General features: G+C 63.2%; 86 protein-coding genes and 1 riboswitch. Of the genes, 39 read left to right on the forward strand and 47 right to left on the reverse strand.

The window, feature by feature from the left end:
- Positions 1-169: 169 nt before the first annotated feature.
- From F753_RS40770 to rloA2, 3 genes are all read right to left on the reverse strand, one after another.
- A complete protein-coding gene (locus tag F753_RS40770) occupies positions 170-1,939 on the reverse strand; it encodes a sodium:solute symporter family protein (protein ID WP_023446028.1) in 1,770 nt (589 codons plus the stop codon).
- 5 nt (positions 1,940-1,944) lie between these two features.
- Positions 1,945-2,208 (reverse strand): DUF4212 domain-containing protein, encoded by a 264-nt coding sequence (locus F753_RS40775; RefSeq protein WP_003301490.1) that lies wholly within the window; start codon positions 2,206-2,208, stop codon positions 1,945-1,947.
- Positions 2,209-2,944: 736 nt separating this feature from the next.
- A complete protein-coding gene (gene rloA2, locus F753_RS40780; RefSeq protein WP_023446029.1) occupies positions 2,945-3,454 on the reverse strand; it encodes a retropepsin-like aspartic peptidase RloA2 in 510 nt (169 codons plus the stop codon).
- A gap of 182 nt (positions 3,455-3,636) precedes the next feature.
- Here rloA2 and dbpA point away from each other — a divergent pair, with 182 nt between their 5' ends.
- The gene (dbpA, locus tag F753_RS40785; RefSeq protein WP_031298033.1) at positions 3,637-5,016 is read left to right on the forward strand and encodes an ATP-dependent RNA helicase DbpA; all 1,380 of its coding nucleotides are present in this window, start codon (positions 3,637-3,639) and stop codon (positions 5,014-5,016) included.
- Between the two features lie 132 nt (positions 5,017-5,148).
- Positions 5,149-7,347 (forward strand): YccS family putative transporter, encoded by a 2,199-nt coding sequence (gene yccS, locus F753_RS40790; RefSeq protein WP_023446031.1) that lies wholly within the window; start codon positions 5,149-5,151, stop codon positions 7,345-7,347.
- 157 nt (positions 7,348-7,504) lie between these two features.
- On the opposite strand, the gene F753_RS40795 is transcribed toward yccS, so the two are convergent.
- Positions 7,505-8,257 (reverse strand): substrate-binding periplasmic protein, encoded by a 753-nt coding sequence (locus F753_RS40795; protein WP_031298034.1) that lies wholly within the window; start codon positions 8,255-8,257, stop codon positions 7,505-7,507.
- A 142-nt stretch (positions 8,258-8,399) separates the two neighbouring features.
- On the opposite strand from F753_RS40795, the gene F753_RS40800 reads away from it, so the two are divergent.
- On the forward strand, positions 8,400-9,584 hold the full coding sequence (locus tag F753_RS40800; protein ID WP_031298035.1) for a BaiN/RdsA family NAD(P)/FAD-dependent oxidoreductase: 1,185 nt from the start codon (positions 8,400-8,402) through the stop codon (positions 9,582-9,584).
- A gap of 24 nt (positions 9,585-9,608) precedes the next feature.
- Here F753_RS40800 and F753_RS40805 read toward each other — a convergent pair whose 3' ends face one another.
- The 6 genes from F753_RS40805 to F753_RS40830 all read right to left on the reverse strand — a co-directional run bounded on the left by F753_RS40805 (position 9,609) and on the right by F753_RS40830 (position 14,407).
- On the reverse strand, positions 9,609-9,791 hold the full coding sequence (locus F753_RS40805; RefSeq protein ID WP_023446034.1) for a hypothetical protein: 183 nt from the start codon (positions 9,789-9,791) through the stop codon (positions 9,609-9,611).
- 64 nt (positions 9,792-9,855) lie between these two features.
- Positions 9,856-10,173: a hypothetical protein gene (locus tag F753_RS40810; RefSeq protein ID WP_023446035.1), complete on the reverse strand. Its 318-nt coding sequence runs from the start codon at positions 10,171-10,173 to the stop codon at positions 9,856-9,858.
- Between the two features lie 152 nt (positions 10,174-10,325).
- Positions 10,326-12,548, reverse strand: a complete 2,223-nt coding sequence (locus tag F753_RS40815) for a putative bifunctional diguanylate cyclase/phosphodiesterase (protein ID WP_023446036.1) — start codon at positions 12,546-12,548, stop codon at positions 10,326-10,328.
- Positions 12,549-12,770: 222 nt separating this feature from the next.
- A complete protein-coding gene (locus F753_RS40820) occupies positions 12,771-13,244 on the reverse strand; it encodes a PA2171 family ribosome-binding persister protein (RefSeq protein ID WP_023446037.1) in 474 nt (157 codons plus the stop codon).
- 92 nt (positions 13,245-13,336) lie between these two features.
- Positions 13,337-13,615: a DUF3509 domain-containing protein gene (locus tag F753_RS40825; RefSeq protein ID WP_003301474.1), complete on the reverse strand. Its 279-nt coding sequence runs from the start codon at positions 13,613-13,615 to the stop codon at positions 13,337-13,339.
- A gap of 177 nt (positions 13,616-13,792) precedes the next feature.
- Positions 13,793-14,407, reverse strand: a complete 615-nt coding sequence (locus F753_RS40830; protein ID WP_023446038.1) for a class I SAM-dependent methyltransferase — start codon at positions 14,405-14,407, stop codon at positions 13,793-13,795.
- A 310-nt stretch (positions 14,408-14,717) separates the two neighbouring features.
- On the opposite strand from F753_RS40830, the gene F753_RS40835 reads away from it, so the two are divergent.
- Positions 14,718-15,098: a response regulator gene (locus tag F753_RS40835; protein WP_014818786.1), complete on the forward strand. Its 381-nt coding sequence runs from the start codon at positions 14,718-14,720 to the stop codon at positions 15,096-15,098.
- Positions 15,099-15,158: 60 nt separating this feature from the next.
- On the opposite strand, the gene fba is transcribed toward F753_RS40835, so the two are convergent.
- The 7 genes from fba to F753_RS40865 all read right to left on the reverse strand — a co-directional run bounded on the left by fba (position 15,159) and on the right by F753_RS40865 (position 22,479).
- On the reverse strand, positions 15,159-16,223 hold the full coding sequence (gene fba / locus F753_RS40840) for a class II fructose-bisphosphate aldolase (RefSeq protein WP_014818785.1): 1,065 nt from the start codon (positions 16,221-16,223) through the stop codon (positions 15,159-15,161).
- Between the two features lie 179 nt (positions 16,224-16,402).
- Entirely contained in the window at positions 16,403-16,738 is a 336-nt protein-coding gene (locus tag F753_RS40845) for an MliC family protein (protein ID WP_023446039.1), read from the reverse strand.
- Positions 16,739-16,761: 23 nt separating this feature from the next.
- Entirely contained in the window at positions 16,762-16,956 is a 195-nt protein-coding gene (locus F753_RS50065; protein ID WP_014818783.1) for a hypothetical protein, read from the reverse strand.
- Positions 16,957-17,090: 134 nt separating this feature from the next.
- Positions 17,091-18,251, reverse strand: coding sequence for a phosphoglycerate kinase (locus F753_RS40850; RefSeq protein ID WP_023446040.1), 1,161 nt, complete (start codon positions 18,249-18,251; stop codon positions 17,091-17,093).
- A 48-nt stretch (positions 18,252-18,299) separates the two neighbouring features.
- Positions 18,300-19,346 (reverse strand): erythrose-4-phosphate dehydrogenase, encoded by a 1,047-nt coding sequence (gene epd, locus F753_RS40855; protein ID WP_023446041.1) that lies wholly within the window; start codon positions 19,344-19,346, stop codon positions 18,300-18,302.
- Between the two features lie 102 nt (positions 19,347-19,448).
- On the reverse strand, positions 19,449-21,446 hold the full coding sequence (gene tkt, locus F753_RS40860; protein ID WP_023446042.1) for a transketolase: 1,998 nt from the start codon (positions 21,444-21,446) through the stop codon (positions 19,449-19,451).
- 94 nt (positions 21,447-21,540) lie between these two features.
- On the reverse strand, positions 21,541-22,479 hold the full coding sequence (locus F753_RS40865) for a LysR substrate-binding domain-containing protein (protein ID WP_023446043.1): 939 nt from the start codon (positions 22,477-22,479) through the stop codon (positions 21,541-21,543).
- A 144-nt stretch (positions 22,480-22,623) separates the two neighbouring features.
- Here F753_RS40865 and F753_RS40870 point away from each other — a divergent pair, with 144 nt between their 5' ends.
- The 5 genes from F753_RS40870 (at position 22,624) to F753_RS40890 (ending at position 26,964) form a co-directional block, all read left to right on the forward strand.
- Complete coding sequence (locus F753_RS40870; protein WP_023446044.1) at positions 22,624-23,520, forward strand: TauD/TfdA family dioxygenase; 897 nt, start codon at positions 22,624-22,626, stop codon at positions 23,518-23,520.
- Entirely contained in the window at positions 23,517-24,119 is a 603-nt protein-coding gene (locus tag F753_RS40875) for a LysE family translocator (protein ID WP_023446045.1), read from the forward strand. The genes F753_RS40870 and F753_RS40875 overlap by 4 nt, the downstream gene beginning before the upstream one ends.
- A gap of 82 nt (positions 24,120-24,201) precedes the next feature.
- Positions 24,202-25,203: an ArsR/SmtB family transcription factor gene (locus tag F753_RS40880; protein WP_023446046.1), complete on the forward strand. Its 1,002-nt coding sequence runs from the start codon at positions 24,202-24,204 to the stop codon at positions 25,201-25,203.
- Positions 25,204-25,217: 14 nt separating this feature from the next.
- The gene (gene metK, locus F753_RS40885) at positions 25,218-26,408 is read left to right on the forward strand and encodes a methionine adenosyltransferase (protein WP_023446047.1); all 1,191 of its coding nucleotides are present in this window, start codon (positions 25,218-25,220) and stop codon (positions 26,406-26,408) included.
- Between the two features lie 223 nt (positions 26,409-26,631).
- Complete coding sequence (locus tag F753_RS40890; protein ID WP_023446048.1) at positions 26,632-26,964, forward strand: hypothetical protein; 333 nt, start codon at positions 26,632-26,634, stop codon at positions 26,962-26,964.
- Between the two features lie 55 nt (positions 26,965-27,019).
- Here the strand turns inward: F753_RS40890 and F753_RS40895 are convergent, their stop codons facing one another.
- Together F753_RS40895 and F753_RS40900 are read right to left on the reverse strand one after the other, a co-directional pair.
- Positions 27,020-27,781, reverse strand: coding sequence for an ABC transporter permease (locus F753_RS40895; protein WP_023446049.1), 762 nt, complete (start codon positions 27,779-27,781; stop codon positions 27,020-27,022).
- 12 nt (positions 27,782-27,793) lie between these two features.
- Positions 27,794-28,717: an ABC transporter ATP-binding protein gene (locus tag F753_RS40900; RefSeq protein ID WP_031298037.1), complete on the reverse strand. Its 924-nt coding sequence runs from the start codon at positions 28,715-28,717 to the stop codon at positions 27,794-27,796.
- Positions 28,718-28,890: 173 nt separating this feature from the next.
- Here F753_RS40900 and F753_RS40905 point away from each other — a divergent pair, with 173 nt between their 5' ends.
- The 3 genes from F753_RS40905 (at position 28,891) to F753_RS40915 (ending at position 32,417) form a co-directional block, all read left to right on the forward strand.
- Entirely contained in the window at positions 28,891-30,222 is a 1,332-nt protein-coding gene (locus F753_RS40905) for a ferredoxin reductase family protein (RefSeq protein ID WP_023446051.1), read from the forward strand.
- Positions 30,223-30,311: 89 nt separating this feature from the next.
- Positions 30,312-31,976: an NAD-dependent DNA ligase LigB gene (ligB, locus tag F753_RS40910; protein ID WP_023446052.1), complete on the forward strand. Its 1,665-nt coding sequence runs from the start codon at positions 30,312-30,314 to the stop codon at positions 31,974-31,976.
- Between the two features lie 60 nt (positions 31,977-32,036).
- The gene (locus tag F753_RS40915) at positions 32,037-32,417 is read left to right on the forward strand and encodes a DUF1090 domain-containing protein (RefSeq protein WP_023446053.1); all 381 of its coding nucleotides are present in this window, start codon (positions 32,037-32,039) and stop codon (positions 32,415-32,417) included.
- On the opposite strand, the gene F753_RS40920 is transcribed toward F753_RS40915, so the two are convergent.
- Positions 32,414-32,860 (reverse strand): c-type cytochrome, encoded by a 447-nt coding sequence (locus F753_RS40920; protein WP_023446054.1) that lies wholly within the window; start codon positions 32,858-32,860, stop codon positions 32,414-32,416. The two genes, F753_RS40915 and F753_RS40920, sit on opposite strands and share 4 nt — an antisense overlap.
- 103 nt (positions 32,861-32,963) lie before the next feature.
- The gene (locus F753_RS40925; RefSeq protein ID WP_023446055.1) at positions 32,964-33,401 is read right to left on the reverse strand and encodes a hypothetical protein; all 438 of its coding nucleotides are present in this window, start codon (positions 33,399-33,401) and stop codon (positions 32,964-32,966) included.
- A gap of 167 nt (positions 33,402-33,568) precedes the next feature.
- Positions 33,569-33,652: riboswitch (S-adenosyl-L-homocysteine riboswitch) on the forward strand.
- 24 nt (positions 33,653-33,676) lie between these two features.
- Here F753_RS40925 and ahcY point away from each other — a divergent pair.
- The 3 genes from ahcY to rhlE2 all read left to right on the forward strand — a co-directional run bounded on the left by ahcY (position 33,677) and on the right by rhlE2 (position 38,065).
- Positions 33,677-35,083, forward strand: coding sequence for an adenosylhomocysteinase (gene ahcY, locus F753_RS40930; protein ID WP_014818766.1), 1,407 nt, complete (start codon positions 33,677-33,679; stop codon positions 35,081-35,083).
- Between the two features lie 73 nt (positions 35,084-35,156).
- A complete protein-coding gene (gene metF, locus F753_RS40935) occupies positions 35,157-36,008 on the forward strand; it encodes a methylenetetrahydrofolate reductase [NAD(P)H] (protein WP_023446056.1) in 852 nt (283 codons plus the stop codon).
- Between the two features lie 233 nt (positions 36,009-36,241).
- Positions 36,242-38,065: an RNA helicase RhlE2 gene (gene rhlE2 / locus F753_RS40940; RefSeq protein WP_023446057.1), complete on the forward strand. Its 1,824-nt coding sequence runs from the start codon at positions 36,242-36,244 to the stop codon at positions 38,063-38,065.
- Between the two features lie 90 nt (positions 38,066-38,155).
- Here rhlE2 and adeC read toward each other — a convergent pair whose 3' ends face one another.
- From adeC to F753_RS40965, 5 genes are all read right to left on the reverse strand, one after another.
- Positions 38,156-39,580, reverse strand: coding sequence for an AdeC/AdeK/OprM family multidrug efflux complex outer membrane factor (gene adeC, locus F753_RS40945; protein WP_023446058.1), 1,425 nt, complete (start codon positions 39,578-39,580; stop codon positions 38,156-38,158).
- Positions 39,580-42,717, reverse strand: coding sequence for an efflux RND transporter permease subunit (locus F753_RS40950; RefSeq protein ID WP_023446059.1), 3,138 nt, complete (start codon positions 42,715-42,717; stop codon positions 39,580-39,582). Before F753_RS40950 ends, adeC begins: the two co-directional genes overlap by 1 nt.
- A gap of 14 nt (positions 42,718-42,731) precedes the next feature.
- Complete coding sequence (locus F753_RS40955; protein ID WP_023446060.1) at positions 42,732-43,874, reverse strand: efflux RND transporter periplasmic adaptor subunit; 1,143 nt, start codon at positions 43,872-43,874, stop codon at positions 42,732-42,734.
- Between the two features lie 263 nt (positions 43,875-44,137).
- Positions 44,138-44,713, reverse strand: a complete 576-nt coding sequence (locus tag F753_RS40960; RefSeq protein ID WP_023446061.1) for a YceI family protein — start codon at positions 44,711-44,713, stop codon at positions 44,138-44,140.
- 25 nt (positions 44,714-44,738) lie between these two features.
- Positions 44,739-45,293: a cytochrome b gene (locus F753_RS40965; protein WP_023446062.1), complete on the reverse strand. Its 555-nt coding sequence runs from the start codon at positions 45,291-45,293 to the stop codon at positions 44,739-44,741.
- Positions 45,294-45,454: 161 nt separating this feature from the next.
- On the opposite strand from F753_RS40965, the gene F753_RS40970 reads away from it, so the two are divergent.
- Together F753_RS40970 and F753_RS40975 are read left to right on the forward strand one after the other, a co-directional pair.
- Positions 45,455-46,861 (forward strand): adenosylmethionine--8-amino-7-oxononanoate transaminase, encoded by a 1,407-nt coding sequence (locus F753_RS40970; protein WP_023446063.1) that lies wholly within the window; start codon positions 45,455-45,457, stop codon positions 46,859-46,861.
- A gap of 81 nt (positions 46,862-46,942) precedes the next feature.
- The gene (locus F753_RS40975; RefSeq protein WP_023446064.1) at positions 46,943-47,659 is read left to right on the forward strand and encodes a 16S rRNA (uracil(1498)-N(3))-methyltransferase; all 717 of its coding nucleotides are present in this window, start codon (positions 46,943-46,945) and stop codon (positions 47,657-47,659) included.
- Between the two features lie 24 nt (positions 47,660-47,683).
- Here F753_RS40975 and F753_RS40980 read toward each other — a convergent pair whose 3' ends face one another.
- The 8 genes from F753_RS40980 to pilG all read right to left on the reverse strand — a co-directional run bounded on the left by F753_RS40980 (position 47,684) and on the right by pilG (position 60,808).
- Positions 47,684-48,154 carry a chemotaxis protein CheW gene (locus tag F753_RS40980; protein WP_031298038.1) on the reverse strand — a complete coding sequence of 157 codons (471 nt, stop codon included), beginning with the start codon at positions 48,152-48,154 and terminating at the stop codon, positions 47,684-47,686.
- Entirely contained in the window at positions 48,151-49,203 is a 1,053-nt protein-coding gene (locus F753_RS40985) for a chemotaxis protein CheB (protein ID WP_023446065.1), read from the reverse strand. The genes F753_RS40980 and F753_RS40985 overlap by 4 nt, the downstream gene beginning before the upstream one ends.
- A complete protein-coding gene (locus tag F753_RS40990; RefSeq protein ID WP_023446066.1) occupies positions 49,196-56,350 on the reverse strand; it encodes an Hpt domain-containing protein in 7,155 nt (2,384 codons plus the stop codon). Before F753_RS40990 ends, F753_RS40985 begins: the two co-directional genes overlap by 8 nt.
- Positions 56,351-56,361: 11 nt before the next feature.
- Positions 56,362-57,228, reverse strand: coding sequence for a CheR family methyltransferase (locus tag F753_RS40995; RefSeq protein WP_031298039.1), 867 nt, complete (start codon positions 57,226-57,228; stop codon positions 56,362-56,364).
- A 61-nt stretch (positions 57,229-57,289) separates the two neighbouring features.
- Positions 57,290-59,338, reverse strand: a complete 2,049-nt coding sequence (locus tag F753_RS41000; protein WP_014818753.1) for a methyl-accepting chemotaxis protein — start codon at positions 59,336-59,338, stop codon at positions 57,290-57,292.
- 75 nt (positions 59,339-59,413) lie between these two features.
- On the reverse strand, positions 59,414-59,950 hold the full coding sequence (locus tag F753_RS41005; protein WP_023446068.1) for a chemotaxis protein CheW: 537 nt from the start codon (positions 59,948-59,950) through the stop codon (positions 59,414-59,416).
- A 41-nt stretch (positions 59,951-59,991) separates the two neighbouring features.
- Entirely contained in the window at positions 59,992-60,357 is a 366-nt protein-coding gene (gene pilH / locus F753_RS41010) for a twitching motility response regulator PilH (protein WP_003303135.1), read from the reverse strand.
- 43 nt (positions 60,358-60,400) lie between these two features.
- Entirely contained in the window at positions 60,401-60,808 is a 408-nt protein-coding gene (pilG, locus tag F753_RS41015) for a twitching motility response regulator PilG (protein ID WP_003282729.1), read from the reverse strand.
- A gap of 236 nt (positions 60,809-61,044) precedes the next feature.
- On the opposite strand from pilG, the gene gshB reads away from it, so the two are divergent.
- The 7 genes from gshB (at position 61,045) to F753_RS41050 (ending at position 66,910) form a co-directional block, all read left to right on the forward strand.
- On the forward strand, positions 61,045-61,995 hold the full coding sequence (gene gshB, locus F753_RS41020) for a glutathione synthase (protein ID WP_023446069.1): 951 nt from the start codon (positions 61,045-61,047) through the stop codon (positions 61,993-61,995).
- A gap of 87 nt (positions 61,996-62,082) precedes the next feature.
- Positions 62,083-62,976 (forward strand): energy transducer TonB, encoded by an 894-nt coding sequence (locus F753_RS41025; protein ID WP_031298040.1) that lies wholly within the window; start codon positions 62,083-62,085, stop codon positions 62,974-62,976.
- Positions 62,977-63,042: 66 nt separating this feature from the next.
- Positions 63,043-63,612, forward strand: a complete 570-nt coding sequence (locus tag F753_RS41030) for a YqgE/AlgH family protein (RefSeq protein WP_023446071.1) — start codon at positions 63,043-63,045, stop codon at positions 63,610-63,612.
- On the forward strand, positions 63,609-64,037 hold the full coding sequence (ruvX, locus tag F753_RS41035) for a Holliday junction resolvase RuvX (protein ID WP_003297208.1): 429 nt from the start codon (positions 63,609-63,611) through the stop codon (positions 64,035-64,037). Before F753_RS41030 ends, ruvX begins: the two co-directional genes overlap by 4 nt.
- 22 nt (positions 64,038-64,059) lie before the next feature.
- Positions 64,060-64,572, forward strand: coding sequence for a bifunctional pyr operon transcriptional regulator/uracil phosphoribosyltransferase PyrR (gene pyrR / locus F753_RS41040; protein WP_023446072.1), 513 nt, complete (start codon positions 64,060-64,062; stop codon positions 64,570-64,572).
- A gap of 47 nt (positions 64,573-64,619) precedes the next feature.
- Complete coding sequence (locus F753_RS41045) at positions 64,620-65,636, forward strand: aspartate carbamoyltransferase catalytic subunit (protein WP_023446073.1); 1,017 nt, start codon at positions 64,620-64,622, stop codon at positions 65,634-65,636.
- Positions 65,636-66,910, forward strand: a complete 1,275-nt coding sequence (locus tag F753_RS41050; RefSeq protein ID WP_023446074.1) for a dihydroorotase — start codon at positions 65,636-65,638, stop codon at positions 66,908-66,910. The genes F753_RS41045 and F753_RS41050 overlap by 1 nt, the downstream gene beginning before the upstream one ends.
- Before the next feature lie 77 nt (positions 66,911-66,987).
- Here the strand turns inward: F753_RS41050 and F753_RS41055 are convergent, their stop codons facing one another.
- Positions 66,988-67,383, reverse strand: a complete 396-nt coding sequence (locus tag F753_RS41055) for an NINE protein (protein ID WP_023446075.1) — start codon at positions 67,381-67,383, stop codon at positions 66,988-66,990.
- 133 nt (positions 67,384-67,516) lie between these two features.
- On the opposite strand from F753_RS41055, the gene F753_RS41060 reads away from it, so the two are divergent.
- Together F753_RS41060 and F753_RS41065 are read left to right on the forward strand one after the other, a co-directional pair.
- A complete protein-coding gene (locus F753_RS41060) occupies positions 67,517-68,728 on the forward strand; it encodes a putative DNA modification/repair radical SAM protein (RefSeq protein WP_031298042.1) in 1,212 nt (403 codons plus the stop codon).
- On the forward strand, positions 68,728-69,564 hold the full coding sequence (locus F753_RS41065; protein WP_023446077.1) for a TIGR03915 family putative DNA repair protein: 837 nt from the start codon (positions 68,728-68,730) through the stop codon (positions 69,562-69,564). Before F753_RS41060 ends, F753_RS41065 begins: the two co-directional genes overlap by 1 nt.
- On the opposite strand, the gene F753_RS41070 is transcribed toward F753_RS41065, so the two are convergent.
- A complete protein-coding gene (locus tag F753_RS41070) occupies positions 69,561-70,706 on the reverse strand; it encodes a PilT/PilU family type 4a pilus ATPase (RefSeq protein WP_014818747.1) in 1,146 nt (381 codons plus the stop codon). The two genes, F753_RS41065 and F753_RS41070, sit on opposite strands and share 4 nt — an antisense overlap.
- 60 nt (positions 70,707-70,766) lie before the next feature.
- Positions 70,767-71,801 (reverse strand): type IV pilus twitching motility protein PilT, encoded by a 1,035-nt coding sequence (gene pilT, locus F753_RS41075; protein WP_003303153.1) that lies wholly within the window; start codon positions 71,799-71,801, stop codon positions 70,767-70,769.
- Positions 71,802-71,865: 64 nt separating this feature from the next.
- Between pilT and F753_RS41080 the strand changes: the two genes are divergently transcribed.
- From F753_RS41080 to F753_RS41125, 10 genes are all read left to right on the forward strand, one after another.
- Complete coding sequence (locus tag F753_RS41080) at positions 71,866-72,555, forward strand: YggS family pyridoxal phosphate-dependent enzyme (RefSeq protein WP_023446078.1); 690 nt, start codon at positions 71,866-71,868, stop codon at positions 72,553-72,555.
- A gap of 10 nt (positions 72,556-72,565) precedes the next feature.
- A complete protein-coding gene (gene proC / locus F753_RS41085) occupies positions 72,566-73,390 on the forward strand; it encodes a pyrroline-5-carboxylate reductase (RefSeq protein WP_023446079.1) in 825 nt (274 codons plus the stop codon).
- 50 nt (positions 73,391-73,440) lie between these two features.
- Positions 73,441-74,031 (forward strand): YggT family protein, encoded by a 591-nt coding sequence (locus tag F753_RS41090; RefSeq protein ID WP_014818744.1) that lies wholly within the window; start codon positions 73,441-73,443, stop codon positions 74,029-74,031.
- Between the two features lie 276 nt (positions 74,032-74,307).
- Positions 74,308-76,275 carry a dynamin-like GTPase family protein gene (locus tag F753_RS41095; RefSeq protein WP_023446080.1) on the forward strand — a complete coding sequence of 656 codons (1,968 nt, stop codon included), beginning with the start codon at positions 74,308-74,310 and terminating at the stop codon, positions 76,273-76,275.
- A 128-nt stretch (positions 76,276-76,403) separates the two neighbouring features.
- The gene (metX, locus tag F753_RS41100) at positions 76,404-77,543 is read left to right on the forward strand and encodes a homoserine O-succinyltransferase MetX (protein WP_014818742.1); all 1,140 of its coding nucleotides are present in this window, start codon (positions 76,404-76,406) and stop codon (positions 77,541-77,543) included.
- Positions 77,544-77,552: 9 nt separating this feature from the next.
- Positions 77,553-78,152, forward strand: a complete 600-nt coding sequence (metW, locus tag F753_RS41105) for a methionine biosynthesis protein MetW (RefSeq protein WP_023446081.1) — start codon at positions 77,553-77,555, stop codon at positions 78,150-78,152.
- A gap of 26 nt (positions 78,153-78,178) precedes the next feature.
- Positions 78,179-78,601, forward strand: coding sequence for a DUF4426 domain-containing protein (locus F753_RS41110; protein WP_023446082.1), 423 nt, complete (start codon positions 78,179-78,181; stop codon positions 78,599-78,601).
- Positions 78,598-79,191: an RdgB/HAM1 family non-canonical purine NTP pyrophosphatase gene (gene rdgB, locus F753_RS41115; RefSeq protein WP_023446083.1), complete on the forward strand. Its 594-nt coding sequence runs from the start codon at positions 78,598-78,600 to the stop codon at positions 79,189-79,191. The genes F753_RS41110 and rdgB overlap by 4 nt, the downstream gene beginning before the upstream one ends.
- Positions 79,188-80,393: a radical SAM family heme chaperone HemW gene (hemW, locus tag F753_RS41120; protein ID WP_023446084.1), complete on the forward strand. Its 1,206-nt coding sequence runs from the start codon at positions 79,188-79,190 to the stop codon at positions 80,391-80,393. Before rdgB ends, hemW begins: the two co-directional genes overlap by 4 nt.
- Before the next feature lie 9 nt (positions 80,394-80,402).
- A complete protein-coding gene (locus tag F753_RS41125; RefSeq protein WP_003303164.1) occupies positions 80,403-80,726 on the forward strand; it encodes a DUF3392 domain-containing protein in 324 nt (107 codons plus the stop codon).
- A 165-nt stretch (positions 80,727-80,891) separates the two neighbouring features.
- Here the strand turns inward: F753_RS41125 and F753_RS41130 are convergent, their stop codons facing one another.
- The 6 genes from F753_RS41130 to F753_RS41155 form a co-directional block, all read right to left on the reverse strand.
- Entirely contained in the window at positions 80,892-81,254 is a 363-nt protein-coding gene (locus tag F753_RS41130) for a DUF5064 family protein (RefSeq protein ID WP_023446085.1), read from the reverse strand.
- Between the two features lie 239 nt (positions 81,255-81,493).
- A complete protein-coding gene (locus F753_RS41135) occupies positions 81,494-82,831 on the reverse strand; it encodes a DUF1329 domain-containing protein (protein WP_023446086.1) in 1,338 nt (445 codons plus the stop codon).
- A gap of 223 nt (positions 82,832-83,054) precedes the next feature.
- Positions 83,055-83,771 (reverse strand): tRNA (guanosine(46)-N7)-methyltransferase TrmB, encoded by a 717-nt coding sequence (trmB, locus tag F753_RS41140; protein WP_023446087.1) that lies wholly within the window; start codon positions 83,769-83,771, stop codon positions 83,055-83,057.
- 65 nt (positions 83,772-83,836) lie between these two features.
- On the reverse strand, positions 83,837-84,631 hold the full coding sequence (locus F753_RS41145) for a thiazole synthase (RefSeq protein ID WP_014818734.1): 795 nt from the start codon (positions 84,629-84,631) through the stop codon (positions 83,837-83,839).
- Between the two features lie 74 nt (positions 84,632-84,705).
- On the reverse strand, positions 84,706-84,921 hold the full coding sequence (gene thiS, locus F753_RS41150) for a sulfur carrier protein ThiS (protein WP_023446088.1): 216 nt from the start codon (positions 84,919-84,921) through the stop codon (positions 84,706-84,708).
- A gap of 73 nt (positions 84,922-84,994) precedes the next feature.
- Positions 84,995-85,369 (reverse strand): DUF423 domain-containing protein, encoded by a 375-nt coding sequence (locus tag F753_RS41155; RefSeq protein WP_014818732.1) that lies wholly within the window; start codon positions 85,367-85,369, stop codon positions 84,995-84,997.
- Positions 85,370-85,437: 68 nt separating this feature from the next.
- On the opposite strand from F753_RS41155, the gene mtgA reads away from it, so the two are divergent.
- From mtgA to F753_RS41170, 3 genes are all read left to right on the forward strand, one after another.
- A complete protein-coding gene (gene mtgA, locus F753_RS41160) occupies positions 85,438-86,166 on the forward strand; it encodes a monofunctional biosynthetic peptidoglycan transglycosylase (protein WP_023446089.1) in 729 nt (242 codons plus the stop codon).
- Positions 86,167-86,290: 124 nt separating this feature from the next.
- The gene (dibA, locus tag F753_RS41165) at positions 86,291-88,219 is read left to right on the forward strand and encodes a phosphodiesterase DibA (protein WP_023446090.1); all 1,929 of its coding nucleotides are present in this window, start codon (positions 86,291-86,293) and stop codon (positions 88,217-88,219) included.
- Positions 88,220-88,397: 178 nt separating this feature from the next.
- Positions 88,398-90,968, forward strand: a complete 2,571-nt coding sequence (locus F753_RS41170) for a hybrid sensor histidine kinase/response regulator (RefSeq protein WP_023446091.1) — start codon at positions 88,398-88,400, stop codon at positions 90,966-90,968.
- A gap of 88 nt (positions 90,969-91,056) precedes the next feature.
- Here the strand turns inward: F753_RS41170 and rpoH are convergent, their stop codons facing one another.
- The 4 genes from rpoH to ftsY form a co-directional block, all read right to left on the reverse strand.
- Positions 91,057-91,911 (reverse strand): RNA polymerase sigma factor RpoH, encoded by an 855-nt coding sequence (gene rpoH, locus F753_RS41175; RefSeq protein ID WP_031298050.1) that lies wholly within the window; start codon positions 91,909-91,911, stop codon positions 91,057-91,059.
- A gap of 111 nt (positions 91,912-92,022) precedes the next feature.
- Complete coding sequence (ftsX, locus tag F753_RS41180) at positions 92,023-93,042, reverse strand: permease-like cell division protein FtsX (protein WP_023446093.1); 1,020 nt, start codon at positions 93,040-93,042, stop codon at positions 92,023-92,025.
- Complete coding sequence (ftsE, locus tag F753_RS41185; protein ID WP_003297174.1) at positions 93,039-93,710, reverse strand: cell division ATP-binding protein FtsE; 672 nt, start codon at positions 93,708-93,710, stop codon at positions 93,039-93,041. Before ftsE ends, ftsX begins: the two co-directional genes overlap by 4 nt.
- Positions 93,707-94,634 (reverse strand): signal recognition particle-docking protein FtsY (gene ftsY, locus F753_RS41190; RefSeq protein WP_023446094.1); only part of this gene is annotated, 928 nt, incomplete at its 5' end. The genes ftsE and ftsY, both read right to left, overlap by 4 nt.

The raw sequence follows: 94,634 nt of genomic DNA on the forward strand, positions 1-94,634 counted from the left end.
GAGCCCAACAGCGGGCCGATCCCGCCCCCCGCCACACCTGCGACGATTGCCGCGATTAAATGCCAGAACATATACAACTCCCCCTAAAAAAATCGGGCTTCCATATGGAAGCCCGACTTCTACCTCAACCTTGTGTCAGAGCAGGTCTGACGTCCGGCTGCATTATCAGTTAGTGATCAAGTGCAACGCCAGCACCCTTCGGGGTACGAACGCTCTCGACCAGATCCTGAATCTCCTGCGGCGGAGCCTCGGTAGCCATCGAAACGGCGTAGGCAACAGCGAAGTTCAGAATCGCACCCACGGCACCGAAGGCCTGCGGGGAGATGCCCATCCACCACTGATCAGGCGTGTTCGGGATGCTTGCGGTGCCCGGGATGAAGAACCAGCCCAGGTACAGGAAGATGTACACCGCGGTGGAGATCACACCAACCAGCATACCGGCGACAGCACCCTTGCTGTTCACGCGCTTGGAGAAGATACCCATCATCAGTGCCGGGAACAGGCTCGCTGCCGCCAGACCGAACGCCAGAGCCACCACCTGCGCGGCGAAGCCAGGTGGGTTCAGACCCAGCCAGGTTGCCAGCAGAATCGCCGCCGTCATGGACAGACGAGCGGCCAGCATTTCGTTCTTCTCGCTGATCTTCGGATTGATGAGTGTCTTGATCAGGTCATGACTGATGGCAGACGAAATCGCCAGCAGCAGACCCGCAGCAGTCGAGAGCGCAGCAGCGATAGCACCCGCAGCGATCAGACCGATGACCCAGCCCGGCAGGTTGGCGATCTCCGGGTTGGCCAGAACGATGATGTCATTGTTCACGGTCAGCTCGTTGCCGTTCCAGCCACGCTCTGTAGCGGTCGGAGTGAAGGCGGCGTTAGCGTCGTTGTACATCTGCACACGACCGTCGGCGTTCTTGTCTTCCCACTTGATCAGACCGGTACGTTCCCAGGTCTGCACCCACTCCGGACGATCTTCATAGCGAATCGCGTCGGCAGTCGGGCCTTCCGGATAGATGGTGTCTACCAGGTTCAGGCGCGCCATCGAGCCAACGGCCGGGGCGGTGAGGTACAGCAGGGCGATGAAGATCAGCGTCCAGCCAGCGGACCAGCGGGCGTCGGCCACCTTCGGTACGGTGAAGAAGCGAATGATTACGTGCGGCAGACCAGCAGTACCGATCATCAGCGACAGGGTGAACAGGAACATGTTCAGCTTGTTGTCGACGTCAGCGGTATAGGCAGCGAAGCCCAGGTCCTGAACGACGGCGTCCAGTTTTTCCAGCAGCGGCAGACCGGATTCGGTATGGGTGCTGAACATGCCGAACATCGGGATCGGGTTGCCAGTCAGCTGCATGGCGATGAACACGGCCGGAATGGTGTAGGCGATGATCAGAACCACGTACTGCGCCACCTGGGTGTAGGTGATGCCCTTCATGCCGCCGAATACCGCGTAGGCGAACACGATGGCAGCAGCAATCCAGATACCAGCGGAGTTGCTCACTTCCAGGAAGCGGGAGAACGCCACGCCAGCACCAGCCATCTGACCGATTACGTAGGTAACGGAGATGAGGATGAGGCAGACGACAGCTACCAGGCGAGCGCCACGGCTGTAGAAACGGTCACCGATGAAGTCCGGCACGGTGAACTTGCCGAACTTGCGCAGGTAGGGCGCCAGCAGCATCGCCAGCAGCACATAGCCACCAGTCCAGCCCATCAGGTAGACCGAAGTGGCGTAACCGCCAGAGGCGATCAGACCGGCCATGGAAATGAAGGAGGCTGCAGACATCCAGTCTGCCGCCGTTGCCATGCCGTTGGTTACAGGGTGAACGCCCCCACCAGCGACATAGAACTCTTTAGTTGACCCGGCGCGAGCCCAGACCGCGATCCCGATATAAAGCAGGAACGAGGCGCCCACGAACAGCATGTTGATCCAATATTGGCTCATTGTGGTTACTCCTCAACCCCGAATTCCTTGTCCAGTTTGTTCAGCCGCCACGCGTAGTGGAAGATGATCAAAATGAACGTGATGATGGAACCCTGTTGAGCGAACCAGAAGCCTAGATCCGTACCCCCGACTGGGATTCCGGAGAGCAGAGGACGCAAGAGGATTGCAAAACCATAAGAGACCAGAGCCCAAACCACCAAGCTCCATGTAATGAGGCGAACATTCGCCTTCCAGTACGCAGCAGCATTTTCTTTATCGTTGTCGGCCATTGACGTTCTCCGCCTTATTTTTATTGCGTGTGAAGGGAACCCACATCCTGAATTTAACAGGGGTGGGTTAATGAATGAAAGCCCCGACTTTAGTCTGACGAACAACAAGAGTAGACCAATTCAGCTGCTGGAAGCCCCCTGGAGAGAGGGTCTCGGGTGGCCAAGAGCCATCGTGCAGACCGCTCGCCGTAACCTTCGCGGCAGACGGTTTTGACGCCGACCGGTGCGGCGGGGTGACGCGGAGACTCGCACCGAGGTCGAACGACTCGCTGGCGCACTTGCGAGACCGGTCGGTCACGTGACTCATATGCACCAGATGACCAAATAACAACCGAATAAAAAAAACCGGATTTAAATAAAGAAAGATGCAGCCTTATATATCGGCAACTCAACTTCTTAATTATCGTTAATCCCCAAAACGCAAATATCAGCAATCAAACTACCGCTTATATATTTCCTGCGGATTGCAAGCGCTATTTTGCGAACCCATTCTGTGGGGCAGGATTTCGATCAGCCGGGCACGTTCCAGACGGTCAGCGTTCGGGCAAAAGCCGAAGCGAATCGCGCCGCCTGGGTGACTGCCAGTATCAAGCAGGGACTCGTCAGCCCAGAAGCGGGAGGAAGATGGCGCATGGTGGCTCATGCCGCAGTGAGGAGGTGCGATCGCAGGAATATCCAGGACCGAGCCGGAGGCGATGCCGTCCGGCCCGGATGGTCGCTGGCTGGCGATGCCGCGCTAGCAGGCCGGGCGACCCGCCGTGTACTTCTCGGTTGGATAGATCGCGGCGTTGAGATCACGAATCGTCTCGGCGCCGATCAACAACGGATAACTGAAGTGCCTGCGGTCGGTGAGGTTGACCTCGACCTCACGCTGGCGATCGCCAATGCACAGCTGCATGCCGATCACCGGTCGCTCAGCCCGGGGCGGCTCGCTGTCGGGATCGACATTGCCGGCCTCTTCCGCGCGCGTCTTGATCCGACTGATGCCGAGCAGGCGCTGCTCATAAAGGGTGTCATCCGCGCCATCGACGGCCAGGCGGAAACGCACCCAGTCCTCGCCATCTCGCTTGAACTGCTCGATATCGCGCGCTGACAGGGATGCGGTCATGGCACCGGTATCCATCTTGGCGGGAAGGGTCTTGCCGATCTCCGCGACCTTGATGTGTTCATAACGTCCATAAAGGGTGGGCTCGTCGGCGAACGCGGGTAGCGCCAACAGCCCGGCGAGGAAAAGAACACGAGACAAAACAACCTCCTGGGAGCGAGTAATGGACAAATTTCGATCAGGTCGATGCCTTGGGGTTCCGTCTGGCGGTCTTGCAAAACGTTTCCCCGTGCAAGCCTATAGCCACTACAGCGCCCACCAACCGGCGCGTGCAGCGTCGGCCTGATAGACTGCAGGCCGTTCCCCGTCCGAAGATCCTTCCCGTGCCCAGTACCGCCTTTTCTTCCCTGCCCCTTTCTGCCGCCATGCTGGCGAACCTCGAAGCCCTCGGCTACGCGGCGATGACGCCGATCCAGTCGCAGAGTCTGCCGGTCATGCTCAAGGGCCACGACCTGATCGCTCAGGCCAAGACCGGCAGTGGAAAGACCGCCGCATTCGGCATCGCCCTGCTCGACCCGCTCAATCCGCGTTATTTCGGTTGCCAGGCGCTGGTGCTGTGCCCGACACGCGAGCTGGCCGACCAGGTGGCCAAGGAACTGCGGCGGCTGGCACGGGCGGCGGACAACATCAAGATCCTCACGCTGTGCGGCGGCATCTCCATCGGACCGCAGATCGCTTCGCTGGAGCATGGCGCGCACGTCATCGTCGGCACGCCGGGCCGGGTCCAGGAACATCTGAGGAAAGGCACGCTGAAACTCGACGGGCTGAACACCCTGGTGCTCGATGAAGCCGATCGCATGCTGGACATGGGCTTCTACGACGCCATCGCCGACATCATCGGCCAGACACCGGCCAAGCGGCAGACCCTGCTGTTCTCAGCCACCTCCCCCGCCGGCATCAAGCAGCTGTCCGCGAGCTTCATGCGCGACCCGCAGCAAGTGCGTGCCGAAGCCCTGCATGACGATGCACAGATCGAACAGCGCTTCTACGAAATCGACCCCGAGCAGCGCATGGACGCGGTCCTGCGCCTGCTCGCCAGCTTCCGACCAGAAAGCTGCGTGGCGTTCTGCTTCACCAAGCAGCAGTGCCAGGAGCTGGTCGATCACCTGATTGCCAACGGCATCTCGGCCATGGCGCTCAATGGCGATCTGGAGCAGCGTGACCGCGACCAGGTGCTGGCGATGTTCGCCAACCGCAGCCTCTCGGTGCTGGTGGCGACCGATGTCGCCGCGCGCGGCCTGGATATCGATGCGCTGGACATGGTGATCAACGTCGAGCTGGCCCGCGACCCGGAGATACATGTACACCGGGTCGGTCGGACCGGCCGCGCCGGCAATCAGGGCTTGGCCATGAGCCTGGTCGCCCCGGCCGAAGCCCATCGCGCGCAAGCCATCGAAAAGCTGCAGCAGGCACCGCTCAACTGGCAGCCACTGGACGGGCTCAAGGCCAAGAGCGGCGCGCCATTGCAACCACCGATGGCGACTCTGTGCATTGGAGCGGGCCGCAAGGACAAGCTGCGCCCGGGCGACATCCTCGGTGCACTGACGGGTGATGCCGGCATCCCCGGGACCCAGGTCGGCAAGATCGCCATCTTCGACTTCCAGGCGTTCGTCGCTGTCGAGCGCGGCGTCGCCAAGCAGGCACTCAAACGCCTGAACGAAGGTAAGATCAAGGGCCGCTCGCTAAAGGTCCGCGTCCTCTGAGAAGGTTCGCCTGCTGCTGAACGCGCGTATCCGGGCCGACCTTCTGCGGCCCGGATGATTGAACGCACGAGCCGGCCGTGACAGTGTTCGTGGCAGCTTCGTCCAATCTGGCCTCCCCCAACGGAACGCTCCATGCCGCAACCCTCGCTCAGCCAGTTCTTACGTCGCCTGTGGGCGCTGGAGAAGTTCGGCTACAGCCTGCGCGTACTGATCGCCATGGCCGGCAGCATGGGTCTGAGCTGGTATCTCGGGCAGCCGACACTGATCATTCCACTGTTCCTCGGCATCATCGCCAGCGCGCTGGCGGAAACCGACGACAGCTGGCTCGGACGTCTCAACGCGCTGCTGGTAACGTTGCTGTGCTTCAGCATTGCCGCCGTCGCGGTGGAGCTGCTGTTCCCATACCCCTGGCTGTTCGTCGCCGGTCTGGCGCTTTCCACCTTTGCGCTGGTCATGCTCGGCGCGCTCGGCGAGCGCTACGGGGCCATTGCCCAGGCCACCCTGATTCTCGCGATCTACAGCATGATCGCGGCCGATCAGCGCGATGGCGCACTGCAGCATCTGTGGCGCGACCCCATGCTGCTGGTGGCGGGTGCGGCCTGGTACGGCCTGCTGTCGGTGGGCTGGAACGCGCTGTTCGCCCATCAGCCGGTGCAGCAGAGTCTGGCGCGGCTGTACCGCGAGCTGGGCCTGTATTTTCGCTACAAGGCCGCGTTGTTCGAGCCGGTGCGTCAGCTGGAGGTGGAACAGCGCCGCCTGGAACTTGCGCAGCAGAACGGCCGGGTCGTCAGCGCGCTCAACGCAGCCAAGGAAACGCTGCTGAATCGCCTGGGCAACGGCCGCGGCGGCGGCAAGATCAATCACTACCTCAAGCTGTATTTCCTCGCCCAGGATCTGCACGAGCGGGTCAGCTCGTCGCATTATCCCTACCAGGCGCTGGCCGAGGCCTTCTTCCACAGCGATGTGCTGTTTCGCTGCCAGCGCCTGTTGCGGCTGCAGGCCAGCGCCTGCGCCGACCTCGGCGAGGCCATCCAGATGCGCCAGGTGTTTCGCTACAGCGAGGCCAACGGGCAGGCGCTGGAAGACCTGCAGGCCTCGCTGGAGCACCTGCGTGAGCAGAACAAGCCGGCCTGGCGCGGCCTGCTGCGCTCATTGCGTGCGCTGTCAGGCAACCTTTCCACGCTGCAGCGCCAGCTCGCCAGCGCCAGCGACCCCGGCACCCTGGAGGGCGAGCAGGACAGCAGCCTGCTGGACCGCCAGCCGCAGTCCCTGCGCGAGGCATTCAATCGCATTCGCCTGCAGCTGACGCCGACTTCGCTGCTGTTCCGCCACGCCCTGCGCATGACCATCGCCCTGGTCTGCGGCTACGCGGTGCTGCATGCCATCCATCCGGAACAGGGTTACTGGGTGCTGCTGACCACGGTCTTCGTCTGCCAACCGAACTACGGCGCCACGCGAATCAAGCTGGTGCAACGCATCAGCGGCACCTTGCTCGGCCTCATCGCCGGCTGGGCACTGTTCGATCTGTTCCCCAGCCAGCCGATCCAGGCCTTGTTCGCGGTGGTCGCCGGCGTGGTGTTCTTCGCCACCCGCAGCACGCGCTACACCCTGGCCACGGCGGCGATCACGCTGATGGTGCTTTTCTGCTTCAACCAGGTCGGCGATGGCTACGGGCTGATCTGGCCGCGGCTGTTCGATACCCTGCTCGGCAGCCTGATCGCCGCTGCCGCGGTGTTCCTCATCCTGCCGGACTGGCAGGGTCGGCGCCTCAATCAGGTGGTCGCCAACACCCTAAGCTGCAACAGCGACTACCTGCGCCAGATCATGCGTCAGTACGACAGTGGCAAGCGCGACGACCTCGCCTATCGCCTGGCCCGGCGCAACGCGCACAACGCCGACGCAGCGCTGTCCACCACGCTGTCGAACATGCTGCTGGAGCCCGGGCACTTCCGCAAGGATGCCGAAACCGGCTTCCGCTTCCTGATCCTCTCGCACACCTTGCTCAATTACCTCTCCGGCCTTGGCGCCCATCGCGAGAGCCTGCCGGACGACGCCAGCGATGCCCTGCTGGAGCGCGCCGCGCAGCAACTGGCGACCAGCCTCGACGACCTGGCCAGCGCGCTGGCGCAGAACAAGCCTGTCGCCATCTACAGCGAAGATGAAGAGGCGCTGGCGCAGCAGCTGGAGCAGACCCCGGATGAAATGGACGATGCCCACCGTCTGGTGCAGACCCAGCTGGGGCTCATCTGCCGGCAGCTGGCACCGCTGCGCAGCATGGCCTCCCACCTGATCAAGCAACAACCGGCAGGCCAGGGACAGGATTCGCGCTAGTGGCCTGTGCGGTGAGTTGGTTGAGGCACGTTCGGATGAACATGGCTCCGAGACAAGGCGCTGCGACGAGTCATAGCGGGCTATTGGCGAGGAGCAGCAACGCAGTATCGGGACCATGGGCGCCGAAATTGACCAACTGAACTTACCAAAAAGGCCACTAAGGCAACGCCGTGGGGACCGGCATTCCGTGGCGCGCGAAGATCACCGCGTAACTGCCATCCTCGACCATCGCAGCGATCTCCCGGTTGAAGGTGGCGATGATATCGCTCAGCCGAGGATGATCGCTGCGCACCACCAGCGACAGCTCCACCCGACGGAACTCGCCCGGCACGAAGCGGAGCGCATCCTGCTCATGCCCCAGCTCGCGCTCGAGATGGAACAGCGCAGTACGCTCGTCCTCCAGCGTCAGGTCGACCCGCCCGGCAAGCACCATCTTTGCTGCCTGGACGAAGTTGGCGGCATAGCCCTTCTGCAGCCGCGTGTCCTCGTTCAGCTCGTCGCTGTACATGTAGCCCCGGCTCAGCGCGATGGGATGGTCGATCAGGCTGTCGAGCCCGTCATAGCGGATGTCGCTCTCGCGGCGCTGGACCCAGCGCATCCGGTTGCTCAGAAACGGGCGTGAGCTGAGCGTGTAGTCGACGCGCTTGACCGTCGGCCAGCCGTTGATCATGTCGTAGCTGCCGTTGCGCAGACCCAGCAAAGCGCGCTCCCAGGGCACTTCGATGTATTCCACCTGATAACCCCCACGCCCGAGCGCGGTGCGGATGAGCTCGACCGACAACCCTTCACCGGGCAGGCTGCGATCGGTGTAAGGCGGCCAGACGTTGCCGGCCAGACGAAGCACTTCGGCCGGCAACGATGCGCTTGCCAGCAGCAATATCAACCCGATGACCCGCCGTGTGCCCGTCAAATTCTCTCGCTCTTCTGGCGAAACGCTATCAGCTTCAATCAAAGCACAAAGCGCGCCAGTTGACGCCAGCGTCTCGTCGGATGTCGGGCTGCATCGGAAGCGCTGCAGGAGTACCATCGCGCGTTTTCCGACGAGGTAAGCGCTGGTGCAGACTGACGTGGTGGTAATCGGTGCCGGTGCGGCCGGTCTAATGTGCGCCTTCACCGCCGCTGCACGGGGCCGCCAGGTCCTGTTGCTGGACCACGCCAACAAGGCCGGCAAGAAGATCCTCATGTCCGGCGGTGGCCGCTGCAACTTCACCAATCTGTACACCGAACCGTCGAACTTCCTCTCCAGTAACTCGCACTTCTGCAAGTCGGCGCTGGCGCGTTACACCCAGTGGGACTTCATCGAGATGGTCAGCCGCCACGGCGTGCCCTATCACGAGAAGAAACTCGGCCAGCTGTTCTGCGATAACAAGTCCAGCGACATCCTCGAGATGCTGCTGGACGAATGCGCGCAGGCTGGCGTGGACCTGCGTCTGGACACTCCGGTCGAGTCGATCGAGAAGCATGAAGAGGGTTATCTGCTACACACCGGCATCGGCTCGGTGCGCTGCCAATCGCTGGTAATCGCCACCGGCGGCCTGTCGATTCCGACCCTCGGCGCCAGCGGCTTCGGTTATCAGATCGCCCGCCAGTTCGGCCACAACGTGCTGCCGACACGCGCTGGACTGGTGCCTTTCACTATCACCGAGCCGCAGCTCAAGACGATCTGCACCGAGCTGTCCGGCACCTCGGTAGAGGACTGCCTGGTCAGCTGCAACGGCCAGAGCTTTCGCGAAAACATCCTGTTCACCCATCGCGGGCTCTCCGGCCCGGCGATTCTGCAGATCTCGTCCTACTGGCAACCGGGAGATGTGGTGCACATCAACCTGCTGCCACATCTCGACCTCGGCGAGTGGCTGGCGACGCAGAAGCAGGAGCGCCCCAATGCAGAGTTGAAGACGCTGCTCGGCGAGGTTTTCACACGCAAGATGGCCGGGCTGCTCTGCGAACACTGGTTCGCATCCAGACCACTGAAGCAATACGTACCCAGCGAACTGGAAGCGATTGCCGAGAAGCTCGCAGACTGGCAGCTGGTACCGGCCGGCACCGAAGGGTATCGCACGGCAGAGGTGACGCTGGGCGGGGTAGATACGCGGGAAGTGTCATCCAAGACCATGGAATCGCAGAAATCAGCAGGGCTGTATTTCATCGGCGAGGTGCTGGACGTTACCGGCCACCTGGGTGGTTTCAACTTCCAGTGGGCTTGGGCATCGGCCTACGCCGCAGGCCAGTTCGCCTAGCCTGCGCGACGCCGAATCGACGATCTACTCGTTAGCCTGGTTGGACGGCGGCGAAATTTCCCGCGGCCCGGCAGGATCGGTCGCGGTGTTCTGATATTCCTGCTGGTTGCGGCTGTTGTTATCCAGCGCGGACTCTTCGTCGTCCGGCGAGCACCCGGCCAGAGCCAGCGCGGTCAGCGCACCGGCGAATGCAAATTTCCACTTCATCGCTGTCTCCTGCTGAAGGCACCCCGCGGCAAGCGAGGGGTGCCCGGATCACGCGGTGCCGAACTTACTGCGAAGTACCGGTGCCAGTGCCAGTGCTGGGCGCGGTGCCAGAGCCGGATTCAGTGCCCAGGCCGCTACCGTTGTCGGCCGGCGGGGTCGCCATGTCTCCCGAGGCACCAGTGCCGGTACCCGTCCCGGTGCTCGGCGCAGTGCCGGTCCCGGTGCCACTGCCTGCAGGCGGGGTGGTGGTGTCAGTGGAAGGGGCGGCGGGCTGCTCGGTAGTCGCCGGCGGCGGGGTCGGCTCGCGCTCGCGATCTTCATCCGGGCCGCAACCGACCAACAGGAGCCCGAGTACGGGGGGCAGCAGATAAGTAAGACGCATGGTTAACCTCCTTCAGAGTGGTCCGGCAGTGGCCGGCGAATTCTTGAATCCAGCAGATTCACAGAAGGTTGACCCCCGTTTGCCGCAAGAGTGCCCTGACCGCCCCGTCAGAGCCCATCCCCCACCGATCGGCTCGACGGGCGTCGTGATCGTCACGCGACCGCCGGCTGCGCGGGACGCAGCCGCCAGAGCCCGTCGACACAGCGCTCGCCGTCGAACAATGCCTGAAGTTCCGTAGCCGGCCGCGGCCGGCTGAACCAATAGCCTTGCACCAGCTGGCAGCCCTCGGCCACGAGGAACGCCACCTGCTCGGGGTGCTCCACGCCTTCGGCGACGACGGCTAGGCCGAGGCTCTGGCCAAGGCCGATGACGGCGCGACTGATCGCCACCGAGTCGGCATCGTCCGGTGCGGCGGCAATGAAGCTGCGATCGACCTTTAGCACATGCAGCGGGTAACGTTTGAGGTAACCGAGCGAACAGTAGCCAGTACCGAAGTCGTCCAATGCCAGACGAACACCGAGTGCGGCAATCTCGTGCAACGCGCCCATCATCAGCTCGCTGTCCTGCATCAGAAGCGTCTCGGTGATCTCCAGCAGCAGGCTCGCGGGCGGCAGGCCGGTTTCACGCAGCACACGGGCCAGCAGCGCGGTGAAGCCGGGCTGCTGCAGCTGACGAATCGACAGGTTGACCGCGCAGTACAGCTGGCTCTGACCCGCCAGCTGCCAGCGGCGCACCTGACAGCAGGCCTCGCGCAGCACCCACTCACCAACCCGGACGATCTCGCGCGACTCTTCCAGCACCGGAATGAACTCATTGGGCGCCACCGGCTGGTTGTTGAAGCGCCAGCGCAGCAGCGCTTCAACGCCGACCAGATAGGGCTGATCGCCTGCTACACGGCAGATCGGCTGATAGTGCAAGGTGAATTCGCGGCGCGTCAGTGCCTGCGCCAGTGCGCTCTCGAGCTCCAGCTGGCGCGCTGCCTTGGAATGCAGGCCATCGCAGAACAGCGCGAATTGGTCCTTGCCGGCGCTCTTGGCCCGGTACAGTGCCAGATCAGCCGCTTGCAGCGCGTTCAGCGCCTGGCCATCGCGCTGCAAGGGCGCGATGCCGATACTGGCGCTGACCGACAGCGTTCGCTCGCCGAGCTGCAGCGGCTGGCGCAGCGCGACCAGCATCCGTTGCGCCACACGCTCGGCATCGGCTTCGCAGGCCAGATCGCCGAGCAGGGCGACGAACTCATCGCCGCCGAAGCGTGCAAGGTGATCGCCGGGGCGCAGGCAGCGCAGCAAGCGCTGCGCCACCTCGACCAGCACCTGGTCGCCGGCGCCATGCCCGAGGCTGTCGTTGATCAGCTTGAAGCGGTCCAGGTCCACGAACAGTAGCGCGGCAGCGCGTCCATGGGGACGCTGCTGCACCTCCTTGAGCAGCTCCTCGAGGTGCAGACGGTTGGCCAGGCCAGTCAACGCATCGTGACGTGCCGCGTGACGCAAGCAGTCTTCGGCGGCCTTGCGCGCGCTGATATCGGTCTGCGAACCGGCCATGCGCAAGGTCCCCAGCTCGCAGCGTTCGGCCACACCGCGCACCAGCACCCAGAGGTACTCACCGCGCTCGGTACGGACGCGGTACTCGTGAACCAGCGAAGGGCTGCGCCCGTTCAGGTGGTCGGCGATGGCCTCGCGCAACCCGGGCAGATCGTCCGGGTGCACCCGTTCGAACCAGCTGCGGCTGCAGTAGCTGGGTTGTGCTGGCATTGCCAGCATGGCGGTCCAGCGCTCGGAAAGGTGCAGCCGGTCATGCTCGACGTCCCACTCCCAGATGCCGTCTTCGGAGCCGCGCAACGCGCGCGTCAGGCGCGCTTCGCTGTCCTCCAGCGCATGTCGCTGCGCCGCACTGTAGGTGTCGATGGCGAGAATCATGTCGAAGAAAACGATCTTCAGCAGGCTGTCGTAAACCGCATGCTGCTCGTCGTCGCCTACCAGGGCGCGCAGCATTTCCGACAGATAGAGCCGGTAAGCCCCGAGATACCACTCCAGGTCGACGCCGACGCGCTGATGTACCAGCCCGACCAACAGGCGATCACGCACATAGTCGCGCTCATATGGCCCGTTCCAGAGGCGGCGGTAGTACTCCTGCTGGCGCTGCTTGAGGCGTGTCAGACCGGCGCGATCGCTGCGCATCGCTGACGGCTGGCCGAAGTCGGCAAGGTGTTCGTAGAGTTTTTCGATGAAGACCCGATGCGCCGGCTCGAGCTCAGCCGCCGCCCGGTTAAGGCGCAGCGCATCGCTGGCTTGCCATTGCAGAAAACGCTTGCGCGTAAGTATCTGGTCGAGGCCCAGCCCGACTCGTTGCAACAGCGCCTTCAGCTCGTCTTCCATGCCTTTCCCGATGCGATGGCCCGCCCGGCGCGCCCACCTTCCCTTGGCGTTCTGCCAGTCAGGGGCGACGATCAGGTACGGTACCAATTGATGCCATAAAGCCATCTAGGGTCGCAGCGGCGCTTCGTCGCATTATTGATGCAAGTCAGCGAAGCGATGGGTCCGGGGGCAGACGATAGTCGGGCGCACCGAGGCAGGACGCCCCGGCAGCCCATCAGGTACTCAGGCCGCCAGCTTGGCGGTCAGCTCCTTCTTGAGGCGGGCGCGCAGTTCGCTCATCTGCTCACCCATTTCCTCGAGGCGCTTGGCATCGAAAAGCTCGCGTGCCTGCGGGAACATTTCCGATTCCTCTTCCTCGATATGGTGCTCGAGCAGCTCCTTGCACACCTTGGCGCGACCGGAGAATTCGAGGCTGCCGGGATCGGTTGCCTTCAGATCCGGCAGTACCAGTGCATCCACCGCACGGTGTTCTTCCTTGGCCTCGTGGTACATCTTTGCTTCTTCCTTGCCGCCAGCTTCCTTGTAGGCGGGATAGAGAATCTGCTCTTCCAGCTGGGTATGGATGGTCACTTCCATTTCCAGCTTGCTCAGCAGCTCGGTGCGTGTCTTCACGGCACGCTCGGTGGAATCGGTCAGGCGCGTCAGCAGGTCCTTCACGCGCTCATGATCCTCAATCAACAGGTCGATGGCGTTCATGTGGCTATCCTCTTCGGCTTCACGGCAAACGAACCGGGCTCTGCGGCCCGGTGTCGAAAAATATGGCTGCGGTCATCCCGCAGCCGGGCGGCTCAGGCGTACTCGTAGGTCGGCAGTGCGGTACGGCTCTGGCTCTGCAGATGTGCGATGGAAGGCGACATCCCCGCCTCCAGCGCGAGGTCCCGGCGTACCGAGCTGACGACCCATTCCAGTTGCATCCGGGTCTGGGTCTGGCCCTTGGAAAGCGCTCGCTTGACCAGAACACGGTCGTCGTTGCGCAGGGTCAGCAGCAGCCCGCCATCCGGGCGGGGCTCGGTGAGCACTTCGAACTCAGGAAATGCGGCAGTGAGGAATTGTTGTGCAGCGGTCATTGTTCTGTACTCCAATAAGTTCCAGCGAACCTAACGGAGCAGCGTTCGTGCCAACCTGACCAATGATTTTTTATCTAGCAAAAACAATAACTTATGAAATTATGCCCAGGCATTAAGCCGTGCAAAACGCAATACGAAGCGTGACGCAGGTTGCATTCTGCGGTCTGCATTGACCGTTCAGCCCTTACGCCAGACACTCGCTAGCCAAGGTTGTTCCTCCCGTGGCAGCCCAGCGGGGCGGTAATAGTGCTCCAGTTCGACGAAACCGGCGGCCAGCAGGCGTTCGCACCAGGTCGGCCAGGCATACCAGACGCCGTAGCGATCTCCACTCCAGCCCTCCTGGTCCTGACCGCGCGGGTTGGAGCAGAACAACACCCCACCCGGCTTCAAGCTATCGCTCAGCTGCAAAAGGACCCTGGGCAATTCGGTGCTAGGCACGTGAAACAGCACCGCATTGGCGAAGATCCCATCGAACGATTGGGCCGGAAGCTCCAGTTGCAGCAGATCCTGATGCCAGACTTCACAGCCACTGTCGGCGCGAGCCATCTCGACGAACGCCTCTGTTCCATCGAGACCTATCGCCACATGCCCACGGGTTCTCAGGGTCTTCAGATCACGACCTGGACCGCAGCCGAGGTCGAGGATGCGCAGCGGCGGTTCTGCCCGAATGTGACGCAGAAGGGCATCGATGTTCTGGCTGACGTCGTGGTCGAGCGTACCCTCGCGGAAAGCCTCTGCATTGAGGCGGTAGTAATCGAGCGTGCGCTGCGCGGCGGCCTCGGTATCGTTCATGGGCGACTCCAGCAAGAGAATGGCGCAACCCTAGCGCGGCCTCGAGCCTGGGGCCAGTGCTGCGACCGACCTGTACTGCCGGTCAGGCACCCCCGGCTGCCCCCCGCTAGGCGCCCCCGGCTAAGGTAGGCATTGAGCGTTGCGCCTGGAACGGCGAGGATGCCACCCACAACGTGCGCCAGCGCACAGCCGCCGGTAGAAAGCGACGACCGTCCGGCTGCAGGACTGAAACTTGCAGCGCGTAACCTGTCGAAATCCTGTCCGGCTCTACAACGGCTGGAATGCAGCGAAACGCAACATCGAGACCACCATGAACCACGCACTGCCGAAAATCGTTCTGCTCGTCGAAGACGAGCCGCATATCCTCAGCCTGCTCTCGGACTATCTGGCCAGCGAGGGCTACCAGGTACTGGAAGCGGACAGCGCGCCCAAGGCATTCGAAATCCTGGCGACCAAACCGCAGCTGGATCTGTTGGTAACCGACTTCCGCCTGCCCGGCAACGTATCCGGCGTGATGATCGCCGAGCCGGCACTCAAGCTGCGGCCCGACCTCAAGGTGATCTTCATCAGCGGCTATCCGATCGAAATCTATGAATCGGGCAGCCCCATTGCGCGCTCGGCGCCGGTGCTGGCCAAGCCCTTCGCCCTGGACACGCTGCACAGCCAGATTCAGGCATTGCTCGCCAGCTGACCGACACTGCGCCGAAACGAAAAAGCCCGCATAGCGCGGGCTTTTTCACGTCTGGACGGATCAGTTGATCTTCGGGTCCAGTTCGCCGCTGGCGTAGCGCTGGAACATGCCTTCCAGGGAGATCGGCTTGATCTTGCTGGCGTTACCGGCGGTACCGAAGGCCTCGTAGCGGGCGATACAGATGTCGCGCATGGCCGAGACGGTCTTGGCGAAGTACTTGCGCGGGTCGAACTCACTGGGGTTCTTCGCCATGAACTCGCGAATCGCGCCGGTGGAGGCCAGACGCAGGTCGGTGTCGATGTTGACCTTGCGCACGCCGTACTTGATGCCCTCGACGATTTCTTCGACCGGCACGCCGTAGGTTTCGCCGATTTCACCACCGTACTGGTTGATGATCTGCAGCCACTCCTGCGGCACCGACGAGGAGCCATGCATCACCAGATGAGTGTCCGGAATGCGCGCATGGATTTCCTTGATGCGCTGGATCGAAAGGGTGTCGCCGGTCGGCGGCTTGGTGAACTTGTAGGCGCCGTGGCTGGTGCCGATGGCGATCGCCAGGGCATCGACCTTGGTCTTGGCGACGAAGTCGGCGGCTTCTTCTGGATCGGTCAGCAGCTGGCTGTGGTCCAGTACGCCCTCGGCACCGACGCCGTCTTCCTCGCCGGCCATACCGGTTTCCAGGCTGCCCAGGCAGCCCAGCTCACCTTCCACGGAAACACCGCAGGCGTGAGCGAAGGCCACGGTCTGCTGGGTCACGCGCACGTTGTAGTCGTAGTCGGCGGGGGTCTTGCCGTCTGCCTGCAGCGAACCGTCCATCATCACCGAGGAGAAGCCGAGCTGGATCGAACGCTGGCAGACATCCGGGCTGGTGCCGTGGTCCTGGTGCATGCACACCGGGATGTGCGGGAATTCTTCGATCGCCGCCAGGATCAGATGACGCAGGAACGGCGCACCGGCGTATTTGCGGGCACCGGCGGAAGCCTGGACGATCACCGGGGAGTCGGTCTTGTCAGCCGCTTCCATGATGGCGCGCATCTGCTCGAGGTTGTTGACGTTGAAGGCCGGCACGCCGTAGCCGAACTCGGCGGCGTGGTCGAGCATCTGGCGCATGCTGATGAGTGCCATGTTTTCCTTTCTCCCGGTCTGGGTCGTTTGATCGTGTAGAGCCTGCCGCAGTGGCCGACGCTGTTCAAGCGCCGCACGCTGGGCGCGGCATTGTAGTGGCGGGGGCGGCAAATGCCAGCGTCCCGCCAGCTTTCAGTCGAAAACCCCGCACCGGCGAGGCCTGTATGAATCATTAGCCGCTAGATGCTGATGAGCGACGCACTGCAGCCATGGGCCAGCACCTTGTCATCGGCGACGCGGTACACCAGCGCCTCGTTACCCTTGTCGTGGAAAGCGAGTACGCCATCGCTATAGAAACTGCCGCGGGTGGCTGGTTCCTTTCGCAGGGTATGAATACGTTCGTCATTGCCCACTTTCAGGTCGATCGCCGAGTGCTGGTCGTCAGCGTATCGCCAGGCGATGTTCTGCTGACTCTGGCATTTCCAGCGCACGAATGGCGCATCCGGGCCGGATTGCCAGTGGCCACAACCGCCGAGCAGCAACGCTGCGATCAGCATGGACAGGCCTTTGTTCATTCCTTCTCCTTGGCAAACGGTGATCACGGGCAATCCTGCAGGCCGTCTTGCGTGGTGATGGTCGGGTCGCCCGTGGCCTGCATTTCGACTCGCTGGTCATGCTCGGCAGTCGGGCTGAGGACAGGCGGTGGGTCGAGTACCTGGCAAGCGCTATCCGGTGAATTCCCGGCGCAACCGGCCAACCCCAGGCAGCAAACAGCAACAACGGCATATCGCATGGTGCATCCCCTTTCCTTGTTCCAGATAGAACAAAGACCACGGCGAGCCGCCGGGGTTGCTCCATGCGCTGCCGGCCCGGCATCTCCTGGGCCGGCAGGCGAACGGCACAAGGCGTTCACCTCGCCCGCGAAGTTCAGTCGGCGCGCTGTTCCAGCACTTCGACCGCCGGCAGCACCTTGCCCTCGACGAACTCGAGGAAGGCGCCACCACCGGTGGAGATGTAGGAGATCTGCTCGGCCACGCCGTACTTGTCGATGGCTGCCAGGGTGTCGCCGCCGCCGGCGATGGAGAACGCCGGGCTCTGGGCGATGGCCTGAGCCAGCACCTTGGTGCCGTTGCCGAACTGGTCGAATTCGAACACGCCGACCGGACCGTTCCAGAGGATGGTCTGCGAAGCCTTGAGCATTTCGCCGAACATGGCGGCGGTCTTCGGGCCGATATCCAGGATCATGTCGTCGTCGGCGACGTCGGCGACAGCCTTGACCGTGGCCTCGGCACTCTCGGCGAACTCCTTGGCGACCACCACGTCCACCGGCAGCGGCACGGCAACCTTGGCCGCGATGGCCTTGGCGGTGTCGAGCAGATCCGCTTCATGCAGCGACTTGCCAACGTTGTAACCCGCCGCGGCGAGGAAGGTGTTGGCGATGCCGCCGCCGACGATCAGCTGGTCACAGATGTCGGCCAGCGAGGTCAGCGCGTCGAGCTTGGTCGACACCTTGGAACCGGCGACGATGGCGACCATTGGCTTGGCCGGGGTTTTCAACGCTTTACCCAGGGCATCCAGCTCTGCCGCCAGCAGCGGGCCGGCGCAGGCCACCTTGGCAAACTTGGCCACACCATGGGTCGAGCCCTGGGCGCGGTGCGCGGTGCCGAAGGCGTCCATGACGAAAACGTCGCACAGCGCGGCGTATTTCTGCGCCAGCTCGTCGGTGTTCTTCTTCTCGCCCTTGTTGAAGCGCACGTTCTCCAGCAGCACCAGCTCACCCGGCTGCACCTCGACGCCTTCGAGGTAGTCCTTGACCAGCGGCACTTCGCGGCCGAGGGCCTTGGACAGGTAGTCGGCGACCGGCTTGAGGCTGTCTTCCTCGCTGTAGACGCCCTCTTCTGGTCGCCCCAGGTGCGAGCAGACCAGCACTGCCGCGCCCTTCTCCAGCGCCAGCTTGATGGTCGGCAACGAGGCCAGGATGCGTGCATCGCTCTTCACCGCGCCATCCTTCACCGGCACGTTGAGGTCCTCGCGGATCAGCACGCGCTTACCCTGGAGGTCGAGATCGGTCATCTTCAAAACGGTCATGTTGGTCTTCCTTAAGGTCGAGAAGCAGCGATGTTCCAGGCGCGGGGGCTAGGTGCGATTGGCCACGCGCAGATAGTGGTCGGTGACGTCGAGCATGCGGTTGGCGAACCCCCATTCGTTGTCGAACCAGGCCAGCAGGTTCACCAGGCGCGGGCCGGACGCGCGCGTCAGGCTGCCGTCGACGATCGCCGAATGCGGATCGTGATTGAAATCGCAGCTGGCGTGGGGCAGCTCGGTATACGCCAGCAAGCCCTGCAAGGGCCCGCCTTCGGCGGCCTCGCGCAGCACCCGGTTGATCGTTCGCGCATCGGTATCGCAGGCGGTTTGCAGCGTGATGTCCAGACAGGACACGTTCACCGTAGGCACCCGCACCGCTTTGGCCTGAATCCGCCCCGAGAGTTCCGGCAGCAGGCGTTCGATACCCCGCGCCAGGCCGGTGGACACCGGAATTACCGACTGGAAGGCCGAACGGGTGCGGCGCAAGTCCTCATGGTGGTAGGCGTCGATCACCGGCTGATCGTTCATCGCCGAGTGAATCGTGGTGATCGAGGCGTACTCGATGCCCACCGCGTCGTTGAGCAGCTTGAGCAATGGCACGCCGCAGTTGGTGGTGCAGGAAGCGTTGGACACCAGCCGCTCGGCACCCGTCAGCTGTTGCTGGTTGATACCCATGACCACCGTGGCATCGACATCCGCCGCGCTGGCCATCGGCTGCGAGAACAGCACCCGCGGCACACCCGCGGCGAGAAAGCGCTCGCCATCGGCGCGACTGGTGTAGGCGCCCGAGCACTCCAGCACCAGATCGACGTCCAGCGCCCGCCAATCGATGGCCTCGGGCGTCGACTCACGCAGCACCTTCACGCAGTGTCCGTTGAGGTGCAGGCAATCGCCGTCCACGCTCACTTCACCGGGAAAGCGGCCGTGGGTGGAGTCGAAACGGGTGAGGTATTCCAGGCTGGCCATGTCGGCCAGATCGTTGAGGGCAACGAACTGAAAATCGAAGGCGGCGCCGCGCTCATAGAATGCACGCAGCACGCAACGGCCGATGCGGCCGTAGCCGTTGAGGGCGACGCGATAGGGACGGGCGTTGGCCATGGGTTCTTCGTCGGTCCTGCAGGTGGAAAACCGATGTTCTCCACCCTACGCGGATGGGGCTCGATGGGTGAATGGCCGCAGCCATCCACCCCATCTTTGCGGTCAGTCCTCCAGCAGCTCTTCGGCGACGGCGAGGATGTTGTCGACGGTGAAGCCGAATTCCTCGAACAGCTGATTGGCCGGAGCCGATTCCCCGTAGGTGGTCATGCCGATGATGCGACCGTCAAGGCCAACGTACTTGTACCAGTAGTCCGCGTGCGCCGCCTCGACGGCGATACGTGCACCGACTTCCACCGGCAGCACCTGCTGCTTGTAGGCGGCGTCCTGGGCATCGAACACGCTGGTGCAAGGCATCGAGACGACACGCACCTTGCGGCCCTGCTCGGTCAGCTTGTCGGCGGCCTGCACCGCCAGACTGACTTCCGAACCGGTGGCGATGAGGATCAGCTCCGGCTCGCCGGCGCAGTTCTTCAGGATGTACCCGCCGCGGGCGATGGCCGCCTCGGTCTCGTTGTCGCGCACGTGGAACGGCAGGTTCTGACGCGAGAAGATCAGCGCGCTCGGGCCGTCCTTGCGTTCGACCGCATGCTTCCAGGCCACCGCGGATTCGACGGTATCGGCCGGGCGCCAGGTGTCCAGGTTCGGCGTGGTGCGCAGGCTGGTCAGCTGCTCGATCGGCTGGTGAGTCGGGCCATCTTCGCCAAGACCGATGGAGTCGTGGGTGAAGACGTAGAGCACGCGCAGCTTCATCAGGGCGGACATGCGCACGGCATTGCGGGCGTATTCCATGAACATCAGGAAGGTTGCGCCGTACGGAATCAGGCCGCCGTGCAGGGCGATGCCGTTCATGATCGCGGCCATGCCGAACTCGCGCACGCCGTAATACATGTAGTTGCCCGAAGCGTCCTCGGCGACTACCGGCTTGCAGCCCTTCCACAGGGTCAGGTTGGAGCCGGCGAGGTCCGCCGAACCGCCGAGCAGCTCCGGCAGCAGCGGGCCGAAGGCATTCAGACAGTTCTGGCTGGCCTTGCGGCTGGCGATGGTTTCGCCCTTGGTGGCGACTTCACGGATGAACTCGCTGGCCTTTTCGGCGAAGTCAGCCGGCAGCTCGCCGGCCATGCGCCGCTTGAACTCGGACGCCAGCGCCGGGAATTCGGTTTCATAGGCGGCGAAGCGCTTGTTCCACTCGTTTTCGGCGTCGGCGCCCTTCTGCTTGGCGTCCCACTCGGCGTAGATCTCGGCCGGAATTTCGAACGGACCATGCTTCCAGCCCAGCGCCTCACGAGTCAGGGCGATCTCGGCGTCACCCAGGGCAGCACCGTGGGATTCTTCCTTGCCCTGCTTGTTCGGCGCGCCGAAGCCGATGATGGTCTTGCAGCAGATCAGCGTCGGACGGTCGCTCTTGCGCGCGGTCTCGATGGCCATCTGGATCTCGTCGGCGTCGTGGCCGTCGACGTTGCGGATCACCTGCCAGCCATAGGCTTCGAAGCGACGCGGGGTGTCATCGGTGAACCAGCCGTGCACTTCGCCGTCGATGGAGATGCCGTTGTCATCGTAGAAGGCGATCAGCTTGTTCAGGCCAAGGGTCCCGGCCAGCGAGCAGACTTCGTGGCTGATGCCTTCCATCATGCAGCCGTCGCCGAGGAACACATAGGTGTTGTGGTCGACGATGTTATGGCCGGGGCGGTTGAACTGCGCCGCCATGACCTTCTCCGCCACGGCGAAACCGACAGCGTTGGCCAGGCCCTGACCGAGCGGACCGGTGGTGGTCTCGACGCCGGCGGTGTAGCCGAACTCCGGGTGGCCCGGGGTCTTGCTGTGCAGCTGGCGGAAGTTCTTCAGGTCATCGATGGTCAGGTCGTAGCCGGTCAGGTGCAGCAGCGAATAGATCAGCATCGAGCCGTGGCCGTTGGACAGCACGAAGCGGTCGCGGTCGGCCCACTGCGGGTTGGTCGGGCTGTGCTTCAGATGATCGCACCAGAGCACTTCGGCGATGTCCGCCATGCCCATGGGGGCACCCGGGTGGCCGCTGTTGGCTTTCTGCACAGCATCCATGCTGAGGGCGCGGATGGCATTGGCTCGCTCACGACGGCTGGGCATCGCTGAATCTCCTGCGGGGTGTACGTAGAAAAAGGCGGCCATTTTCCCCTACCGAGGGTGGCCGCGGCAATGACTGAATGGCCGCCCCGCAAGCTCAATCCAACAGCTCGACGCCCTGACTGGTCACGTCCGGCAGGTGTTCGAGCAGGTAATCGCGCATGCGCATCAGGGTCGCCGACTCATCGCCGCCGCCAGGCCAGACCAGGTAATAGCTGTCACCGGACTTCACTGCCTGATGGAACGGCAGCACCAGGCTGCCGCGCTGCAGCTCGGCGCCGACCAGCGCCAGGTCGCCGATCGAGACACCATGCCCCTGCGCCGCGGCGGAGATGCCCAGCTCGAGGGTGTCGAACAGCTTGCCCTGCTGCCAGGCGATCTGATCCGCGCGCCCGGTACGCTGCAGCCAGCGCCGCCAGTCACGGCAATCCCGCGAGGGATGGATCAGCTCCGCCTCGCCCAGCCGCTGCGTGGTCCAGACCGTGGTGCCAAGCAGTTCGGGGGCACAGACCGGCACCAGCCACTCATCGAACAGCTTCACCCGTCGCCAATCAGCGGGGAAACCGCCGTTGCCAAGCAGAATTGCACAGTCGAACGGCTCGCTACTGAAATCCACTGCGTCCAGATCCATCCAGGCACTGGTCAACTGCACGCGGTTCTGCGGATTGGCCATATGAAAGCCCTCCAGCGTGCCCAGCAACCAGCGCATGGTCAGCGTCGACGGCGCCTTCAGGCGCAACGCACCGCGCTGGCGGGTCACCGCAACGCAGGCGTTTTCGATGGTGCGAAAACCGATCTTCAACTCCTGCGCCAGCAGTCGCCCGGCATCGGTCAGCGTCAGACGCGAGCCGTGCCGCTCGAACAGCTGGCAGCCGAGATGCTCTTCCAGCGTCTTCACGTGCCGGCTGACCGCACTCTGGGTGATGAACAGGCTCTGCGCGGCCTGGGTGAACGAGCCGAAACGCGCCGCCACCTCGAAGGCGCGCAAGGCATAGAGCGGCGGCATGCGCGGTGCTGCGACAACCGAATCCGGCATGACTAAAACTCATCCTTAGGGGTCATTTTTTCCATTTTCCAATCTTTTCCAGCGTCCCAATACTGCGCCAGCAATGGGTTCCGGGCCAGCTTCGGCATTCACTTAACGCGCACGCGCACCAATTAAAACTCAGGAAAGGATGCCATGCAGAACAAATACTACGAGACGCTCCTGGCCAATGCGGTAGAGAAGAGCGCGCTGCAGCATGAGCAGATCGGCCAGATCATCAATTTCAGGCTGTTCGGTAACAAGAAAGGCTTCATGACCCTCGAAAGCCTGCCCATCGGCGACATCCCGCCAACACCGCTGAGCCGCGACCTGCTTTGCAAACCCGACGACAGCAGCGAGCGCCTTCTGCTGCAGGCCACCGCCCTTCTCGGCGAACCGATCGGCTATCTGCAGGAGTCCGAGGGCTGCATCGTCAACAACTTCTTCCCGCAGCAGGCACATTCCCGCGGTGCAACGTCGGACAGTTTCGATACCGAACTGGACCTGCACACGGAAAACGCCTTCCACGCCGTACTGCCCGACTATCTGGTGCTGCTCTGCCTGCGCCAGGACCCCGACGCGGAGGCGGTCACCTATATCGCCTCGATCGAGCGCATCCTCGAGCGACTGACCTTCGAAGAGCAGGCGTTCTTCCTCACCGAGCCGTACAACTTCCTGTCCGATTACGGTCCCACCGAAAAGAACCAGCGCATCGACATCAATCGCCACCAGACCATTCTCTACGGCGACCCGGATGCACCTTTCTTCCGTTTCGACCCGCACTTCATGCTGGCCTTCAGCAGCCGCGCCCAACAACTGATGGACAAGCTGCGCGCCATAGCCTGGGAGGTGGTCGAGCCGGTGCGGCTGAATCGTGGCGACATGCTGATCATCGACAATCGCCGCACCGCTCACGCGCGCAGCCCCTTCAGTGCACGCTTCGACGGCAGCGATCGCTGGATCCAGCGCGCCTTCGCCATCACCAATCCGAACTTCTATGCCGAGCGCCTGGGCAAACGCAGCCGGGTATTCGGCCTGGTGACCGAACTATGAACGCAACCTATCTCGCCTTTGCCGCGGCGGTCGCCCTGTTGATCGCCTCTCCCGGACCGGTGGTTGCACTGGTGGTATCCGACGCGCGCCGGCGCTGGCCACTGTGGACGATTCTCGGCGGTGCGCTGTCTGCGCAGATCCTGATGATCGCCGCACTGGTGATGATCTACCTGGCGCTGGACCTCGACCCGCTGGTGCTCGAAGCCGGGCAGATCCTCGGCGGCCTGTACCTGATCTGGCTGGGCTGCGACAGCCTGTGCGGCGGACGCAGCGAGGCCGCCATGCCCAAGCGCAGCGAGGCGCACTATTTCTGGCGGGCCATGGCGGTGGGCCTGTCCAACCCCAAGGACATCCTGTTCTTTCTCGCCTTCCTCCCCGGCTTCATCCTGCCCGCGCAGCCGTTCGCGCCACAGGCGACGGTGCTCATCGTGATCTGGGCGGTGATCGATCTGAGCATCCTGCTCGCCTACAGCCTGCTCTCGCGCCGTCTGGCCGGCGAAGGACTGCTTCAGCGCCTGCTGGATATCCTGCCGAACTACTTCCTCATCGGCCTTGGCCTGGTGTCGTGCACCCTGGGGTTGTCCCGCCTGCTGCAGTAACCCTTCGCCCAGAAGGGCAATATCAAAACTTTTTGATATTGCCCTTGCTGTACGAAAAGTGACCGACTAGACTGCGCGCCTTATGAGCCTGCGCATGCCCCAGATCCGTTTCGACGCCAGTGATTCGCTCGCCGCCCTGTGCAAGGCCGGCGGAGATGCATTGCGTTTGAACGTACTGCGGGCGCTGGCCAGTGATTCGTTCGGCGTGCTCGAGCTGGCGCAGATATTCGCCATCGGTCAGTCCGGCATGAGCCACCACCTCAAGGTACTTACCCAGGCTGGGTTGCTGGCAACCCGCCGCGAAGGCAACGCGGTGTTCTACCGGCGCAGCCTGCCGCTGGCCGACAGCCCCGGCGGCAAGCTGCACGCGGCGCTGCTCGAGGAAGCCGATCGGCTGGAGCTGCCGCGCGAGATCGAGGCCCGTATCGCCGCCGTGCATGCCCAGCGCAGCGCCGCCAGCGAGGATTTCTTCGCGCGCATGGCCGACAGCTTTCAGGCCCGCCAGGACCTTATCGCCGGGCTGCCGCAGTATCGCGACAGCGTGGTGGCCTTGCTCGATGCACTGAACTTCGATGCCAGCGCCACGGCGCTGGAAGTCGGTCCCGGGGATGGCAGCTTCCTGCCGGAGTTGGCGCGGCGCTTCGCACGCGTAGTGGCGCTGGACAACAGCCCCGCCATGCTCGACCTGGCGCGTGCGCGCTGTCAGGAAGCGGGGCTGACAAACGTCGAGCTGAAGCTCGCCGACGCACTGCACGACGACTGCCCGCCGGCCGACTGTGTGGTGCTGAACATGGTGCTGCATCACCTGGCGGCGCCCGGCGAGGCGATCAAACAACTGGCACGGCTGGTGAACGCGGGCGGCAGTCTGCTGGTCACGGAGCTGTGCAGCCACAACCAGAGTTGGGCCAGGGAGGCCTGCGGCGATCTCTGGCTGGGCTTCGAACAGGACGATCTGGCCCGTTGGGCCGATGCCGCGGGGCTCACGCCCGGCGAGAGCCTCTACATTGGCTTGAAGAACGGTTTTCAGATCCAGGCCCGGTACTTTTCCCGGTCCGTCCCTGACGACCGACTCACCCACCGGTAATAGGAAACCGATAGATGAGCGAATACTCGATTTTTACCTCCGAGTCCGTGTCCGAAGGGCATCCGGACAAGATCGCCGACCAGATCTCCGATGCGGTGCTCGACGCCATCATCGCCGAGGACAAGCATGCCCGCGTGGCCTGCGAAACCATGGTCAAGACCGGTGTGGCGATCGTTGCCGGTGAAGTCACCACTTCGGCCTGGGTCGATCTGGAGCAACTGGTGCGCGACGTCATCGTCGACATCGGCTACAACAGCTCGGAAGTCGGTTTCGACGGCGCCACCTGCGGCATCATCAACATCATCGGCAAGCAGTCGGTGGACATCGCCCAGGGCGTCGACCGCACCAAGCCGGAAGACCAGGGTGCCGGTGATCAGGGCCTGATGTTCGGCTACGCCAGCAACGAGACCGACGTGCTGATGCCGGCGCCGATCCGCTTCTCCCACGCCCTGGTCGAACGCCAGGCCGAAGCACGCAAGAACGGCCTGCTGCCATGGCTGCGCCCGGACGCCAAGAGCCAGGTCCCCTGCCGCTACGAGAACGGCAAGGTCGCCGGCATCGACGCCATCGTGCTGTCCACCCAGCACAACCCCGAGGTCAAGCAGAGCGACCTGCGCGAAGCGGTGATGGAGCTGATCATCAAGCACAGCCTGCCCGCGGAGCTGCTGCACAAGGACACCCAGTACCACATCAACCCGACCGGCCAGTTCGTCATCGGCGGCCCGGTGGGCGACTGCGGCCTTACCGGCCGCAAGATCATCGTCGACACCTACGGCGGCATGGCCCGCCATGGCGGCGGTGCGTTCTCCGGCAAGGACCCGTCCAAGGTCGACCGCTCGGCCGCCTACGCCGGCCGCTACGTGGCGAAGAACATCGTCGCCGCCGGCCTCGCCGATCGTTGCGAGATTCAGGTGTCCTACGCCATCGGCGTAGCGCAGCCGACCTCCATCTCGCTGAACACCTTCGGCACCGGCAAGCTCAGCGACGACAAGATCATCGCTTTGGTCCGTGAGCATTTCGATCTGCGCCCTTACGCGATCACCCGCATGCTCGACCTGCTGCACCCGATGTACCGCGCCACCGCGGCCTACGGCCACTTCGGCCGCAATCCCTACGAGATGACGGTGGGGGCCGACACCTTCACCGCCTTCACTTGGGAAAAGACCGACAAGGCCGACGCTTTGCGCGCCGCTGCCGGGTTGTAAGCGCGACCGCACCGACAAGAAGCCCCGCCGGCGCAAGCCGCGCGGGGCTTCTTGCTTTCAAGAGGGGTAGAGCCGCAACAGACACCCTCCGCTGCCAGCAGTGCATCACGAAACCTCCATTCCAGAGCCTTTCCGTTATGCAGGCCAACAGCTATCATCAGCGCCCTTTTCGAACGGACTCGATCGATCACCTGTTGTGATCGGCATTACAAGGAGCGTATCCATGCGTATTTCCCTCATTCTCGGCTGTGCCGCCGTCATCCTCGCCAGCACCTCGCTGCAGGCCGCCACCACTGACGCGCAAGCCAAATGCCAAGCGCAGCTGGCCGCCCAGCAGGGCAATCTGGAAACCGGCAAGCTGCTCGGCCAGATGCTAGGCAACGAAAAACTCAGCAATGCGCTGAATCAGGTCGAAGACGGCTGCGCTCAGTTGGACGCCGACGGCCTGGCAGCCAACGCAGCTGGCGACGACGCTGGAGCAGTGAATGAGAAGGTCCAGGCTGTCACCCAAGCCAAGGATGCAGTTCTCGGTCTGGGCAAGATGTTCGGCAAGTAAGCCCCCCCGACGCGCTAATGAAAACGCCCGCATCTGCGGGCGTTTTCGTTACGGGCTAGTTCTTCAACCGATAGCCGGTCTTGAATATCCACCACACCGCCAGCAGACAGGCGCCGAGGAAACCGAGGATCATCGCCAGGCTGACACCGACGCTGATGTCCGAGACGCCGTAGAAGCTCCAGCGGAAACCGCTGATCAGATACACCACCGGATTGAACAGGGTGACCTTCTGCCACAGCGGCGGCAGCATCTCGATGGAATAGAAACTGCCTCCGAGAAAGGCCAGCGGCGTGACGATCAGTGCCGGAACGATCTGCAGTTTCTCCCAGCCATCGGCCCAGATGCCGATGATAAAGCCGAACAGGCAGAAGGTGACCGCCGTCAGCACCAGGAACAGCGTCATCATCAGTGGGTGCTGGATTTCGTAATCGACGAACAGCCGCGCGGTGACAAGGATGATCACGCCGAGCACCAGCGACTTGGTCGCCGCCGCACCGACATAGCCGATGACGATCTCGACATAGGACACCGGCGCCGACAGCACCTCGTAGATAGTCCCGGAATAGCGAGGCATGTAAATGCCGAACGAGGCGTTGGAGATGCTCTCGGTGAGCAGCGCCATCATGATCAGGCCGGGGATGATGAACGCGCCGTAGGGGATGCCGTGCATCGCCTCCATGCGCGCGCCGATGGCCGAGCCGAACACCACGAAGTACAGCGAGGTGGAGATCACCGGGGTAGCGATGCTCTGCAGCAGGGTGCGCCAGGTGCGCGCCAGTTCGAACAGGTAGATCGCGCGGATCGCGTAGAAATTCATGCGGGCTTTTCCTCAGCGACCGTGAACCAGATTGACGAAGATTTCTTCCAGCGAGCTCTGGCTCGACTGCAGATCCTTGAAGTCGATGCCGTGGGCCGCCAGGCGCCGGAGCAGCTCGGCGATGCCGGTATCCTCATGCTGGGCGTCGAAGGTGAACACCAGCTGGTTGCCGGCATCGGTGAGCTCCAGCGGATAGCTGGCCAGTTCCGCGGGAATCTCGGCCAGCGGTCGCTGCAGGTGCAGGGTCAGCTGCTTCTTGCCAAGCTTGTGCATCAGCACGTCCTTGTCCTCGACCAGAATGATCTCGCCGCGGCTGATCACCCCGATGCGGTCGGCCATTTCCTCGGCTTCTTCGATGTAGTGGGTAGTGAGGATGATGGTCACGCCACGCTCGCGCAGGCCGCGGACCATTTCCCACATGTCACGACGCAGCTCGACGTCGACGCCGGCGGTGGGCTCGTCGAGGAACAGGATCGACGGCTCGTGGGACAGCGCCTTGGCGATCATCACGCGGCGCTTCATGCCGCCGGAAAGCTCGAGGATGCGGGCATTGCGCTTGTCCCACAGCGACAAATCGCGCAACAGTTTCTCCAGGAACGAATCGTCCGGCGCCTTGCCAAACAGGCCGCGCGAAAAACGCACCGTCGCCCAGACGCTTTCGAAGCCCTCGTTGAACAGCTCCTGCGGTACCAGGCCGATCTTCGAACGCGCGGCGCGGTAGTCCTGAACGATATCGTGGCCGTCGACCAGCACTCGCCCGCTGCCGGGGTTGACGATGCCGCAAATGATGCTGATCAACGTGGTCTTGCCGGCGCCGTTGGGCCCGAGCAGGGCGAATATCTCGCCCTTGTGGATCTCGAGGTCGATGCGCTTGAGCGCCGGGTGGCCGGAAGCGTAGGTCTTGGTGAGCTGCTCGATGGCGATCACTGGTTGCACGGGCTCGTCTCTTCGAGGAATCAGGGGCGGAATTGTAGATAAAAACGCACCGTAGGGCGCCCGCCATCTCCCGGCCACGACTCGCAGTGACCGTGATCATGGCGGCGTCGCAGCGCTGCATACATGCTTGGAAGCGCTGGCACACGGGACGCCAGCAAGGAGGCTTTCCCGAGATGAGACAGATAAAACTCACCTACGTCGCGCTGTTCGTCGGACTGACGCTGCTCTGGTTGCTGGTGGACGACTTCATCATGGCGCGCTATCAGTTCTGGCCGCTGCGCAAGGTCCTGGTGCACTACAGCGGCGTGCTCGGCATCGTTGCGATGAGCGTGGCGATGGTGCTGGCGGTACGGCCGCGGCGCTTCGAACGCTTCTTCGACGGCCTGGACAAGACCTATCGACTGCACAAGTGGCTGGGCATCAGCGCCCTGGTGATCGCCATCTTCCACTGGGGCTGGGGGCAGATACCGAAATGGCTGGTCGGCTTCGGCTGGCTGGAAAAGCCGGCGCGACGTGGCGGCGACGGCCAGCTGCACGAAGGTATCTTCGCGCTGCTGCAGCGCTTTCGCGGCCTCGCCGAGACGATCGGCGAATGGGCCTTCTATGCGGCGGCGATTCTGATCGTGCTGGCGCTGGTCAAGCGCTTCCCCTACCGCTGGTTCTTCAAGACGCACCGTTGGCTGGCACTGGTCTATCTGGCGCTGGTGGCGCACTCGGTAGTGCTGACGCCGCCCGACTATTGGACATCGCCGCTGGGCCTGGTCCTTGCCGTGATGATGGCTTCGGGTTCTGTGGCGGCCTGCATTTCGCTGTTGCGCCGCATCGGCCGCAAGCATCAGGTCGTTGGTCGCATTGATGGGCTTACCCATCATCGCGACAACCGCGTGCTGCGCGTCGATATCAAGCTCGATGGTCCCTGGCCGGGGCACAAGGCCGGGCAGTTCGCCTTCGTCACCTTCGACGACAAGGAAGGGCCGCACCCCTTCAGCCTGTCCTCAGCCTGGTGCAACGACGGCAGGCTGGCCTTCTCCATCAAGGGCCTTGGTGACTACACCCGCACCCTGCCGGACACCCTGAAGGTGGGCGATGCGGTGAAGGTCGAAGGGCCTTATGGCTGCTTCGACTTCCATAGCCGCAAGCCGCGGCATATCTGGGTGGCCGGCGGCATCGGCATTGCGCCCTTCATTGGCCGCCTGCAGGCGCTCGCCGCGAGCGGCAAGGGCGACAACGTCGATCTGTTCTACTGCACCAGCGCGCCGGACCAGAGTTTCATCGAGCGTATCCGCGAACTGGCCGCACGCGCCCGGGTGCGCCTGCACGTGCTGGTAGCCAGCGAGGGCGGGCGCCTGACGCCCGAGCGCCTTCGCCAGTTGGCGCCGCAATGGCAGGACAGCGACGTCTGGTTCTGCGGCCCGGCGGGCTTCGGTCAGGATCTGAGCAGGGACCTGCAACGCCACGGCCTGCCGCCAAGAGACTTCCACCAGGAACTGTTCAATATGCGCTGACGCACGGTCGCGCCGCGTCGAGCCGGCGACAATGAGCCGGCCTTCAACGAGTGAGGCCAGACCAACTCATCAGAGCAAGGATGCTCGCCATGCAACGCCTGATCGCACTGTTATTGTGCCTTTTCTCGCCGCTATGCCTCGCCGTCTGCCCAGCCTGGAACGATGCGCGAGCGCAACAGGAAATCACCAGCCTCCAACGACAGCTGCAACACTGGGACGAGGCCTATCACCGCCGCGGCCTGTCGCTGGTGGATGACGAAATCTACGACCAGAGCCGTGTGCGCCTGCACGACTGGCAGCGTTGCTTCCCGAGCACCGTCGCGGCTCAGGCCCCGTTGGACGGCGCCGGCGGTCCGGTACGGCATCCGGTAATGCAGACCGGGCTGGCCAAGCTCGCCGACGAACAGGCGGTCGCCGCCTGGATCGAGCGCCGCGAGGACCTGTGGATTCAGCCGAAGGTGGACGGCGTGGCGGTCACCCTGGTCTATCGTGGCGGCGTGCTGCAGCAGGCCATCAGCCGCGGCGATGGTCACAGCGGACAGGACTGGACAGCCCACGTCCGGCAGCTGCCGGCGGTTCCGTCCCGTCTTGCAGCGCCTGGCGAGGTGATACTGCAAGGCGAACTCTACTGGCGTCTGGAGCAACATGTGCAGGCGGAGCGTGGCAGCGCTGGCGCGCGCGGCCGTGTTGCCGGCGCCATGGCCAGCAACCGGCTGGACACCGATACGGCGGCGCAGATCGGCCTTTTCGTCTGGGACTGGCCGAACGGGCCGGAGCAGATGACCCTCCGTCTGCAGCGGCTGGCCGCCATGGGGTTCAGCGACAGTCAGCGGTTCAGTCTTCCGCTACAGGGTCCCGCGCAAGCGCAGCATTGGCGCGAACAGTGGTATCGGCAACCGCTGCCGTTCGCCACCGACGGCGTGGTGTTGCGGCAAGGCACGCGCCCGCCTGCCGAGCGCTGGCAGGCAGAGCCGCACTGGGCGGCGGCCTGGAAACATCCGCTGCGCAAGGGGGTGACCGAGGTCCGCGCCGTGGAGTTTCGCATCGGCCGCACCGGGCGCATCACGCCCATGCTGCAGCTGGCGCCGGTACATCTCGATGATCGCCGTATCCGTACGCTCAGCCTCGGCTCGCTGGAGCGCTGGCGCGAACTGGATGTGCGCCCCCGCGACCAGGTCGCAGTTGCACTCGCCGGGCATAGCGTCCCGCAACTGGACTCGGTGGTCTGGCGCAGCACCGAACGGGCAGAGGTCGCGGCACCGGACCCATCGCAGTATCACGCGCACAGCTGCTGGCAGCCAACGCCGGGCTGTGAGCAGCAGTTCATCGCCCGTATGGTCTGGCTGAGCGGCAAGCAGGGGCTTGGCCTTGCCGGGGTAGGCCAAGGCAGTTGGCAGGCCCTGCTGGACGCCGGACTGCTGCCCGATCTGCTCGCCTGGCTGGAGCTGGACGCGGCGATGTTGCAACAGGTCCCTGGCATCGGCGAGGCGCGCGCCAGCAAGCTGGTCGCGAGCTTCGCTCTCGCCCGGCAGAAGCCAGCGGGCCGATGGCTCAAGGCGCTGGGCATGCCGGTCAATCTGCCGCTGACATTGCAGCCCGACTGGGACGTACTGGCGGCACGCAGCGTGGCGCAATGGCAGGCGGAACCGGGGGTTGGAAAGGCACGCGCAGAACAGTTGCATACCTTCTTTCATGCACCGGAGCTGCAGCTGCTGCGTCACAGGCTGCACGCTGTCGGTGTTTCGGGGTTTTGAGGGGACTTTCCCCCAATGTCGCGGTCGATAGGAGCTGGATAACAATTATGGAGGCGAGGCATGTCTTTGCGACATTGGCCGATTGCCCTGCTGATCGGCGCTACCGCCATCAGCCCGCTGGCTAGCGCGGACCCCAACGCCGACAGCCAGTGCCACGACCAGCGCCAGGCCTTGCGCGAACAGCTGCAGCAGGCGCGCCTGCAGGGTGACAAGCTGCGCCAGACGCAACTCGACAGCGAACTGCAGGGCCTGACCGAGCAGTGCCAGGGCGTGATTGCCCTGCACCCGCATCAGGTCGAATACGATCACACCAATCGCCAGGTTGAGCGGCGCGAGACGTTGCTACGCGAGGCTTTGGGCACCGGTGATGCCCAGCTGATCGAGCTGCGCCGCAATCAGCTGGCCAAGTCGCGGGAAAAGCTCGAATCGCTGCGCCGTTAGTAGGCGCGGAACTCCTTGTGGCAGGCTTCACAGGCATCCTCGACCCGCTGGAACGCCGGCGCCACGCTTTGGGCGGTGGCCGGGGCGGTGGCCGTCACGCTCACCAGCGCGGCCGTGGTCGCTTCCAGTTCGCGGGCCATCTCCTTGAAACGCTCCTGACGCTGCCAGACGTCGTCACGCGCATCGCTCTGCTCTTCCTTCACATTGGGATAATGCTGCCAAGGCTGCCGCGAGAGCTCGTCCAGCTTGGCCGCGCCTGCACTGAAGCCTTCGCCGTCGAACGGGATGCGCCCGCGCAGCATGCCGCCAAGGTCTTCCTTGGTATCGAGCATTGCCTGGTAAATCGCCTTGCGCTTGCCCAATGGGGAATTGGGGTCGACCCGGTCGCAGCCAGTCAGCGCCAGGACAGCAATCAGGGACAGGCTCAGCAGACTCAGCTTCATGGTTCAACCACTCGTCGATGCAAAGCGCGGGATTATCCCCGTCCATGCGCGGTTGAACAAATCAGTCGGGTTTCGACTCCGTCAGCCAAGATTGCTCAGCAGGCTATTGCGACCAGCTGCCGCCAGCGCTTTCGCAATCGACCTTGGCCTGGGCCCGATCAGTGGCGTGATAGTGATAGGTGACGATCGTCGCATCGCCGCCCACCTGGCTGGGCAAGGTACCGTTCTTCGCCTGGGAGCCAGTGGCACGTTCGTTGGCCAGGGTCTCTGCCGTCATCGGCGCGGTGCAGACACCGAAGTGGCCGTCGGGACAACTGTCGCGGAGCTCGCGGCGGGAGTTCTTCACCGCCTCGTTGTCCTGACAGACCCAGTCGATGGCGTCGTCCTTGTCCACGCCGTGGAATTCGAAACACTGCTCGGTCACCACTGGCGCAGGAACCGCGCCGGAGGTTTCGCTGTGCACGTAGCAGGATTTGGCGGCGGCAGGCAGGCTGAAGGCGCCGACAAGCAACATGGGCGCTAAGCGAAGCATGGGGTTCATGGCGGTCTCCTGAAACGGTTTCGCCCGGCAAGGGTCACCGAACCTGTAGTTTTCGACCCGCGCTCGCTCGCTGTAGTTCGCGCGGCGCGGGGTTGGGATTGCCGCGCGGCGCAGCTATAATCGCCGGGCTTTTCCCCGGTCGACTCCGCTTCGACCGTGCCCGCCACCCGTCCGAGGGGCGCTGCAGCAGGATGAAACCTGTCAGGCTCGGATGGGGCGTTTCCAGAACGCATCAACGGCGCCCATTCGCATCTATACGAATGGAGAACTCTTCGATGAGTGCTGTCATGACGCCTGCCGGTTTCACCGACTTCAAGGTCGCCGATATTTCCCTGGCTGCCTGGGGCCGCCGCGAAATCATCATCGCCGAATCCGAAATGCCCGCGCTGATGGGCCTGCGCAAGAAATACGCCGCCGAGCAGCCGCTCAAGGGCGCGAAGATCCTCGGCTGCATTCACATGACCATCCAGACCGCCGTGCTGATCGAGACGCTGATCGCGCTCGGCGCGGAAGTGCGTTGGTCGAGCTGCAACATTTTCTCCACCCAGGACCAGGCCGCTGCCGCCATCGCCGCTGCCGGCATCCCGGTGTTCGCCTGGAAGGGCGAGACCGAGGAGGAATACGAGTGGTGCATCGAGCAGACCATCCTCAAGGACGGTCAGCCGTGGGATGCCAACATGGTGCTGGACGACGGCGGCGACCTGACCCAGATCCTGCACGACAAGTATCCGCAGGTGCTCGAGCGCGTCCACGGCGTGACCGAGGAAACCACCACCGGCGTGCATCGCCTGCTCGACATGCTCAAGGGCGGCACGCTGAAGATCCCGGCGATCAACGTCAACGACTCTGTAACCAAGAGCAAGAACGACAACAAGTACGGCTGCCGTCACAGCCTGAACGATGCCATCAAGCGCGCCACCGACCACCTGCTCTCCGGCAAGCAGGCGCTGGTCGTCGGTTACGGCGACGTCGGCAAGGGCTCGGCACAATCGCTGCGCCAGGAAGGCATGATCGTCAAGGTCTCCGAGGTCGATCCGATCTGCGCCATGCAGGCCTGCATGGATGGCTTCGAGCTGGTCTCCCCCTACAAGGACGGCATCAACGACGGCACCGAAGCCAGCGTCGACGCGGCACTGCTGGGCAAGATCGACCTGATCGTCACCACCACCGGTAACGTCAACGTCTGCGACGCCGGCATGCTCAAGGCGCTGAAGAAGCGCGCCGTGGTGTGCAACATCGGTCACTTCGACAACGAGATCGACACCGCCTTCATGCGCGCCAACTGGGGCTGGGAAGAGGTCAAGCCGCAGGTGCACAAGATCCACCGCACCGGCAAGACCGTCGACCCGACCAACGACGACTACCTGATCCTGCTGGCCGAAGGTCGCCTGGTGAATCTGGGCAACGCCACCGGTCATCCGAGCCGGATCATGGACGGTTCCTTCGCCAACCAGGTGCTGGCGCAGATCCACCTCTACAACGAGAAGTTCGCCGACCTGCCAGTGGCCGAGAAGAGCAAGAACGTCACCGTCATGGTGTTGCCGAAGAAGCTCGACGAGGAAGTGGCGCTGGAGATGGTCAAGGGCTTCGGTGGCGTGGTCACCCAGCTGACCACCAAGCAGGCGGAGTACATCGGTGTGACCGTCGAAGGCCCGTTCAAGCCGGACAGCTACCGCTACTAAGCAGGTCATGCTGCTGGCGACGAACTGTGCCCTGCATTCGTCGCCAGCAGCCTGCAGCCCAAGGAATAACCGAATGACCGCTTTGAACCGCCCATCCATCAGCTTCGAGTTCTTTCCCACCAAGACCGAAGCCGGGCACGAAAAACTGCTGAACGTGGCCCGCCAGCTGGCCGGCTACCAACCCGATTTCTTCTCCTGCACTTACGGTGCCGGTGGCTCGACCCGTGACCGCACGCTCAACACCGTGCTGCAACTCGACGGCGAGGTAAAGGTGCCGACCGCACCGCACCTGTCCTGCGTCGGCGACAGCAAGGCCGAGCTGCGCGAACTGCTGAACCTCTACAAGGATGCCGGCATCAAACGCATCGTCGCCCTTCGCGGCGATCTGCCCTCCGGCATGGGCATGGCCAGTGGTGAGCTGCGCTACGCCAATGAGCTGGTAGAGTTCATCCGCAGCGAAACCGGCGATCACTTCCATATCGAGATCGCCGCCTATCCGGAGATGCACCCTCAGGCACGCAACTTCGAGGACGACCTGGCCAACTTCGTGCGCAAGGCCAGGGCCGGCGCCGACAGTGCCATCACCCAGTACTTCTTCAATGCCGACTGCTACTTCTACTTCGTCGAGCGCGTGCGCAAACTCGGAGTGGAAACCCCGGTGGTGCCCGGCATCATGCCGATCACCAACTACAGCAAGCTGGCACGCTTCTCAGATGCCTGCGGTGCGGAGATTCCGCGTTGGGTGCGCAAGCAGCTCGAAAGCTATGGCGACGACATGCAGAGCATCCAGGCCTTCGGCGAGCAGGTCATCACCGAGATGTGCGAGAAGCTGCTGGCCGGCGGTGCGCCCGGCCTGCACTTCTACACGCTGAACCAGGCCGAGCCGAGCCTGGCGATCTGGAACAACCTCGGGCTGTCACGCTGAGCACCAACCGGCTCCGTAGAAATACGGAGCTGGCTAATGAACCCGTGACCTGCGACACTGTCAGAGCAATGCGGCGTTAACAGGCTCTGTTATACTCCGCGCTTCCGCCAGGCTTACGCCCGGATGCCGCCATATATGACCCGCGGCAGGACCGGACGGGATCGCACGCCAGTCGCGATTCGAGCCAGGCATGATCATCCCAGGGCCTCGCCCCTAACAAGACAGGATTACTCATGTCCTTTGCTTCCCTCGGTCTCTCCGAGGCTTTGGCCGGTGCCGTCGAGGCCGCCGGTTACACCCAGCCTACTCCCGTGCAACAGCGGGCCATTCCCGCCGTGTTGCAAGGCCGCGACCTGATGGTCGCCGCCCAGACCGGAACCGGTAAGACAGGCGGTTTCGCCCTGCCGGTACTCGAACTGCTGTTTCCGGGTGGTCACCCGGATCGTGAACACCGCTACGGCCCGAAACAGCCGCGCGTGCTGGTGCTGACACCGACCCGCGAGCTCGCCGCCCAGGTTCACGACAGTTTCAAGATCTACGCCCGCGATCTGCCCCTGAAGAGCACCTGCATCTTCGGTGGCGTCGGCATGAACCCGCAGATCCAGGCGGTTGCCAAGGGTCTCGACGTGCTGGTCGCCTGCCCAGGTCGCCTGCTCGACCTGGCCAACCAGAAAGCCATCGACCTGTCGCACGTGGAAATTCTCGTCCTCGACGAAGCCGACCGCATGCTCGACATGGGCTTCATCCATGACGTCAAGAAGGTCCTCGCCAAGCTGCCGGCCAAGCGCCAGAACCTGCTGTTCTCGGCGACCTTCTCCAAGGACATCACCGACCTCGCCGGCAAGCTGCTGCACAATCCCGAGCGCATCGAGGTCACGCCGCCGAACACCACCGTCGAGCGTATCGAGCAGCGCATGTTCCGCGTGGCTGCCAGCCACAAGCGCGCTCTGCTCGCGCACCTGATCACCCAGGGTGCCTGGGAGCAGGTGTTGGTCTTCACCCGCACCAAGCACGGCGCCAACCGTCTGGCCGAGTATCTGGAAAAGCACGGCCTGCCGGCTGCCGCGATTCACGGCAACAAGAGCCAGAACGCCCGCACCAAGGCTCTGGCTGACTTCAAGGCCAACCAGGTGCGCATCCTGGTCGCCACCGATATCGCCGCCCGCGGTCTGGATATCGACCAGCTGCCCCATGTGGTCAACTTCGAGCTGCCCAACGTCGAGGAAGACTACGTACACCGCATCGGCCGTACTGGCCGTGCCGGGCGCAGCGGTGAAGCCATTTCGCTGGTCGCGCCGGACGAGGAAAAGCTGCTCAAGGGCATCGAGCGCATGACCAAGCAGCGCATCCCTGAAGGCGATCTGATGGGCTTCGATGCCAGCGCCATCGAGACGGAGAAGCCGGAGGTGCGCGAACCGCGCCAGCCGCGTCCGCAGCGTGGCGAACGCAAGGCTCGCGCTGAGCGCGAAAAGCCGGCAGAGAAAGGCACCGAGCAGAAGGAACGCAACCGCCGCAGCCAGAGCAAGGCGCGCAAGCCTGCTCGCGATGGAGCCGCCAGTGAAGCGCAAACCGCTGCTCGACCTCCGCAGCTGCCGCCAAACCGTGCTCCGGACGAGTTTCTCGATGACGAAGTGGACAACTTCGGCAATCGTGTCGACTACGTCAGCCCGTATCAGAACAAGCAGAACCGCGGCCGGCGCCCTGGTGCTCCGGCTCCGGCTCCGGCTGGTGCCGCGCCACGTGCCGCCGGAGCCGCACGCCCTGGCGCTGCTGGTGCTCCCGCCGGCAAGGGCAAACGTCCGGGTACGGGCCAAGGCCAGGCGGCGCGCAGCGGCCAGCCGCGCAACGGCCAGCCACGGCGCAAGAACGACAGCCGACGGATCGAAGAGCCAGCCGTCGCGCGCCAGGAAGCTGCCAAGCCGCGTGAAAAGCAGCCAGTGATCATCCACAAGGAATCGAAGATCGATCGGCTGCCCAGTCTGGACCAGCTCGAGCAGCTGCCAACCCGGCCACGAGGTGAGAAGCCGGCCCTGCTGACGCGCAACCGCGAAGGCTGAGCCACAAACGAAAACGCCGCCCGATGGGCGGCGTTTTCGTATCTGCGTGTTGTCGGCGGTGGTCGTACTGCAAGCGACCACCGCATCGCCTCATTCCTCTTGCGGCTGCGCCTGCACCGCGTCCTGCCAGCCGCCACCCAGCGCCTTGAACAGATTGACCTCGCTGGTCATCTGCGCCAGGCGATCGGTGATCAGTTGCTGCTGCACGCTGAACAGCTGGCGCTGCGCATCGAGCACGGTCAGGTAGCTGTCGATGCCCGTGCGATAGCGGCGCTCGGCGAGGTTGTAGTAGTCCTCGCTGGTCTCCAACAAATCACGCTGCGCCTGCACCTGCCGCGTGTAGGTGGCCTGAGCCGCCAGCCCGTCGGCCACTTCGCGGAAGGCGGTCTGGATCGCTTTCTCGTATTGCGCGACCTGGATGTTCTTGCTGATCTGCGCGTAGTCCAGATTCGCCCGCAGTTGGCCAGCATTGAAGATCGGCACACTGATGCTCGGCGAGAAGCTCCAGTAACCGGAGCCGCCGTCGAACAGGCCGGACAACTCGCTGCTCGCCGAACCCGCTGCGCCGGTCAGGCTGATGCGCGGAAAGAACGCCGCACGGGCTGCGCCGATGCTGGCATTGACAGCGCGCAGTTGATATTCAGCCTGGAGAACATCCGGGCGCTGCTGAAGCAGATCGGAGGGCAGCCCGACCGGCAACGTCGCCAGCTGGGTACGCTCCAGCCCGTCGCCCGACTGCAGACCGGCCGGCAGGCTCTGTCCCAGCAACAGCGTCAGCGCATTGCGGTCCTGCGCCACCAGCCGCGTGTACTGCTCGATGTTCACCCGCGCACTGTCGACAGCGCTGCGCGCCTGACGCAGCTCCAGCGCAGAGGCGACCCCGACGTCGAAACTGCGTTGGGTCAGACCAAAGCTCTCTTCATAGGTCTTCAGCGTATCGCGGGTGACCTGCAGCAATGCCTGGTCGGCCTGCAAGGTCAGCCAGGCATTGGCGACACTGGCGATCAGACTGATCTGGGTGCTGCGCTGGGCGGCCTCGCTGGCGAAGAACTCTTCCAGCGCCTGGTCGCGCAGGCTGCGCAGGCGACCGAACAGGTCCAGCTCCCAGGACACACCGAACGTGGCGCTGTACTGGCTGCTGATGGCCGGCTCGCCACTCATGTTCAGATCGCCAGGGGTGCGGCTGCGCGTCCCCGCGCCGTCGGCACTCACCGCCGGCAGCACATCGGCGCGCTGCACGCGATACAGCGCGCGATAGGCATCGACGTTGAGCGCCGCCACACGCAGGTCACGGTTGTTCTCCAGCGCCACCTCGATCAACTGCTGCAGTGCCGGATCACGGAAGAACTCGCGCCAGCCAAGCGCGCGCTCGGACGCCTGCGTCGCGTCTTGCGGATAGGCCTTGCCTTGCGGCCAGGCGGCCGCGACCGGTGCGTCCGGACGTTCGTAGTCAGGGATCAGCGAGCAACCGCCCAGCGCCGCCATCAGCGCCAGGCTCAACAGAGACTTGTGCATCACTGCGAATCCTCCTTCACACCCTCGTTGGCGGACTTCGAGCGGTCGAAGAACGTGCAGATCATTACGTAGAACAGTGGAATCCAGAAGATCGCCAGTATCGCGGCGGTCAACATGCCGCCGATCACACCGGTACCAATCGCGTGCTTGCTGCCCGCACCGGCGCCAGACGCAATCGCCAGAGGCACCACGCCGAGAATGAACGCCAGCGAGGTCATGATGATCGGCCGCAGACGCATGCGGCACGCCTGCAGCGCGGCATCGGCGTAGCTCATCCCCTGCTCGTGCAGCGCCTTGGCGAACTCGACGATGAGGATCGCGTTACGCGCCGACAGACCGATGGTGGTGACCAGGCCCACCTGGAAGAACACCTCGTTGGACAGCCCGCGCAGCAAGGTGAAGGCCAGCGCCCCGACGATACCCAGCGGCACGACCAGCATGACCGAGAACGGAATCGACCAGCTCTCGTACAGGGCCGCCAGGCAGAGGAACACCACCAGCAGCGACAGGGCATAGAGCGCCAGCGTCTGCGATCCCGCCAGACGTTCCTCGTAGGACTGACCTGTCCAGGAATAGCCGACTCCAGGTGGCAGCTGGGCGGCGATGCGTTCGACCTCGGCCATGGCATCACCGGAGCTGTAGCCAGGGGCCGGCTCACCGAGCATCTCGATCGCACTGACGCCGTTGAAACGCGACAGCTTCGGCGAACCGTAGGTCCACTCACCGCTGGCGAAGGCGCTGAACGGAACCATCTCGCCAGCGTCGTTGCGCACGTACCACTTCTGCAAATCCTCAGGGCTCATGCGCGCGTCCGGAACGCCCTGCAAATACACCTTCTTCACCCGACCTCGATCGATAAAGTCGTTGACGTAGCGGCCACCCCAGGCAATCGACAGCGTGCTGTTGATGTCCGCCAGAGAGATACCCAATACCCGCGCCTTCTCGTCGTCGATCAGAACCTGATACTGCGGCTCATCGCGCAGGGTATTGGGCCGCACCCGGGTGAGCACCGGACTCTGGCTGGCCAGCTGGAGGAACTTGTCGCGGGCCTGCTGCAGCACTTCCTGGCCAACGCCGGCGCGGTCCTGCAGGAACAGGTTGAAACCGGTGGCATTACCCAGCTCCATCACCGCAGGCGGCGCAAAGGCGAACACCTGGGCGTCACGGAAACTGGCGAAATGCTGCTGCGCACGCTGGGCCAGGGCGAACACGCTGTCTTCCTCGTCGGTCCGCTCGCTCCAGGGCTTCAGGCCGATGAAGGCGATACCCGAGCTCTGGCCGCGGCCGGCGAAGCTGAAGCCGGTCACGGTAAAGACGGAACGAACGATGTCGCTCTCCTCTTCCAGCAGATAGCTGCGCATGGCGTCGATGCTCTGCTGGGTGCGCTCGGCGGTAGAGCCCGACGGAGTCATTACCTGGGCGAACAGGACGCCCTGGTCCTCTTCCGGCAGGAAGGCGCTGGGAATGCGGTTGAACAGCACCACCATGACGCCGACGATAAGCACATACAGCAGCAGGAACGGTGCCTTGCGCTTGAGCACGGCCCTCACGCCGCGCTCGTAGCCGTTCACGCTGCGATCGAAGGTGCGATTGAACCAGCCGAAGAATCCGCCTTTCTCGTGGTGATCATCCTTGTCGATCGGCTTGAGCAGCGTCGCACACAGCGCCGGCGTGAAGATCAGCGCCATCAGCACCGAGAGCACCATCGCCGAAACGATGGTGATGGAAAACTGCCGATAGATGACCCCGGTCGAGCCTCCGAAGAAGGCCATCGGCAGCAGTACCGCCGACAGCACCACGCCAATGCCGATCAGCGCGCCCTGGATCTGGCCCATGGACTTGCGCGTCGCCTCCAGAGGCGAGAGCCCTTCTTCGCGCATCACCCGTTCGACGTTCTCCACCACCACGATGGCATCGTCGACCAGCAGGCCGATGGCCAGAATCATGGCGAACATGGTCAGGGTATTGATGCTGAAACCGAACACCGCCAGCACGCCAAAGGTACCCAGCAGCACCACCGGCACCGCGAGCGTCGGAACCAGCGTCGCGCGGAAGTTCTGCAGGAACAGGTACATCACCAGGAACACCAGCACGAACGCCTCGAGCAGCGTGTGCATGACGCCGGTGATGGACGCAGAGATGACCGGCGTGGTGTCGTAGGGATAGACCACGTCGACACCCGGCGGGAAGAACGGCTTGAGCTCCTCGATGGTCTTGCGCACGCCTTCGACGGTATCCAGCGCGTTGGCGCCGGTTGCCAGCTTCAGCGCCAGGCCGGCGGCCGGCTTGCCGTTGAAGTGCGCGCTGACCGAATAGTTTTCGCCCCCCAGCTCGACCTTGGCGACATCACCCAGACGCACCTGCGAGCCGTCGCTGTTGACCTTGAGCAGGATGTTGCGGAACTGCTCCGGAGTCTGCAGGCGGGTCTTGCCGATCACCGTGGCGTTGAGCTGCTGCCCGGGCAGCGCCGGCAAGCCACCCAGCTGACCGGACGAGATCTGGACGTTCTGCGCCTGGATCGCCGAGCTGACGTCCACCGGGGTCAGGCTGAAGTTGTTCAGCTTCGCCGGATCGAGCCAGATGCGCATCGCGTACTGGGCACCGAATACCTGGAAGTCGCCGACGCCCTTGGTGCGCGAGATCGGGTCCTGCATGTTGGCGACGATGTAGTTCGCCAGGTCACGCTGGTCGAGACTGCCGTCGGTGGAAACCAGGCCGATCACGATCAGGAAGTTGCGCACCGCCTTGGTGACGCGAATACCCTGCTGCTGAACCTCCTGCGGCAGCAGCGGCGTCGCCAGCTGCAGCTTGTTCTGCACCTGAACCTGGGCGATATCGGGGTTGGTGCCCTGATCGAAGGTCACGGTAATGGTCATGCTGCCGTCGGAGTTGCTCTCCGAGGAGATGTAGCGCAGCCCGTCGATGCCGTTGAGCTGCTGCTCGATGACCTGCACCACGGTGTCCTGCACCGTCTGCGCCGAGGCGCCCGGGTAGCTGACGGAAATGCCGACCGCAGGCGCGGCGATGCTCGGGTACTGGTTGACCGGCAACTTGAGAATGGACAGCCCGCCGGCGAGCATGATCACCAGGGCGATCACCCAGGCGAAGATCGGCCGGTCGATAAAGAACTTGGACATGGATTAGAAACCCCTCAGCCTTCTTGGCCTTGGGGTTGTGCAGACACCCCACCGCGATTATCGACATTGGTCGCCGGAGCCACCTCGACCTCGACCCCCGGCTGGATGAACTGCAGGCCTTCGGTGATCACGCGATCGCCCGGCTGCAGGCCTTCGCCGACCAGCCAGCGATTGCCCACGGCGCGCTCGGTCTTGATCGGGCGCACTTCCACCTTGTTCTCGGCATTGACCACCATGGCGGTCGGGTCACCCTTGGTGTTGCGCGTGACGCCCTGCTGCGGAACCAGGATCGCCTCGCTCTTCATGCCGGCCACCAGCTGCGCATGGACGAACATGCCCGGCAGCAGATTCTTGTCCGGATTCGGGAATACGGCGCGCAGGGTCACCGAGCCGGTACCGGCATCCACCGTGACTTCGCTGAATTCGAGTTTGCCTTCGTGACCGTAATCGCTGCCATCCTCCAGTTTGAGGGTGACCTTGGCCGCGTTATCGCCAGACTTCTGCAGACGACCCTCGGCCAGGTCGCGCCGCAGCGCTAGCAGGTCTCGGGCCGGCTGGGTCACGTCGACATAGATCGGGTCAAGCTGCTGAATGGTCGCCAGCTCCTGCGCCTGACCGTTGCTGACCAGCGCACCCTCGGTCACCGCGGAACGGCCGATCCGGCCGGAAATCGGCGCCAGCACCTTGGTGTAGCGGACGTCGATCCGCGCGCGCTCCAGCTCCGCTTCGGCCTGCAGGCTGGCGGCCCGCGCCTCGTCATAGGCCTGCTTGCTGACGGCCTGATCCTTGACCAGCTCGGCGTAGCGATCGGCCAGCGACTTGCTGGAAGCGACGCTCGCCTGAGCACTCTTCAGCGTGGCCTCGTACACCGACGCATCGATCTGATAGAGCTGTTGCCCAGCCTTGACGTCGCTGCCTTCGGTGAACAGACGCTTCTGGATGATGCCGTTGACCTGTGGCCGCACCTCGGCGATGCGGTAGGCGCGGGTACGCCCGGGCAGCTCGGTGGTTACCGCGAACGGCTCTGCCTGCAGGGTCACGATACCCACCTTGGGCTTCTGCTGGGCCGGTGGGGCGGCTTCTTCCTGACAGCCGGCCAGGAAAACAGCCATGGCGAGAATGGACATCAGGGCAGCATTGGCTGACTTGATTGGCATGGTTAGACCTCTTGAAAACCTGGCAGGCGGGAATGGGCAACAGCGCGCCGCAGACGCGGAGAGCGGAATGGGCCGAAATATACTTACATCCATGACTGTCTGTAAACCTGAAAAGACTCGTCGGCCCTGCCGCAAATGTTGCAAAAGGTGCGTCATAGACCCATTCGACACAGGTTTGTCCGCTGTGCAAGAAGCGTTGATACATATCCTGGCAAACGCAGAACGCCGGCAAGATGCCGGCGTTCGGGTTCCACGGGGAGCGTTTACTTGCGCACACCTTCGACCGAGATGATCAGATCGACCGTTTGCGACGCCGGCCCGAGGTCCATCTTGATGTCGAAGTCCTTCAGCGTCAGCGTGGTACTGCCTTCGAAACCGGCACGGTAGCCGCCCCAGGGATCATCACCTTCGCCGATGAACTTGGCAGCGATCACCACCGATTTGGTCACGCCGTTGAGCGTCAGGTTGCCAGTGATGTCAGCAGTGCCGTCGCCGGTGGACTTCACCGAAGTCGACTCGAAGGTCGCTGCCGGGTGCTTGTCGACGTTGAGGAAGTCATCGCTGCGCAGGTGCTTGTCGCGCTCGGCGTGGTTGGTATCGACGCTGGCGGTCTTCAACGTGACGTTGACCTTGCTCGCTTCCGGCTTGTCCGCATCGAAGCTGAAGCTGCCATCGAAATCCTTGAACGTGCCCCACAGCCAGCTGTAGCCGAGGTGGCTGATCTTGAAATTGACGAAGGCGTGCTGGCCCTGCTTGTCGATGGCGTAGTCGGCAGCAAATGCCTGGCCACCGACCAGTGCGGAACCGAGGACCAGTGCGGCGAGGGTTTTCTTGAGCATCAATGGATTCTCCTATCGGGGGTGATTAACCGGCACTACGACCGAGCATGCGCTTGAGTGTCGCGTCGCGGTCGATGAAATGGTGTTTGAGCGCAGCCAGGGCGTGTACCACGGCGAAGATCACCAGCGCCCAGGCAGCGTATTCGTGAACAATCCCGGCGCTGTCGGCCTGATCGGGGATGGAAGTGATCAGCGCCGGCACCTCGAACAGGCCGAACACGCTGATCGGCCGGCCATCGGCGGTGGAGATCAGGTAACCCGAGATCATCACCAGGAACAGGCCGAGGTAGAGCAGGCTGTGACCAAGCCTGGCCGCGATCCGGGTCAGCCGCCCCTGACTCGCCAGCGGCGCCGGCGCAGGGCTGACGAAACGCCAGAGCACCCGCAGCAGCATGATCAGAAACAGCGCGATGCCAATGCTCTTGTGCAGGTCCGGCGCGGTGCGATACCAGCTGCTGTAGTAGTTCAGCCCAACCATCCAGAAGCCCAGGCCGAACAGACCGAATACGGCGATGGCCACCAACCAGTGCAAGGCAATGCTGGTCAGCCCATAGTTCGTTGAGGAGTTACGCCAGTGCATTGAATCTTCCTTCAAATTCAGGCCTAGAAGCCTAGCCGGTTACCTATCGGAATAGAGCGCATTTTTTCGCTTTGAAACATCGAGTAAATCGATGACTGATCGCATCAAGTCATGCCCCAGCGCTTCTGCTAGGCTTCGCGACTCATTGCGGAGGAGTAACGATGAGCCTGAACGACAGCTGGATGCAACGCGACCTTGCCGTACTCTGGCATCCCTGCACCCAGATGAAAGATCACGAGCAGCTGCCGCTGATTCCGATCCGCCGCGGCGAAGGCGTCTGGCTGGAGGATTTCGACGGCAAGCGATACCTGGATGCGGTCAGTTCCTGGTGGGTCAACGTCTTCGGCCATGCCAATCCGCGCATCAATCAGCGCATCAAGGATCAGGTCGACCAACTCGAGCACGTGATGCTGGCCGGCTTCAGTCATCAGCCGGTGGTGGAGCTGTCGGAGCGTTTGGTCGCCCTGACACCGGCCGGACTGGACCGCGTCTTCTATACCGACAACGGTTCGACCGGTATCGAAGTGGCGCTGAAGATGAGCTTTCACTACTGGCGCAACAGCGGACGTGGCCAGAAGCAGCGCTTCGTCACCCTGACCAACAGCTATCACGGGGAAACCGTCGCCGCGATGTCGGTGGGTGATGTCGCCCTCTTCACCGACACCTACAAGCCGCTGCTGCTGGACACCTTCAAGGTTCCGAGCCCGGACTGCTACCTGCGACCCGAGGGTGTGAGCTGGGAAGAGCATTCGCGGCAGATGTTCGCGCACATGGAACAGACCCTTGCCGAGCACCACCAGGACATCGCCGCGGTCATCGTCGAACCGCTGATTCAGGGCGCCGGCGGCATGCGCATGTACCACCCGATATATCTGAAGCTGCTGCGCGAGGCCTGCGACCGCTACGAAGTGCACCTCATCCACGACGAGATCGCGGTCGGCTTCGGCCGCACCGGCAGCATGTTCGCCTGCGAGCAGGCTGGCATCACGCCAGACTTCCTCTGCCTGTCCAAAGCCTTGACCGGCGGCTATCTGCCGATGGCCGCAGTGCTCACCACCGACCGCATGTACCGGGCGTTCTACGACGACTATTCGACGCTGCGCGCCTTCCTCCATTCGCACACCTACACCGGCAACCCGCTGGCCTGCGCCGCGGCACTGGCGACGCTGGATATCTTCGCCGAAGACAACGTAATCGAAGCGAACAAGGCGCTGGCCGCGCGCATGGCCAGCGCCACCGCACACCTGGTCGAGCATCCGCACGTGGCCGAAGTCCGCCAGACCGGCATGGCACTGGCTATCGAGATGGTTCAGGACAAGGCCAGCCGCACGGCCTATCCCTGGCAGGAGCGTCGCGGCCTGAAGGTCTATCAGCACGCGATGGAGCGCGGCGCGCTGTTGCGCCCGCTCGGCAGTGTGGTGTATTTCCTGCCGCCCTATTGCATCACCGAGGAACAGATCGACTTTCTCGCGGCAGTCGCCACCGAGGGAATCGACATCGCCACCCGAGATGCCTCCGGGGTATCGGTCCCGGTCGGTCCATACCCAGGCTTCAGAGACCCGGGTTGATGTGGAGCATCGGCAGCCTGCGAGCCAGGCTGCCGATGCTTTAGACTTGCCGCTTCCAACTCGCCGCCTGCAGCTGCCTCCATGCGCCTATCCCGTTTTTTCATCGACGCCCCCCTTTCCCTTGGCCAGCACCCACTGCCTGACGCATCGGCCCACTACATCAGCAGGGTGCTGCGGCTTTCGGCCGGCAGCGCGGTTCAGCTGTTCGATGGCAGCGGCAGTGAATTTCGCGGCGAACTGCTGGAAGTCGGCAAGAAGTCCGTCACCGTCGAACTGCACGAACGCCTGACGGGGATGCCAGAGTCACCTCTACAGATCCACCTCGGGCAGGGTCTTTCCCGCGGCGAACGGATGGATTGGGCCATTCAGAAGGCCACCGAGCTAGGCGTAACGCAGATCACGCCCATCGTCAGCGAGCGTTGCGAAGTGCGCCTCAACGATGAGCGTGCCGACAAACGTCTGGCCCATTGGCGGCAGATCGCGATCAGCGCCTGCGAGCAATGCGGCCGGTCGGTACTGCCGGTCATCCACCCGCCAATCAGCCTGCGTGACTGGTTGCCTGTCGAGGCAGACCTGAAGCTCGTGCTGCATCCAGTGGCCGCGCCGCTGACGAGCCATGCCAGACCGCAGACACTGGCTTTCCTGATCGGTCCGGAAGGAGGCTTGAGCGAGAGCGAAGTCGAACAAGCAGCCAATCAAGGGTTTCAGCCTGCTCGACTCGGCCCGCGAGTGCTGCGCACCGAGACCGCTCCGGTGGTGGCGCTGAGCGTGGCACAGCAGCTCTGGGGCGATTTCTGACGACGTACCGGGTGGCGGCCTCGATCAGATCAGGCCAGCATCGGCGAGCTTCTGCTCCAGACCGATCAGATCGGGGATTCGCGGCTGCACGTCGCCAAGGTTGACCGCATCCAGTTCGAGCGGGGCAAGCGTCACATCCGCGCGCGCGAGGCTGGCGTCGACCTTGATCGAGTGCGGGATGCCCTGCACCAGCAGCGCGATGAACTTGACGTGGTCGCGCCCACCAACCGCGTTGAGCACGGCAACCCGCGCCGAACTGCCAACCGGTTGTGCCTGGCCGCTGGACGCGGCCTCGAACGACAGCAATGGTAGGCTCAGGTCACGCCACTGCACCTGCCCGAGAAACCATGCGGGCATGCCCTGCACCGCTTGCGGAGCGCGATAGGGAATCAGCTCGGCGACGGCCACGTTGGGCACCAGCAATACGCGATCGGCGAGCGGCATCAGCAGCCCGGTGAGGCTTTCCGCCTCCGGAGAAACGACCATTTGACTCATGAGTTATCCCGTTGAAAAGACGTGGCGGGCGTACCGACCTGGCTGACCAGATGATTGACCAAGGCTTGCGCCAGCTCGCGAGGGTCACCGCTGTAGGAGCTGTAGCCACCTTCTCGAAGATTGTCCGGCATACTTGAGCAGGCACAGGAGTCGGCGCGCTGCGTCCAGACCCTGCCACCCTGACGCAGCACATATGCGGCCGCCGCACTGCCGTCGCTGCCCATGCCACTGAAGGCAATGACACCGCAACGCTGGCCGAACTGCTGGGCCAGATTCAGCATCATCTGGTCGATCGACGGGCTATACGGTTCAGGCCAGCAACGACCGTTCAGGCGGGTGCTGCCATCGGACTCGAACCCGAGTTCCTCCCCGATCGGCGCGATGATCACTTCTCCGCAGCGCACCGGCTGGCCAGGGCGCACCTGTTGAACCTGCCACTGACTATGTCGGCCCACGGCCTGGGACAACGCGGACTCGAAGCTGGCTTCGATATGCTGGGCATAGATGAAACCGACTGGCAGGCCGCCAGGCAGCGCGTCCAGGAAGGCCTTCACGGCTTCCGGCCCACCGAGCGAAGCCGCCAGCAGCCATACCTGGGTCGCCGCTTCACCGGCATGCAGCGCGCTATCAGCCAGCAGCGGCGGTAGCGTCAGGCGCTCGGGGCGTTGTCCTTCACCCTGCAGTACGTCCAGACGCGGCCCCACTGCCCGTGATGGGTCACCGATCAGGCGCTTCAGCTTGCTGAACAGGCTGCGCTCCCAACGTGGGTAGAACTCCGAATGCCGCTCCGGCGCATGCCCCTCACCGAACAGCACTCGCGTGGTGTCGCGCTCAAGCAACGCATCCACAAGAGGCGAATCTTCGGTCTGCGCCAGATCAACCAGCCAGAGATCGGCCTCGGTACTATCCAGGTCTGCCGGCTCGAGGCGCGCCGGGTCATTGTTCAATACCACCTGATAGCCACTGCCGGTCAAAGCCTGCTGCAGCACGTGACGCTGCAGAGAGGTGTCGGCGAGTACCGCAATGCGGGCGCAGAGAACGTCAGACATCGGCGTGGACCAAGCGCTGAATGGCCTCGAGCAACACCGATTCCTGATAGGGCTTGCCAAGGTATTCGTTGACGCCGATGGTCAGCGCGCGATCACGGTGCTTCTCGCCGGTACGCGAGGTGATCATGATGATCGGCAGATCCTTCAAACGCTCGTCGTGGCGAACCAGCGTGGCCACCTCGAAGCCGTCCATGCGCGGCATCTCGATATCCAGCAGCATGATGTCCGGCTTGCGCTCCTGCAGCTGAGTGATGGCATCCACCCCGTCCTTGGCGGTCAGAACGTTCATGCCATTGCGCTCCAGCAGACGACTGGTGACCTTGCGCACGGTGACCGAATCGTCAACCACCATGACCAGCGTCGGCCGTTCGGTTTCGACCTCGACCGGCTCCTGCACCTGATCGATAAGGCGCGGCTGTTGCAGCTGAATGAGCTGGTGCGCATGGAGCACACGGATGGTCGCCAGCAGGTCCAGAATCACCACGACCCGGCCATCGCCGAGGATGGTCGCGCCGGAAATGCCATGTACGCCGGCGAACTGCAGCCCAAGGCTCTTCACCACGATTTCACGAGAACCGGCGAGGCTGTCGACCTGTACCGCAACGCTGTGCTCTTTCGAGCGCACCAGGATCACCGGCAGCGGCAGGCTCTGTCCCACCAGCTTGGGCTTCTGGCCGTTGTTCAAGAGATCGCCAAGATAACGCAGCTCGTAAGCCTGACCGGCATATTCGAAGCGCGGCGCATCCGGCTGGTAATAAGCTTCCAGCTCGTATGGCGAGACACGCACGATACCTTCGATGGTATTCAGCGGGATCGCATACAGATCCTCACCGGAATAAACCATCAGCGCGCGGTTCACCGACACTGTGAACGGCAGGCGAATCAGGAAGCGCGTGCCCTGACCGAGCGTCGACTCAATGCTCATCGATCCGCCGAGCTGCTTCACTTCCGAGTGCACCACGTCCATGCCCACGCCGCGTCCGGAGATCTGCGTGACGCGCTCCGCGGTGGAGAACCCGGCTTCGAGGATGAACTGCAGGATTTCATGCTCGGACAGGTCGCTATCGGCGGACATCAGCCCGCGTTCGATCGCCTTGCGCCGCACCGCGTCCAGATTGATGCCACCACCGTCGTCGGCCAGCGTCAGCACGATATCGCCACCCTCACGGGCCAGATCCAGGCGTATCACGCCCTGCTCGGGCTTGCCGGCAGCGCGACGACGCTCGACCGGCTCGATGCCATGGTCCACGGCGTTGCGCAGCATGTGCTCCAGCGGCGCGACGATTCGCTCGAGCACGCTGCGGTCCATCTCACCGGTGGCATTGCCGACCATGAACTCCACCTGTTTGCCGAGCTCGCCAGCGACCTGCCGCACGATTCTGCGCAGGCGCGGCACCAGGCGCTCGAAAGGAACCATGCGGGTGCGCATGAGGCCTTCCTGTAGCTCGGTATTGACCCGAGCCTGCTGCAGCAGCAGCGTTTCAGCGTCGCGATTACGCGCAGCCAGCGTTTCCTTCAGATCGAGCAAGTCAGACGCTGACTCGAACAGTGCACGCGAAAGCTGTTGCAGCTGCGAATGGCGGTCCATTTCCAGCGGGTCGAAATCGTCATAGCCGGCGCGCTCGGCTTCAGCCTGGTAACGGCTGAGAATCTGCGCCTGGGTTTCGGTATCCAATCGGCGCAGCTGGTCGCGCACCCGCTCGATGGTCGCTTCCATCTCGCCAAGGGTGAAGCCGACGTCGCTGACCTGCTGCTCGACTCGGCCGCGGAAGATCGATGTTTCGCCCGCCAGGTTGACCAGACCCTCCAGCAGTTCTGCGGGAACCTTGACCAGCTCCTGCGGTGCCCGCCGCGCAGCGGCTTCCTGAGCGGCCAGCTGTGCGCGTCGAATGAATGGCAGCACCTTCGCCGGGCTGGTACTCGGCTTCGGCAAGGTACTGGCCGCGACGATCGGTTGTTCCAGAGCCACCGGCTCGCGCGGCAACTCTGGCTCGAGCTCCGGCGACTCAGGTTGCGAAGCGTCGCCTCCGTCGCTCGCCAGGCCCGCCCGAAGCAACTCGACATCCTTCAGCAGCGCGTCGTAGCCGTGCTGCACATCGAGAAACAGGCTATCCGGCCAGGGGGCGCCCTGCTGCTGCGCCTCGCTCAACCGCTGCTCCAGATCGTGGGCCATGTTGCCCAGTGCGGTCTGCCCAGCCAGCCGCGCACCGCCTTTCAGCGTGTGCAGCACACGGAGCATGTCAGCCAACGGAGCGGCATCCTCACGGCCGGCATCCCAGCGACCGAGCGCTGATTCCATTTCCTCCAGAAGGTCGTCAGCTTCCTCGACAAAGATGTCGAGAATTTCGGCTTCGGCAGACTGCTGCGCATCTTCCTGAGCGGCCTTCAGCGACACGCTGCTGGGAATGCTCAGTTGCTCATCGGGGTTGTTGCGAAAGTGGCGAATCGTCTCGATCAGCGCATCGCCCGATGGCACCGGTTGATGGGCCCGCACCGCCTCGAGCATTTCCGCCAGGCGGTCCTGGCAGGCCTGCAGAAGGCCGAACAATTCCGGGCTGGCCCGGTAGCTACCGGCGCACAGGCCTTCGTAAAGAAACTCGAGTTCGTGGGAGAGATCACCGATTTCACGGATATCGGCCATCCGGGCCCCGCCCTTGAGGGTATGCAGATCGCGCTGCAATGCCTCAAGTTCGAAGCTGTTGTCGACATCCGACATCCAGCGTTGCAAACCACCCGCAGCGCTCTCGATGAGGTCGAAACCCTCCTCGAGGAAGATCTCCACTAATTCGGGATCGCGCTCGACTGTGTCGTGCTCCTCGGCGGCCGGCACAGCTTCGAACGCTTCCGGCACCTCATCCAGCTCGGGAAGGCTGAGGTCGATCTCATCCAACTCTTCGCTGAACGGGATATCCGAAGCGCGGCTATCGTCCGCTGCAGTTTCGTTGTCGCCTTCATCCGCCTCGGCAGAAGTCTCATCGACATCGAGCAGCGGCAAATCAAACGCATCGGCGCTCAGCGGCTCATCCAGCGATTGAGCAGGATCGTTCTCCGGTCGGATCAGGTCAGGACCCGCATCCGTCTCGAGTAGGGAAGCATCAGTCGAATCAACGCCGTCGAATGCCGGCAGGGCACCCTGACGGAAGGCTTTCATCGACTCGATGAGTGCATCAGCACTGCTCATCGGCATCTCGCCCTGCAGCTGCTCGAGCTGCAGCGCCAGATGATCGTGGCTACGCTGCAACAGCGCTGCAAGCGGGGCGGAATGGACGTAGCGGCCGTCGGAGAGCCCCTCGTAAAGCGACTCCAGCTCATGGGCCAGGTCGCCGATCGGACGGATTGCTGCCATCCGGGCGCCGCCCTTGAGGGTGTGAAGGTCGCGCAGCAGAGCCGAGAGCGCCATCTGGTTCGCCGGATCAGCGAGCCAGCGATCAAGCGCATGGCCGGCGCTTTCCATAAGGTCGACGGCTTCGTCGAGAAAGATCTCAACCATTTCGTGATCGAGATCGTCCTGCGCCTCGTCTTGCGGGGCTTCTTCTTCGGGCCAGACTTCGGCTTCGGCTTCGGCTTCGGCTGGCAATTCTGTCAGCGAAATCTCGCCAGGAGCAGCAACCGGCACGGGGTCGCCCGGCTGCTCCAGAACCAATGGATCAATGGCTTCGGCGAGCAATGCTTCGAGCCGCGCCACCAACTCCGACTGCTCACTCACCTGCAGCGCGGCAGCTACCTGATCCATCATGCCGACCAACGCTTCATGGCCCTGCTCGACGTCGTCGAAGAAGCGCTCGCTGACAGCCAGTCGCCCCTCCTCAACCACCGCGTACAAACGCAGCAGCACCTGGCACAACGCCTCCATCTGCGGCAGGTCGGCCATCTTCGCGCCCTGTCCGAGCGTGGTCAGCTCCTGCAGCAGAGCGGAGAGTTCCTGACGCTCGGCAGGATGCTCGCGCCAGCTGCGCAGCAAATCTTCAGCATCCAGCAGGATGTCCATGCCTTCAGAGAGGAACAGCGCGATCACGCTCGGATCGCGGGCCTCACCAGCATCGTTATGCTGGCGGGCGCCGGCTTCGACCAATCTGGCCTGATGCAGGGCGTGCACCTTGGCCAGGAACTCCGGGGCGCCTTCTATCGGCGCCAACGGTTCATGATCGAGATTGGCCAGCCCCTGGCGTAACAACAGCTCGGCCTCATGCAGCAGCTCGGCTTCGGCCAGATCCATCTGGATCAGGTTGGTCTTGAATTCCTTGACCATCTTCTCCAGAGGCGTTGCGATTTCCGCCACCGGCAGGATGCCGGCCATGTGCGCACTACCCTTGAGCGTGTGCAAGGCACGTTGCAGTGCATCGGTCACCGGCTGCGGCAGGCGCTGGGCGCAATCGGCGAGAAAACTGACCAGCGTGGTCAGATGCGATTCGGCCTCGTTGCGAAAAATTTCCAGCAACTGGGGGTCCAGTGCGTCGTCATCGTCTTGCGGCGCCGCGGACGGGGCAGGCTCGTCCGCAATCGCAGCAGGCGTCTCAGCAGGCTGCGAAAGTACCACTGACTGCCCCTTGGCCAGGGCATGCGCTGCTGCCGCAAGGTGATCGACGTCATCACGCTGGCGCTGGGCCTTGGCTGCGAACTCATCGACGAGGGCCGGCATCAGCGCAACGACATCGCACACGACCTGCCTCACCGAGTCGGTCGGCTGGATGCTGCGATCGAGAACCCGATTGAGCAGGTTCTCGATGGACCACGCCAACTCGCCGATGACCAGTGCACGCACCATCCGCCCACTGCCCTTGAGCGTGTGGAATGCACGTCGCACTTCGCCTAGGGCATCCTTGTTGTCACTGTCGGCAAGCCAGAGTGGCAACTGCTCGCCAATCGCCTCCAGAACTTCTGCCGCTTCCTCGATGAAGACTTCCAGCAGGTCCTCGTCGACCGGTTCTTCGTCGGCAGGAGGCGGCAGGAGGCTAGGCGGTACATCCTGAGCAGGGGGGTTGATGGCTGCGACCGGCGCCGCCATGACTTCCTCAAGGCTGAGTACAGGCTCGACTTCGACCTGCAGGCTTTCAGGTTCGGAATAATCTGGCAGGCTCACTTCCGGAAGATCGAGCTCGGCGACCTGCGCATCGCTCCATTCGCTCAGGTCCGACTCATCTTCAAGTGAGTCTGGAGGCGTTTCGGACGCCAGTATCTCTTCTGGCAGGTTGAAAATGATTTCTTCATCGCCGGACAGGTCTTCCAGCGTCCACTCGCTTTCCTCGGCCTCCGCCGCGATCTCCGCATCATGGCTCTCGAGTGGCGCTTGCGCCTCGCTCAAGAAATCAGGGTCCATCGGTGCCGGAGATTCTTCCTGATCGACCGCAACGGAGTCGAATGCATCCAGACTTGCGTCCGGCTCCTCAGGCAGCACTTCGATCTCGTCCAGCGGATCGGCGAATTCGTTCTCGACCGCCGCGACCTTCATCGGAGCACTTGCAACTCCAAGCGAGTAGCCGAGGTTCTGCAGGCTTTCTTCGGCCACATCCAGAATCAGATCGCCCTGGGTGCCGCAATCCTCGGACAGTCGCTCGAGGTAATACTCGACGCTGGTGATCGCGTCAGCCAGGGTATCCAGGCTCTGCCAGTCCGGCACGGCCTGTCGCGCCAGAAGCTGATCCTGGATGTAGCCATTGCAGGCTTGCAGCAGGGACGCAGCACGCTCCAGGGGAATCATCGCCAAGCCGCCGCGAACCTGAGTGAGCAGATCCGGCACCCGAGCCAGATGCTCGTGGTTCCATTGCGAGGCAATGAATTCGATGATTGCGTCCTTTGCCTGCTCCAGCCCGTTACGCGCTTCGCGAATGACCAACTGGTGAATCTGGGCAACATCGGTGGTCGGCAGGTGGCTTGCTTCGCTGCGCTCCTCCGCGGGACCGCCGACCATGCCGGCCAACGTAGCCTCGACATAGAGCAACGCACCGGCGATATCCATCAGGATGGCGTCGTCGGGCGCCTGCTGCCCCTGCGCTACGGACTGGACGAGGACGATCTGATCGAGAATGATCTTGCGCGGTTGAGCGAAGCCGAGCACTGCCAATGTATCGGCGATCTGCTTGAGCGGGACCTCGAGGCTGGACAACTCGGCAATGACCTTGCGATCGCTGCGCACGAACAGGTCAAGGCTGTCCTTAACCCGCACCAGCTCTTCACAAAGGGCAGCGACCACCGAGCGCATCGCGCCACGGTCGGGACCAGCCAGCTGAGCACGCTCCTGATCGACCACGGCGCTGTCCGGCAGCGCTTCGTCGAGGCGGTAAAGCTGCTTTAACGCCTGGATACGGGGCGTCTGCCCCGGCGCCTTGGCGACGTAGAAGAGCAGGTTCTTGATCAGCTCATCGGGCGCAGCCTGATTTAGGCCATCAGCGCCTTCCTCGACCAACCGCTTGAGCTGCTTGTCTACCTGTCGCAACAAGGTGCGGACGGAGGTGCCGTTGCTCACGCCGCCACTGGCCAGACCTTCGACCATGCCCGAGGCGATCTGCCATAGCGCCGCCAGTGGCGCATCCTTGCAGAGCATTTCCAGGCGGGCGAATACCCGCGCCATGTAGCCGAGATTGGTCGGCAGGTCCTGGTTGCGAATCACCCCAACCAGCGCAACCTGCAGCATCTGGCGCAGCTTGCGCAGCAGGGCCGGCAGCTCGTTGGTACGCAGACGCTCGACCGACTCCTGGGAAAGCGCCGGCGTGCGTCCGGACAGGTCGGGTGAAAATAGGCTGGTTTCAGAAAGCAGCTTTTCACCGCGAGCGGCGCGCAGGTCGTTAAGCAGCGGCAGCACCACCATCGGCAGGTCGCGGCGCGCACTCTGAATGCGGTCCAGATAGGCAGGCAGCTGCAGGATGGCCTGCATCATCACCTCGAGCGCCTCGCCCTGATTGGCCACCCGCTCGTCGAGCAGGGCCCGCGCCAGCTGCTCCATTTCCTCGGCGAGCAATGCTGCACCGAAGAACTCCACCATCTGCAGAGTGCCGTGGACCTGATGCACATAGGTCAGGCAAAAGCGCATCCGGGTCGAGTCCTGTGGGTTCTCGACGAACGCCTCCAGGGCCTGACGCGCCTGCTTAAGCGTCTCGGCAATCTCGCCTTTCACCCACTCCAGGGCGACATAATCGTGCCGATCACCCATAGCGACTCCGCTCATAAACTTTTCCGGGTAAAAGCCAGAACCTGATCGTTGGCCACCGGAAGCAATCCCGGATGCTGCCAACCGACCACTTCACCTACACCGATCACCAACAATCCCCCCGGAGCCAGGCAATCTGCCAGGCGATTGAGGATTTCTCGGCGACGCCAGCGGCGGAAATAGATCAGCAGGTTCTGACAGAAAATAACGTCCATGCTGGAAACGGGCGAGTTCGCCAGTTCCAGCACATTGAGCCTTGCAAAGCACACACGTGCGGCCAGGCCGGGAATCACTTGAAAACGATCATCGGATAGCGACAGGAAATAACGCTCACGCAACGCCGGTTCGACCTGCTCCAGCTTGCGCGCGCTGTAGACCGCTGTTCGGGACTTGGCCAGCGCGCTCAGACTGATATCCGTACCGGTGACCCCGAAGCTGCCGTCGAATTCGCGTCCCGCCAGCGCCTCGGCGGTGGCCATGGCTAGCGAGTACGTCTCTTCACCACTTGCGCAACCCACGCTCCACAGCGCCAGGGGTCGCTTGATCGACTCCTGCTCCAGACGCTGGCGCAAGTAGGTTTCGAGCAGATCAAAAGAAGCGGGATGACGGAAGAAACGTGTTTCCTGAACGGTCAGCCTGTCCATGAGGGTCGACCACTCGACAGCACCACGGGGGCCGGAGGTGACCTGCCGATAGTAGCTGGCATAGTCGGGAGCACCGACCTCGCGCATGCGAGCGCTCAGATTGGTCTGCAGGAAGCTGCGCCTGCGTTCGCTGACGACCATGCCGGAGCGCTCTTCGAGGAGCGTCTGCCAGTCATGGAATTCCGCCGGCGACATATCGGCCAAGGGCTCCAATGCCCAGTCAAACCTCGGCTGCATGCCCTGCCCCTCGCTCATGATCATCGGCGGCAGCCATCAGATGACTGCCGCACTGCTCAAGTCAGGCCTGATCCGGAGCATCCGGCAGGGTAAAGCCGGAAACGGAATGGCGCATCTCGTTGGCCATCTTGGCCAAATTACCGATGCTCTTGGCCGTAGCGGTGGTACCCGACGAGGTCTGCGAGGTGATCTCCTGGATCACGTTCATGGTGTTGGAGATGTGGCCGGCCGAAGAAGCCTGCTGGCGTGCCGCGTTGGAGATGTTCTGGATCAGCGCCGCAAGCGTCTTCGATACCTTCTCGATCTCTTCCAGTGCCACACCGGCGTCCTGCGCCAGACGCGCACCGCGCACCACTTCGGAGGTGGTCTGCTCCATCGAGATGACCGCCTCGTTGGTGTCGGTCTGAATGGTCTTTACCAGTGCCTCGATCTGCTTGGTCGCCGCGGAAGAGCGTTCAGCCAGGCGCTGTACTTCGTCCGCTACCACGGCGAAGCCGCGGCCTGCGTCGCCCGCCATGGATGCCTGGATCGCCGCGTTGAGTGCAAGGATGTTGGTCTGGTCGGCAATGTCGTTAATCAGGCTGACGATGTCACCGATCTCCTGGGACGACTCACCGAGACGCTTGATCCGCTTGGACGTGTCCTGGATCTGCTCGCGAATGTTGTCCATGCCGGTGATGGTGTTGTGCACCACCTCGTTGCCCTTGTTGGCAATGGCTACCGAACGTTCTGCTACCGCCGAGGATTCCGCGGCGTTGGCCGATACCTGGTCAATGGAAACCGCCATTTCGTTGATTGCAGCAGAAGCACCGGCAATTTCCTGGGCCTGGTGTTCGGAGGCCTCGGCGAGGTGCATTGCAGTCGCCTGGGTTTCCTGCGCAGCGCCCGATACCTGAACAGCGGTCTGGTTGATGGTGGCTACCAGTTCGCGCAGCTGGTCGATGGAGTAGTTGATCGAGTCGGCAATCGCACCGGTGAAGTCTTCGGTAACGGTCGCGGCCACCGTCAGGTCACCGTCTGCAAGGTCGCCGATTTCATCGAGCAGTCGCAGAATCGCAGCCTGGTTACGCTCGTTCTTCTCAGCGGTTTCGCTCAGGCGGCGGCGTGCTTCCTGAACCATTACCAGACCAATCAGGATGATCGAGGCCAGCGCAATGGCGCCCAGCACGTAACCGAGGATGGTGTTGAGATAACGGGCATCGGCGCGGCTCTGTAGGCCTTGCGACAGCGCGGAGGTCTTGTCGAGCAGGGTCTGCGAAACCTCGAAGATGCTGTTAGCCGACTCGCGCACCTGGAACAGTTCAGGCGACGTTTCGAGAATTTCGTCCACCGATCCGGATACGAACTGGAAGAGCTCAGCGATCTCCGAGAGACGATCCAGCGCCTCTTCGTCGGCCACCGCAGTGATGCCCATGGCGACGTTGCCTTCGATCATCGCATTCAGGACTCGACCGAACAGACTGGCATCACGACCGAACATATCGGCCGCCTGTACCGAGTCCTGGTCACCGGACAGCACCTTGTTCACCGAACCGAGGATACGCTCGGCCAGCAGCGACTGGCGCTGGGCAACCGAAACCTGAGCTGCTGGCGCACCACTTTCCAGCAGGATGTCGACGACCTCCTCGTACTCGACCTGGAGCTGAGGGATGGTTTCAGCGAGGGTGCTGGCTACCTGGTGGAGCGACAGGACAGTCTGCTCACTGGCCAGGATGGCGTCGGTATCGCGACGCAGCGTGTTCCAGTCCTGCTCCACCGCGTTGACTTCATCGCGCAACGATTCGGGAACCGCCGGCAGACCGATGTCCTCGTTTCCTTGCGAGAGATAGGCCCAGCGCTGGTTGAACTCGTTCCGGGCCTGCTTCAGAGACGCGAACGCCTCCTGCGTGCCGGTCGCCGCTTCCACGGCATCCTTGGCGATCTGCTGGGACAGTACGCGCAGCTCTCCAGCGTGAGCGATGTATTCGTTATCGTGATCGGCCTGAGTGTTGACGTACGCGAAGTTCGCGAACAGCAGCACGATCGATACGATCAGCACGATAAACAAACCGGTGGTCAGCGTATTGCTGCGCACCCCGCTCAACAAAGCATTAGCATTCATTTTGATCATTATCCGGCCCCCGCCTGGACCCCCGTCGTTTCCATCCAAGAACCAAAAGGCCGACCTTGGTCGACCCACCTACAACTAAAACGCGACGTCCAGAAACGCCTGATGCGTAGCCAATGCGTGCGGGCTGAAGACCAGCCAGGGCTGCTCGCGCTGGAACACACCATGAATGAATGGCTGAATTGATGCCTCGATCGGAGGCAACTCCTCCGAGAAGGTTTCCACCGCGAAATGCTGCATGCCGAAGACTTCATCGACAGTCAGTCCGGCGAACACTTCCTGGTGATCCACCACCAGCACCCTGCGCTGCTTGCGCAGTGCCGAAAGCTCAAGCCCGAAATACCCACAAAGGTCCATCACAGGCAACAATCTGCCGCGCACGTTCGCCACGCCCTTTACCCAACTCTTGACGCCGGGAAGCAACGTATAACGCGGCTCATGCAGGATTTCGCCAACCTCCCCCATTGGAGCGACGAACAAGCGCCCCCCCATCCGAAAGCCGATCCCTCCCCAGGTTTGTACGGCTTCCTGCTGAGAAGGCAGGCCTGCCGCGTACGTGCGGCAACGTTTATCTAGCTCCAGCAACTGCTGAAACGGCGTTTGCATGTCAGGCATGCTGGCCACGTCCCTTTGTCCGAGTGTTGGCTACCGCGGCGTCAGCCCGCCAGAACGGCATTCAGGGTCTTCAGCAATGTGGCTTCGTCCACCGGCTTGGTCAGGTAATCCTTGGCGCCTTGGCGTTTGCCCCAGACCTTATCGGTTTCCTGATCCTTGGTGGTGACGATGATCACCGGAATGTGACTGGTTTCAGAATCTTTGGTCAGTTGGCGCGTAGCCTGAAAACCATTCAGCCCGGGCATGACAATATCCATCAACACGGCATCCGGCTTTTCCTGACGAGCCAGCGCGACGCCGTCAGCGCCATTCTCTGCTTTAAGCACCACATGGCCATTCTTCTCAAGCATGGCGGTGAGCTTGTACATTTCGGTCGGCGAATCATCAACAATCAGAACGCGAGCCATGATTTCTCCATAGGAAGGCTTCAGCGGCAAACAATGCCGAACTTCAGGATGCTTGCTCCACCGGTGCGAAATCAGGGACGTGCGCCTTGATCGCACCGAGCAGCTCTTCTTTGCTGAACGGCTTGGTAAGGTATTGATCGGATCCGACAATACGCCCTTTGGCCTTGTCGAACAGGCCATCTTTGGAAGACAGCATGATCACCGGCGTCGACTTGAAGGAACTGTTGTTCTTGATCAACGCACAGGTCTGATAACCGTCCAGCCTGGGCATCATAATATCGACAAAGATGATGCGGGGATGAGTATCCGCAATCTTGGCGAGCGCATCGAAACCGTCCACAGCGGTGATGACATCGCAACCTACTTTCTTCAGCAGGGTTTCAGCAGTGCGACGAATCGTTTTCGAATCGTCGATCACCATGACCTTCAAGCCCTCGGAGTGCTGTTCCATTTCGCCCTACCATCGCCTCGGTGAGTCGTAGTTTATCGTTATGTCAGTGCGCCGGAGGCCCTGCCACCGATGGGCTGCACCCAATCGCCGGACCTTTTTAGCACACTCCTCATGCACACGCTATCAACCGGAAAAGCATCCGGATTTTCCTTGACCCAGTGCACAACCACAGCCAATCTGCAGCGACATTTTGAGCCACTGGCGGCGCTTCGCCGCCCATTGCCGGAGAACACCCCATGACCGTTCGCGTCGGGATCATCATGGACCCTATCGCGCAGATCGCCTTCAAGAAGGACAGCTCGCTGGCCATGCTGCTGGCTGCCCAGGCGCGAGGCTGGACACTGTTCTACATGGAGCAGCGCGATCTATATCAGCTCGGCAATCAGGCCCGGGCGCGCATGTGCCCGCTGCGGGTATTCAACGACCCACAACATTGGTTCGAGAAGGATGGGGAGGTCGATGCGGCCCTGACTGATCTGGACGTGATCCTCATGCGCAAGGACCCGCCTTTCAACAGCGAGTATGTCTACGCAACCTATCTGCTGGAACTGGCGGAAAAGGCCGGAACGCTGGTGGTCAATCGACCGCAGAGCCTGCGCGACTGCAACGAGAAGTTCTTCGCCACCCAGTTTCCACAATGCACCCCACCGACACTGGTCAGTCGGCGCGCGGACATTCTCCGCGAGTTCGCCCGCGAGCACCGTGACATCATTCTCAAACCCCTCGACGAGATGGGCGGTGCATCGATCTTTCGTCATCGCGAGGGCGACCCGAATCTGTCGGTTATTCTCGAGGTTCTGACCGAGCATGGCAGCCGCCAAATCATGGCGCAGCGATACATTCCCGCGATCAAGGACGGCGACAAGCGCATCCTGATGATCGATGGCGAGCCGATCCCCTATTGCCTGGCGCGAATCCCCGCCGCTGGCGAGACGCGCGGCAATCTGGCCGCGGGTGGTCGCGGCGTGGCACAGCCGCTGTCGGATCGCGACCGCGAGATTGCAGCGATCGTCGGCCCGGAACTACGCAAGCGCGGCTTGCTGTTTGTCGGCCTGGATGTGATCGGCGACTACCTTACCGAAATCAACATCACCAGCCCGACCTGCATCCGCGAAATCGACAATGCCTTTGATACCCGCATCGGCGAACGGCTCATGGACGCGATCGCGGCGAAGCTGCAAGGTTGAACCAGCTAACAGCTTTGAGCTTGGAGCTTGCGACTCCAAGCTCAAAGCCGGCAGACTGCGCGGCACTTCGAGCCGACCCGACCTGCGATGAACGCCGCTATCCGCCACCCCGTGCCTGAAACTACCCGAGTCCGCCCGGCGGACAGGCTCGGCTTCACGCTTTTTCTGGCTACCGCATTGCATCTGGCCTTGATTCTCGGGCTTGGCTTTACCCTCTCCGAGCCGAAGCAGATCAGCAAGACGCTGGAAATCACCCTATCGACCTTCAAAAGCGAAGAGAAGCCCAAGGAAGCGGACTTCCTCGCCCAAGACAATCAGCAGGGCAGCGGCACGCTGGAGCACAAGGCCACGCCGAAAACCACCGAGCAAGCGCAGTTCCAGGATACCGAGGTACGCAAGGTGACCCCACCAGCAGCACCGCCTCGCAGCACCCGGCCGGAACCGGCGAAGACCGTCGTCACCACTCGCAGCCCACAGCGCGAAAAGGCCGACGTCAAGCAACAGACGCCACCGCAGCCCGAGCCGCAAGCAGCGCCGGCATTCGACAGCTCACAACTGAGCGCGGAGATCGCCAGCCTCGAAGCCGAGCTGGCACAAGAGGTCGAGCGCTATGCCAAGCGCCCCAGGGTCAGCCGACAGAACAGTGCCGCCACCATGCGCGACATCAGCGCCTGGTATCGCGACGAATGGCGCAAGAAGGTCGAGCGCATCGGCAACCTCAACTATCCCGACGAGGCCCGCCGCCAGCAGATCTACGGCAGCCTGCGCATGCTGGTGACCATCAACCGCGACGGCACCATCCAGGAGCTGCGCGTGATCGAGTCATCCGGCAAGCCGGTGCTGGACGATGCCGCGCTGCGCATCGTGCGACTGGCAGCGCCTTTTGCGCCCTTCACCGGCGAACTGGCGCAGAAGTTCGACCAGGTGGAGATCATCCGCACCTGGCGTTTCGAACGCGGCGACAGGCTTTCGAGTCGCTGAAATCGGCAGCCGGGCGAACCGTCGCACCTGTAGCCGGAACGCGGTGCAACGCTTAAGCTAACGCGCATGAAAAGCACCGCGCCCAGCTACCTCAAGCATCACTTCCTGATCGCCATGCCGCAGATGGCCGATCCGAACTTTGCCCAGACGCTGATCTACCTGATCGAACACGGCGCAGAAGGCGCCATGGGCCTGATCGTCAATCGCCCGAGCGGGCTGAGCCTGGCTGATGTGCTGGAGCAGCTGCGCCCGGACGAGCCGATCCCCCCACTCTGCCAGAGGCTGCCGATATTCTCCGGCGGCCCAGTGCAAACCGATCGCGGCTTCGTTCTGCATTCACCCGACCAGCAATTCCAGGCCACCCTCTCCCTCGGCCCGCTGGGCATGTCCACATCGCAGGACGTCCTGTTCGCCATTGCGGACGGCCAGGGGCCTGCCCGGCACTTCGTGGCCCTCGGTTATGCCGGCTGGGAAGCGGGACAGCTGGAAGCCGAACTGGCCGACAATGCCTGGCTCAGCTGCCCCGCGGATACCGAGATCCTATTCGACCTACCTTATGACCAACGCCTGAACGCCGCGGCAGCATCACTCGGCGTCGACCTGCGCCTGCTCAGCACCCAGGTCGGCCACGCATGAGTGCGCCGCGACTGCTGCTCGGCTTCGACTACGGCACCAAGCAGATCGGCGTCGCTGTCGGCCAGGTCATTACTGGGCAAGCACGTGAACTCTGCGTACTCAAGGCGCAGAACGGCGTGCCGGACTGGCAACAGATCGAAGCGCTGATGCGCGAATGGCAGCCCGATGCGCTGGTCGTCGGCCTGCCGCTGAACATGGACGGCACGCCCAGCGACATGAGTGCCCGGGCGGAAAAGTTCGCCCGCCGACTCAACGGTCGCTTCAACCTGCCGGTGCACACTCACGACGAACGCCTGACCACGTTCGAAGCCAAAGGCGAGCGTCTGCGCCAGGGCCAGCACGGCGGCTATCGCGATCGCCCGGTGGATGCCCTGGCCGCAGCCCTATTACTGGAAGGCTGGCTGAGCGATCACCCTGCCGCCTGATCCAGACCTGTAAGGAGACCCCATGATTCTGCCCAATCCCGAACAGCTGCTGCCCGAGATGGTCGCCACACTGAAGCAACACCTGATTGATCGCGACATCCAGGAGCCGCGCTTCATCGGTATCCGTACCGGCGGCGTCTGGGTGGCCCAGGCGCTGCTCGCAGCCCGCGCGCAGAACGAACCGCTCGGCATTCTCGACGTGTCCTTCTATCGCGACGACTTCACCCAGAAGGGCCTGCACCCGCAGGTGCAGCCGTCGGAACTGCCTTTCGAGATCGAAGGCCAGCACCTGGTGCTGATCGATGACGTGCTGATGACCGGCCGCACCATCCGCGCCGCGCTCAATGAGCTGTTCGACTACGGTCGTCCTGCCAGCGTAACGCTGGTCTGCCTGCTCGACCTGAACGCGCGTGAGCTGCCGATTCGCCCTGACGTGGTCGGCGCCACCCTGTCGCTGGCGCCCGAGCAACGCATCAAGCTGATCGGACCGGAGCCATTGGCCCTCGAACAACAGATGGAAACCAGCGGCTCCTGAGCGAGCCGGCAAGTCCGCCCCACAGCCCCGCCAACCGAGATCCTGCGATGACGCCCACCGACGCCAAGCGCCCGCTACAGTTGAACGACCAAGGCCAGCTGCGCCATTTTCTCTCCCTCGACGGCCTGCCGCGCGAGTTGCTCACCGAGATCCTGGACACTGCCGATTCATTCCTCGAAGTCGGCGCCCGGGCGGTGAAGAAGGTTCCACTGCTGCGCGGCAAAACCGTCTGCAACGTGTTCTTCGAGAACTCCACGCGCACCCGCACGACCTTCGAACTGGCGGCGCAGCGGTTGTCGGCAGACGTCATCACGCTGAACGTCTCGACCTCCTCCACGAGCAAGGGCGAGACCCTGACCGACACGCTGCGCAACCTGGAAGCCATGGCCGCGGACATGTTCGTGGTGCGCCACGCCGACTCCGGCGCCGCCCATTTCATCGCCGAGCACGTCAGCCCGGAGGTCGCGGTGATCAATGGCGGCGACGGGCGCCATGCGCACCCGACCCAGGGCATGCTCGACATGCTTACCATCCGCCGCCACAAAGGCGGCTTCGAGAACCTCTCGGTCGCCATCGTTGGTGACATTCTGCATTCGCGGGTAGCGCGCTCGAACATGCTGGCGCTGAAGACACTGGGCTGCCCGGACATCCGCGTGATCGCACCGAAAACCCTGCTGCCCGAGGGCATCGAGCAGTACGGTGTGCGCGTGTTCAACGACATGAACGAGGGGCTGCGCGATGTCGACGTGGTGATCATGCTGCGCCTGCAGCGCGAGCGCATGCAGGGCGGCCTGCTTCCCAGCGAAGGGGAGTTCTACAAACTCTACGGTCTGAACACCCAGCGTCTCGCACTGGCCAAGCCCGACGCCATCGTCATGCACCCGGGCCCGATCAACCGCGGCGTGGAGATCGAGTCGGCGGTGGCCGACGGCCCGCAATCGGTGATCCTCAATCAGGTCACCTATGGCATCGCCATTCGCATGGCAGTGCTGTCCATGGCGATGAGCGGCCAGGCGGCCCAGCGCCAGATCGATTCTGAATCCGTATCCGAGGAGCAGCAGTGATGGTGGCAACCCGAATCCTCGGCGCACACGTGATCGACCCCGTCAGCGGGCGCAACGAAATCGCCGATATCTACCTACAGCACAACAAGATCGCCGCCATCGGCCAGGCGCCAGCCGGCTTCGAAGCACAACAGACAATCGACGCACAGGGTCTGACCGCCGCACCCGGCCTGGTCGATCTTGCGGTAGCCCTGCGCGAGCCCGGCTACAGCCGCAAAGGCAGCATTGCCAGCGAGACCCTGGCCGCCGCCGCTGGCGGCATCACCAGCCTGTGCTGCCCGCCGCAAACGCGACCGGTGCTGGATACCGCGGCAGTGACCGAACTGATCCTCGATCGCGCCCGTGAGTCGGGCCATGCCAAGGTGTTCCCCATCGGCGCGCTGACGCGCAACCTGGCCGGTGAGCAGCTTTCCGAGTTGGTCGCGTTGCGTGAAGCCGGGTGTGTCGCGTTCGGCAACGGGCTTACCGAATTTGCCAGCAATCGCAACCTGCGCCGTGCGCTGGAATACGCCGCCACCTTCGATCTGACGGTGATCTTCCACTCCCAGGACCGCGACCTGGCCGAAGGCGGGCTTGCTCACGAAGGAGCCGCCGCCAGCTTCCTCGGCCTGTCGGGGATTCCGGAGACTGCCGAAACCGTGGCACTGGCGCGCAATCTGCTGCTAGTCGAGCGCTCCGGCGTTCGCGCGCATTTCGCCCAACTGACCAGCGCCCGTGGCGCGGAAATGATTGCCCAGGCACAGGCTCGTGGCCTGCCGGTGACGGCCGACGTGGCCATGTATCAGCTGATCCTCACCGATGAAGCGCTGCACGGTTTCTCCAGCCTGTATCACGTGCAGCCGCCACTGCGCAGCGCAGCGGATCGCGATGGCCTGCGTGAGGCGGTGAAGGCGGGCGTCATCTCGGCGATTTCCAGTCATCACCAACCACACGAGGCCGATGCCAAACTGGCCCCGTTCGGCGAAACCGAACCGGGTATCAGCAGTGCCGAAATTCTGCTGCCACTGGCGCTGACATTGGTGGACGACGGCTTGCTCGACCTGCCAACCCTCCTGGCGCGCCTGACCAGCGGGCCCGCTGCAGCACTACGCCTGCCGACCAGCACCCTGCAAGCCGGCCAACCTGCGGACCTGGTGCTGTTCGATCAACACAGTTCGACCCTGGTCGGCGAGCGCTGGTATTCCAAAGGTCGTAACTGCCCGTTCATGGGCCACTGCCTGCCGGGCGCGGTGCGCTACACCATCGTCGACGGCCACATCAGCTTCGAAGGCTGATGCGAAAGATCTGCGCAGGCTGGACATCAACCCGTCCATGCCTGCCAGATTTCTAAAGCGCTTTCTGCCCTACTCGTTCAGCTCCGCGCCAGATTGCGCTCGGATATCTGCGAGTTCAGCGTCCAGAAGTCGTAAAGCACACCGATAAAGAACAAGCCACCAGTGAACAGGTAAAGGATTCCTGTGATCCACTTACCCTGATACATGCGGTGTACGCCGAATACGCCGAGAAAGGTCAGCAGTATCCAGCCGACCGTGTAGTCGATGGGCCCCGGCTGGAAGCGCAGGTCCGCTTCACGATCCATCGATGGGATCAGAAACAGGTCGATGATCCAGCCGACAAAGAACAGGCCGAGGGTAAAGAACCAGATGGTGCCGGTGATGGGCTTGCCGTAGTAGAAGCGGTGGGAGCCTAGAAAACCGAATATCCACAAGAGATAGCCGATCAGCGTGCTATGGGTGTTCTGCTGCATCCGAACCTCGGTGTGCGATTGATGAGTGACGTCCAGCTTATCCGATAATGCGCCTGAACCGCCCCGCCAGACGGGCCTTGTCGCCATGCGCAACCGTGATACTGTATATGCAAACAGTATCATGGTCACCACCATGCAATTGATCGACAAACTCAGCGTGCTCGCCGACGCGGCCAAGTACGACGTTTCCTGTGCCAGCAGCGGCGCGCCGAAGCGCAGCTCGAAGGGCAAGAGCGGACTCGGCGCCACCAATGGCATGGGCATTTGCCACAGTTTCACGCCGGATGGGCGCTGCGTGGCGCTGCTGAAGATCCTGCTGACCAACTTCTGCCTGTACGACTGCCAGTACTGCGTCAATCGCCGCTCCAGCGATGTGCCGCGGGCGCGCTTCACGCCGGAAGAAGTGGTCAGCCTGACGCTCGACTTCTACCGGCGCAACTGCATCAGCGGCCTGTTCCTCAGCTCCGGCATCATCCGCTCGGCGGACTACACCATGGAACAGCTGGTGCGGGTCGCCAGGCTGCTGCGTGAGGAGCACGATTTTCGCGGCTACATCCACCTCAAGACCATTCCCGACGCCGACCCGCTGCTGATCGCCGAAGCCGGCCGCTATGCCGACCGGCTCAGCGTGAACATCGAACTGCCGACCGAAACCAGTCTGATCCGCCTGGCACCGGAAAAGCAGGTGGTGACCATCAAACAGGCCATGCACACCATCCACCAGGGCGAAACCGAGGCCAGCGCCGAGCGGCGGGCGCCACGCTTCGCACCCGCCGGGCAGAGCACGCAGATGATCGTTGGCGCCGACAACACCGACGACAGCACCATATTGCACACCGCCCAATCGTTGTACGGCAGCTATCGACTGCGCCGGATCTACTACTCGGCCTTCAGCCCGATTCCGCACAGCCCCAACACCGTGCCTTTCGCGGCACCACCGCTGATGCGCGAGCATCGCCTGTATCAGGCCGACTTCCTCATGCGTGGTTACGGCTTCAAGGCCGACGAACTGCTCAGCGGGCCAGGCAACCTCGCGCTGGATATCGATCCGAAGCTGGCCTGGGCGCTGGCGCACCGCGACCAGTTTCCGGTGGACCTCAACCGCGCCGAACCGACGATGATCGCCCGCATTCCCGGAATCGGCATGCTCAGCGCGAAACGCCTGGTGGATCTGCGCCGGCAGAAGCGCATCCGCTTCGAGGATCTGACCCGTCTGCGCTGCTCGCTCGAGAAAGCCAAACCCTTCGTCATCACTCAGGATTACCGGCCAAGCCTGGCAGGGCGGGAGTCGGCCATGCTGCGCCAGCATCTGCGCGACACGCCCGCACAACTGGCGCTCTGGTAATGGTCACGGTGCGTTTCGATGGAAGCTTCCAGGAGTGGCGAGTTCGGGCTCGCGCGCTACTGCAGAGCCGCGTCGCGCCACATGAGCTGAACTGGGTCAGCGACGATGAATCGACAGGGCTATTCGACGATCCCTCGCCGGCACCTTTAACGGAAGGCGGACCGCGCATTCGCGTCCCCCGACAACTGCTGGACGAACTCGAAATGTCCGCGCGCTATCGCACCGAGCAGCGCTGGAGCCTGCTGTATCGCGTGCTCTGGCGGGTCAACCAGGGCGATTCGAGTGCGCGAATGGTCGGCGACATCGATGGCAGCGAACTGCATGGGCGCATCAAGGCAGTCCGTCGTGAGGCCCATCATCTGCATGCCTTTCTTCGCTTCAGCCCACTGCAGACCAGTGATGGACCACAGCACGTCGCCTGGTTCGAACCTGCGCACGACGTACTGCCCTGGGCGGCGGGACACTTCGCCGAACGGATGGGCGGCAACAGCTGGCTGATCGCGACGCCGGAAGAAGGGGTTTGCTGGGATGGCCAAGACATGTACTACATCCGCCCCTGCCCGCCACAGTGGCGGCAGCTGGCGCAGAACGCAGCGGACCCCGGCGGCGAGCTATGGAAGGCGTATTACGAAAGCACGTTCAACCCGGCCCGGCTGAACCGCGGCGTACTGGAAAGCAACCTGCCTGTGCGCTTCTGGAAGAATCTGCCCGAAGGCATGTTGATCCCGCAGTTGATGAGCCGCGCGCGCGCCGGTGCGCAGCGTGACGGCCAGGCCGAGCGCGTCGCCGCGAGAAGCGGAAAGCGCATCGGCCGGGATGCAAAACAGGCCGACTAGCGGAAGCTGCGGCCTGGATCGTCGTCACTGACCTCAAGGCTCAGGCCCTGGGACACGCTGGTCAGATGCTCGCCATCGGTTTCCGATCCCAGCTTGATCAGCAGGCGCAGGTCATTGGCCGAGTCGGCGTGCAGCAGCGCATCTTCGTAGGTGATTTCACCCTGCACATAGAGGTTGTACAGCGCCTGGTCGAAGGTCTGCATGCCCAGCTCGGTGGAGCGCTTCATCAGCGACTTGAGCTCATGCACCTCGCCCTTGCGGATCAGGTCGGCCGCCAGCGGCGTATTGATCAGCACCTCGATCACCGCACGACGCCCCTTGCCGTCAGGCGTCGGCACCAGCTGCTGGGCGACGATGGCCTTGAGGTTGAGCGACAGATCCATCCACACCTGGTTGTGACGGTCGGGCGGGAAGAAGTTGATGATTCGGTCCAGCGCCTGGTTGGCGTTGTTGGCGTGCAGGGTCGCCAGGCACAGGTGACCGGTTTCGGCGAAGGCCACGGCGTAGTCCATGGTTTCACGGGTACGGATCTCGCCGATGAGGATTACGTCCGGCGCCTGGCGCAAGGTGTTCTTCAGGGCCACTTCGAACGAGCTGGTGTCGATACCGACCTCGCGCTGGGTAACGATGCAGTTCTGATGCTGGTGGATGAATTCGATCGGGTCTTCGATGGAGATGATGTGCCCGCTGGAATTCTTGTTGCGATAGCCGATCATCGAAGCCAATGAGGTCGACTTGCCGGTACCGGTGGCCCCGACGAACAGCACCAGCCCGCGCTTGGTCATCGACAGCTTCTTGAGGACGTCCGGCAGCTTGAGTTCTTCGATGGTCGGAATGTTGGTTTCGATACGCCGCAGCACCATGCCAGCGAGATTGCGCTGGTAGAACGCACTGACCCGGAAACGGCCGATACCACGAGCGCTGATGGCGAAGTTGCACTCATGGTTCTCGGTGAACTCGCGGCGCTGCTGCTCGTTCATAACGCCGTGCACGGTCTCGCGGGTCATTTCCGGCGACATCGCCGTCTTGCTGACCGGCATGATCTTGCCGTTGACCTTCATCGAAGGCGGCACGCCTGCCGTGATGAACAGATCGGAGCCGCCCTTTTCCACCATCAGGCGCAGAAGTTTCTCGAATTCCATCGTCGTACTCGCAATCGTGGCAAGCGCCGCATCGGGCGGCGCCCGGTAGTTGTCAGGCGTTTAGAAGTTTTCCGGCTGCTTGGCCTTTTCCTTGGCGCTGTCTCGCGAGATCAGCCCTTTGGCGAGCAGCCCCTTGAGGCACGAGTCGAGGGTCTGCATGCCCAGCGAGCCGCCGGTCTGGATCGAGGAATACATCTGCGCCACCTTGTCCTCGCGAATCAGGTTACGGATCGCCGGCGTACCGATCATGATCTCGTGGGCCGCGACGCGGCCACCACCAACCTTCTTCAGCAGGGTCTGCGAGATCACCGCCTGCAGCGATTCGGAGAGCATCGAGCGGACCATGGACTTTTCTTCGGCCGGGAACACGTCGACCACGCGGTCGATGGTCTTGGCGGCGGAGGTGGTGTGCAGGGTGCCGAACACCAGGTGACCGGTTTCCGCAGCGGTCAGCGCCAGGCGGATGGTTTCCAGGTCGCGCATTTCGCCGACGAGAATGATGTCCGGGTCTTCACGCAGTGCCGAACGCAGTGCCTCGGAGAAGCCCAGGGTGTCACGATGGACCTCGCGCTGGTTGACCAGACACTTCTTCGATTCGTGAACGAATTCGATGGGGTCCTCGATGGTAAGGATGTGGTGGTACTTGGTGTTGTTCAGGTAATCAAGCATCGCCGCCAGGGTGGTCGACTTGCCCGAGCCGGTCGGTCCGGTGACCAGCACCAGCCCGCGCGGCACATCGGTGATCTTGCGGAACACCTCGCCCATCCCCAGGTCTTCCATGGTCAGCACCTTGGAAGGAATGGTCCGGAACACCGCGCCGGAACCGCGATTCTGGTTGAACGCGTTGACGCGAAAACGCGCCACGCCCGGCACTTCGAACGAGAAGTCGGTTTCCAGGAATTCCTCGAAATCCTTGCGCTGCTTGTCGTTCATGATGTCGTAGATCAGCGCATGCACCTGCTTGTGGTCCATGGCCGGCAGGTTGATTCGCCGCACGTCGCCATCGACGCGGATCATCGGCGGCAGGCCGGCGGAAAGGTGCAAATCCGACGCACCCTGCTTGGCGCTGAAGGCCAGCAGTTCTGTGATATCCATGGGACTCCCCAATTACAAGCAAGCAGGTAGAATGCCGCGCAGACCCAAGGCGGCGGCGCAAGTAATGTCCACGATAGAGAAGAATATTGCAAAGGTCGCAGCGCGCATCCGTGAGGCGGCGCAAGCTGTGGGACGCGACCCTGCTTCGGTCGGCCTGCTGGCGGTGAGCAAGACCCAGCCGGCCGCCGCCATTCGCGAGGCCGCCGAAGCCGGCATGCGCGATTTCGGCGAGAACTATCTGCAGGAAGCGCTGGACAAGCAGGCCGAGCTGAGCGAGCTGCCGCTGACCTGGCACTTCATCGGACCGATCCAGTCGAACAAGACCAAATCCATCGCCGAAAACTTCGACTGGGTACACTCGGTGGATCGCCTGAAGATCGCCCAGCGCCTGTCCGATCAACGTCCAGCCGAACTGCCGCCGCTGAATATATGCCTGCAGGTGAATGTCAGCGGTGAGGCGAGCAAATCCGGCTGCGCGCCAGAGGAACTGCCGCAGCTGGCACAGGCTGTCGCCGCGATGCCGCGTCTGCGCCTGCGTGGACTGATGTGCATTCCCGCACCGAGCGAAGACCCCGCCGAGCAGCGCGCCGCCTTTGCCCGCCTGCGCGCATTACGCGATGAACTGCCACTGACACTGGATACGCTGTCCATGGGCATGAGCCAGGACCTCGAAGCGGCAATTGCCGAAGGCGCGACCTGGGTCCGCATCGGCACCGCACTGTTCGGCGCCCGCGACTACGGACGCCCTCAATAAAGGAATCGCTATGACCTCACCCCGCATCGCCTTCATCGGCGCCGGTAACATGGCTGCCAGTCTGATCGGAGGGCTGCGCGCCAAGGGCGTCGCAGCGGACGCCATTCGCGCCAGCGATCCAGGCGCCGAGCAGCGCGCGAAAATCAGCGCCGAGCACGGCATCCAGACGTTCGCGCAGAACGCCGATGCACTGGCCGGCGCCGATGTGGTGGTGCTGTCGGTCAAGCCGCAGGTCATGCAGGCGGTCTGTCAGGATCTGACTCCTCATCTGGTCCACGGCCCCCTGATCGTCTCGATCGCCGCCGGCATCAGCTGCGACAGCCTGCAGCGCTGGCTGGGGCCGCGCCCTCAGGCGATCGTGCGTTGCATGCCCAACACGCCGGCCTTGCTGCGCCAGGGCGTCAGCGGCCTGTTCGCCAATGCCCAGGTCAGCGACACGCAGAAGCAGCAGGCCGAGCAACTGCTGTCGGCCGTCGGTATCGCGCTATGGCTCGAAGAAGAGCACCTGATCGATGCGGTAACCGCCGTTTCCGGTAGCGGTCCTGCCTATTTCTTCCTGCTGATCGAAGCGATGACGGCTGCCGGACAGCAGCTCGGTCTGCCCCGCGAGACCGCCGCGCAACTGACCATGCAGACCGCGCTGGGCGCAGCTCGCATGGCTTGCGAAAGCGACGTCGATGCCGCCGAACTGCGGCGTCGCGTCACCTCGCCGAACGGAACCACCGAAGCGGCGATCACAGCCTTCCAGGCGGGCGGCTTCGAGCAACTGGTGCAGCAGGCGTTGAACGCGGCCGCACAACGCTCGGCCGAACTGGCCGAACAACTGGGTCAATAGGTCTGTTGACGCTTCGTTCGCGACGAAACAACAGCCTCTAAGGAGCATTCATGTCCCAACTCTCGCAAGCCCTGATCCTCGTCATCCAGACGCTGGGCAGCCTCTATCTGCTGATCGTGTTGCTGCGCTTCATCCTGCAGCTGGTACGCGCCGACTTCTACAACCCGCTCAGCCAATTCATCGTCAAGGCAACCCATCCACTTTTGCGGCCGATGCGCCGCATCATTCCGAGCATGGGCACGCTGGATATTTCTTCGCTGATCCTCGCGCTGATCGTGCAGATGGTGCTGATGGCGCTGATCCTGCTGATCGCCTACGGCACCATCGGCAATCCCTTGCTGTTGCTGGTCTGGGCGCTGATCGGCATCACTGGGCTGTTCCTCAACATCTTTTTCTGGGCGCTGATCATCAGCGTGATCCTGTCCTGGGTCGCGCCGGGCAGCCACAACCCAGGCGCACAGCTGGTCAGCCAACTCTGCGAGCCGGTCCTGGCGCCGTTCCGCCGCCTGCTGCCGAACCTCGGCGGACTGGATATCTCGCCGATCTTCGCCTTCCTGGCGATCAAGCTGCTGGACATGCTGGTAGTCAACAACCTGGCCACCATGACCCACATGCCGAACATCCTGCGCATGCTCATCTGAGACGCCGTTCATGCTTTGCTGCCAAAGCGGCATCGAGGAGCCAAAAGCGCCTCGGAATGCCGCATGGCTGCACGTAGACTTCAACTTCTCGGCTTTTTCCATCCTGCCTCGTACTTTGCTGCGGGGTGTGAACGAGGACATCGACTCGAACCGAGCCGCCCATGACCGCCCATGCCGCCAGCAAGGCCGCTCGGTCACGTCAGGCTTCGATTGAATTGACCTTGTAACGGCGGGGGGGGGTCCGATAATTCGCCGAATCACACCTCCGGGAGCTGGATGAGCATGGAACGTCTCGATCGACAAGTGGACGCCTACGTCACCTGGAAGCGTGACCTCATTCGTGAGATCACCCGTTACCGCAGCTGGCTGGCGCATAACCGGCTTTCCAGCGAGGGCGTCGAGGCGCGCCTGGAGCGAGCGCTGCGGGTGTTGCGCACCGATCACATCACCCTGGCTTTCGTCGGCGAGTATTCGCGCGGCAAAACCGAGCTGATCAATAGCCTGTTCTTCTCCAACTACGGTCAGCGCATCCTGCCTTCACGGGCTGGCCGCACCACCATGTGCCCCACCGAACTGCTGTTCGATCCGCGTTCGGAACGCTCCTACATCCGCCTGCTGCCCATCGAGTCGCGCCTGGAAGACACCAGCATCGCGCAACTCAAGCGCACACCGCGACTCTGGCTCAATCTCCCGCTCGACCCGCATGACCCGGAAAGCATGGCCGAAGCCTTTGCCCAGGTCGCGTTGACCAAGGCCATGCCGGTGGAACAGGCGATTCAGCTGGGCTTTGACCCGGCCGGCCTGGAAAGCAGCGGCAGTGGCGATACCGTACTGGTCCCGGCCTGGCGCCACGCCGTGGTCAACTTCGACCACCCGCTGTTGCGTCAGGGCTTGCGCATTCTCGATACGCCCGGGCTGAACGCGCTGGGCAGCGAGCCGGAACTGACCCTGTCGATGCTGCCCAATGCCCAGGCAATCGTGTTCCTGCTCTCTGCCGACACCGGTGTCACCGCCAGTGACATGCAGATCTGGCAGCAGCACATCCGCCAGCTCGACGAAGATACGCAGAACAGCCTGTTCGCCGTACTGAACAAGATCGACGTGCTCTGGGACGATGTTGCCGGCGAGACCTTCGTGCAGAAGGCCATCGAGGATATCCGTGACAGCACCGCGCAACAGCTGGGCATTGATTGCGCCGACGTCCTGCCGCTATCGGCCAAACAGGCGCTGATGGCGAAGATTCGCGGTGACCAGGCGCTGCTCGAACGCAGCCAGCTGGCACGGCTGGAAGAGTTGCTCAGCCAGCGCATCCTCACGCAGAAGGAACGCCTGCTCGAAGACCAGGTGGTGCAGCAGGTGATGGCGCTGCTGCAGAACAGTCAGCATGCCCTCAAGCTGCGCCTGGAAAAGGTCATCGAACAGCGCGATGTGCTGGCCAGTCATCAGGAAGGCAGCGGGCAGATGCTGCTCGAACTCACCGCGCGCACGCGGCACGATCACAACCGCCACCACAAGCGCCTGCTCGACCTGAAGACCAATCAGCGCCTGCTGCAACGCCAGGGTGAGCTGCTGCGCACGGCAATACGGGCCGAACGCCTCGAGGAGCACCTGACCCGGTTGCGACGCAGTCTGACCGGCAGCCTGACCACGCTGGGCATCAACCTGGCGATCCTGCACTTCTTCCGCTCGGTGGAACAGGACCTGGGCATCCTCGAGCAGGAGGCGGAAAGGGCCAACAAGATGGTTTCGGCGATCTACCGGCGGCACAGCGAAGAAAACCCCCTACAGGGTATCGACCCGCCGTTGTTCCAGTTGCTGCCTTATCAGCGCGAGCTGCGCAGCCTGCAGGGCAAGGCCGATCAGTTCCGCCTGCAGTTGAAGACCCTGCTCACCGAGCAGCGAACACTCACCAGACGCTTCTTCTCTACCCTGGTGCAGGAGGTCATCGGCATGCACCAGCGGCTGCGCCAGGAAGCCGAACAGTGGGCTGGAGATGCGCTGACGCCGCTGCTGCAGTTTTCCCTAGAACACAAGCAACAGTTGGAAACCCACATCCTGCAGTTGAAGAGCCTGGCCAGGGAGAGCCAGCAGAACAGCCAGCGCGGACAATTGCTGACGCGCTACAGCGGCGAACTGGAGCTGCAACTGGCACAGGCCGCGGAAATGCTCCGCGCGCTGCGCCGACCGGCGCCGCTGCGGCGGCAGGGCAAGGTGGTCAGCCTGACCAGCGCGCAGATCAGCTAAAGCTGTCGCCATTTCGTCGCAGCCCGCGAGGAAATGGCGAGAGCCCCGCTCGCCGTTGCATTTCAGGATGAATTGCAACGCGCATACCTTTAGACTTTGCCGCCTTCTTCAAGCAAGAGCCAGGGTCGATGCCCACTGCAATTCCCGCCGATTCCGTTGGCCTGGTGAGTCCGCAGGTCGCGCATTTTGCCGAACCACTGACACTCGCCTGCGGCCGTACGCTGGCCGATTACCAGCTGATCTATGAAACCTATGGCGAGCTGAATGCCGCGCGCAGCAATGCCGTGCTCATCTGCCATGCACTCTCTGGCCACCATCATGCCGCCGGCTACCACAGCATGGACGACCGCAAACCCGGCTGGTGGGATTCCTGCATAGGCCCGGGCAAGGCAATCGATACCGATCATTTCTTCGTCGTCAGCCTGAACAACCTGGGCGGCTGCAACGGTTCGACCGGCCCGAGCAGCACCAACCCGGCCAGCGGCAAGCCCTATGGTGCAGACTTCCCAGTGGTGACAGTGGAAGACTGGGTGCACAGTCAGGCACTTCTGGCCGACCGCCTTGGCATCGCCCAATGGGCAGCGGTGATAGGTGGCAGCCTGGGCGGCATGCAGGCCTTGCAATGGACCATCAGCTACCCTGAGCGAGTCCGCCACTGCCTGGCCATCGCCTCGGCGCCCAGGCTGTCGGCACAGAACATCGCCTTCAACGAAGTCGCGCGCCAGGCCATCCTGTCCGACCCGGAATTCCACGGCGGCCATTTCCAGGAGATGGGCGTGATTCCCAAGCGCGGCCTGATGCTGGCGCGCATGGTCGGCCACATCACCTACCTGTCCGATGACGCCATGGGCACCAAGTTCGGTCGCGGACTTAAGAGCGAGAAGCTCAATTACGACTTCAACAGCGTGGAATTCCAGGTCGAAAGCTACCTGCGCTATCAGGGCGAGGAGTTTTCCGGGCGTTTCGACGCCAATACCTACCTGCTGATGACCAAGGCGCTGGACTACTTCGACCCGGCGGCGGCCCACAACGACGATCTGGCCAAGACCTTCGAGGGCGCCCAGGCGCGCTTCTGCGTGATGTCCTTCACCACCGACTGGCGCTTTTCGCCGGAGCGCTCGCGGGAAATCGTCGACGCCCTGCTTGCTGCGCGCAAGGATGTCTGCTACCTGGAGATCGATGCGCCGCAGGGCCACGACGCCTTCCTGATCCCCAATCCCCGCTACCTGCAAGCCTTCCGCGGTTACATGAACCGCATAGCCGTATAAGGAACGAAGATGCGCGCCGATCTGGACATCATCCAAGAGTGGATTCCGGCCGGCAGCCGAGTTCTCGACCTCGGCTGCGGCAATGGCGAGCTGCTGGCCTGGCTGCGCGATCACAAGCAGGTCAGCGGCTACGGCCTGGAAATCGACCCGGACAACATCGCCGCCTGCATCGACAAGGGCGTCAACGTCATCGAGCAGAACCTCGACCTGGGCCTGGGCAACTTCGCCAGCGACAGCTTCGACATGGTGGTGATGACCCAGGCGCTGCAGGCCGTGCATTACCCCGACCAGCTGATGAAGGAAATGCTGCGCGTCGGCCGCCAGTGCATCATCACCTTCCCCAACTTCGGCCATTGGCGCTGCCGTTGGTACCTTGCGAGCAAAGGCCGCATGCCGGTGTCGGAGTTCCTCCCCTACACTTGGTACAACACGCCGAACATTCACTTCTGCACGTTCGAGGATTTCGAGCGGCTGTGCCAGGAAAGCGGTGCCAGGGTACTCGAACGCCTGGCAGTCGACCGCGATCATCGGCATGGCTGGGCCAGTCGCATATGGCCGAATCTGCTGGGTGAAATCGGCATCTACCGCGTCACCGGGCCATCCCGCTGAGCGGCTTCAACGCTGGAGGTAAGCACATGAAACGCATCCTGATCGGTCTGTTGGCCGCACTGCTCACATTGCCGGCGCTGGCCGAGCGCAAACACAGCGTCGGCGAATACGACGTCCACTACAGCGCCTTCAATTCGGGCTTCCTGCAGCCGGACATTGCCGCCGCCGCCGGACTCACGCGCAGCAAGACCCAGGGCGTAGTCAACGTCTCGGTGATCAAGGACGGCAAACCGGTCGCGGCGCAGGTCAGCGGCGTAGTGAAGAACCTGCTCGGGCAGGATCGCCCGCTGGGCTTCAAGCAGCTCAAGGAAGGTGACGAGGCGATCTATTACCTCGCGCAGTTCCCCTTCGACTCGCAGGAAACCCTGCGTTTCGCCCTCACCGTTCAGCCGACCGGCGCCGAGCCGTTCAGCTTCGAGTTCAACCAGGAATTCTTCCCCGACCGATGATGCCTTTTTCCGAACTGGTACTGGCCAGCCACAACGCCGGCAAACTCAAGGAGCTCCAGGCCATGCTCGGTGACGCGGTTCGCGTGCGCTCGGTGGCCGAGTTCAGCACCGTCGAGCCGGAGGAAACCGGTCTTTCCTTCGTCGAGAACGCCATTCTCAAGGCGCGCAACGCCGCGCGGATATCCGGTCTACCGGCGCTCGCCGACGACTCCGGCCTGGCCGTCGACGCCCTCGGCGGCGCACCGGGCATCTACTCGGCGCGCTACGCCGATGGCCAGGGCGATGCCGCCAACAACGCCAAGCTGCTGGACGTCCTGCGTGAGGTTCCGGATGCCGAACGCGGCGCGCAGTTCGTCTGTGCCTTGGCGCTGGTGCGCCACGCCGACGATCCACTGCCGATCATCTGCGAAGGCCTCTGGCACGGCCGCATCCTGCATGCAGCACGCGGCGAGCATGGCTTCGGCTACGACCCGCTGTTCTGGGTGCCGGAATGCGACTGCTCCAGCGCCGAGCTGCCTGCAGCGCAGAAGAACCAGCTCAGCCACCGTGCACGCGCCATGGCCCTGCTCAAGCAGCGGCTGGGGATATGAAAGCGGCAGACTCAGCCCCGCTAAGCGCGAGCGAAGGCAACCACGGCGCGCCGACAACGGCAGGCTTCGAATTGCCCCCGCTGGCGGCGTACGTACATATTCCCTGGTGCGTGCGCAAATGCCCGTACTGCGACTTCAATTCCCACGCGGCCGGACCCGAACTGCCCGAAGACGCCTATGTCGCCGCGCTGCTGGCCGATCTTCGCGCGGATCTTGAGCACGTCGGGGACCGCCGCCTGACTTCGATCTTCTTCGGCGGCGGTACGCCAAGCCTGTTTTCTGCCAAGGCACTGGCGGCGATCATCGACGGGCTGGAACGGCTGGTCGGCTTTTCCGAGGACATCGAGATCACCCTGGAAGCCAATCCGGGGACGTTCGAACAGGCCAAGTTCCGCGACTACCGCCAGCTAGGCATCAACCGGCTGTCCATTGGCGTGCAGAGCTTCCAGGCCGACAAACTCAAGGCGCTCGGGCGCATTCACGACGGCGACGAAGCGATTCGCGCCGCCGACATGGCTCGCGCCGCCGGCTTCGACAATTTCAACCTCGACCTCATGCACGGCCTGCCGGACCAGAGCCTGGAGGATGCGTTGAGCGACCTGCGCATCGCCATCGCGCAGCAACCGACGCACCTGTCCTGGTACCAGCTGACTTTGGAGCCGAACACGGTGTTCTGGAGCCAGCCGCCGCAGCTGCCCGAAGACGATATCCTCTGGGACATCCAGGAAGCCGGCCAGGCGCTGCTCGCCGAGCACAGCTATCGCCAGTACGAGACCTCCGCCTACGCCCAGCCCGGGCGGCAGGCGCGGCACAACCTGAACTACTGGACCTTCGGCGATTTCCTCGGCATCGGTGCCGGCGCCCATGCCAAACTCACCCACGCCGACGGACGCATTCTGCGCAGCTGGAAGACCCGCCTGCCGAAGGACTACCTCGATCCGGCCAAGGCCCTCCGCGCAGGCGAAAAGCTGCTGGCGGCGGATGAATTGCCCTTCGAATTCCTGATGAATGTGCTGCGCCTCACCGACGGCGTACCGGCCATGCTGTTCACTCAGCGCACCGGACTGCCGCTGGATGTGCTCGCCAAGCCACGGCGCGACGCCGAAACGCGCGGCCTGCTCTCGGCTGACCCAGCACGCCTGGTGGCGACGCCGAAGGGCCAGCTGTTTCTCAACGACCTGCTACAGAGCTTCCTGCCTTAAGGACACCGCATGGATTTGCTACTCGACCTGATCGTCACGCTGTCGCGCTGGAGCCGCAGCCACCTGTCCGATATCTCCCTGGCGCTGATGGCCACGCTCTTCGTACTGTTCGGCCCGGCAATCAATACCTGGGTAAAGGGCGCCGTCAGCAGCCTGAACTTCTTTTTCCGCACGCTGATCTTCGTACTGGTCTGCGCGGTGGGCTATGGCCTGGCGATCGTCTTCCTCACCCCGTGGATGACCCAGGGGCTGGCCCACCTGAACAACTACAGCCTGGCGCCGGTGCTGCTGCTGATCTTCTTCCTCATCGGCGTGATCGCCGACCGTAACTAGTGGCCTGGTTGGTAAGGTCAGTTGGTCGACTCCGGCGCCCATGGCCCCGATACTGTGTTGCTGCTCCTTGCCATAGCCCCGCTATGACGCGTCGCAGCGCCTTCTCGGGGCCATGTCCATCCGAACTTGCCTTGACCAACTGACCGCGCAAGCCACTAACGCCGCTCAGCCTTCGCGAAGAAATCGATCGAGATCGACGGCCTCGCCCGGCCGATAGCACAGCTGCCGGCGCAGATCCTCGAACAGCGGGTCGTAGATGCCGTGCAGACCGAAGAGGATATCGGCGTCCACCGGCACACCGTGGCGACGCAGGCACTGACGGACGCGCTGCAGGAAGTTGCAGGCAACATCGCGGTGCATTCGAAACTGCTCGTCCACCAGGGTTGCTCCGGCCTCGAAGCGCAGGTGAAAACACGCCCACTGCGGCGCCTCCGGCGTGCCCTCGACACGGTAGTCGAGCTGCAGGTGATAACCCGGTTTCCCGGAAGCGGAAAGGCTGTGGTACTCCAGTTGTCCCGGTCTGAACACGCGGCTCCCTCCTTTGCGAATGGCGCGGCTGCTTGCCCGGCTGCCGGGCCGCCCGCAGGCGATCATCCCACTGCCGCGCCAGCCCACTCTTGAGCGAAGTCACTACCCGTGCTCAGCCCCGCCGAACAGGGACAACCTTGTAGCCTCACACCGCCGCAGCGGCGCGCGACGGCAGTTCTGGTGGTACGAAAAAGGGCGCCAGCGGCGCCCTTTCGTGCATCTTCTGTTTCTGTCCTTCGTCAGTTGCCGCGACGCAGCGCCTGTGGCGAGAAATCACGCGGGCCGAGCTTGACGTTGAAGTCGTACATCGGCTCGTTGTTGTCCAGCCCATCGACGAAGTAGTTGCCGTCCTTGAGGTGGTAGAGCGTTTCCAGCGTGCTGTTGAACATCGGCATGTCGTAATAGCTGATCGGATGGCTTTCCTGCAGGCCGATCAACTCGCCCTTCTCGTCGTATAGGTCGACGGCAAGGATCGCCCAGCTGTCCTCGTCGATATAGAACCGACGCTTGTCGTAGAGGTGACTGAAGCCCTTGCGCAAAGTCGCCTCGACCACCCACACGCGATGCAGTTCATAGCGCAGCAGTTCCGGGTTCAGGGTGCGTGCCTGGACGATGCTGTCGTAGGGGAGGCCCTTCTGATGCACGGCATAGCTGTTGTAGGGCATCAGCATTTCACGCTTGCCGAGCAGCTCCCACTCGTAGCGATCCGGCGCGCCGTTGAACGAGTCGACCACATCGGCCGTGGCCAAGCCGCTGGTGTCGGGCTGCAAGGAGTCATAAGCCAGTGACGGCAGACGGCGCACGCGGCGATCGTCCGGGCTGTAGCGCCACGCCTTGCGAGTGGTCAGCACCTGATCGAGCGGGTCCTGCACCACCAGTGCCGTACCGGACAGCTTGGCCGGCGCGGTGACACGGTACTTGTAGTACAGCACGGTGTTGTCCAGGTCCGCGTGAGTCATGCCTTCGCGGTTGTAGACGTAATAGATGTGCCGATCACGCTTGATGTAGTTGGCCCGGCCACCGATCACCACTGCCTGGTTATTGATCATGTGGCTCTGGTCACCCTTGTAATGCAGGATGTGATTCCAGATCACCTCGATGCCGCTCTGCGGGATCGGGAAGGGAATGCCGGCTGCCGCGCCCTGGATACCGTTGCCGTTGGCGATGAGCTCGGCGCTGACGGCGTTGTAGCGAGTGGCATCATAGATCCGCTGCGGCACCGAGGCGCTGCGGCGGGTCGGAAATACGCGCAGGTGGTAGTCGGGATAACGCTCCAGCAGCGCCTTCATACCGTCGGACAGCTGGCCGCTGTACTCGTTGATATTGGTGTGATCGACGCGATAGAGCACTGAATCGGCCGCATACGGGTCGGGATGGTGCATCCCGGGCTCGTAGCCGGCGGGTGCTGCAACGCCCCCGGTCCAGGGCGGGATCGTCCCCGCGGGATTGCCGCCGCGCTCCGCTCCCAGCGGAGTCAGGTCCTGCCCCAGTCGCGCGGCCTGCGCGCTGTCTACCTTCGCCTGTACCGATAACGCGGTACAGGCTGCCAACAACAGAATTCCGATCTTTCCGTACATCGTCTACTCCCCCAATTGCGCACGATGCTGGGCACCGCGTGGCGAGCCCGGCTATCGGCGTTGCATTGTTATATGGTGTGGGCAGGCATGCCGTCCTGGCAGCACTCTTCCCTGGCCGCTGCTGCGGCTCTCGATCTGGGTGTGGCAAGCGACCTGGCTGCCTGGCGCCGCTGATAGGGCAGCCGGGACTAGGTCGCGGGCGTTTCGCTTTTACTGACCGCGCTCAGTCGATGCGCTGGAATTTCAGGTCCCAGACGCCATGACCGAGCCGTTCACCACGGCGCTCGAACTTGGTGATCGGTCGCTCCGCAGGCCGTGGCACGCAACGTCCATCCTCGGCCAGATTGCGGAAGCCCGGGGCGACGTTCATCACCTCGAGCATGTATTCGGCATAGGGCTCCCAGTCGGTGGCCATATGCAGTACGCCGCCGATCTTCAGCTTGCTGCGCACCAGCTCGGCGAAAACCGGCTGCACGATACGTCGCTTGTGATGACGGCTCTTGTGCCAGGGGTCCGGAAAGAACAGCAATACGCGGTCCAGGCTGGCATCGGCCACGCAATCGCGCAGTACCTCCAAGGCGTCGCAACTGTAGACCCTGACGTTGTTCAATTTCTGTGACACAAGTCCGCTCAGCAACGCGCCGACCCCAGGTTTATGCACTTCCACGCCAATGAAGTCCTGATCCGGCGCCGCAGCGGCCATTTCCAGGGTGGAATGGCCCATGCCGAAGCCGATCTCGAAGGTGCGCGGCGCGCTACGGCCGAACACCTCGTCGAAATCGCGCAGCCCGTTCTCGATCTCCAGGCCGAACTTCGGCCAGCCCTGCTCCAGGCCACGCTGCTGGCCTTCGGTCATGCGCCCGGCACGCATCACGAAACTCTTGATAGTACGGCGGTGCTCGGTTTGCTGCGCTTCGGCCGCGGGGTTCTGCTCTGTCATGGTCTACCTGCGAGAAATAAAAAAGCCGGCCCCCGACACAAGATCGGGGCCGGCCACGAATCGTTTCAGCGAATCAGCCCGTCCAGCGGCGACGAGGCGCTGGCGTAGAGCTTCTTCGGCATGCGGCCGGCGAGATAGGCCAGGCGGCCGGCCTCGATGGCGTACTTCATGGCCTCGGCCATCAGCACGGGATTCTGCGCATGGGCGATGGCGCTGTTCATCAGCACCGCTTCGCAGCCCAGCTCCATGGCGATAGTGGCGTCCGAAGCGGTTCCGACACCGGCATCCACCAGCACGGGCACGGTGGCTTCCTCGAGGATGATGCGCAGGTTGTACGGATTGCAGATACCCAGGCCGGTGCCGATCAGGCCGGCCAGCGGCATCACCGCGATGCAGCCCATCTCGGCCAGCTGGCGAGCGATGATCGGGTCGTCGCTGGTATAGACCATGACGTCGAAGCCGTCCCGGATCAGTACTTCGGCGGCCTTGAGGGTCTCGATCACGTTGGGAAATAGCGTCTTCTGATCGGCCAGCACTTCCAGCTTGACCAGCTTGTGGCCGTCGAGGAGTTCACGGGCCAGGCGGCAGGTACGCACCGCGTCCTCGGCGGTGAAACAGCCGGCGGTGTTCGGCAGGATGGTGTAGCGCTCGGGGCTGATCACGTCGAGCAGATTCGGCTCGCCCGGATTCTGACCAATATTGGTGCGGCGCACCGCGACGGTGACGATCTCGGCACCCGAGGCCTCAATGGCCGCACGCGTCTCCTCAAGGTCCTTGTACTTGCCGGTGCCGACCAGCAGGCGCGATTGATAGGTGCGACCGGCCAGGGTGAAGGGCTTGTCGTGCGGAACTGGGCGCATGGGAATTCCTCGTTCGGACGTGTTGCTGCGGACTGGGCGCCGCAAGGCGGCGTACTTCGGATGAGCGCGACCGGCTAGCCGCCACCGATGGCGTGCACCACCTCGACGTGATCGCCTTCGCTGAGTTCGGTAGTCGCGTGCGCGCTGCGCGGCACGATGTCCCGATTGAGCTCGACGGCCAGACGGCGTCCGGTCAGGTCCAGACGCACCAGCAGGTCGGCCACCGACTCGCCGGCTGGCAGCTCATAGGGTTCGCCATTCAACTGGATGTGCATGCTGTTCGCCGCCATTGCGAAAAGGGGACGGCATTCTAGCCCGAATCACCCCCGCCACCAACGCGAAGCCCGCGGCCGTTCGTCCCGCTCAGCTGCGTATGCGCCAGCCGGCCAGCGCCAGGCAGAGCCAGCCTGCAAGAAAGGACGTACCCCCTAGCGGCGTGATCATGCCCAGCTTGCCGATTCCGCTGAGGGTGAGCAGGTAGAGACTGCCGGAGAACAACAGGATACCGGCGACGAACAGGGCACCTGCCGCAGTCAGGAGGCGGCCGGGCCGATGCAACGAAAGCAGCGCGACGCCAAGCAGTGCCAGCGCATGAAGCATCTGGTACTGCACGCCCGTCTGAAACACCGCAAGATATGCAGCGCTCAGCTGGCTCTTGAGGGCATGGGAAGCGAAAGCGCCAAGCGCAACGCCGGTCAAGCCGAACAGCGCGGCAAGGACGATATAAGCACGAATCATTGCCATTTCCGGTCGATAGCCTTAGCGGCCGCTATAATGCCCGCTCTTTTCGCCCACGACCAAGTGCCATGTTGCGAAACCTGCTGCTGCGCCTCTCCAAACTGCTGCTCTGGCTGATCGGCCTCTCGGCGCTGCTGGTACTGCTGTTTCGCTGGGTGCCACCACCGTTCACCGCTTTGATGATCGAGCGCAAGATCGAGTCATGGCGCACAGGCGAAACTATCGACCTGACCCGCGACTGGCGGCCTTGGAAAGTGCTGCCGGACGATCTGAAGATGGCGGTGATCGCCGCCGAGGATCAGAAGTTCGCCGACCACTGGGGCTTCGACATCGCTGCAATCCGCGCCGCCCTCAGCCACAATGAGCGCGGTGGCTCGCTGCGCGGTGCCAGCACATTGAGTCAGCAGGTGGCGAAGAACCTGTTTCTCTGGTCCGGCCGCAGCTGGCCACGCAAGGGCCTGGAAGCCTGGTTCACCGCGCTGATCGAGCTTTTATGGCCCAAGCAGCGCATCCTTGAGGTCTATCTCAATAGCGTCGAGTGGGGCGACGGCGTCTTCGGTGCGCAGGCGGCGGCACAGCATCACTTCGGCACTGGTGCACCGTACCTGTCGACCCGACAAGCCAGCCTCCTCGCCGCGGTGCTACCCAATCCGCGACAGTGGAGCGCTGGCAAACCGAACGGCCATGTGAACAATCGCGCCGCCTGGATTCGGCAACAGATGCGCCAGCTGGGTGGCAGCCACTACCTGCAGCGGATCAAACCGGACCACCCGGACTGGTGGCCGGGCTGGCTCTGAACCAGCATGCAGAACAACCGGCGCAGCAGGATGCAGCACCTCCGGTGCGAGATGACGTGCCTCCCGCTCAGCCAGTGCGATGGGGTTTGACTATGCAGTATCTGGATCGGACCCGAGAGCAACCATGAACACCTACCTCGTCCGGCTAAGTCTGGGCTATTTCTGCCTGGCCATGCTGTGGATTCTCCTCGGCGACATGCTGGTCGGCTACCTCGCTGCAGGCGATAGCCAAACCTGGCAAACGGGCAAGGGAGCGCTGTTCGTGGGGCTTACCACCGTGCTGATATTCCTGCTCGGCCGCCAGCACTTTCGCCGCTTCGACGAACAGCAGCGCGCCCAGCACGTCCAGGAAACCAGCCTGAAGCAGGCCGCCGCAGTCTTCGACAGCACTCAGGAAGGCGTGCTGGTCACTGATCCAAGCCAACACATCGTGCACGTCAATCCGGCGTTCAGCCGCATCACCGGATATAGCACCGAGGAAGTCCTTGGACAGACCCCTAGACTCTTCGCGTCTGGCAAGCACGACGCAGCCTTCTACAACCAGATGTGGCTGGCGCTGAGAGAGCATGGCGAGTGGAGCGGCGAGATCTGGAACCGACGCAAGAATGGCGAGGTGTACCCGCAATGGCAGAACCTGCGCTGCATCCATGACAACCAGGGCCAGCTCAGCCATTACGTAGCGGTGTTCTCCGATCTCTCGGCGCTCAAGCGCTCGCGCGAAGAGCTCGACCAGCTCGCTCATTACGATCCGTTGCTCAAGCTGCCGAATCGGCTGCTGTTCACCGAACGCGCCAAGCAGGATCTCGAGCGCGCCAGGGCCAACAAACGCAGCGGTGCATTACTTCTGATCGACCTCGATCACTTCAAGGACATCAATGAAAGCCTTGGCCACAGCCTGGGCGACGCGCTGTTGCAGGCTGTCAGCACGCGACTGGGCGAGTACCTGGAAGAAGGCATGACGCTTGGCCGACTCGGCGGTGACGAGTTCGCCCTGCTCTGTGAAGGCTACGGCGCGGAGAAGGCCACCTCGCTGGCGTTGCGCATTCTCGACCGACTGAACGAACCCTTCCATATCGCCGACCAGGAGCTGTTCAGCAGCGCCAGCATCGGCATCGTGCTGTACCCCTATCCGACCGACGTGCAGAACGTCGAACAGCTGATGCGCAACGCCGACTCGGCGCTGTTCAAGGCCAAGAACAGCGGCCGCTCAACCTATGCGTTCTATTCCGAGGAACTGACCAGCCAGGCCCGCCAGCGCGTCGAACTGGTCACCGCATTGCGCCAGGCCCTCGAGCAAGGACAGCTGCGCCTGCACTTTCAGCCGATCTACGACCTGCGCGAGGGCACGATCACCGGTTTCGAGGCACTGGTACGCTGGCTACACCCGGAGAAAGGCCTGATCGCACCGGGCATCTTCATTCCCGCCGCCGAGGAAACCGGGCTGATCAGCGCGATCGATCACTGGGTGCTGGAGCAGGCCTGCAATCAGGCTCGAGAGTGGCTTGGCCAGGGTCGCCCGCTTGGCTTCATCGCGGTGAACATCTCCAGCCGCCTGTTCGGCAACGGCGAGCTCGACCTGCAGGTCGCCACCATTCTGGCCCGCTGCGGGCTAGAGGCGCACCATCTGGAACTGGAGATCACCGAAAGCGCGGTGATGCAGGACCCGGACGCCGCCCTGGAGCTACTGCAGCGCCTGCGCGCACTCGGCGTTCAGCTGGCGATCGACGATTTCGGCACCGGCTACTCGTCACTCCAGCGACTCAAGCGCATGAACGTGCACAAACTGAAGATCGACCAGGGCTTCGTCCGCGGCCTGCCCGACGACCGCGAGGACGCCGCTATCACCCGCTCGGTCATCGGTCTGGCACACAATCTGGGCCTCAAAGTCGTGGCGGAAGGCATCGAGACTGCAGACCAGGCGGCGTTTCTGCTGGCGCAGAATTGCGACTATGGCCAAGGCTACGGCTTTGCACGACCGCAGCCTGCCAGCGACATCGATTGGCGCGCGGCCGAACTCCGCTACGGGCAGAGTTGCCGCTCGTCCGGAGCCTGATCAGGCGCATATATCAATAGGCCATTACGACAGGTAAGCTGACAGAACGGTCAACCTCGCCATCATGGAAGGCCGGGCAACCAGCTTTGCGGCATACTGGCTCGACTGCCGCAGACTGGCACCGATTCCAGGCCTCCGGCGTCCAATCGGTCAACCACCGCGTACCGCAGCGAAGACGATGAGCGATCCGGCGATAAACCACAATCAGCCTCACGGCCTGCGACAGCTGTTCAGCTGGCGAAACGGCGTTGCCTGGGGAATGCTGGCGTTCACCCTGCTGGTCCAACTGGTGGTCTGGCAGAGTCTGCGCACCAACGAGGATCGCGCTGCCCGGCAGCAGTTCCAGATGCTCGGCGAGAAGGTCACTGAAGCGATCCGCAAACGGCTGCGGGACCATGAACAGATCCTGCTCGGCGGCGCCGGTCTGTTCGATGCCGTGGAGAACGTCAGCCGCGAGCAGTGGCGCACGTACGTCGAGCGCTTGCTGCTACCAGACCGTTATCCCGGCATCCAGGGCGTCGGTTTCAGCCAGGCAATTCCGCAGGCCGAACGCGATGCGCATGTCGCACGCATGCGCGCACAGGGTTACCCGGATTACGACATTCATCCGCCAGGCCAGCGGGAGCTCTACACTTCGATCGTCTATCTTGAGCCGTTCCTCAGGCGCAATCTGGCCGCCTTCGGCTACGACATGTATTCCGAGCCGACTCGCCGTCGCGCCATGCAACGTGCCGCCCAGCTCGGCGAAACGAGCATTACCGGCAAGGTGACGCTACTGCAGGAAACCCATGGCAAGGTGCAGGCCGGTGTGCTGCTCTATGTGCCGGTGTATCGACCGAGCGCGCCGCTGACGACGCCGGAGCAGCGCATGCAGGCGCTGCGCGGCTTCGTCTATAGCCCTTATCGCGTCGAAGATCTGATGCGCGGCATTCTGCGTGCGGCCGATCTGCCGCTGGCGCTGCATATCTACGCCAGTCCCGGTGAAGAGCCGGAACACCTGCTGTACGCATCGAGCGAAGCCCCCGAGCCCGGCAGTGCCCGCTTCAGCCAGTTGCAGCAGCTCGAGCTGTACGGCCAGACCTGGACGCTGCGCATGGATAGCCGGCCCGAGTTCGACGAGCGTTTTCATTCCAACGAGGCACTGGTGTTCGGCCTGGGGCTCGGTCTGAGCCTGCTGGTTTTTTTCCTGACCTCGTCATTGGCGTTGCGCCATAGCCGTGCCCAGGCGCTGGCGAACGAGATGACGCGGCACATACGTCAGAGCAAACACGATCTGCGCTTGAGCGAGGAGCGTCTGTCGCTTGCCCTGAAAGGCAGCAACGATGGGCTGTGGGATCTCGATCTGGAAGCCGGCAGCATGTTCGCCTCGCCCCGCGCCTGGGAAATGCTCGGTTATCGTCCCAACGAGCTGACCTGCGACCTCAAACTGTGGGAGCGGCTGACGGTTGCTGAAGACCTAGCGCAGCAGAAGGCGCGCCTGGCCCAAACCATGCTGTCCAATGTCGACCACTTCACCACCGAATTACGGTTGCAACACAAGCATGGTCATGTCGTCCCGGTACTGCTGCGCGGCCATATCCAGCGTGACCCGCAAGGCATGGCCCAGCGCATCAGCGGCACGCTGATGGACCTCACCGAACGCAAGCGCGTCGAGCAGATGAAGAACGACTTCGTTTCCACCGTCAGCCACGAGCTGCGCACGCCACTGACCTCCATCAGCGGTGCGCTCGGACTGATCGTCGGCGGCGCGCTCGGCTCTGCGCCGCCAACCATGCAGCAGATGCTCGAGATCGCCTACCGCAACAGCCTGCGCCTGGGTCATCTGATCAACGACCTGCTGGACATGGAAAAGATTGCCGCCGGCAAGATGTCGTTCGAACTGCGCGAACATTCGCTTGGCGACCTGCTCGAGGAATCGCTGGCGAGCAACCAGGCCCTCTGCGAGCAGCATGGCGTGCGCTGTACGCTCGAGCATCCGACCGATGTACTGGTCTGGGTGGACGGCCTGCGCCTGCAGCAGGTGCTTGGCAACTTCCTCTCAAACGCCGTCAAGTTCACCCCCGAGGGCGGAGAGATTCGCCTGCACAGCTCCCTGCGTGGGACCAAGGTTCGTATCAGCGTCACCGACCAGGGCCCCGGCATTCCCGAGGCGTTCCGCTCCCGCGTGTTCGAGAAGTTCGCCCAGGCCGATGCCTCCGACAGCCGGCAGAAGTCCGGTACCGGACTCGGACTTGCGATCACCAAGGAGCTGATCGAACGCATGGGCGGTACGGTCGGCTTCGACTGCGTACCCGGCCAGGGCACCACCTTCTGGTGCGAGCTGCCGATCCAGATACCGCCAGCCGAATCGGACTGCCGCGACGGCCAGCCGCGAATCCTGGTCGTCGAAGACGAGCCTGACACCGGCCGTCTGCTGCATATGATGCTGCGCGAGGGCGGCTACGGCGTGGAGCGCGTGCAAAGCCTGCATCAGGCCCGTGAAAAGCTCGCTGCCAGCCATTACGAGGCCATGACACTGGACCTGCACCTGCCCGACGGCAGCGGCATGCAGCTTATCGACGAATTGCGCGATCAACCGGCGATGCAGGATCTGCCCATCGTCGTCATCTCCGCCGCGCACCAGTTCGAGCAGGCACAGTTCCCCGCAGGGATCGTCTGGCTGCACAAGCCGATCACCAACGCCCAGCTGCTGGTCGCGGTTGAACAGGCGCGAGACAACATCCGCCAGGCCAGAAGCAAGCCTCGATAGCCGGGCGGGCGGTATCCTGAGCGAACGGCCGGCAAAAAAAATCGCGGGAGCCAATGGCATCCCGCGATTCTTTCTCAGCTGACGAGCATCAGGCCTGAATCGAGCCCTTCAACTTGTTCATCGCATTCTTCTCCAGCTGACGAATGCGCTCGGCCGATACGTTGTACTTGGCAGCCAGGTCGTGCAGGGTCGCCTTGTCTTCGTTCAGCCAGCGTTGCTGGAGAATGTCCCGGCTGCGCTCGTCGAGCCCCTCGAGCGCCGTATGCAGGCTGGAAGTAGAACTGTCGCTCCAGTCGGCATCTTCCAGCTGGCGGGCCGGATCGTAGCGATGATCTTCCAGATAGTGCGCAGGCGACTGGTAGGCGCTGTCGTCGTCGGCATCGGCGGCCGGGTCGAAGGCCATGTCATGGCCGGTCAGGCGGCTTTCCATTTCGCGCACTTCGTGCGGCTCGACGCCCAGGCTATTGGCCACGGCGGTGACTTCATCGTTGTTCAGCCAGGCCAGACGCTTCTTCTGGCTGCGCAAATTGAAGAACAGTTTGCGCTGCGCCTTGGTGGTCGCGACCTTGACGATGCGCCAGTTGCGCAGGATGAACTCGTGAATTTCGGCGCGAATCCAGTGCACCGCGAAGGACACCAGCCGCACACCCATTTCCGGATTGAAACGCTTGACGGCCTTCATCAGACCGACGTTGCCTTCCTGGATCAGGTCGGCCTGGGCCAGACCGTAGCCGGAATAGCTGCGGGCGATGTGAACGACGAAACGCAGGTGCGCCAGCACCATCTGCCGAGCCGCTTCGAGATCCTGATGATAGAAGAGGCGCCCGGCCAGCTCGCGCTCCTGCTCGACAGTGAGCAGCGGGAGGCTGTTCACGGTCTGCACGTAGGCCTCGAGATTCGCTCCCGGGACTAGCGCTTGAACAGGTTGCAGAGTAGTTGTCATGCAGTACCTCCAATGACGAAGCTGCAGCAGTTTAGCATTGCCGCATGAGACTGCAAGCCTGTGGAAAAGTTCCCTGACACAACTGTCAAGTGATTGTTTTCAAATGAAATTTTATCGAGGAGCAAGCTCGCTCAGATGCCTTGCGACAGCCAGCCAGGCACCGATGTAGCCGAGCAGCACCGCACCGATCACCAGCGATAACGCATCGCCGGCCGGAACGCCTCCCAGGCCGAAATCGCTGCCGTAGAGGCCCGCCAGATTCACCACGGCCTCGTTCAGCCAGCCCAGTCCATAGACCAGCAGCAGCCAGGCGATCAGGCCGGCGCCCAGACCGTAGAGGGCACCCATGTAGAGGAACGGACGGCGGACGTAACCATCGGTGCCGCCCACCAGCTTGACCACCTCGATCTCGGTGCGGCGGTTCTCGATGTGCAGGCGGATGGTGTTGCCAATCACCAGCAGCAACGTCGCCACCAGCAACAATGTCAGGCCGAAGACGAAGCGGTCGCCAAGCTTGAGAATAGCGGTCAGCCGCTCGACCCAGAGCAGATCCAGCTGAGCCAACTGCACGCCGGGCAGTTCGGCCAGCCGCTGACGCAGCGCTTCGAGCTTGTCCTTGTCCACCACTTCGGGTGTCACGATGACCACGCCGGGCAGCGGATTCTCCGGCAACTCCTTGAGCGCTTCGCCAAGCCCGGACAGCTGCTGGAACTCGTCCAGCGCCTGCTCGCGGCTGACCCAGTCCGCCGCTGCCACGTCGGGCATGGCGGCAACCTCGTCACGCAGGCGCTCGCCAGCGTCGCCATCCACCTCAAGCTGCATGAACAGCGAGATCTGCGCGGCACGCTGCCACGAGCCACCGAGCCGTTCGACGTTGTCCAGCAGCAGCGCCAGGCCCATGGGCAGGCTCAACGCCACGGCCATCACCAGGCAGGTGAAGAAGCTGCCGATCGGCTGCTTGATCAGACGCCCGACGCTGTCGACCAAACTGGCGCGATGACTTTCCAGCCAGGCGTGGAACAGCGTCTTGAAGTCCGGCTCGTCGCCGCGCGGCTGCTCCGGCTTCTTCACCGAACCGCCGACGCGCTCGGCCGTGCTCGGGTTGGTCTTGGGATTGCGTTCGCTGCTCATCGGCTGGCCTCCCCGTCGCCGATCAGGCGACCACGTTGCAGGGTCAGCATGCGATGACGCATCCGCGCGATCAGCGCCAGATCGTGGCTGGCGATCAGCACGGTGGTACCCAGGCGATTGATGTCTTCGAACACACCCATGATCTCCGCAGCGAGTCGCGGGTCGAGGTTGCCGGTCGGTTCATCGGCGAGCAGCAGGGCCGGCCGGTGCACCACGGCCCGGGCGATGCCGACACGCTGCTGCTGACCGGTGGACAGGTCCGCCGGATACTGCAGCGCCTTGTCCTTGAGGCTGACGCGCTCCAGCGCGGTCATCACCCGCTGGCCAATCTCGCGCTTGTTGAGCCCGAGAATCTGCAACGGCAGGGCGACGTTGTCGAACACCGTGCGATCGAACAGCAACTGGTGATTCTGGAACACCACGCCGATCTGCCGGCGCAGGAAAGGAATCTGCGCATTGGTGATGCGCGACAGGTCCTGCCCGGCCAGCAGCAGCTTGCCGCTGGTGGGACGCTCCATTGCCAGCAACAGGCGCAGCAGCGTGCTCTTGCCGGCGCCGGAATGGCCGGTGACGAAGAGGAATTCGCCACGGCGGACCTGGAAGGAAAGCTCATGCAACCCGATGTGGCCGTTGGGGTAGCGTTTGCCGACCTGTTCGAAACGAATCATGCGCCGTCCCGCTGGGCGAAAAGCGCCTTGACGAAGGCATCGGCCTCGAACGTGCGGAGATCGTCGATGCCTTCGCCGACGCCGATGTAGCGGATCGGCGTGCCGAACTGCTTGGCCAGGGCGAAGATCACACCGCCCTTGGCGGTGCCGTCGAGTTTGGTCAGCACCAGACCGGTCAGCTCGACCGCCTGATTGAACTGTTTGGTCTGGTTGATGGCGTTCTGGCCAGTGCCGGCGTCGAGCACGAGCAGGACCTCGTGGGGAGCCGACTCGTCGAGCTTGCCCATCACCCGGCGGACCTTCTTCAGCTCCTCCATCAGGTTGTCCTTGGTGTGCAGCCGGCCAGCGGTGTCCGCGATCAGCACATCGATGCCCCGCGCCTTGGCCGCCTGCACCGCATCGAAGATCACCGAGGCGGAGTCGGCACCGGTGTGCTGTGCGATCACCGGAATGCTGTTGCGCTCGCCCCACACCTGCAATTGCTCCACCGCCGCGGCGCGGAAGGTGTCGCCAGCGGCGAGCATGACCTTCTTGCCTTCGAGCTGCAGCTTCTTGGCCAGCTTGCCGATGGTGGTGGTCTTGCCAACACCATTCACGCCGACCACGAGGATCACATACGGGCGCTTGCCACTGTCGACCACCAGCGGCTGCTCGACCGGCTTGAGCAGCCCAGAGAGTTCTTCCTGCAGCGCGGTATAGAGCGCGCCACTGTCGGCCAGCTCCTTGCGCGACACGCGGCGTGTGAGGTTCTGCATGATCGCCGTCGTCGCCTCGACACCGACGTCGGCGGTGAGCAGACGGGTTTCCAGTTCGTCGAGCAGGTCATCGTCGATGGCCTTCTTGCCGAGGAACAGGCTGGCCATGCCTTCACCGATGCTCGAGCTGGTCTTGGACAGCCCTTGCTTGAGGCGGGGGGGGAAGACG

The sequence above is a fragment of the Stutzerimonas chloritidismutans AW-1 genome, assembly GCF_000495915.1.
GTDB classification, from domain to species: Bacteria; Pseudomonadota; Gammaproteobacteria; order Pseudomonadales; family Pseudomonadaceae; genus Stutzerimonas; species Stutzerimonas chloritidismutans.

Excerpts from the sequence above, each read along its gene's own strand:
- F753_RS40980 (WP_031298038.1), bottom strand. The coding sequence starts at position 48,154 with ATGAGTCAAATGGTCGTTTCTCCGGAGGCGGAAAGCCTCACCGGGCTG.
- F753_RS41060 (WP_031298042.1), top strand. The coding sequence starts at position 67,517 with ATGCAATTGATCGACAAACTCAGCGTGCTCGCCGACGCGGCCAAGTAC.
- F753_RS50065 (WP_014818783.1), bottom strand. The coding sequence starts at position 16,956 with ATGCGATATGCCGTTGTTGCTGTTTGCTGCCTGGGGTTGGCCGGTTGC.
- F753_RS41170 (WP_023446091.1), top strand. The coding sequence starts at position 88,398 with ATGAGCGATCCGGCGATAAACCACAATCAGCCTCACGGCCTGCGACAG.
- mtgA (WP_023446089.1), top strand. The coding sequence starts at position 85,438 with ATGTTGCGAAACCTGCTGCTGCGCCTCTCCAAACTGCTGCTCTGGCTG.
- F753_RS40915 (WP_023446053.1), top strand. The coding sequence starts at position 32,037 with ATGTCTTTGCGACATTGGCCGATTGCCCTGCTGATCGGCGCTACCGCC.
- yccS (WP_023446031.1), top strand. The coding sequence starts at position 5,149 with ATGCCGCAACCCTCGCTCAGCCAGTTCTTACGTCGCCTGTGGGCGCTG.
- rhlE2 (WP_023446057.1), top strand. The coding sequence starts at position 36,242 with ATGTCCTTTGCTTCCCTCGGTCTCTCCGAGGCTTTGGCCGGTGCCGTC.
- F753_RS41070 (WP_014818747.1), bottom strand. The coding sequence starts at position 70,706 with ATGGAATTCGAGAAACTTCTGCGCCTGATGGTGGAAAAGGGCGGCTCC.
- F753_RS40865 (WP_023446043.1), bottom strand. The coding sequence starts at position 22,479 with ATGCCGGATTCGGTTGTCGCAGCACCGCGCATGCCGCCGCTCTATGCC.
- F753_RS40950 (WP_023446059.1), bottom strand. The coding sequence starts at position 42,717 with ATGTCCAAGTTCTTTATCGACCGGCCGATCTTCGCCTGGGTGATCGCC.
- F753_RS40920 (WP_023446054.1), bottom strand. The coding sequence starts at position 32,860 with ATGAAGCTGAGTCTGCTGAGCCTGTCCCTGATTGCTGTCCTGGCGCTG.
- adeC (WP_023446058.1), bottom strand. The coding sequence starts at position 39,580 with ATGCACAAGTCTCTGTTGAGCCTGGCGCTGATGGCGGCGCTGGGCGGT.
- thiS (WP_023446088.1), bottom strand. The coding sequence starts at position 84,921 with ATGGCGGCGAACAGCATGCACATCCAGTTGAATGGCGAACCCTATGAG.
- F753_RS41030 (WP_023446071.1), top strand. The coding sequence starts at position 63,043 with ATGAAAAGCACCGCGCCCAGCTACCTCAAGCATCACTTCCTGATCGCC.
- F753_RS41055 (WP_023446075.1), bottom strand. The coding sequence starts at position 67,383 with ATGCAGCAGAACACCCATAGCACGCTGATCGGCTATCTCTTGTGGATA.
- F753_RS41095 (WP_023446080.1), top strand. The coding sequence starts at position 74,308 with ATGAGCATGGAACGTCTCGATCGACAAGTGGACGCCTACGTCACCTGG.
- F753_RS40895 (WP_023446049.1), bottom strand. The coding sequence starts at position 27,781 with ATGAATTTCTACGCGATCCGCGCGATCTACCTGTTCGAACTGGCGCGC.
- F753_RS40970 (WP_023446063.1), top strand. The coding sequence starts at position 45,455 with ATGAGCCTGAACGACAGCTGGATGCAACGCGACCTTGCCGTACTCTGG.
- metW (WP_023446081.1), top strand. The coding sequence starts at position 77,553 with ATGCGCGCCGATCTGGACATCATCCAAGAGTGGATTCCGGCCGGCAGC.
- F753_RS40845 (WP_023446039.1), bottom strand. The coding sequence starts at position 16,738 with ATGAACAAAGGCCTGTCCATGCTGATCGCAGCGTTGCTGCTCGGCGGT.
- pilG (WP_003282729.1), bottom strand. The coding sequence starts at position 60,808 with ATGGAACAGCACTCCGAGGGCTTGAAGGTCATGGTGATCGACGATTCG.
- metK (WP_023446047.1), top strand. The coding sequence starts at position 25,218 with ATGAGCGAATACTCGATTTTTACCTCCGAGTCCGTGTCCGAAGGGCAT.
- F753_RS41125 (WP_003303164.1), top strand. The coding sequence starts at position 80,403 with ATGGATTTGCTACTCGACCTGATCGTCACGCTGTCGCGCTGGAGCCGC.
- F753_RS40830 (WP_023446038.1), bottom strand. The coding sequence starts at position 14,407 with ATGAACGATACCGAGGCCGCCGCGCAGCGCACGCTCGATTACTACCGC.
- F753_RS40955 (WP_023446060.1), bottom strand. The coding sequence starts at position 43,874 with ATGCCAATCAAGTCAGCCAATGCTGCCCTGATGTCCATTCTCGCCATG.
- pilH (WP_003303135.1), bottom strand. The coding sequence starts at position 60,357 with ATGGCTCGCGTTCTGATTGTTGATGATTCGCCGACCGAAATGTACAAG.
- F753_RS40925 (WP_023446055.1), bottom strand. The coding sequence starts at position 33,401 with ATGAACCCCATGCTTCGCTTAGCGCCCATGTTGCTTGTCGGCGCCTTC.
- F753_RS40825 (WP_003301474.1), bottom strand. The coding sequence starts at position 13,615 with ATGACCGCTGCACAACAATTCCTCACTGCCGCATTTCCTGAGTTCGAA.
- F753_RS41145 (WP_014818734.1), bottom strand. The coding sequence starts at position 84,631 with ATGCGCCCAGTTCCGCACGACAAGCCCTTCACCCTGGCCGGTCGCACC.
- F753_RS40960 (WP_023446061.1), bottom strand. The coding sequence starts at position 44,713 with ATGCTCAAGAAAACCCTCGCCGCACTGGTCCTCGGTTCCGCACTGGTC.
- F753_RS40975 (WP_023446064.1), top strand. The coding sequence starts at position 46,943 with ATGCGCCTATCCCGTTTTTTCATCGACGCCCCCCTTTCCCTTGGCCAG.
- pilT (WP_003303153.1), bottom strand. The coding sequence starts at position 71,801 with ATGGATATCACAGAACTGCTGGCCTTCAGCGCCAAGCAGGGTGCGTCG.
- tkt (WP_023446042.1), bottom strand. The coding sequence starts at position 21,446 with ATGCCCAGCCGTCGTGAGCGAGCCAATGCCATCCGCGCCCTCAGCATG.
- F753_RS40890 (WP_023446048.1), top strand. The coding sequence starts at position 26,632 with ATGCGTATTTCCCTCATTCTCGGCTGTGCCGCCGTCATCCTCGCCAGC.
- F753_RS40965 (WP_023446062.1), bottom strand. The coding sequence starts at position 45,293 with ATGCACTGGCGTAACTCCTCAACGAACTATGGGCTGACCAGCATTGCC.
- F753_RS40995 (WP_031298039.1), bottom strand. The coding sequence starts at position 57,228 with ATGCAGCCGAGGTTTGACTGGGCATTGGAGCCCTTGGCCGATATGTCG.
- gshB (WP_023446069.1), top strand. The coding sequence starts at position 61,045 with ATGACCGTTCGCGTCGGGATCATCATGGACCCTATCGCGCAGATCGCC.
- metX (WP_014818742.1), top strand. The coding sequence starts at position 76,404 with ATGCCCACTGCAATTCCCGCCGATTCCGTTGGCCTGGTGAGTCCGCAG.
- ligB (WP_023446052.1), top strand. The coding sequence starts at position 30,312 with ATGCAACGCCTGATCGCACTGTTATTGTGCCTTTTCTCGCCGCTATGC.
- ruvX (WP_003297208.1), top strand. The coding sequence starts at position 63,609 with ATGAGTGCGCCGCGACTGCTGCTCGGCTTCGACTACGGCACCAAGCAG.
- F753_RS41110 (WP_023446082.1), top strand. The coding sequence starts at position 78,179 with ATGAAACGCATCCTGATCGGTCTGTTGGCCGCACTGCTCACATTGCCG.
- ftsX (WP_023446093.1), bottom strand. The coding sequence starts at position 93,042 with ATGAGCAGCGAACGCAATCCCAAGACCAACCCGAGCACGGCCGAGCGC.
- metF (WP_023446056.1), top strand. The coding sequence starts at position 35,157 with ATGACCGCTTTGAACCGCCCATCCATCAGCTTCGAGTTCTTTCCCACC.
- F753_RS40835 (WP_014818786.1), top strand. The coding sequence starts at position 14,718 with ATGAACCACGCACTGCCGAAAATCGTTCTGCTCGTCGAAGACGAGCCG.
- F753_RS40810 (WP_023446035.1), bottom strand. The coding sequence starts at position 10,173 with ATGCGTCTTACTTATCTGCTGCCCCCCGTACTCGGGCTCCTGTTGGTC.
- F753_RS41090 (WP_014818744.1), top strand. The coding sequence starts at position 73,441 with ATGTCCCAACTCTCGCAAGCCCTGATCCTCGTCATCCAGACGCTGGGC.
- F753_RS40990 (WP_023446066.1), bottom strand. The coding sequence starts at position 56,350 with ATGGGTGATCGGCACGATTATGTCGCCCTGGAGTGGGTGAAAGGCGAG.
- F753_RS40985 (WP_023446065.1), bottom strand. The coding sequence starts at position 49,203 with ATGTCTGACGTTCTCTGCGCCCGCATTGCGGTACTCGCCGACACCTCT.
- F753_RS41065 (WP_023446077.1), top strand. The coding sequence starts at position 68,728 with ATGGTCACGGTGCGTTTCGATGGAAGCTTCCAGGAGTGGCGAGTTCGG.
- F753_RS41135 (WP_023446086.1), bottom strand. The coding sequence starts at position 82,831 with ATGTACGGAAAGATCGGAATTCTGTTGTTGGCAGCCTGTACCGCGTTA.
- F753_RS41155 (WP_014818732.1), bottom strand. The coding sequence starts at position 85,369 with ATGATTCGTGCTTATATCGTCCTTGCCGCGCTGTTCGGCTTGACCGGC.
- F753_RS41045 (WP_023446073.1), top strand. The coding sequence starts at position 64,620 with ATGACGCCCACCGACGCCAAGCGCCCGCTACAGTTGAACGACCAAGGC.
- dibA (WP_023446090.1), top strand. The coding sequence starts at position 86,291 with ATGAACACCTACCTCGTCCGGCTAAGTCTGGGCTATTTCTGCCTGGCC.
- F753_RS40815 (WP_023446036.1), bottom strand. The coding sequence starts at position 12,548 with ATGGAAGACGAGCTGAAGGCGCTGTTGCAACGAGTCGGGCTGGGCCTC.
- F753_RS41025 (WP_031298040.1), top strand. The coding sequence starts at position 62,083 with ATGAACGCCGCTATCCGCCACCCCGTGCCTGAAACTACCCGAGTCCGC.
- F753_RS40850 (WP_023446040.1), bottom strand. The coding sequence starts at position 18,251 with ATGACCGTTTTGAAGATGACCGATCTCGACCTCCAGGGTAAGCGCGTG.
- proC (WP_023446079.1), top strand. The coding sequence starts at position 72,566 with ATGACCTCACCCCGCATCGCCTTCATCGGCGCCGGTAACATGGCTGCC.
- F753_RS40770 (WP_023446028.1), bottom strand. The coding sequence starts at position 1,939 with ATGAGCCAATATTGGATCAACATGCTGTTCGTGGGCGCCTCGTTCCTG.
- fba (WP_014818785.1), bottom strand. The coding sequence starts at position 16,223 with ATGGCACTCATCAGCATGCGCCAGATGCTCGACCACGCCGCCGAGTTC.
- pyrR (WP_023446072.1), top strand. The coding sequence starts at position 64,060 with ATGATTCTGCCCAATCCCGAACAGCTGCTGCCCGAGATGGTCGCCACA.
- rdgB (WP_023446083.1), top strand. The coding sequence starts at position 78,598 with ATGATGCCTTTTTCCGAACTGGTACTGGCCAGCCACAACGCCGGCAAA.
- F753_RS41005 (WP_023446068.1), bottom strand. The coding sequence starts at position 59,950 with ATGCCTGACATGCAAACGCCGTTTCAGCAGTTGCTGGAGCTAGATAAA.
- hemW (WP_023446084.1), top strand. The coding sequence starts at position 79,188 with ATGAAAGCGGCAGACTCAGCCCCGCTAAGCGCGAGCGAAGGCAACCAC.
- ahcY (WP_014818766.1), top strand. The coding sequence starts at position 33,677 with ATGAGTGCTGTCATGACGCCTGCCGGTTTCACCGACTTCAAGGTCGCC.
- trmB (WP_023446087.1), bottom strand. The coding sequence starts at position 83,771 with ATGACAGAGCAGAACCCCGCGGCCGAAGCGCAGCAAACCGAGCACCGC.
- F753_RS40775 (WP_003301490.1), bottom strand. The coding sequence starts at position 2,208 with ATGGCCGACAACGATAAAGAAAATGCTGCTGCGTACTGGAAGGCGAAT.
- ftsE (WP_003297174.1), bottom strand. The coding sequence starts at position 93,710 with ATGATTCGTTTCGAACAGGTCGGCAAACGCTACCCCAACGGCCACATC.
- F753_RS40875 (WP_023446045.1), top strand. The coding sequence starts at position 23,517 with ATGAACGCAACCTATCTCGCCTTTGCCGCGGCGGTCGCCCTGTTGATC.
- F753_RS41080 (WP_023446078.1), top strand. The coding sequence starts at position 71,866 with ATGTCCACGATAGAGAAGAATATTGCAAAGGTCGCAGCGCGCATCCGT.
- F753_RS40905 (WP_023446051.1), top strand. The coding sequence starts at position 28,891 with ATGAGACAGATAAAACTCACCTACGTCGCGCTGTTCGTCGGACTGACG.
- epd (WP_023446041.1), bottom strand. The coding sequence starts at position 19,346 with ATGGCCAACGCCCGTCCCTATCGCGTCGCCCTCAACGGCTACGGCCGC.
- F753_RS41050 (WP_023446074.1), top strand. The coding sequence starts at position 65,636 with ATGGTGGCAACCCGAATCCTCGGCGCACACGTGATCGACCCCGTCAGC.
- F753_RS40820 (WP_023446037.1), bottom strand. The coding sequence starts at position 13,244 with ATGAACGCCATCGACCTGTTGATTGAGGATCATGAGCGCGTGAAGGAC.
- F753_RS40805 (WP_023446034.1), bottom strand. The coding sequence starts at position 9,791 with ATGAAGTGGAAATTTGCATTCGCCGGTGCGCTGACCGCGCTGGCTCTG.
- F753_RS41000 (WP_014818753.1), bottom strand. The coding sequence starts at position 59,338 with ATGATCAAAATGAATGCTAATGCTTTGTTGAGCGGGGTGCGCAGCAAT.
- F753_RS40870 (WP_023446044.1), top strand. The coding sequence starts at position 22,624 with ATGCAGAACAAATACTACGAGACGCTCCTGGCCAATGCGGTAGAGAAG.
- rpoH (WP_031298050.1), bottom strand. The coding sequence starts at position 91,911 with ATGACAACTACTCTGCAACCTGTTCAAGCGCTAGTCCCGGGAGCGAAT.
- F753_RS40880 (WP_023446046.1), top strand. The coding sequence starts at position 24,202 with ATGAGCCTGCGCATGCCCCAGATCCGTTTCGACGCCAGTGATTCGCTC.